The following is a 112,251-nucleotide window of genomic DNA, read 5'->3' as shown; positions in this document are numbered from 1 at the left end:
TACGATGCGACCGCCCACGAGTCCGGGCAGGCTATGTAATCGCAGCTCGAGTTCAGTGACGATCGCGAACTGACCGCCTCCTCCTCGGAGCGCCCAAAACAGGTCAGGGTGGTGCTCGGCGCTTATCCGGGCGCGTTCACCGTCCGCCATCACGACATGGAAAGCTTCGACATTGTCGGCGCCCCAGCCGAATTTGCGAGCGAACCAGCTGATTCCACCGGCCAGCGTGTACCCCGCAACCGTGACGCCGCCGGAACTTCCCGGGGCACCGGTGAGGCCGTGAGGTTCGGCGGCTGTGAGTACTTGGTTCCAGTTCACTCCCGCCCCGACGCGAGCGGTGCGTGTAGACGCATCGATCGCGATGTCGCGCAGGTGGCCGGTGCGCAGGACAACGGTCCCATCGAGGTGCGGACTCGCGCCGTGGCCGCTTGGCTGCGCGGTGACTGGGACACCTCCTGCCGCACAGAATCGGATCGCGGTGACTATGTCGTCGGCGTCAACCGGCTCGAGGACCGCGGCGAGATTCTGTGTGACCGTCTGGTTCCACGGCTTCGAGGTTTCCTCGAATTGCGTGCTGCCAGGTATGAATACAGCGCCCCGCATTGCGGCACGCAATGCCGATACGTCTGCCATCGCGTTGTCGTTTCTCTTCTAGGTGGTCACCAGATGCCACAGCGTCTGGCGGGTCGTGATCACCTGGTTTGTCGGAGATGAATTGCCTTGCGCGGCAGGGCAGTTATTGTTCGTCGAAGACGGGGTAGTCGGTGTACCCGCGGTGATCGCCGTGATAGTGGGTGGCGTGATCATCGGGAGTGAGTGGGGCGCCGATCCGGAGCCGGTGTACGAGATCAGGATTGGAAATGAACATCGAGCCGTAGGAGACCATGTCGGCCAGGCCGTCGGCGACGACGTGCACCGCATCTGGACCTGCTGGCCAGTCGTCGAATGTCTCGTGCGGGTTGAGTATCAACTGGCCCGGCCATTCATCGCGGAGCGCGCGGGTAACTGCCCGCTGTCCCGGCCATTCAAAGATGTGCAGATAGGACAGGTCGTGACGCAGTTCCCGGACCAGGGTGCGGTAGAGGGTCTCAACGTCCGACTCGACGATGCCCATGTCGGTGACTCCCGGGTTGATCCGCAGTGCGAGGTTGTGCGGACCAATCCGGTTCGCGATGGTGTCGACGAGTTCCAGCACGAACTGGATGCGGCCGTGGATTGATCCTCCATACTTGTCACTGCGCAGGTTGGTGCTGTCGGCCAGAAATTGTTGGATGAGGTAGCCGTAGCCGCCGTGTAGCTCGACGCCATCGAATCCGATTCGCATCGCGTTCTCTGCAGCGGTGGCGAAGTCGTCGATCGTTGTGGCGATGTCGTCCACGGTCATTGCCTCGGGGATCGGCAGTGGTACCCGTTGCGCGGGTTCGGGGATGGTGATGCGGATCAGTCCGGGGCCGGCCACCGGCGATGGCGCCTTAGGGTGCATCCCGTCCTCGAGCAGAGCGGGATGGCTGTGACGACCACCGTGTAGCAACTGAGCGAAGATACGGCCGCCGTGTGCGTGAACGGTCTCGACGATGGGCCGCCACGACTGCAATTGCCGTTCGGTGTGTAGACCGGGTTCGTTGGTGTAGGCCTGACCGGCTCGACCGGCGTGCATTGCCTCGCTGATGATCAATCCGGCACTGACGCGTTGCTGGTAGTACTCAGCCATCAGCGGCGTCGCCGACAGTCCTTCGCCGTAGGCGCGACGGCGGGTAAGTGGCGCCATGACGATGCGGTTAGGCAGGGCAAGGCCATTGGTGAGGGTGATGGGGTCAAATGCGGTTACCACGGGGGGACTCCTTCTTGGTGGCTGGATTACCAGTTGCCCTGGCCGCCGGCGGCGTTCAGGATCTGGCCGGTGGGTAGGTCTTCGCGCACGATGATCTGGCCGATCTTGGCTGCCCCTTCGTCGATCGAGTACGGGGCTACTGCTTCGGCGCCGGCCATTTTCGTGCGAGTGAATACCGGATAGATCGAGTTGACGGCGATCTGCCGGGGCGCCAGAATCTCGGCCATGAGCAGCGTGAACATATTCACGGCGCTCTTGGACATGCGATAGCTGAGGAATTCGCGGCCGGGGTGCAGCGCTCCGGAAGAAACTTGGTCGAAGGACCCGAGCGGGCTGGACAGGTTGAAGATTCGCGCGGATTCGCCGAGCAGCGGTGCGAAGTGCTTGGTCACCAGCGCCATGCCAATCACGTTGACTTCGAAGGTGTTTCGGAGCACCGACTCCGACAGAATCTTGTCGAGGGGATTGGCGGTGTCGTTGATCGGGTCAAAGAGGACACCAGCGTTGTTGACCAGATAGTCGATGCGGCCATAGCGCTCGGTGACATCGTCAGCGGCGCGCGCGATGCTTGACTCGTCGCTCACGTCAAGCACCAGCAGTTCGACGTCGGCGCCCTCTGCCTGCGCTTCCTGCACGGCGGCGGCGCCCGAATCGGTGTCACGGGCGGCCGCCAGTACCCGAATTCCGGACTTTCCAAGGTATTTCGCGATGCCGTACCCCAACCCGCGGTTTGCGCCGGTCACGACGGCAGTTTTGGTTGTGGTCATGATGTCTCCTGTTCTGCGTGAATTAGGGCGCGCGTGGGCAGCCATGAGCGCGCGGGGTAGCGACTCGGTAATTCAGGTGTTTGTTACGTGTGCTGCGACGAGCTATTCAGATGGGGATTCGAACCTGGACGGCATGGGAAAATCCTGAATCGTCATCAGGTACTCGAGTAACGATTGGTACGAGTCGGCCATGGCCTTGATCTGGTCAGGTGCGAGCCGGTCGATGAAATACCTTCTCACCCTGTCTACTTGGCCAGGCACGGCATCTTTCAGCGCGCCGAGACCGAGGTCGGTCAGATACGCATCCGCGCTCCGCTTGTCAGCCGTGCCTGTGATGCGCTGGACAAGCCCGCGCGCTTCCATTCGTTTGACCTGATGCGAAGTCCTGCTGGGGGACCACCCCAACGATGCCGCGAGCTGGCTCATGGCAAGGTGCATACCCGCTGCGTCTGCCAGGGTGATCAGCACGCGATAGTCCACGAACGACAAGCCCGATTCTTCGATCAGCTCCCGCTCTATTTGGGCGAATACCAGCCCCATAACGATTACCTGGCCCTGCCAGGCACGCTCCTCGGTCGCGTCGAGCCAATCTACCGACGGCAGGCCAGCCGCCCATTCGTTACGGGTCATGTCGTCCCATCCTCAGATTTCGTGTTGCTGTCCGTTGGGACTATGCCTCGGTCACAGTCAGTTGCGGGATATGGAATTTCTTGCCCGAATCCTTCGGCAACAGTGCGAGAACGGGTATCGGATCCTTACCGAGTGCGTCGTTCGCGATCGCATACTGCCGGAAATTGTCGTACTCGGCGGCCATGCGATCGTAGATCTCGTCGCGCTGGACACCATGGAGTTCTATGACGTCGACGTCGAAAAATTCCTTGTTGAACTCCACCGCCACCTGACTGGGGTGCGCGACGATGTTGTGGTACCAGGCCGGTCGAACGCCACTGCCGGCGAACGACGCGAACAGAAAAAGCCGCTGGGTATGGTCGCCTTCCCTCAGTAGATCGTCCGGCAGGCAGGCGATGACAGTCATGCGTTTTGCGCCCGATTGAGCCCCCACCGTGTGAACGATGACGCAATAGAAATCCTTCAGGAACGGGTCATCCGCGAGCACGCCGGTGGAACGGAGAACCTCGGCGTTCTTCAGGTTCACGTCCGTCATGGTCTCGCGGTACTCGTCGCTGCCCGCGAACGATGCGGAGATCACGTGGTCGGGCTCGGTCGGGTCGTCACTCATAGCATTTTCACCACCTGTCGTTTATGAATACGTATTTGACGTGTCAACTAACGGTACATGGGAATGTCGTAGAAGTGTCAGTTGAATAGGTCACAGTTGTCGCGCCAGCACGTCCCGCATGCGTGGCTACCGCGACTGTTTCGAGTTGGACGAAGCTACCCGCCATCCTGCGATCGGCGCTGCGGGCTGACCAATTCTTTCGCCTGACCCTCAAAAGCGCTGCCGGAGACCGCAATCCGCGTATCGGAAACATCCAGCCACACCCCGCGCATAACGTCACGTGACGTTTAGCGACATTGGTCGACGCAGCGATGGGTGGGTAGATGCTTGATCGCTACGGGAGAACCCGGCAGCTCTCAGCTGGTTCTGGACGTCTGAACCGAGGCTGTCGCGCGCTGTCAGATGGTCGTGGCGATTCGGTTCAGTTCAAGCACCCGGCCGATTGTCAGCCGCAGCGGAAAGCTCGCAGAGCCCGGGGCCGGTGCAACTCGCGGCTGATTCGGAAGCACCTGAGCAGCTTCATTGAGCAGCTGTCACGATTTCTCGTGTTGCTGTCAGCAAGGCCCGGACCGGACAGGCGGACCCTGCGCCAGAAGTCGCCGTGGGTGCACCACCAGCCCAAAGTCAAACGCCGATAATCGACATTATGTCAGTTACTTCGGACCTACCCATGTCTCGCAAAACACTCGCAGTGGTTGTCCGTTCCGGGTTTAGTTGGCAGTTTTCCAGATGATTGTGACAAGCTACGGTGTGTCGCCTGATGTCCGGAAGTAAATGGCATACCTTCTCATTTGGTGTGACGGCCGAGATTCAGTCCGCCTCAGCACCGTGTGGAGGTTTGTTGTGGGTTCGGCGCTGAACGAGTCGCTGCCGGTCAATTCGACCGATCGGACTCGTGTTTTACTGCGGTTGGGCGGCGCTATCCGCAACGACGATGTGTCGGCCGACTTGGCCTTGCTCCGCGTGGAGCGGGCTGTTCCGATTCGGCGATTCTTCGCATGGCCGGGTAAGCGGAACTACGAGGGCTTGTGGTGGTCGAGCACGGTGCGCGCGCATGTGCCGTTCGAATCGCTGTTGGAGCGCGAGTACCTGATGTGGGCGGACTTCGACCCGGACACCCTGGCGATCGCGGCTCAGCCGCTGGCGTTGTTGTGGCCGCGTGGGACGACCGGTCATAAGAGTCATGTCCCCGACTTCTTCGTCCGTTTGCGCAACGGCGACGGCCGGTTGGTCGATGTCCGCCACCGAGACTGTGTTGATGACGCCGCCGCCCAGTTCGACCTGACGCGCCGTGCCTGCGCCGAGGTTGGTTGGCAATACGCGGTTTTCACCGGGCTGGATCCAATCACTGAGCAGAATGTGCGGTGGCTGGCTGGGTATCGGCAGGACCGATGCGCGCCGACCGACGACGCGTTCACCGCGATCGCCAGTTGCTTCGCCCACCCGCTGCCGTTGGGTCTGGGTGCGCATCGTGTCGCCAGGTCGACCGGCGTGTCAAAGGACATGGCGTTGGCCAACGTGTTGCACCTGTTGTGGCGGCGGCAGCTGTCGGCGAACCTGAGCACCCCGTTGTCGCTGGATTCCGAGGTGTCGGCGTGAGATCGGTACGGTTGTTCGACTGTCTGCAATACGACGGCAACAGCTGGCAGGTCGTCGCGCAAGAGGGCGCGACACTGGCATTGAAAAATCTTATGACGGGCCGGATCCGCAAGGTCGCGGTCGCCGAGTTGCTGGGTGACGACAGTTACCTCCCTGATTCGCCGGATGGGCTGCCGAACCTCGATACCGCCGCCGTCCTGGAAACGTTGGATCCCGAGACCAGGCGGCGTGCGGAGTTCCTGCACCACCATGTCGTCGAGATCCTGACTGGCGTGCCGCCCGTACCTGACGGCGGTGAGGTCGAACCCCGTCCCGAGTATCATCCGCGCAATCTGCTGGGCGCGCGGATTGAGGCCAAACTGGCCGAGCTGCGCGCCACCGGAACGCCGATGTCAGCGCGGACGCTACAGCGCCATCTGGCCGCCTACCGCCGTGACGGGGTCGCCGGCCTCGTGGATGGACGCAAAACACGAGAGTCCTCCCCGACTGGCCGCATGGACCCGCGTGTGGTGTCGCTGCTGGAGGCCGCGATCGACCGCCAGACCAACTTGTCGACCGGCACGAAATCACGGGTTATTGCCCAGGTGAAACGCGAGGCGCAGCAATTGGGCGTGCCGATCCCGGGCCGCTCTACGCTTTATGAAGCATTGGGAAATCTGCACCGCTCCAAGCACCCGTTCGGCAATGCCACGACCCGCCGCAGCCAAGCCAATCGACCGGATCGCGCCTGGGGTGGCCAATCCCCTTCCCGTCCGGGCGAACTCGTCGAGATCGACAGCACCCCTCTGGATCTCATGGTGGTCTTCCCGGATGGTTCGGTCGGGCGCGTCGACCTGACGGCGGCGTTAGACATCGCCACCCGGACACCATGTGCGGCGATTCTGCGGCCGGTCGCGACCAAGGCGGTCGACGCCGCGGTGCTGCTCGCGCGGGCATTGACTCCCCTACCGATGCAGCCCGGCTGGCACGCCTCGGTGAGTTTCTCCCGCTCGATTCTGCCGGCCGCGATGATCCCCGGCGACGACGAGCTACGCGCCGGCATCGCGGCCAAGCCGGTGATCGTGCCCGAGTCGATCACCGTCGACCGCGGCAAGGTCTATGTGGGGTCAACCTTCATGAATGCGTGCGAGCGGCTGCAGATCAGCGTCACCAAGGCGGCCCCGCGCACCCCGACCGACAAGCCGCACATCGAGCGCGTGTTCGCCGCGATCAACAGCGGCTTCACCCAGTATCTGGCCGGCTATGCCGGACCTAATGTGGTGCGGCGCGGCAGATCCCCCGAGCAGGAAGCGTTTTGGACACTCGCTGAGGTGCAGAACCTGCTCGACTTGTGGATCGTCGCGGTGTGGCAGAACAAGCCGCATACGGGCCTGCGTCATCCTGCGATGCCGAAGAAGGACCTGACCCCCAACGAGGCCTATGCGGCGCTCGCCGGCGTCGCCCCGACCGCGCACGTGGCGCTGGGCCGTGACGACTACATCGGGCTGCTGCCGGTGGCCTGGCGCAGCATCCAGCCGTACGGGATCAACTTCGAGGGGTTGCACTATGACAGCCCCGAGCTGCATCCGTTGCGCGGCGTGAGCAGCGGGCTGCCCGAACCCGCGCGTGGACGTTGGGAGATCCGTTATGACCCCTATCGGCTGCAATCGGTTTTCCTGCGGGATCACAAACGCCGCAGGTGGATTGAGGCCGAATGGACCCTGGCGAGGCGGGCGCTGGCGCCGTTTTCGCTGGATGTGCTGCGCGCGGCCCGCAAGGCTGTCGAGCGTCGTGACGAGACCGCCCCTGCCGTCGATGTGCTCGCCGAAATCAACCGCATCCAGACCAGCGGCGCGAACACGACGCGAGAACGCAAGGCCGCCAAGCGTGACAGCGTGAACACCCCGGTCGTGCCTCCATTACATGTCGTCGCCGACGCCGCCGGGGACCTCGATGAGGTCGACACCGAACCATCCCCGGCCGCGCCGCCACAGCGGCGAGCCGCCAGACGCATCGACATCGACGAGGAGCGCTAACCGCCCATGGCCGTCCCGGATTCATTGGCTTCCTGGCGAGAGTTCGTTGACCGGCAGCCGGTCGAGCCTCGGCGCATGACGATGAGGCAGATCAGCGGCCTCTCCCCCGACGAGAAGGCCGACTATGACCAGGAGCGGTTCGCGTGGTTGGCCGCCGACGTGGTGCTCGAAACACATGACACCGTGGCTCTGACGCGCCAGACCAGGATCATTATGGCCCGAAACATGGCCAAGACTGCGACCGCGCGCCGCGGCTTGGCGATGTCGGGATCATCCGGGCTGGGGAAATCAACCGCGGCGCTGCTCATCGGCAAACGCCACGAGAAGGCAATGCGCAAGAAGGCCGGCCGCCACGATGACACCAGCTATGCCCCGGTCGTCTACGCGGTGGTCCCGCCCGGCACCACCCCGAAGATGATGATGCTTGCCTTTGCCAACTTCCTGGGCCTGGTCAACCCGAACAGGGCCACCGCCCAGGATCTGACGGAACGAGTCGTCGGTGTTATGCGCCACCTCGGTACGTCGCTGGTCGTCTGCGATGAGATCCATAACCTGCGTACCAATCATCAGGCAGGCAGCGAAGCCGCGTCGGCGCTGAAAGTGTTCTCGGAACGACTTGACGCGACCTTTCTCTACGCCGGAATCGACCTACTGCAAAGCGATCTGCTGTCCGGCCACATGGGTCGTCAGATCAAGGGCCGCATCACCATTCACGAAATGCGCCCCTACAGTAACGGGACGCGCGCACAGCGAGATGCGTGGGAAGAACTCGTCCTGGGCATCGAAACCCTGCTGCCCCTCGGCCGCCACCCCGAAGGGTCGCTGGCCGCGCTGACCAGCTACCTGTACGACCGAACTGGCGGGTCGATCGGATCGCTACGTGCCCTGCTCAGCGATGCCGCGATCGCGGCAATCCTCGACGGCGCGGAAAAGGTCGACCGCAAGCTGCTCGACTCGATTCCGACCGACCACGCAGCTGAGGAGTTCCGCACCCGCACGCCGGTCAAGCACGACGGGGCGCCAACACCGCTGCGCAGGGCCGAATGAGGCTGCAGCCGTTGCCTGTCCCCACCCGAGTCTACGGCGGTGAGGGCGTCGTTTCCTACAGTCACCGTCTCGCGGCACGCAATCACAGCCAACCCGGCGAGATCGAAATCGGCCTGCGTGAGCGCGGCGTCCGCCTGTCCCGAGCGCGTTGTGCAGCCGAACGTATCGACGTCTGGCGGCAACTGGGCAACCTGCACCCGAGCGCATTCACGACGCCGGCCAGGATCAACGGCGATGCGGTCACCGACCGGCGCCTGTGCCTGCGCTGCACCCAGGGCAACCCAGCCATCGGCAGGCTGCCCCACGCCGGCCTTGTGTGTCTGCGGCACAAGCGATGGATCGGCAGCTCGCCGCAAGTCGACCTGCGCGCGTATAGTGCCGCGCTGGCCGCCGAACGACACTACAGAAGCCACCTCGCCGCCCGCGGAGTCCTGTTCGACTCGTTCGCAATGGAACTCGGCAGAGCGTGCGCGAACTCGGTTTTCATCGGCATCCAGGAAATCGAACGCCGCAGGCAACACACCGATATCGAGACCATCGCTGCGCTTGTCTACCCAGAACAGGTGAAGTTCGCGCGAATGCTCACCAGTCGCACATTTCTCGAGTATGTCACTGATCCCGCGCGCGAAGCCAACGACCGCCGCGCCCGAATCACTCAGGAAATCACGAAAATCCTTCCTGTATGGGATGCTTCGGAGTCCTGGCGAGTAACCGAACGGATCTGGGAGGTGGCACGCCGACTCGCCCAGCTTCGACGCGAGTCCCTCCTGTGGGGCACACCGATCCGCGACTCCTACTACAACCTGCTTCGATTCATCGGCCGACCGGACCTCGTGATCGACGACAAGTGGGACGACTACGGAATCCGACCTTCCACCTACAGCCGCGGCGGCCACACGGTCGCCGACAACAGCCCGGTGTGAATCGGCCACGCATGCGGTGGTCGACGAGGGCGGCCTCTCCCCTATATCTGTAGGCCTCGCCGGGCGCGACGACACGCCGTTCTCCGACGGCGCGGTCACGATCACCTCATCCGAGTCCGCACATGGCCACCACACCCTGTGCCATTCTTGCCGTGCGCGGTCGGTTTCAGGTCGATGATCAACCCCCAGCGCCACCATCCGCTCAGCGCGACTGGCGATTGCGACGCTGGTGCAGCGGATACAACTTGCGGGCCGCTCTGGCCGGCGCGGGGTGTCAGCGCACGCACAGCTTCCCGTCGAGATAGTCGGCGCGGCAGGCTCGCCGGGCGATTTTGCCGCTGGTGGTGCGTGGGATGGCCCCCGCGGCGACGAGCACCACGTCGGCCACGTTCAGGCCATGGCGGCGGGAGACCGCGGCGCGGATGGCGGTGCTGATCGGATGCGGGTCGGCGCGGCCCGCTCCGGGGGCCCGCTCGGCCACGATCACCACCTGCTCGCCCGGTCCGCAGGCCGGTGCCGCCAGCGCGCCGGCTGGCACTGAGAACGCCGCGATGAATCCGGGCCGCACGGCTGCGCAGGCCTGTGCCGCGGTCGCTTCGATGTCCTCAGGGTAGTGGTTGCGCCCGTCGATGATGATGAGATCCTTGATGCGCCCGATGATGTAGAGCTCGCCGTCTAGGAACACACCCAGGTCGCCGGTGCGGAACCAGCGTGCGGCGTCGGGGACCCCCTCGGCGCGGCTGCCGTATTCGGTGCGGGATTGCAGCTTGTTCCCGAACGCCAGTTCGCTGTCACGGCCGCGACCCCAGTACCCGCTGCCGACGTTGTCGCCGTGCAGCCAGATTTCGCCGACGTCGCCGTCGGGCAACTCCGCGCCGCTGTCGGGATCGGTGATTGTCGCCCACAGGCTGCGTGCGACGTGCCCGCAGGACACGTGCGCCACGGCATGCAGATGGTCGGGGGCCACCCGCACCGCGTGGCCTTCGCGCAGGTGGCGGCGGTCGAGGTGGATGGCGGTCGCTCGGGCCGTGGGGTCAATGGTGGAGATGAACAGGGTGGCCTCGGCCATGCCGTAGGACGGTTTCACCGCGGTCGCCGGCAGGTTGTAGCGGGCGAATGCGGCGTTGAACTTGTCGATCGAGCTGATGCTGACGGGTTCGGCGCCGTTGATCAGGCCCGCGACGTTGCTCAGGTCCAGTTCCTCGCCGTCGGGGGGCAGGCCACGCTGCGCGGCGAGTTCGAACGCGAAGTTCGGCGCGGCGGCGAAGGTGCGGCCGTGCACGGACTGCGCGGCCAATTCTTTGATCCAGCGATGCGGTCGCCGGACGAAAGCCATCGGCGACATCAACGTGATCTGCCCTCCGAACAGCACGGGGAACATGATCATCAGCAGCCCCATGTCGTGGTACAGGGGCAGCCAGCTGATACTGCGGATGTCCCAATCCAGTCCGACCGAGATGATCATCTGCACGATGTTGGTACACACGGCGCGGTGGCTGATCTTCACCCCGGCTGGTGTGCCCGTCGAGCCCGAGGTGTATTGCAGGTAGGCGATGTCGTCGGTGTCCAGCGGCACCGGAGCGAACGTCGCACCGACCGCGTCGGGGACCGCGTCGACCGCGATCACCCTGGGCTGTCGAACCCGCGGAAGCTTGCGCACGGGCGCGACGACGTGCTCGGCGGCGGCCGTGGTCGTCAGCACTACGGCGGGCTGGGCATCGGTCAACACCGCGTTGAGACGCTCGGCGTGGCCGGGCAGCTCCGGGGCGAACAACGGCACCGCGATGGTGCCGGCCCGGATCGCCGAGAAGAACCCGACCACATAGTCCACGCCGTGCGGGGCGGCGATGGCCACCCGGTCGCCGGGCTGGGTGACCTGCTGCAGCCGGGCGCCGACCGCGCGAAGCCTGGACCCGAGTTGACTCCAGGTCAGCTCGACGACTCGGGCCTGGTCGTCGTGGGTGTAGTCGAGGTAGCGGAAGGCCGGGCTGTGCGCCCACTGCGCGATGTTGCGGTCCAGGAAGGACAGCAACGTGATGCCACCCGGCAAAGCGATGTGGCCGTCGGCATCCAGATAGTCTTCGATCCGCAGGGCGGTATCCCGACCAACGTGCACGTGGTGCTACTCCTCTCTTCCCTTGTTCCCCTTGTTGCTCTGGCCTCACCCCGGCAGCGGGGTGGCATGTTCTGGGTTCAACCCGTCCAGCAGCAGGCTCAGGTAGCGCCGCTGCGCCGTCCTGTCGAGATCCACCGCGGTGAGCGCGGTGACCAGCATCGCCAGTATCGGCGGTATGTCGCGGGCGGTGATGTCGCGGCGCAACTGCCCGGCCGCCTGCGCTCGCTTGATCATCGTCGCGAACGAATCATCGCTGCGGCTGAGCAGTCTGGTGATGATCTCGGTGAGGTTGTCCAGCGACGACAGAAGCCCCCACTGCCGGTGCAGCGCGGCGATGAGCCCCTCGGCGACGTCGAGTAGCTCGGCCCGTGCGGTGTCGCTGTCCTGAAACTTCGCCAGCAGCGGCTCGATGTCGGTGTCGAACGAGGCCTCGCAGACCGCCAGCGCGAGGGCCTGACGGTTGGGGAAATGCCGGTACAGCGTGGCGGTGCCCACCCCGGCCCGGCGGGCTACCTGCGCCAACGTCGCCGACGCACCCTCCGCGGAAAACAGCGATCGGGCGGCGGCCACGATCCGGCTGACGTTGGCATACGCGTCGGTTCGCTGCACTTTCTGGTTCACGGCGCTGCCGTCCTCGCTTTCGGACAATCGATGTGTCATCACGGCACTGCGGTCGTCGGCAGTGTGTTCTGGTCAACAGGTGATGGCTAACTCTCGGATTGAGAGAGTACTCTCAAGTCGTCGCGGCCGGCGCGTCGGTGTCCATCACGCAGAACAGAAAGCGAGATCGTGTCGAGGTTCCTGCATCGACTGGGGCGCACCGCCTTCCATCAGCCGTTCCTGTTCATCGGCGGGTGGGTCGGGCTGATCGCGGTCATCGTCGCGATCCTGGTCATGAACCCGCCCGCGCTGTCCACCGAACTGCGCATCGACGGCACCCCTGCCCAGCAGGTGATCGACGACTTGACCCGACAGATGCCCCAGGCCTCCGGCGGGCAAGGCATGATCGCCTTCGCGGTACCGGATGGTCAACGCATCGATGAAGGGCCGCGCCGTGCCGCGTTGCTGGCCGCGGTGGACGCGGTGTTTGCCGCCGACCACGTCGTCGACACCCGTGCGGCGATGGCCGCCGAGATGGCCAGAGGCCCCGCCAGTGCACTGATCTCGGCTTCACAGGCGATCGGCCGAGCCCAGGCGCAAGCCGGGCCCGGCCCCGGCGCGCCCCAACCCCTGCGCGTCGACGGCGCGGCGGTCCCCGGGGTGGTGATCTCGCCGGACGGTGCTGGGGCGCTGTTCCAATTCCAGTTCGACCGCCAAACCTTCGAACTGCCTACCGGCACCGTCGAGCACACCGTGGAGGCGGCGCGAACCGCACTGTCGGGCACCGACATTCGGGTACTGCCCTCGGCGAGCATGCTGCAGGTCCCCGAACTGATCGGGGTCGGCGAGGTCGTCGGTGTGCTGGTGGCCGCGCTGGTTCTGGTTGTCACGCTGGGTTCGGTGCTCGCCGCGGGCCTGCCGTTGGTCACCGCGCTCACCGGCGTGGGTGTGGGGGTCGGCGGCGCGTTCGCGTTGTCGCACCTGGTGAACATCCACTCGCTGACCGCGGTGCTGGCGCTCATGCTCGGGTTGGCGGTCGGAATCGACTATGCGTTGTTCATCGTCAACCGCCAACGCCGGCTCATTCTCGACCTCGGGCTCAGCGCATCGGCGGCGGCGAGTCGGGCGATCGGCACCGCCGGCAGCGCCGTGGTCTTCGCCGGCTCCACGGTCGTCATCGCGCTTTTGGCCCTGACACTGGTGCGTGTGCAGGTATTGACCACCATGTCGATCACCGCCGCCGCGACCGTCGCCATCGCGGTGTTGTGCGCGGTCACCCTGCTGCCCGCACTACTGGGGCTGGTGGGTGAACGGATCTGCTCACCCAAGGCCAGGACCAGGCTGACCACGCTTCGCGATCGCAGCCAACCGCACCCGATCGCCGCAACCTGGGTGCGGCTACTGATCCGGCACCGGTTGGTGGCCGTGAGCGTCGCCGTGCTTGCCGCCGGACTGCTGGCCGTGCCTGCGCTGTCCATGACCTCTGGGCTGCCCTCGGGCGCCAGCTACAACACCGCAACCGCGCAACGCGACAGCTACGACCTGGTGGCCGAGCACCTCGGCGAGGGCTACAACGGTGCGCTGATCGTGGTGGCCCAGCCGGCATCGCACGACGCGGCGCTCACCGACGCCGCTCTGGTCGACTTGGTCGCCAACCTGCAGCGCATTTCCGGCGTCGAGTCGGTGGACCTAGTCGGCCTTGATGACACCCGCACCACCGCAGTATTGTCCGTCATCCCCGCCAGCGGGCCCAACGACCCCGCAACCACGGTTCTGGTCAAGGAAATCCGGTCCCACTCGGGCCAACTGGCGCGCGCAGCGCAGGCGTCGGTGGGCGTCACCGGCTTCACCGCGCTGGCCATCGACGTGTCAGACCGACTCACCCACATACTGCCGACCTACCTCGGCGTCGTGTTAGCCCTGACGCTGATCATCCTGCTGGTGGTCTTCCGCTCGGTGATCGTGCCCCTCAAGGCCACGCTCGGATTCCTGCTCAGCATCGCGGCGACCTTCGGGGCCACGACCGCAGTGTTCCAATGGGGCTGGCTACAGCAACTGCTGGGCATCGACGCCGCCGCCCCCGTGCTGAGCCTGCTTCCCATCATCGTGACCGGAGTGCTCTACGGCCTTGCGATGGACTACGAGGTGTTCCTGGTGTCCTCGATCAAAGAGGCCCACGTGCACGGCCACCACGGCGACGACGCGATCGAACACGGCTTCACACAGGCCAGCCGTGTGGTCTGCGCCGCCGCGATCATCATGATCTCGGTATTCGCCGGGTTTGCCTTCAACCCCGACCCGATGATCAAACAGGTCGGATTCGCGCTGGCGTTCGGCATCCTCATCGACGCCTTCGTCGTGCGCATGACGCTGGTCCCCGCGGTGATGTCGCTGTTCGGCGACCGAGCCTGGTGGCTGCCTCGCCAACTGGATCGCCACCTTCCCAACCTCGACATCGAAGGCGATACACTCGCCGCCACGCTGCACGCCACCGACCACGACCGGCCGCCGAGCCCACTGTCAAGACCGTAGAGCCAATGGATCGACGAGCGGCGGACTGCAGCACGCGCCCCTATCGGCAACTCCAAATCGTGCAACGGAGCGGTGCACCCGATAGCGGCGCGACCCGAACACGCGTCGCGGTAGCGCTCGGCAGCGGCGGTGCGCGCGAGTACGCCCACACCGACGCGGACCGGCGCCGCGTGTGGGTGTCGCTGACAGCCCGCGGACGAGCGGTCGCCGAGGATTTGCGGTGTGGCCTGGCGGACAAGATTTCATCGGTGCTTGGGTCCATGGAAGCCGCGGCCCAGGATGCGTTGGTCGACGCGCTGCGGCGGGTGGCTGCGTCCGCGCGCGAAACCAGCAGTGACCACGGTCTTGCTGGCTGCGGCCTTACGCGCCCGGTGGCGCCGTGATGGCCGGACGATCGGCATCAGCGTGGACGTTGCGCACCGCGCCGACGATGTTGACGGGTCTGTTGAGCACTCTTTTCGTGTCGGTGCTGCTGCGTGAGGTGGCGCGTGGCGGGTCGGATTCCCCGCTGGTGGAGCGGATACTGCGATTGTGGGGCTGGTCGTGGCTGATACCGGCGGGCGCGCCGGCACGAAAGTCGACTACGTGGAATTCGACTCGGCGCCAGCCGTCACAGAAGCGTTGGCGACAAACCGGGTCGACATGGTCTTCATGGCCGAGCCGCCGGCTCTAATCGCCGCGGCGGCGGGAGTTCATTGCAGGATTGTGGCTCTGGGCGCGAGCCTGGTCCAGGACATCCTCGTACCGATCGACAGCAAGATCGCGAGCGCTGCCGATTTGGGCGGAGCGCGCGTCGGTGTGTTAGCGGGTACGTCGTCGCATTACGCCTTGATCAAGATCGCCAAGGATGCCGGCGTCGATCCCAAGTTAATTCAAGTGATCGATATGGCCCCGCCGGACGCGAAGGCGGCGTTCGAATCAGGTCACCTGGATGCGTGGGCGGTGTGGCCGCCGTTCGTGCAGCAGCAGCTTGTCCAGAAGACCGCCAGGCTGCTACCGGCAGGCGATGCTGCGATCCAGTCCATCGCGGTTGCACGGCCCGGGCTGGCCGAAGATGCACTGGCCGTTTACTCCGCTTTGGTCGCTGCCATCGGCAAAGCAAAGGAGTTCATCCGCGCATCACCGGCAGAAGCGAAATCGATTGTGGCCACTGAAGTTCGGGTCGATCCGGAGGTGGTCGAATTGGCCTGGCCGCGCCACGACTTCACCGCCACGCTGACTCAGGAGGTCATTGCCGACATCCAGGCGAAGGCCGATTTCCTGGCCGATGCTGGCTTCATTCAGCAGAAGGTCGATGTCAAGGACCTGGTCGGACCTCCGCGATGACGATGATGGTGACTGCGCCCGTGGCGACAAATGCGCCCCGTCGACGCCGGCGGTTCTTCGATCGTCTGACAAGCTGCGTACTTGCGCTGGCCGTACCGATCGGACTGGTCGTGGCATGGCACGTCGCGGTGGTCAGCGGCGTCCTGCCGCACACGCTCGTTGCTGGACCGCTCGACTCACTCGAAGCGTTCGTCAGGCTGGCGATGGATGGAACGCTGATCGAGCACGCGTGGGTCAGTGTGCGCCGCATAGCGATTGGCTTTGCCATCGGCAGCACGGTCGGCATTCTGGCAGGGGCGGTGATCGGCACCAGCCCGTTGGCAGCCAAAATCCTGGAGCCCACCGCCTTGACGTTGATTCCGGTCCCGGCGGTGGCGTGGATTCCGGTGCTGGTCATCGTGTTTGGCATCGGAGAGCTCTCAAAGGTGACCTTGGTGGCGATCGGGTCCGCCACCACGCTGATCCTGGCGACCGCTGCGGGGATTCGTTCTGCCTCGCAAGATCTCGTGGAGGTCGCGCAGCTCTACGAGAAGTCGCGCTGGACAGTGCTGCGGACGGTGTTGCTGCCGTCGGCGGCTCCGTCGATTGTCGCATCGGCGCGCGTTGCGATGGCGCTGTCGTGGACACTGTTGGTCGCGGCGGAGGTCATCGCGTCGGCTAACGGGTTGGGATGGCTCATCTGGGATTCGCGCAACTTCGCACGGCCCGCTGCCATGATCGCCGGAATGCTCGCAATCGGCATTCTCGGAAAGGCCACCGATGGGCTTCTCGCCCGCTTCGGCCGCTACCTCACCCGCTGGGACCGCTCCTACCGTGGCTGACGTGAATGGCGCGGAGGTGCCGGCCCTGCAAGTACGAATTCGCGAGAAACGGGTCACGGTCGGCAAGCGTCCCCTGGATGTGCTGAGCGAGGTCAACTTCGACGTCCGCCGTCAAGAGGTTGTCGGCATCGTGGGTGGCAGCGGAGCTGGCAAGACGTCGCTGCTGCGCGCGATCGCGGGCCTTGACACCACGTTCGTTGGCGAAATCCGGGCCTTCGGTCGACTCGTTCGGGGACCCGGCCGGGACCGGGGCCTGGTCTTCCAGGAGCACCGACTGATGCCGTGGATGTCGTTGTCTGACAACGTCGCCTACGCGCTGCCGTTCCGGAGACCGGCCGCCCAAATCGAAAAGCAAGTCGTCCATGCGCTCGACCTGGTCGGGCTGGCCGGTTTCGGCAAGGCGTGGCCGAATCAGCTTTCCGGCGGCATGGCGCAGCGAGCCTCCTTGGCCCGCGCCTTGGTCACCACTCCCGAGATCCTGCTGCTCGACGAGCCGCTGGGCGCGCTGGACAGCCTGCTGCGCAGTCAAATGCAAACCGAACTCGAGCGGATCATCCTCGACGAGGCGCTCACCGCGATCCTGGTGACCCACGACGTCGACGAGGCCGTGCTACTGGCAGACCGGGTGATTGTGATGGCTGGTCCACCCGGACGGATCATCGCCGACATGGCGCACCCCCAGCCCCGCCCGCGGGACGTGGCGGACCCAGCACTTCAGGCCCTCCGCGCCCAGATCCTCACTGTTTTGCATCAAGGAGGCAGGAATGGACATCTACTGGTACATCCCCACCCACACCGACGGCCCACACCTGTCGACGATGCACCGGGCGCGGGCGGCTAACCTGCGTTACATCACCCAAATCGCGCAGGCCGCAGACGATCTGGGCTATGTCGGAGTGCTGGTCCCGACGGGCTCGGTGTGTGAAGACGCATGGATCACCGCGTCGTTTCTGGCACCCGAGACCACGAGCCTGCGATTCATCGTCGCTGTCAGGCCCGGGCAGTCGACCCCGTCGATGACGGCTCGAATGGCCTCGGCCTTCGACCGCTACAGCAGGGGTCGGCTCACCGTCAACGTGGTCTGTGGAGGCGATCCGGTCGAACTGGCCGGCGACGGTGTCTTCCTGTCGCATGGCCAACGCTATGAGCAGGCCGACGAGTACATCCAGGCGTGGACCGACCTGCTGCAGGGCAAGACCGTGGACATGAACGGCCGATATGTCCGCATCGAAGGGGGGCAGCTTCACTACCTTCCCCTGCAGGAGCCGCACCCTCCGCTGATGTGCGGCGCCTCCTCTGGCGCTGGGCAAGCGTTCGCCGCGAAATGGATCGACACCGTGCTGACGTGGGGCGAACCACCGGAGCAGGTGCAGCCGAAACTCGACGAGATGCGGGCCAAGGCACACGCTGCCGGGCGACGAGTCACCTTCGGCATCCGGCTACACACCATTGTGCGGGAAACGAGCAGAGAAGCGTGGGCGGCCGCCGATGACTTGATCCGCTACGTGCGCGACGAGGACGTCGCCGCCTCCCAGGCGGCGCTGGCCCGCTCTGAGTCGGAAGGCCAACGCCGCATGGTGGCCCTGCACCGTGGCTCGAGGGAGCACCTCGAGGTGAGCCCCAACCTCTGGGCAGGCGTCGGTCTGGTCACCGGCGGGGCCGGCACCGCGCTGGTGGGCAGTGTCGAGGAGGTCCGTGACCGGATCATGGAGTACCACGACATCGGCATCGACACGTTCATCCTCTCCGGGTATCCGCACCTCGAGGAGTGCTACCGGGTCGCTGAGACGCTGTTCCCGCAGCTGCCCTTCGAACCGAAGGTGAACAGCCTACAGCCGAAGGTGATCCCCGGCGGCTGGTGATCGACTGTCAGGACAAGGTGTTGGCCTCGCTGACCACAGCGGCGCCCGCCAGGTTGACCGGAAATCGCCTCAGCTGCAGTCGCTTCCGTCATGGAGCGGGTATTCAGGCCCACTCGCCGCGACACGATGGACGTGTGACGACGTGGGCGTGATAGCCGTCGCCGTCAAGTATCGGGCTCGGATTCTGGCGCCTCTCCGTTTCACATCGGAGAGGCCGCCCTGCCGCGGTCTTCGAGGATGACCCCGGCACCGCACGTGTCGTGTGACGGCTGGCCTGGCGGGCCGCGGTCGCGTGACCCGCCAGGCCGTGCGGTTCACGGCTGCACGATTGGGAAGTCGATTTCGGTGTGCGCGACGTTGTTGAAGTAGTTCGTCAGCACGTTAAGGCCCACGTGGCCAATGACTTCGGCGATCTCGGCGTCGGTCAGACCTGCGCGGCGCGCGTTTTCCAGATCGGCGTCATCGATGTGGCCGCGGTGTTCGTTGACGGCCACCGCGAATGCAAGGATCGCGGCGGTTTTGGGGTCGTCCGCATCTGCTTTGCGCGCCGACCCGATTTGATCGGCGCTGAGTCCCGCCGCCTTTTCACCCAGGTAGCTGTGTGCGGACAGGCAATACGAGCACCCATTGGCCTGTGCGATGGCGATGGCGAGGCGTTCGCGGGTGGAGCCCGGCAGCGTTCCGCGGTCGAGAGCGCCGGCCAAACCGAGATATCCGCGCAGCAGCGCCGGACTGTGCACCATCGCGCGGGTGAGGTTGGGAATCGTGCCCAATGCCTGCTGCACGGAGGCCAACGCCTCGGCCTGGTCGTTGGTCGCGTCGGCGTCGGTGACAAGGGACAGCGTGCTCATTGGTTCTCCTCCAGTATTGTTCGGGTTGATGGCCTTACACCGCATGCCAGATCGATGAGGCCACTGGTTAGACGCCCGTGCAGCTGATCTGTTACACGGGCCGCAATTTCGGCTGGGGAGCGGTGCTGGGTAATGGGCGAACACATCCGCACGGTCGTCGACGACCGGTGGGCTAGCGAGGACGAGTTCGTCGACGCGTTGCGGGCCGGGGACACCGAAGCATTCCGCCTACTGGTCGACACGATGCATGCACCCCTGGTCCGCATGGCGCGGATCTACCTGTCGGCGTCCATTGCAGAAGATGCCGTGCAAGACACGTGGACGTCGGTGGTTCGCACGATCGGGAGCTTCGAAGGTCGTTCGACGGTCAAGACGTGGGTGTTCCGCATCATGCTCAACCGAATACGGACGCTGGCCCGAACACAGGGGCGCACCGTGCCATTTGCCGTCGCAGGTCCGGAGGCGGATCCGTACCCGTCGGTAGATCCCAACCGGATGGTTCACGCCGAACTGGGTGCCCACCACTGGTCTGACGTGCCCGCAAGGTGGGACCTGTTGCCAGAGCAACGACTGCTTTCTCGCGAAGTGCGCACCTTGATCTCGCACGCCTTGGCCAAACTGCCAGACGCGCAACGCGAGGTGGTCTCGATGCGCGACGTCGAGGGCTGGACGAGCGAGGAAATCTGCGACGCGTTGGGGATCTCGGCGGTCAATCAACGCGTGCTGCTGCATCGTGGGCGCGCCGCCCTGCGGGCTGCGCTGGAGGAGTATCTCGATGACTGACGAATTCATCACCAACGAACTGCAACTGGCGTGCAGCGACGTGATCGAGCTGGTCACGACGTATCTCGATGACGCACTGAGTAACACAGACCTGCGCCGGTTCGAACAACACCGACGCGGCTGCGAAGCCTGCCGAGTCTTCATCGACCAGATTCGCCGCACCGTCAAGATCACTGCCGCCGCGCGCGACGACGCGGTGCAGGTGCGCCCGGCGAACTTCGACGCTCTGGTCGCCGAGCTGCGACGGCGGGGCCGTAGCTAGGGCCATCGTGTGCAAATCCACGCCGAACTCGATGCCCCCGAACGTCGCATGCCGCCGATGATGGCCCATGGCTGCGCGGGGGACAACGAAACTCGAGTCCCCGCCAGTTGTGCGTTCGGACCCGACAGGGCTTGGTGCTCAAGCGAGTTCATCGTCTGTACTGTTTGGTACACTAGGCGAGATCGCTGTCGACAGGCTCGATGACACCACCGACGGGGAAGGCGTGCTATGACAAGCTCTAAGTTCACCACTTTCAGCGAGAAGGTCGCAGAATTGGCGGAGCAGTTGGCCGGCGTGGCTCCGCCTGAGGTGCTCGAGGTCTTCGCCGCCGACCAGCGCGAGCTCCAGGCGGCCGGGGTGCCGGCGTCGGTGGCCGTGCCTGGGACGCGATTCCCGATCGCTGAGCTCATTGGGGCGGACGGGACGTCAGTCTCGTCGGCCGACGTGCTGGCCGGAGCACCCACGGTCGTGGTCTTCTATCGGGGGGCGTGGTGCCCGTATTGCAACATCGCGCTGCGCGTTTACGAACAGGATTTGGTGCCGGCGCTGGAGGCCCGCGGCGTTCGTCTGGTGGCCATCAGCCCGCAGAGCCCGGATGGTTCGGTGTCGATGCAGCAGGCCAATGAGCTGAGCTTCGCGGTGCTCTCCGATCCGGGCAACCGCATCGCCGCCGCGTTGGGCATCGTTATCGCGCCCAGCGACGAAGCGCAGGCCGCGCAGAAGCAGCTGGGGCTTGATCTTGCGGCGGTGAACGCCGACGGCACCGTTGCGCTGCCGATGCCCACGGTGGCGATCGTCGATGCCGAGTCGGTGTTGCGGTGGATCGACGTGCATCCTAATTACGCCACGCGCACCGAGCCTGAAGACATCTTGGCGGCGGTCGACCGTGTTCTTGGCCGCGCGGCCACGTCAGCGGCGACCACACCTTCTCTTGCCCCGGTGGCGCCCCGCCTGGAAGAACTGGCCGACGAACTCGGTGTCAAGTCCGTTCTGGTCATGCGCTCGGACCCCGATTCCATGGTCGTCGCGGCGACGGCGGGCCCGGGCACCGCCTTCTATCGGGTGGGCGCCGCAGGCTCCAAGGCCGGCGCCGCACCGGATCGGGTGCCGCTGTATTGCGAACGGGTGGTCGACGGCGGGGAGGCGATCTTCGTGCGTGACTCCCGCCTCGATGACACCTTCGCGGGCAACGAGGATGAGACCGAGTTCGGCTTGAGTAATTACCTCGGGATGCCGGTCCGAGACGCCGGCGGGCACGTGGTGGGGACGGTGTGTGTTCTTGATGACCACGCACGCGACTATGACGGGGCCGCCCGCGACCACCTCGACGCGCTGCGCATCGAGGTGGAGGCGATCGTGGCAGCCGACCCGTCGGCGCTTGTCACCGATGATCGGTAGTCAGCGAGCGGCGGCGACAAATCGGTGGATGGCTTCGTCGGCGCGATCTTGGATCGTGGTGTCGGCGAAGTCTGCCAGGATCGTCGCCTGGTCGACGACGGGCCCGGTGAGCTTCCCGGCGCCACTGGCGTAGAACACTCCGCTGCGGTACGAGTCATCGACGATTGCGTCAACCAGACGTCGCGCGCCGACGTCGAGCTTGTGCGCAAGGCCGAACAGCGGTGCGATGTAGGGCATCACGACGCGGCTCATGACGGTCCTCACTATCGGGTTGGTGTGCTCGAACGCGTTGGTGCCTGCGGTGTTGCCCGGGCTCACGGTGAGCAGACGAAGGTCGGGATGGCGGCGTGCCAGGGCCGATATCCACAGTGCACCAAGATATTTCGCGTGGGCGTAAGCCAGCATCGCGGTGGCGCGCCTGCCGGTGTAGAAGGATCCGTCGATGACGCCGGCGAACTCGTCGGCGGAATGGTGGGCGAAGGTTGGGGGTGGGATGCGCAATTGAACAACACCACGGGCAGCCTCGCTGCCGGTCAGCACGGCGGCGGCGGTTAACATTTCACGCTGGATCAGCGCCTCCAGCAGCATCACGTGCCCCAGCACGTTTGCGGCGAAGACCTCGGTGACACCATGGTCGTTGAGCGCCAATGGTTTTGGCCCGCCGAGGCCGCCAGCGTTCAAGACGACGGTGTGCAGCGGTTTGGTGATCGTGTCGAGGGCCGATTGCACAGATCCGGGATCGGCGACGTCCATGTGCAGGATTTCGAACAGCGCGGTGTTCGTGGCGCGCTCGAGGTCGGATCGTGCCGACGCGGCTCGCGTGAGGTTGCGACACGCGAGGAAGATTGTCGAAAATGCGCCGCGCAGTGCCAGTTGCCGTGCGATCTCCTTGCCGATCCCGGAATTCGCGCCCGTGATGAGAATGGCCCGATCCGTCCGTGTCATCGCCGCTCCGACCGCCGAAAGTCTGACTTTACCGTTCGGTACACTACATCACGATCACCTGCCTCACACCTGGAGCTGCCCGATGAGCGTTGGCCTGCCTGAAGTTTTTCGGACCCCGGAGGGCCGATTCGCCCACCTGCCTGGCTATGACTTCACGCCGCACTATGTCGACGTTGACGGTCTGCGGATCCATTACCTCGACGAGGGCCCGCGCGAGGGCACGCCGATCGTGTGTTTTCACGGCGAGCCGAGTTGGGTTTACCTGTACCGCAAGATGATCGGCCCGCTGGTGGCCGCGGGCCACCGTGTCATTGCGCCGGACTACGCCGGCTTCGGGCGCTCGGACAAGCCGACTGACCCGAACTGGTACACCTTCGACCGGCACGTGCAGATCGTCAGCGCGGTGCTCGATCGCCTCGACGTGCAGCAGGCGACGGCCGTGGTGCAGGACTGGGGCGGCCCGATCGGCCTGCGCTGGGCCGTCGAGCACTCCGATCGCGTGGCTGCACTGGCGATCTTCAACACCGGGCTGTTCACGGGGCGGGTGTCCAAAGGGTTCCTGTCCTGGCGCGAGTTCGCCGAGAAGAACCCCGACCTCCCGGTCGGAATGGTGATCCAGGGTGCGACGGCCACCGACCTGGCCGACGACGTCGTCGCCGCCTACGACGCGCCCTTCCCCACGCCCGAGTCCAAAGCCGGGGCGGCCCGCTTCCCGCTGCTTGTCCCCATCACGGGCGACGACGTCGGGGCCAACGAGATGCGGGCGGTCATCGACCAGCTGTCGCGGTGGCAGAAGCCGGCCCTGGTGGCGTTCTCCGACCAGGACCCCATCTTCCCCTTCCCCCGAGCTGGTCAGGTGTTCTGTGACCTCATCCCCGGCGCCATCGATCAGGTGCGCATCGAAGGCGCATCGCACTTCCTGCAGGAGGATCGCGGCGAGCTCCTCGCCCACGAGGTGCTCAAGGTGGCGCCGTGACGAAAGTGTGACGGCTGGTGGCAACGACCCGTTGGCCGTGTCACGCTGAATTCATCGGCCCGGCATTCCGCCGCGCCGACCGGGGATCTGGGGACCCGATGATTGTCGAGGGCGAGAAATGACGTCTAAGGCTGGCCGGATGCGGTGGTGGTGGCGGCGGCGCGGGGTGATGCGGTCGCGCCCGCTGCGGTGCGAGGAGATGGTCGAGCTGGTCACGGCGTATCTGGAGGACGCGCTCGATGCCGACGATCGCGCGCGCTTTGAGACGCATCTGCACGGATGTGAGGGCTGCGCCGCTTATTTGGACCAGTTGCACGCCACGGTCGGCACTCTGGGCGGCATCCGTGAGGAGCACCTCGATCCGGTCTACCGCGCCCGGCTGCTGGCCGCCTTCGCCGAGACGGCGGGCTCATGGTAACCCGGATCGCCGGTGAGCAGGCGTTGGTCACGGGGCTTCGCGCGGGTGATCAGCGTGCCTTTGCTCAACTGGTCGACGAGCACACGCCCGCCCTGTTGCGTGTCGCACGCGCCTACGTCTCCGATCACCCGACAGCCGAGGACGTGGTGCAAGAGACTTGGATCGCCGTGGTGAAGGGCATTAGGGGTTTTGAGGGCCGATCCTCGCTCAAGACGTGGCTCTTTGCGGTGTTGACAAACATCGCCAAGCAGCGCGGGGTTCGCGATCATCGGCGCAACGAGACCCTCACCGACTTCGGTGCGGCCACCGTGGATCCAGCGCGCTTTCACCGTCCCGGCGAGCCCGGCGCCGGCTCGTGGAAACAGCCGCCGGCGCCGTTCCCGGACAGCCCGGAGGGCTCGGTTCTGCATCGCGAGTTGTTGGAGGTTGCCCGGCGTGAGCTGGACAAGTTACCCGAGGGACAACGCGCCGTGGTGACCCTGCGCGACCTTCTCGGGTTCGACGCCGCGGAGGTCTGCGAGGTGCTCGACATCACCGCGGGCAATCAACGGGTGCTGCTGCACCGCGGACGCGCAGCGATCCGTCAAAGTCTTGAGGATTACCTCAGCGCAGGCCAGCGAGAGTTCTGACGGCTCAACGGGTTTGGCGCTTGCGGCGGGCCGATCCGGGTTTGGCGGGTGCTGAAGTAGCCGCCCAGCGGTGAAGTTCGGTGACCGCGCCGTCGAGGGTGTCGCGTAGCACGGTGACGTTTCCGCGCACACGGGCGAGCAACATCCCGCCCTGCAGGGCGGCGATGACCATGGCGGCCAGGCGCGCCGGTTTCGCCGTGTGCACCAGGTCGCCGCGATCCTTCATCGCCTTCAGCCCGCGCGCCAGGGGGGCTTCCCACCGAGCGAACGCGGCATCCAGGCTGGGGCCAAACGTGTCATCGTTTTTCAACTCGGCCGCGATCGTTCCCAACGGACACCCGAACGGGCCGCCCCTTCGGGATTGCTCGCGCACGATGCGGGCCATCCACGCGTCGATGCCCTGCCAGGAGTCGGTGTGGTCGAGTTCGGGTTGCTGCGCGGCGAGCACCAACTCCAGTTGCCGCTCGATCACCGCGGCCACCAGGTCGGCCTTGCCGTCGAAATAGTGATACATCTGGCCCTTGCCGGCGCCCGCGGCGGTCAGCACGTCGTCGAGGCTGGTGGTGCTCACGCCGTTGTGATACATCAACGTGGCCGCGGCGTCCACGATCTGTGCGCGCGCACGCTGACCGCGCGCGGTCGCTGGGAGCGGGCGCGCCGTGCCGGTCGGTCGCAATGCGGACATCCCGAAAAGGATATAGAAGCAACCCTGGCCGACCGGCACGGCGCGACCGCGGCCGGTGTCACCGCACGTGGGCCAGCAGTTCGTCGACCGACCACTGGTCGTAGGCGTGGATTCCGCGTTTGGCGGCGACCACTTTGCCGTCCGACCCGATCAGGAAGTCTCCCGGCAGCCCCAGGGTGCCTCCGATCGGGTCGTTGTTGTAGACCGGTGTCGGGGTCGGGTCGCCCCGCTTGAGGAGTTGGCGAATCCGCTGGGCCACGACCGGGGCGAGGGCGCGGGGGTCGAGGATGGCCCGCCGCGAGGAACCCACACCGAACTCGTCGTAGAGCAGCTTGGCCGGATCGCCGATGACCGCGAACGGCAGCTCGACCCCGTGGCGGCGCAGTTCGTCATCGCTGGAGTGGAACACCACCACCTCACGGATGCCGGCCGCGGCGATCTCGTCGTAACGCCGCGCCATCGACTGAAGGTGCACGTTGCAGATCGGGCAGCCCGCGAAGCGACGCAACTGCAGATGGACAAGGCGGTCGGGATCCGGGATGCGCACCGTCTCTCCGGATACGGTGACCAGTTCCCGGGGTGCCACCACAGTGCCCGGGCCGACGACGTTGGCTTTTCTCATGAGAAGTACTGCCTTTCAGAAAGTTCGTGGCGGGCCCGCAAGTGACAAAGATAGTGTACTAAACAGTACAGTCGAGGCTGCGGTGGGTAATGGGCGATTTCGCGGCTGTCGGCGTTTCGTCACCATGACCTGACGGTGTACGACAATGCTTGCCGCCCAGGGCCGAATCGCACTTCGGTGGTGGCGTGCCGAGTCGGCGTCGACCATGGCGCCCATCGTCGATCGCGTGGGGGTCACCCACGTAGGGTGTCGGCCAGGGTCCACAGCGACACCCCGAGTAGGACGACGTCCTTGAGCAGGAACTGACCGGTCGACGACAATGCGGGGAATCCGCCGCCGGCCGCTTCGGCGACGCCGGGGGTGCTGAACAGGAAGCTGATCGTCGTCAGGAACAACAGCGTCGCCAGGACGCTGCCGAGCACCGAGAGTTTGGGCGCGATGGGTTTGGCGGCCAGCAGGATCGCGGTGAGGATCTCGAAAACCCCCAGCAGATTGGAGAAGGTCTGCACCGAGAACAGGTTGTAGAGCCAGCTCAACAGTGGGCTGTTGGCGACCAGTGGCTGGATGCCCTCGGCCTCGTAGGCGGTGAACTTCAGCGCACCGATCCAGGCGATCACGACGACCAGGCCGTAGCGGGCGACGAAAGACGCGAGGCCTTCGAGCCTCGCGTGGATGCCCGGATTGGTCAGGACATTGTTGGTAGCCACGAGTTTAACCTCCAAACGGGAGTCTGCTGTCGTTGGTGTGGTGTCGGCCAACCCGGCTTCCGTTACACAGAACAGGGTTTCGGCTCCAAGTTGACCGAATGGTCAACTACGACTCAGGCGCGAGGCGCCTGTCCGCGTGGTCGCTGCCTGTGTGTTTGACAAGGAGTGGACGCGGGCGCCGTAACGGCTGTTCGTGGCGACTGTCAGGTTCGCAACGGTGTCGGGTTTACCGACGCTGTCCGTCAACGGCCGAAGCGAGACGGCAGACGGCGTCGGCGATCTGTTCTGGGTAGTCCTCTTGGAGGAAATGTTTGGCGGGCAACAGGATCGGGTCGTCGATGCCTGATGCCAGTTGCGCGTGAATGCCGTCGTGGCGCAATGTCAGGGCGTGGTCTCGGGCGCCCCAGACGATCTGCACCGGATACGGGGTGTTCCGTACGGCGGACACGTAGCGCCGTTGCTTGTCGGCGGTCGGCTCGAAGCCTCGCATGATCTTCAGGAACGCCCGCCCGCCGTCGTCGCCGAGCAACAGCGGGACATACGCGGCGATTTCGGCCGCCGGAACCTTGCGGCTGACACCCGTGTAGCGCATCAACGACAGGAACACACCGGGCAACTGCAGCGACGCCAGCCACGCCTCGCCCACGCCCGTGTGTGCAAACGGCTCCATCATCCACGGGCGCTGAAAGCTCTCAACGGCCACAGTGGTGTTGAGCATGGTCAACGACCGGATCCGGTCAGGCTGTGCTGCGGCGACTTCGAACCCGATCGGCCCTCCGATGTCGTGCACCACCAGGTGGAAACGTTCGAGCTCCAACGCGTCGACGGCCGCGAGCAACCAGCGGCCAAGGCCGGTCCAGGTGTAGTCGAAGTCCGCCGGACGTTCGGCGTAACCCAGCCCGGGCAGGTCGACGGCAATACCGCGCAGACCCCGGTGCGCCACGGCCGCTACGACCTTGCGGTAGAGATAGCTCGACGCGGGAACCCCGTGCACGCACACCACCGGCTCGGCGTCCGGCGCACCGGCATCGAGGGCAAAGGAGCGCACCCCGGCGGCGGTGAACTCTCTGCCCGATGCCCGGTACCCGGCCAATAATTGCTCGACGGCAAGCGACATTATCCTGTGGATCCGTTCATCTCAGCCTACCCTGTACTGGACAGTACACTACCGGGCGCTGCATACCGTCGCACCGTAGCGTCCGGTGCGGTTGGCGGCCTCGTCAGCAGCCGGTCGGGCAAGAAATGTCGACGTAGGCGGTCGGGTTGGCGCCCCCAGCGTCCTTCTTGACGCCGGTGACGGTGCACGCCGAGAGGTTGGCGCTTGGTGTCCCGTTGATTTGCACGTTGTAGCCCTCGGATTTCAACGAGTTGACGGTGTCGTCGGCCGTCGCCCCCGCGGGTCCGGCTGTGGCAACACCGGCCACGGCCAGCAGGCTGGCGCCGACGATGGAGAATGCGATTCGATTCATGAGGGAACCTCCTTGGTTGGCATGCGTTGGTTGGTTGGCATGCGCTGGGGCCGGCGCCTTCGGCAGCAGCCCTGATTGCCGCACCGCGGCAAAGCAATTGGATCACGCCAATTGTGACGGAACGGTGACCGCCAAGTCTCGACCGGTGGTGAGCGCGTAGGGTTCGATTCAAGACAGCACGATTTTCGAATCAGTGAGTTGATCAGATTCCTTCGGCTGCAAGGAGTTACGGACATGCATACCCTCGCGTCAGCATCGCTTGCTCCAAGACGAGTGTGCTCGCGATGCCCGAAAGACGTTCTGCCTCAGCCGACATCCAACTTTGACCGATCGGTGAACCATGGATGATCTGATGATGAACGACTCGTCGGGCGCTTCCGCTGCGCGACGCCCGCGAGCCTCGGGCACCCTTGGGCGCCGGCTGGCCGGGCGTGCACGGTGGTGGCTGGGTGCGTTGAGTGTGGTCGCGGTTGTGGTGGTGCTTGCTGTGGCCGGTATCCACCATTCGTCCGAACCACAGACGCAGCACGGTGCGTCACGATCCACCGCCGCGTCCTCGGCGATTCAGACGTGGCGCGGCGCGCATCAGCCGTCCGAGGGCGATGCCCTCGCGAGGGGATCGGTGTCGGCGCCGGTCGTGGTGGCGGAGTGGGGTGATTTCCAGTGTCCGTTTTGCCGGGCGTTCGATCTGGACAGCCAGCCGGTGCTGATCGGCGATTACGTGCAGACCGGCAAGGTGCGCTTCGAATGGCATGACCTGGCCAAGTTGGGTCCGGAGTCGGTGCTGGCCGCGCGCGGCGCGCGCGCAGCAGCGCGCCAAGGGGCGTTCTGGGCGTTTCACGACGCGTTTTACCGCGACCAGGCCCCGGAAAACAGCGGGGCGGTGACCGAGCAATCGCTGATGGCGATGGCGCGCAACGCGGGACTCGACGTTGACAGGTTCGTCGCCGACTTGGCTGACCCCGCCATCGCCGACGCGGTCGAGCGCGACCGCAGCGACGCACGGCAGCTCGGCATCACCCACGTGCCCTCCTTCCTGGTCAACGACGAGCTGCTCATCGGTGCGCAATCCTTGGACACGCTTCGTCGGGTCATCGATGCCGCCGCGGTGAAGGCGCCTTGACGTGCTCGACATCGGCTACCTGGCTGCGTTTCTGGGTGGGGTGCTGGCGCTGCTCAACCCGTGCAACGCGCTGCTGTTGCCGTCGTTCTTCGCGTACGCCTTTTCTAGTCCGACGATGATGGTGGCGCGCACCGGTGTCTTCTATCTCGGCCTGGCCGCGGTCCTGGTCCCGTTGGGTGCGGGCACAGGCGGACTGGCGGCCATCCTCACCGAGCATCGGAGGGTGTTGATCGTTGCTGCCGGGACGGTGGTCATCGTTTTCGGCCTGGTTCAGATCCTCGGCGGCGGGTGGACTCTGGCGCCGGTGGTTCGCCTTCAGGCGCGAATGGCCCAGCGCAGCACCTGGATATCGACCGCCGGCCTGGGAGCGGCATACGGCCTGGCCGGCTTCTGTTCCGGCCCAATCCTGGGTGCGGTACTCACGGTGGCGGCCGCCGGCGCGGCCCCAGTGCGCGGTGGCGTGCTGCTGGCCGTCTACGCCGCCGGTATGACCGCGCCGCTGTTCCTATTGACTGCGGCGTGGCAGCGGTTCGACCTCGGGCATCGGAAATGGTTGCGTGGGAGGGCATTTCAGGTCGGTCGGCTGCACCTGCACACCACGTCTGCCATCGGTGGGCTGCTGTTTGTCGCGACCGGGGCGGTATTCGTCTTCTTCGGTGGCAGCACCGGCATCCCCGCCGTCGATCCCAGGATCGCACTGCGGGGCGAGACGGCCGCCGCGGCTCTGGCCGCTCACGTTCCCGACACCGTCGTGGTGCTGGTCGTGCTGGCCGTCGCGGTGCTCACGCTGCGGTGCCGGCGGCGACACCCGCGGGCGGGGGCCGCCGACTCGACACAGCCGCCGGACGGCAGGCCCGCGATCGTCGGTGGTGTCGAGCACTCGGTCCGGCACACCGCGGTGGCAGACCCCGACTGAGGCCGCGGGCTCGACGAATGCGGGTTTCGCTGGACATAGCATCTATCGCATTGACCGTCGGCCTGGCCGTCGGTGTGACGGTCGGGTGTGGCCGCGATGCCGGCTCGCCGGTGTCCACGTCGAGTCCGCCTCCGACATCGGGCGCGGCGCGGCCGGCTGAGCCCGCGACCGCGGGTCAGTTGCGCACTCCGCCCGCGGGCCGGGTGGTGTCGATCGGAGCTGCGCCGGAAGGAATCGTGGTCGGGCGGTCCGGAGTCGGGGCCGTGGCGGTGCGCAATCCCGATGGCGTGGTGTTGTTCACCGCTGCGACAGGTGTGGTGCGTCGACGGATCTCGACCACCGCAGCGGCGCGGCACCTAAGTCTGGCCGGACCGGACGGGCCGGTCCTGGTGCCGATGGAGGGGTCCAACGAGCTGCTGCAGGTGTCGCTTTCGCAGGGCGCGGTTGTTGCCAGGACGACCGGAGTCGGCCACCAGCCGCACGACGCCGCTCAGACCGCGGATGGAACCATCGTGGTCACCAACGAACTCGGCGGCGGTGTCGTTTTCGTCCGCGACGGCCAGGTCATCGGTTCGGCTCCTGGCGGCCCGGTGCAGCCGGGAGGCGTTGCGGGCGTGGGCAAGTACGCGGCCGTCGCCGATGTGCGGGGAAACGGATTATGGGTCTACGACGGCGCCGCGCAGCGGCTGGCCGCGCACGGCCCGGCCGGTGTGAAACTGACCCACGTGGTGGGGTTGTCCACCGATCTGGTTGCACTCGCCGACACCGACGGTGGTGCGGTACTGATCGAGCGAATCGAGCCGCAGATCTCGCAGGTCTCCAGGATCGAGGCTCCCGGCAACCCGTACGGGCTGGCCTACGATGCGCGCCGTGCCCGCCTTTATGTCACCCTGACCGCATCGAACCTGATGCGCGTGATCGACACGACCGACGCCGCGACGCCGCGCATCATCGCTGACGTCCCCACCGTCCAACAGCCCAATTCTGTTGCAGTGGATCCATCTTCAGGCACCGTGCTGATCACCGGCAGCCACCCCGTCGGCCAGGACAACTTGCAGATCGTGTCGCCCGACCGGCTGCCTGCCGGCTAGCCGACCGATTTTCGGCAGGTCCAGAGCCGATCACCGGGTGAACGTATCGCGCCGCTGTGGCCGACGCGCGGCTCGCTCATCGAGTCTTGCTGTTGGCCGGCAGAACATTCACTGCCGCGGTCCTGCCTCGCCGATGGCCAGAAGGTCATCAGGGGTTTGCATCAGCTGCCGCGCCGGGGTGCAGGCGTTGTGGTGGGGGACCGATGGCGGGCGTGATGCTCAATGGTGACCGCACCGTGACGTCGAAGCGGTGTGCGAGCGAGCCACCACGACGGACCGACACCCTTGTGTGTAAACCCTGTCGGCCCGATCCCGAAGGGACTGCAGACTTGGAGTCACAGCGTGCACGCGAGGCGACTCCCGGCTGGCTGGCTCTGCTTGTCGGCCTCGTGGGCATCGTTGCCGGCCTCGCGCTGCCATTCTGTCCGGTGCGGGCCCAAACGACGACGCTGACCTGGCCGGTGCCCGGCCAGCCGGTCGTCTCCAGCAGCGCGATCGTGGTGCCCTACCGACCGCTGCACCTGCAGGCGACGATCCCCTGCGCGGCCCTGCGCGCCGCGACCGCATCTGCCGTACGTGTCATTGCGCTGAGCACCGGTACCGGGCCTGCAGGCCTGACCGTCGGCGGTGATCGCACCGGGATCAGTGTTGCCGCCGACGGGCGCAGCGTGCATTTGCCGGTCGCGCGCCACGACGTCGCATGTGACGTGCACGTCGCAGCCGGACCGGCCGGGATGTCGGTGCGCGACGCCGACTCCGGGCGCACGATCGAGCTGCCCGGCCACCCGGTTCCTGAGGTGTTCGGGTTCCGTACGGACCTCGACGCGGCCGATGCGACCGGGATGCAGGTGCGCCTCGAGGTCGGTGATTCCTTCACCACGTCTCCCGGTCCACTGAAGAACGCCCTGATCGGGGTGCAGCTGATCGCGGCTGCCGCGGCGCTGTGGTTGTTGCCGCGACCCACCGCGCCGCGTCGACGGTGGCTGCGGCAGCGGGATCGACTGTGGTGGGTCGACGTCGCGGTGGTGGCGGTGCTGGCCGGGTGGGCGGTGATCGGTCCGCTGGCCGTCGACGACGGCTGGGCCGCCATGATCGCGCGCAACCAGGCCGAGACGGGCAACCCGGGTAATTACTATCGATGGTGGAACGCCGCCGAGGCGCCGTTCGCGTTGAGCCAGCAGCTGCTGGCACCGCTGACTGGGGTCAGCGTGGCGCCGTTTTGGCTGCGGGGCCCCAGCACCGCATTGGCGATCGCGACCTGGTTTGTGTTGACGCGGGGGGTACTACGCGCGGCTTTGCCCGGGGTCGCGGCGAGCATGCGGGTCCGCAGTTTGGCGGCGTTGTTCCTGCTGGCGACCTGGCTGCCGTTCAACCTCGGTACCCGTCCGGAACCGTATGTGGCGCTGGGTGTTACGGCGGTTCTTGCGCTGGCAATACGCGCTCGCAGTCCGGCCGGTGTGGGCTGGCTGCTGCTGGTCGTCGCAGTCACGGTGCCGATCAGTGCCAACGGCCTTCTGGTCGTGGCCCCGATGATGGTGTTCGCCCCGCGGCTGATCGCGGCAGTGCGCGCGGCATCCGCTCGCATGCACCTGTCGGCGGTTGTCGCGATGCTGTGCTGCGTCGCGGCTGTGGCTCTTACCGTCGTCTTCGCCGATCAAACCTGGGATGGCGTGGTGGTGGCCACCGACTGGCACAACTTTTTCGGGCCGTCGCTGCGGTGGCACGAGGAGCCACTGCGCTATCGGTACCTGTTGGGGTCCGACCAGCAGGGCAGCTTCGCCAAGCGGCTGCCCGTCTTGTTGTCCGTCGCGATGGTGCCGATCACCTTGTGGGCGGGGCTGCGCCGCGGCGATCGGATCGGCCGGCCCGGTGCTCGGCTGGCGGGGGTGGTGGCGACGGCGCTTGCGTTGCTGGCGCTGTCACCGTCGAAGTGGTCCTACCACCTGGGGTCAGCGGCGGGACTACTCGCCGCGCTGCTCACTGTGGGCGTCGTGATGCTCGTCCAGCGAGTCGCTGCGGCCGATCGTTACGGCGTTCTTGCCGGGGTTGTGGGATCGGCGCTGGCCGCCGGAGCGGCGGCGCTGGCCTTCGCCGGGCCGAACGCTTGGTGGCTGCCTGCGGTCTATGACGTCCCGTGGGCCGACACGGCGCCCCGACCGCTCGGCCTGCCGCTGGCTCATCCGGTGTTGTGGCTTGGGCTGGTCGCGGCGCTGTCGGCTGCAGCGGGGATCGCCGCTCGACGGCCGGGTGCCCTGCGGGTGGTGGTCGCGGGTCCCGCCATGATCGCCGTGACCGCTGTCGGTATGGCGCTCGCCCTGCTGGTTGGCTCGTTTGTCGCGGCGCCCATCCGCCGTCCGGCCGGTTCACTGGCCCTGATGAACACGCACTGGATCGGCGGCAGCCGGTCGTGCGGGTTGGCCGATGACATCGAAGTGTTGCCCGACGGCGCGATCCTGGACACCGCGCCCGACCCCGGCGGCGCGATCGCCGGATTCACCGCCCACGGCGGCTTCGTGCCCGGCGCCCCGCCGCCCGACCCCCCGGGGCGAGGCACGTCGACTTTCCTGTGGGGTAGCCGCGCGGCCGGTGTCGCAGCCACGGCAGCCATGACCAGCCCCTGGTTCGTGTTGCCGGTGCTCTCGCCCGACGCCGGCATCGCGGTGTCGGTCTCGGGGCGCACCAACGGCGGCAACGCGCTCGCCTTCGAATTCGGCCGCAGCCAGGGGGCGGAGGTCAGTGTGCTCAGCGACCGCGCCCCGAACGACCGGCCGGCCGCCGGCGAGGATCCCGACCATCCACTGTGGCGCACGATCGGTGTCGATGCCGCCGAGGTGCCCCGCGGCGCTGACCGGGTACGGATCCGGGCGGTCGACGCCCGCACCGACGCCTTCGGTTGGCTGGCGTTCACCGGACCGCGGCTGCGTTCGATCGTGCCCTTGAACCGGTTTCTTGCCGGCCACGGACCGGTTCTGCTCAGCTGGCCGCAGTCGTTCGTGTTTCCGTGCGTGCGCGACATCGCCACGATCTCTGGCGGCGTCGCCCAGACACCCGTCGTGGTGATCGAGTCACCACGACCCTGGCTCACCGAGGACAGAGACCCCGACGTCGGGGGCACCTTCACCGAGCTCGCCCAGTTCGGGAACCTCTACGAGATCCCCAGCCGTCTGGTCGGGCACCCAGAGGTCGACTGGGGAACGGTGAAGGTTTCAGGGGACACAGCCAGCCGCGACGCCTACCAACGCACCGTCACCGAGGTGATCGTCCCCGGCAGCGGAGGTGTCGCGCATCAACGACCCGAACGCTGAGCGCGCAGACTGCCGCCCGCGCGCGATACCGACCGTTGCTGACGGAATCCTCACATGCCCGGCGCTCGCCAGGCAACCAACGCCACCCGGACATAACAATGACCGTGCGCGTCAGGCACCGCGATTGGGTGCAGACGCATCCCGAGCCGACGACCGATCGGCGACTCAACACCACGGGCGTGCCACGCCCTCTACTCGTACCTGGAGGGTGGATGCTGGGACCGCAGTACGAGCGCGCGCTTCTGGGGGAGCGCTGCTGGCTTCGCCACGACGACGGTGAACGCGTAGAGCTGCCGGTGGATCTCTGGCTCGGCCATCACGGCGCGGACCACTCCTTCGACGAAACGGTGGTGTCTTTGTGCACGGGTCCGACGATCGACCTCGGCTGCGGACCTGGACGTCTGGTCGCACAACTGATTCGACGCGGGCTACCCGCACTGGGAATCGATCAATCCGCGACCGCCGTGCGGATCGCCAACCAGCGTGGCGCGCCTGCCCTGCGCGGCGACGTGTTCAGTGCGTTGCCCGGCGAGGGTGGTTGGGGCACCGTGCTACTTGTCGATGGCAACATCGGCCTCGCTGGCGATCCCGTGCGGGTGTTGGCCCGCGCCGCGCGGTTGCTCGCTCCCGGCGGGCAATGCCTTGTCGAGTTCGACCCGGCGACATCGGGTGTCAAGCAGCGACGGGTTCGCCTGGAATCCGACAGCGGGATGGGTCGCTGGTTTGACTGGGCCTCGGTCGGCCTCGACAGCGCCTCGGAGCTGACCGAGCGAGCGGGCCTGACCTTGACCCATACCCACCGCGTGGGCGCACGATGGGTGGCGCAGGTGTCCAAGCCGCGATGATCGGCCCACAACCCGCGACGGACGAAAGACCGGCGCGGGCGGACATCGCGGGTTCTCACGATATGGTTGCTATCGGCCGCCCGATGAGTCATCGAGACTTCGTGTTGAGCACAAGCAGTGTGTTCGCGGTGGCGTCTCGGCATGCGCGGCCGGCGAAGTTGGCATCGGCGCGGTTGGCCGGGGCCCGGGTCAGTTGCGGTGGTGGCGGTGGTAGTGCCGGGCCACTCGTGTCCTGTTGGCGCAGATGTTCTGGGTGCAGAACTTGCGGCGGGGGTCGGAGGCGACGAAGAGCATGCTGCAGGTCGGGTTCTCACATCTGCGCAGGCGATTGTGCGCAGGCCCGACCAGCAGATCGATAAGGCTCTCGGCGACGGCAGCTAGCGCGAGTTCGTACAACCGGTCGGCCGGTGGATGGCGAGTGGTCAGGGCGGCCCACCCGGCTGGGGTCTGCACCAGCTGCCGGGTGCAGGCCACGCTTGATGCGATGTCGTTGACGCGATTGACGACCGCTGCGCTGGGACTGATCCCGGCGATGTGTGCGTCGAGTATCTCGCGAACTGCTTGACGCAGCTCAATGGTGAGCGCAAGTGACGGAGCCGGCGTCCCGTCGGGTAGTCGATCCTGCTGCAGGCCCCACCAGAACCGACACGCCGCCTCGTCGGCAAGCAGATCGACGACTGGATCCCGACTGGTGATGATCGTGTCGGCCAAGTCCACAGCCAAGGGCTCTCCCGCCACGACGAATCCCGCCGCCTGCGCCCTTTGGAGCCGTGACCCGGTATTCATTTAACTAATGCTATCAAGATGTTGACAACGTTAGGCAGCGCGAGTACAAAATCTAACGGTAAACATTGCTGTCAAACGTTAGTTGACGAAAGGACTCTCAATGAAGATGTCAAGCCGCCGATTCGGTGATCCGGGGTGAGTCGGGTTGCCAGGTTCGGTTGTCTCGGATGAGCGCGTAGAGGACGTTGGTGCGGCGTCTGGCCAGGCAGATCGTGGCTTGGATGGGTCGTTTACCCTCGTCTCGTTTTCGCTGGTAGTAGGCCCGAGACTGGGGGTCGCAGCGGATTGCGGTCAGGGCGGACATGTACATCACCCGGCGCAGTCGTCTCGAGTAGCGCTGGGGCGTGTGCAGCCGTCCGGTGCGTTTCCCCGAATCGCGGGGCACCGGGGCCAGCCCGGCCCAGGCGGCGAGGTGGTCGGCCGAGCCGATCAGCGTGGGGTCGCCGACGGCGGCGAGGAATTCGGCGCCGAGCCGGAAGCCGATACCGGGGATGCTGGTGATCACCTCGGCGAGCGGATGGCGGCGAAATCGGCCCTCGATGTCAGCGTCGGTGGCTGTGATGCGGTCATCGAGGGAGATCACCCCCTGCGCGAGTTCGGCGACCAGCGCGGCGGCAACCTCTTCGCCGGGCAGGCGCACGGTCTGGGTCTTCGCCGCGGCGACGGCGGCTTGGGCGATGGTCGATGCGTTGCGCACCCCGGCATCGGCCAGGGTCTTCGTAATGCGCGAAAGCCCGCTCTGCCGAATGGCCTTGGGGCGTTGATAGCGCGACAACAGCACCACCCAACCACGGTCCTGGCTCGGTTGGGCGACTCGCTCGAGGGCGGGGCAGACCGCCATGAGTTGCTGGCGCAGTCGGTTGATGGTGCGGGTGCGATCAGCTACCAGGTCAGCCCGATGAGCGGTCAGCATGCGCAGCTCGGTGATCAGGTCGTCGTGAGGATGCAGTACCGGCAGATCGGCGCCGCGCATCCGCGATTGATCGGCGATGACTCGGGCGTCTTTGGCGTCGGTCTTGGCCTCACCGCCGCGGTAGGTCCCCGAGGCTTGCCACACCGCACGACCAGCCAGGTACCGCACCGACGTGCCGGCATCGGCCAACACCATCAACAACAGGCTGGCATACACCGTGGTCAGGTCGACAGCCCAGGACACCCGCTCGGCCAGAGCGCCGACCTCGGCCACCAAAGCCCGGATGGATTGCTCGTCGTTGACCAGCTTGCGCGAGAGCACCACCTTGCCCTTGTCGTCGACGACCACGACCCAGTGATGTTCCTTGCCGACATCCACACCAGCCCACAACTGAGCTACTGTCATGGCTCCTCTTTTCGGTTGTCTCCCAACATGATCCCCACGGACAACCCCGCCGGCATTTCCTTAAACAAGCGATCACATCGCAGATCTCAATCAGCGGCCAGAGAAGTCCAGGCAAGTCGGGCGGCCAGTCCTTTCAAGCCGCACCCGAAGGCCGGCAAGAACCACATCAGCCTCACCCGACCCACCCGGGTCACAGCCCAACGTAACAACACGAAGTAACTGCACCTACGAACTTAAGGAACTCGGATGAACTCGTTGGACCTGCTGCAACAGGCCGATAAGCGCCTGGTCGACCTGGTCTCCACTCTGAGCGTGTCGAATCTGGACGCCCCCAGTCCGTGCTCAGGGTGGAGCGTGCGGTCGCTGCTCAGCCACACTGTCAGTTCCGGTCAAAAAGTGAGCAGGTAGTTCCGGTCGAAAAGTGAGCACTTCACCTTTCGATTGGAGAGTGATCACTGTGGAGGATTGGGCAGAGATTCGCCGGCTGTATCGGTCGGAGAGGCTGTCGCAGGCTGCGATCGCGCGGCGGCTGTCCTTGTCGCGAAACACCGTGGCCAAAGCGCTGCTGGCGGATGGGCCACCGCGCTATGAGCGAGCGCCGGTGAAGACCTCGGCCTGGGCGCAGATCGAACCGGCGGTGCGTGCACTGCTCACCGATTTTCCGACGATGCCAGCGACGGTGATCGCCGAGAGGGTCGGCTGGATTGGTGGGCATTCCTGGTTCGCCGAGAACGTGACCAGGATCCGCCCCGAGTACGCGCCGCCCGATCCGTGCGATCGGTTGGTTCATCTGGCCGGTGAGCAGGTCCAGTGCGACCTGTGGTTCCCCGGCCAGCTGGTTCCTGATCACGCCGGTGTGTTGCGGTCGTTTCCGGTGCTGGTGATGGTCGCTGCCCACTCGCGATTCATCGCCGCGATGATGATTCCGTCGCGGGTCACCGGGGATCTACTGGCCGGGATGTGGCAGCTCATCGCCCGCGATATCGGTGGTGTGCCGCGGAGCCTGTTGTGGGACAACGAGTCCGGGATCGGTCAACGCCGCCGCCTAGCTCAAGGGGTGGCCGGGTTCTGTGGGGTGCTGGGCACCCGGCTGATTCAGGCCCGACCCTATGACCCCGAAACCAAGGGGGTGGTGGAGCGGGCCAACGGCTATTTGGATACCTCGTTTCTGCCCGGGCGCACCTTCGCCTCGCCAGAGGATTTCAACGCTCAGCTGCACGACTGGCTAGGCTCGTATGCCAACCGCCGCATCCACGCGGGCACCCGGATGATCCCCGCGGATGCACTGGTCGCGGACCGGAAAGCGATGGCCAGCCTGCCGCCGGTGGCCCCGGTGACCGGCACGACGGTGACCACGCGGCTGGGCCGCGACTACTACGTCAGCATCGGGGGCAACGCCTACTCGGTGCATCCGGAGGTGATCGGCCGGATGATCACCGTGCGGGCCAGCCTGGATAGGGTCACTGCCCTATGCGGTGATCGCGTGGTTGCTGATCATGAACGGCTCTGGGGAACAGCAGGATTAGTATCCGACCTCGAACATGTAGCCGCTGCGGCGGTGCTGCGCGAGCAGTTCCGCACCCGCCCGGCTGCCGGCGCTCATCTGGATGTCAGCGTCGAAGTGGCCGATCTGAGTGCCTACGACGCGATCTTCGGGACCGGGGAGGTCGCCTGATGGCCACCACGAAACGCACCCCGGCTCCAGGTGAGGCCGACAAACTGATCGCTCATCAGGCGCGGCTGCTCAAGGCCCCGCGGATCGCCGCACACTTTCATCGACTGGCCGAGCAAGGCCGTGCGTCGAACTGGTCGCTGGAGGACTATCTCGGGGCGGTGTTAGCAGTAGAGTCCAATGCCCGTGCTGAATCCGGTGCCCGCCAGAGGATTCGGTATGCCGGGTTTCCGGCGATCAAGACGATCACTGATTTCGACTTCACCGCCCAACCCGCGGTGGATCGCGCGCAGATCGCTCGACTGGAGGGCGGGGGCTGGCTGGCCGAAGCCCGCAACATTGTCCTGCTGGGCCCGCCGGGCACCGGCAAAACCCACCTGGCGACTGCCCTGGCGATCGCTGCGGCACACGCTGGGCATCGGGTCGCTTTCGCCCCGGCCACCGGCTGGATCACCCGCCTTGCCGAAGCGCACCGCATCGACCGCCTCGACGCCGAACTGCGCAAGATCTCCCGATACGGACTCGTCGTCATCGACGAGGTCGGCTACATCCCATTCGACACCGAGGCCGCCAACCTGTTCTTCCAACTGGTCTCGACGCGATATGAGAAGTCCTCGATCATCCTGACCTCTAACCTGCCGTTTTCGAGGTGGGGACAGGTCTTTGGTGAAGCCACCATCGCCTCGGCAATGATTGACCGGATCGTCCACCACGCCGATGTCATCGCCCTCAAAGGCGCGCCCGGGTACGGGTGGAGGGACGAGAGCATATTCAACCCGGCCAGTCCTACGTCGTGGTTTCGAACCATCAGTCCAACTTGGATGCCATGGTGCATCTGGCCGCACTCGGGCTTCCTCTGCGAATCATGGCGAAGCGGGAGTTGTTCGCACTTCCGATCTTGGGCCCGGCGCTGCGCGCTATCGGCATGGTGGAAGTGGATCGCGCACGTCCCGACGTCGTTGCCATCGACAGTGCGGCTCGAGATGTCCTGGCCTCGGGGCGAAGCCTGCTTGTCTATCCGGAGGCGACGACCTCGTCTGACGGCACCATCCATCGCTTCAAGAGCGGCGCGTTCGCGATCGCGATCGGCCAAGGCGTTCCGGTGCTTCCGGTAGTACTGCACGGCACCCGCTTGATCTGGGCGCCCGGTGGCAACGCGATCCGCGGCGGCCAAGTGCGGGTCGTCATCACCGAACCGATCACCACCGGCCACCTGACCCCCAGCGACATCGCGGGACTGCGCGACGATGTCCGCGCCGTGCTCAGCTCGACGCTCGCGGTCGTGTCCGGGGCGCACATATGAGTGCCGCGTCAGCGCTGCCCCGTGCGTCGCGGTTGGGCCTCGTGCTTGGTGCCGGGGCGGCTTTGGGCGCGGCCCACGCGGGTGTCCTGCAGGTCCTCGACGACGCCGGTGTGCATTGCGCGGTCGTTGTCGGCGCCAGCGCGGGGGCATTGATCGGCGGCGGATACGCGGCCGGACTCTCCGGAACTGAGCTGGCGGACTTGGTCCTGGCGGCTGACTGGGGCACATTCGCTAGTTGGCGCCCGAGCCGACGCTGGGGCGTTTTAGACACCAGCCCGTTGGAGCGCACCATCGAAACGCGCATCGGTGCCCGACGCATCGAGGAACTCGGCCGCCGCTTCGGGGCCACCGCCTTTGATCTGCGCACCTGGGAGCCGGTGTTGCTCACGTCGGGGCGATTGGCGACCGCACTACGGGCGAGCAGCGCGGTGCCCGGCTTGTTCGCGCCGGTGAGGGTGGACGACCAACTGCTGGTCGACGGGGCCGTCGCCGGCAACGTACCGGTGTGGGCTGCCCGTCGGCTCCACGCCGACCGCATCATCGCGGTCAGCCTGGACAACGGCCCCGCCGACGATGCCTGGGGTGCTGCCCGCCTTTTCGACAGGGTTAACGGCGCGCGGACGCGCAAGCGCGACCTGCAGCGGACAAGCGCCACCGCCGATGTCCTCATCCGTCCCGATATCCGGGGGTTGTCCCGGTGGAGCCCGAAGGACGTGCCGCGACTCGTCGAGGCCGGGCGGATCGCCGCGCAGTCCCGCCTGCAAGACATCAGCCAGCTGGGCAGCGCGACACCCTCAACGGCCGACTGGCGACTCACGAGTTCGTCTTGACCCCCGTGTTTCGATTGTAAAGAACCGAGACCACGGCAAGCGGGCTCACCTCCCCACCTGTCGCTGTGATCTTCGGCGGCGAGTCTTCAGCGGTAAATGTCGTCAGGCGAGCCGGGGAGAACGAGACCTCGCGTGCGATGTCGACGATCGGGTGGGCCGGTTAAGCGTTTGGCGTCTTCGCCGGACGGGGAAGCTCAGCTTGCTCTCGACGAGAAGGCCGGCGGTTCCGTGACGCGGGTCCGGCGTCGTTAGACGCCGACGGAATTGTCATGTTGATCTGGACGATCCACCGAACGAAAATCCGACGAATGTTGACCTTCGCCAACCTCGCGCATGCCAACTAAACCTGGAACAGACAGTGGTCTTGCGCCTCTCGCCCATCAGTACGCCCTGGCATCAGCGCATTTGAACCTCAGCCTCCAGCGCCCAAGGCGCGGCTTCGGCGGCCGATACGTCGCGGCGTCTCGCGCATCCGGTGTGACCTCGGCGTGAATGAGACCCGGCCGAATCTACGCCTGTAGACTTCTTGCGTGGAGTTGCGAACCTACACGCTGGCTGACGCCGCCGCCTTGGAGAGTTACGTCTCGACGTTCTGGCCTCGCCACATTCGCACCCTGCGCAAGTACGGCATCATCGTGCACGGCGTGTGGACCGACCCCGAGTCGAGCGAGCCGCGCGTGATCGCACTCGTCGACTACTCCGGCGGCGATCCCGGCGCTCTCGCCGAGACTTACCGCAGGAGCGCCGACTTCGTCGACGATCATCGGCATTTCGACGCGTCTCTCATCGTCACGACACACACGCAAACGCTTCAACCCATCGCAAGCTCGCCGCTGCAGTAGCGGTACCCGGACCGCATCGACGGGAGGAGATTCCCCATGGCCACATCCACTCCCCCTGCCCGCAACGCGGCGGCCACCCGTGCAGCCATCCTGCGCTCGGCGATTCAGAATTTCGCGCGCGCCGGATATGACGGCGTCGGAGTTCGCCAGATCGCTCACGATGCCGGCGTGACCGCCATGCTGGTCAACAGGTACTTCGGCTCCAAGGAGGGGCTGTTCGCCGAGGCGGTCGAAACAGCTTTCGCCACACCGGTTTTCATCGGAGAGCGGTCTGACGATCTTGTCGCTGACACGACTGCGGTGCTGGTGTCGAGAACCGGACCCGCTGGGGATGCGCCCGAGCCGTTCATGATCATGCTCAGGTCCGCATCGAGCCCCGTCGCCACCGAGATCGTGCGCGATGCCATCGAACGCCACGTCGGTGCCCGGTTGGCGCGTCAACTCGACGAGCCGGATCAGAACCTGCGCGCGGAGATCCTGCTCGCCTTGATCAGCGGAATGCTCATGATGCGCGGCGTGGTCGGGACCCGCGCCCTCCGTACAAGCAAGCCCGCGGCCATCGAACGGGTGCTCGGGCCGGCAATCGCCGCCCTCATCGGCGATTCGCGAACCTGAACTCCGGATCGGGAATCAACCCACCTAAGTCTACGTTCGTATACATCGAAAGTATACAGATGTAGACAAGGAGGCCGGGGTGGAACTCGGATTGAGGCACAAGCGAGCATTGGTCACTGGCTCGAGTGCGGGTCTCGGCCGCGCGATCGCCGAAATGCTTGCCGCAGAAGGTGCTTCTGTGGTCGTGCATGGCCGTGACCCCGATCGGACGCAGGCGGTGGTTTCGGCGATCCGCGCCAAGGACGGTGATGCGGTGGCCGTACTCGGCGACCTCGCGACCGACGACGGGGCCGCAGCGGTCGCGCGCGCCGCGGGCGAGATCGACATCCTGGTCAACAATGCCGGCGACTACGACGGTTCGTCCTGGGCGGAACTGTCCACCCAGGAATGGGCGAGAATCCATCAGACCAACGTCGTCTCCGTCGTGCGGATGATCTCTCATCTGGTCCCAGGCATGCGCCGACGGGGCTGGGGTCGCGTCATCCAGATCGGGGGCGGTCTCGCAGTTCAGCCGGTTGCCCAGCAGCCGCACTACAGCGCCACCCTCGCGGCTCGGCACAATCTGACGGTCTCGCTCGCACGAGAATTGTCCGGAACGGGCGTCACCGCCAACATCGTCGCTCCCGGAGCGATTCTGACCGACAGCACACGAGACATGGTCTTGCAGGCTGCCGCCGCACACGGCTGGGGACCTGCGTGGGAAGACATCGAAAAAGCCGCGGCGACAACATGGTTCCCCAACGACATCGGCCGACTCGGCCGTCCTGAGGAGATCGCGGCCGTGGTGTGCTTCCTAGCCAGTTCCCATGCCGCATACATCAGCGGTGCCGATCTCCGCGTCGACGGCGGCACCATCCGCAACCTCAACTGAATCCACCCGGTCACAAGAAAGGTCACTGTCATGTCGCACGTCTTCCTCATCTCCGGCGCGTCCCGCGGTCTCGGGCGCGCCATCACCGAAGCTGCCCTCGCCGCCGGACATCGCGTCGTCGCGGGAGTCCGCTCCGTTTCAGCGCTCGACGACCTCGCGGCTCGCGCGCCTGAGCACCTGGCCGTTGTCCCGCTCGATGTCACGGACGACGATCAGGTCCGCGCGGCCGTCGATACCGCGATCCGTCGGTGGGGTCGCCTCGACGTTCTGGTCAACAACGCCGGGTACGCCAACATGGCTGCCGTCGAAGACGTTGATGCCGACGACTTCCGCGACCAGGTCGAGACGAACTTCTTCGGCGTCGTGCGGCTCACGCAGGCCGTCCTTCCGATCATGCGGCGGCAGCGTGCGGGCCACATCATCCAAATCTCCTCAGTCGGTGGGCGTTTGGCGCGGCCGGGCCTGGCCGCTTATCAATCGTCCAAGTGGGCCGTCACCGGCTACTCCGGCGTCCTCGCACAGGAGGTCGCGCCTCTCGGCATCAAGGTGACCGTGCTGGAGCCCGGCGGCATGCGCACGGATTGGGCAGGCTCGTCGATGCGCGTCGCCCCGGTCCGCGACGAGTACCAGGAAACCGTGGGTGCCTCGGCGCAGCTGAGCCAATCCGCGCACCTCGGGGCCAGCGATCCGGTGAAGGTCGCAGCACTGTTGCTCGACATCGTCGAGATGGACACTCCACCGGCACGCTTGCTGGTCGGCCCTGACGCATACCGGTACGCCACCGCAGCCGGGCGTGACCTGCTCGCCGCCGACGAAAGCTATGCGGATCTCAGCAACTCGACCGCGGCCGATGATGCCACCGCCGTTCAACTCGATCCGCTTGGTACCTAGCGGCTCGGGGCGGATCATCACTGATCCGTGCTGATTGACCTGGTCGTCGAGCCGCCCGGCCGCTCAACCTCGGCCCGGCGGCTCGGGAGTCACCGCGTGGGTGGACACTATGACGTGGCCCTTTCCGCAACAGTATTCAAAGTCGAACTTGGCGTCTCCGATGTCGATCATGGTTACTACGCCGATCACGCGCTGACAGTGGCCCGTCACCCCAGTGAGACCGATGAGCGAATGGTGGTGCGGTTGTTGGCTTTTGGGCTGCGGGCACATCGACTCAGCGACGTCGACGGCGAGCTGGCGTTCGGGCCGGGCCTGTCCACCCCTGGCGTACCGGACCTGCGGCTGGCCGACTACACCGGCCGGATACTGGAGTGGATCAATGTCGGCCAGCCCGACGAACGCGTCTTGAGCAAGGCGGCCAGCCAGGCCGAGCAGGTGCTGCTCTTCCCTTTCGCCGCGGGCGTGGCCACCTGGTGGCGCACGGTCGGCCCCAAGGTGGCGGGGCTGGCGAACCTGTCGGTGATGCAGATACCGCACGCACCGGTGGAGCAGCTGGCCCAGACTGTCGATCGACGGGTCGCGGCACAGGTGATGGTGATCGAAGGTCAGGTGACGATGACCGTAGGCGGCGTCGACGTGACCTTCACGCCCGAGCCATTGCAGTGAGCGGCCCCGCGCCGTCGACGCAACGTTTGTCGTCAGCCGGGCACGGGTAGCCAAACAGAAGAGCAAGCCGCGGAGCCGAGACCGCTCCATAGCGCGGGGGCAATTTTGGGTTGGCTCTTTGCGGAAGTACGCGCAGCCACGACAGGAGAATTCATGTCGTCCAAGATCTCAATCGCCTCGATGATCGCCGTCGCGGGCGCGACGGCGGCCGTAGTAGTGGCGCCGGGCGCGTATGCAGATGGCGGGGACGCCCCGTGCGCGAACGAAGGCGGTGCCACCGTGTGCGAGAAGCCGGGGAACGCCAATGTCATCGCCACCCCGCCCGAGCAGGCAGGGGGCGGCGCTTCCGGCGGACAGAACGGCCAGAATGGCCCGTACGGGCCGTCGGGCTCCCAACCGCCGGTCGGCTAGGTCGCGGCGGGACGCCACCTCTCCCCTGTGCCCAGTTGATCGCCCGACGAGGCCGAACCCATCCACCAGGGATGGGTTCGGCCTGCTGTCGAGCAGAGCGACGGCGTCGCTGAAGTCGGGTCAGGGAACCGACACGCAGCCGACACCCGGCACGCAACCGCCGCCACCACCGGGACCTCCGCCACCGGACGGGCCTCCGGGAATGCTGCCCCCGCCGCCACCGGGCCCACCGCCGCCGGTCGGTCCACCCGGGATCGAACCCCCGCCGCCGCCCGGTCCGCCGCTGCCGGTCGGTCCACCGGGGATGCTGCCTCCGCCACCGCCGGGGCCTCCGCTGCCGGTCGGTCCGCCGGGAACCGATCCACCGCCTCCGGCGGGTCCACCGCCACCGGTCGCCCCGCCCGGAGCCGCACTCGGGGACGTGGTGACAGTGGTCAAGCTCGTAGTGGGCGTCGTTGTGGTCGTCGACGTGTCGGTTTTTGTCGGGTTGCCGCCGTCGTCGGAGCCACATGCAGTGGCAACGGGGAGCATCACGACGCCCGCGACCAGGCCGATCCACGCCGAGGTCCTGCGCTTAGGCGCCCGTGATTTCGAGCGTGTTGTCTCGCCGGCTGTCAATGTCATGAGTGGTTCGCCTCCCTGTCGACTTGTCGTCTTGGTGTTCCCCGACATCGCGAATTTCAATCCTCAAAGTCCGACTTTTGCGCTGACAGGCGGGCCGTTATCGATGCCGGTGTCAGTTGAGCGCGGTGCGGACGTCGACGCTGGCATGTGCTTCTTGGAAGCTCTGGTCCGAGACCAGGGTCAGACGTGCACACTCGTGGAATTGTCGGAGCGTGACTGCGCCGCACGATGTCATGGTGGCCTTGATCTTGGCGATGGTGACCGCAAGTCCCGCACTGAGATCTCCGGCGTAGGGCACGTAGCCGTCGACGCCTTCCTCGAAAGTGAGGCCGCCGCCTGGCTGTTCGTAGCGCTGCCAGTTGCGAGCGCGGAAGGACCCCTCCCCCCAATATTCTTTGACGTAGCCGTCGGCAATGTGCAGCTTCGCCCCGGGCGCCTGATCGAACCGGGCGAAGTAGCGACCCATCATGACGAAGTCGGCGCCCATGGCCAGGGCGAGCGCCACGTGATAGTCCAGCTGCAGTCCACCGTCCGAGCACACCGGTACGTACTGGCCGGTGCGCCGAGCGTAGGCATCACGTGCAGCCGCTACGTCGAGTACTGCGCTGGCTTGGCCGCGCCCAATACCCTTCTGGTCACGCGTGATACAGATCGACCCGCCCCCGACACCGATCTTGACGAAGTCGGCCCCGGCATCGGCGAGATAGTCAAATGCTTGCCCGTCAACAACATTGCCCGCTCCGATCACTACATCGGAATAGCGGCTCTTCGTCCAGTCCAGCGCTCGGGCCTGCCACTCGCTGTAGCCATCCGAGGAGTCCAGACACAGTGCATCGGCGCCGGCGTCCACCAGCGCAGGAATCCGCTCGCGGTAGTCGTGGGTGTTGACCCCCGCACCGACCCGTAATCGTTCCTCCGCGTTGTACGCCTTTACTGCGTGAATGTCGTTGACCTGCTCGGCGATTGGACGATTGTGATGCAGAAAACTCAATCCTCCGTGTCTGGCCAGTGCGATCGCCAGCTCCGGAGAACTGACCGCTTGCATGATTGCCGAGGTGATCGGCACATGCAGTTGAAGCCGCGAATGCTCCCTGACGCGGTGACGTGCCAGTGGTGCCGCGAGTTGCACACGATCAGGCCGGCATGCGGCTGATGTTTTGTTGGGCAGGAGCAAGAACTCATTGAATGTGCGGGAGACGCCCTCGACGATGTGTGCCATAGAGCAGCTTGACTGATCACGGCGTAGCAGATCAAATCAGCCACGCCGACTCCGGACGTTACGACGGAATTTTGGACGCGAGAACGTCGATGTTCTCGATATCGGGTGGCGCGGTGAACAGTTCGTCAGCGCGCTGCGCGAGTTCGGTGCCCACGCCGCCTGCCAGGTGTGTCTGTCGGCCGGCGTCGTCGTCAAAGACGTCGAAGATGCCGAACGTCGAGGCGTCGAATTGGACGGCGAACCAGGCCCGGGTATCGGGCTCCTGTTCCACGATCGCCTGTGCGTCTGCCAGAAATTGGGCGGCCTCTGCCTCTTTGCCTGGTTTTGCGTGTACCCGAACCAACAGCCCGACTCGTATCACTACTCCTCCTTCGGTCGCGTTCTGCTCGGTCCGCCAGCCATGGCGAGTCTGATCCTGTGCTGCCAGCTCGTGGGACCCGCATGAACACCGAACGGCTACCCGTGCCCGCGCGGGGTAAACACCGACTTACCTATGGAGGCGAGCGATGGCGGCACTCTTCGCAACCTAAATCTTCTGCAGCCCGCCCTCCGCGGTGTTGCGCACCGCGTCCCCGACTTGCAGCGCTTTCCACGTGGCGCGGTCCACACGAGCGGTGATCACCTGCCCGTCGTCGAGCCGAACACGCAAGCGCCGGTACAGATTTGCTCCGTCGAGAAGCGCCCGCCGTTTCTCGACGACAGTGCCTGTCCACTCCGAGGTCGACATCTCAGTTACCCTCGACTTCCCGCGTGACGCGATAGCGGAGGTGAGCGACGCCAGGGGCGTGCAGCACGCGCACGAGTTCCAATTTCGGTAGGCCGGGCTGGAATCCGTCGAACAATCGCTCGCCCGAACCCAGGATCACGGGCGACACTTGCAGGTCGATCTCGTCGACCACGCCGGCCTTGATCGCCTGGCGTGCGCACGACGCCCCACCGGCGATCGAGATGTCTTTCCCGCCCGCTACCGCTCGAGCCTGGGCGTATGCGGATTCGATGCCGTCGGTGACGAAATGGAATGTCGTGCCGCCCTGCATCTCGATTGGGTCGTGGGCATAGTGCGTGAGGACGAAGACCGGGCAGTGATACGGCGGGGTGTCGCCCCACCATCCGCGCCAGTCCGAACCGTCCCATTCGCCACGAACCGGTCCGAACATGTTGCGCCCCATGATGGTTGCCCCCATTCCGTCCAGCATCTCGGACATCACTTGTCGGTTGACGGGGTGGTCTCTGTTGGGACCGATGTGCCAGTCGTGGAGACGCAACCCGCCCACCCCTATCGGATTCTGTTCGCTCTGATCAGGTCCGGCGACATAGCCGTCAGCCGAGATCGACATCGAGAGGTTGGTTCGCGCCACGTCAAGTTCCGTTCCGTCGGTTTCGTACGGTTGTCTCTGCTCACTATGACCGCTGCGGCTCCGAAAACTCATCGCTGTTGACCCTGTCTCCACGGGATGGTTGAGCGTCGAGTCGTTCAATAGGCTGACATCAACTACGACAGAGAGCTGAGCAATGCGTTCGGTGGTCTTCTCGAGCCTGTCGTCGATGCCCTCCACTCGGCCCGTCGGCCATCCGGCGTCGACTCAGTCATTCGCTGGCTACGCGATCGTGACGCCGACCTGATTGGGCATCACTTTCGCTGAACGAATACGCGGCACCGTCGCGCGGTGCGGAACAGATTCGCGACGGCTCAGGTTGCACCCTAGAACGCCCAATGACCCCGAAGGAGGATGACAGATGTCCGAATCAGTCTTGCTCGGCGATCAATTATCGGTCAGCGCAATGGGTTTCGGAGGAATGGCACTGACCCCGGTGTACGGCGGAGCCATCGATGAGAATGAATCCCTGGCCACGCTGAACCACGCCATTGACGTCGGGGTGACCTTCATCGACACCGCCAACATCTACGGAGACGGGGACAACGAGCGGCTGATCGCTCGAGTGCTCGCCGACCGCCGTGACGAAGTCACGCTGGCGACCAAGTTCGGCATTCAGGGCAACCCGGCCGGCCGCGCGCAGGGTCGCATCAGCCCACGGGGCGACGCCGCCTACGCACGCCAGTGCATCGACGAGAGCCTGCAGCGCTTACAGACCGACGTGATCGACCTGTACTACCTGCACCGTCGCGACCCAGCCGTGCCGATTGAGGAGACCGTCGGCGCGATGGCCGAACTGGTCGCGGCGGGCAAGGTCCGTCACCTCGGGTTATCCGAGGTCAGCGCTGCCGAACTGCGCGCCGCCAACGCGGTGCACCCGATCGCCGCGCTGCAGAGCGAGTGGTCGGTCTGGACCCGCGATATCGAGTCGGTCATCGTTCCCACCGCTGCCGAACTCGGCGTGGGCATCGTGCCCTTCTCTCCGCTGGGCCGAGGGTTCCTGACAGGCTCCGTGCGGTCCGCAGCCGACATGGGCGAGAACGACTTCCGGCGCACGATGCCGCGCTTCGCCGGAGCGGCGTTGGAGGCCAATCAGGCGGTCGTCGATGCGGTGGTATCGGTCGCCGGCGCCGTCGGCGCTACACCGGCACAGGTTGCATTGGCGTGGCTGCGACACCGCGCCGAAGACCTGGGCGTCTCGGCGGTGCCGATTCCGGGCACACGTCGCGCCGCCCGGGTCGACGAGAACCTCGCCTCGTTGTCGGTCACGTTGACCGCCGAGCAGGTACAGACGCTCGGGGACGCGGGTGACAGGGTTACCGGGGCCCGCTACGCCGACATGTCCGCGATCGGTTCCAGTCGGGACTCATCGCCGGACGCCGACACTCACTGAGGCCGACGACGTGCTCTTGCTGGGGGTGCCTCAGGCGCCGCCAGCAAGAGCATCCACAACGGCCGACGAAAACGCAGGCAGGTCGTCGGGGCCGCGACTGGAGATCAGGTTCCCGTCGATGACAACCTCGCGATCGACCACCGTCGCTCCTGCGTTCTGCAAATCGATGCGCAGGCTGGGATACGACGTCAAGGTTCGGCCTTTGGCAACGCCGGCGTCGATCAGCGTCCACGGGCCGTGACAGATGACGCCCACGGGCTTGCCGGATGCGACGAAGTCGTGGACGAACTTCACCGCCTTGTCGTCGCTGCGCAGCTTGTCGGCATTGACTGTGCCGCCCGGAATCAGTAGTGCGTCGAAGTCGTCCGGTGTTATGTCGGCGACCAGACGTTCCACGGGCTCAGTGCCGCCGGGGCTCAGATCGTTGTCGCGCATATCGATGGAGCCTTCTTGCAGCGAGACCAATGCGGTGCTGGCACCGGCGGCTTGAACCGCATCGCGGGGCTCCTGCAGCTCGCGGCGCTCGACGCCGTTGGTGGCGAGGATCGCCACCTTCTTGCCTTCAAGCGGCGCAATGCTCTCGTCCAGATTCTGTTCGGCTTGCTCAGCGTAGTCAGCCAGCTCGGCGATCGATTCGTCGCCTTCCTCAGCGCGCATCATCAACTCCTTGCCTGCGCCGCCGCGGCTGGCGGCGCCGCTCGGCTAGGTACCCGGGTATGCCCGGGCCGAAACCGCCAGCGGTACTCGCGGCGCGGACCTGCCGAGTTGTCCTGAAAAACGCGTTCTTTCAACCACTTCAGGGCATCTTCACAGGCGGCGAGATCAAGTTACGCACCCGATCCGGAATAATCCGGCAATCGATGACCTTGCTCTCAAGAGTCGCACTTTTCCCGACCCATGGAGCATCAATGACTCGTCCCGTCCGCGTCGCCGTACAGATCCAGCCCGGCGGCACGCCTGACTACGCCACGTGGCGCGACGCCGTCGTGGCAGCCGACGACCTCGGCGTCGACGTGATCTTCGGTTACGACCACTTCCACCGCCCCGCGATGAAAGGCATCGTCGACGGCAAGCCCGTCCTGTTCGACGAGCAGCCCGACGTCGCCAACTTCGAGGGGTGGACCGCGCTCGCATCGTGGGGCGAGATCACCTCGCACGCCGAGATCGGGCTTCTCGTCACCGGCGTCGGCTACCGCAACGCGGACCTGCTGGCCGACATGGCGCGTACCGTCGACCACATCAGCGGTGGTCGGCTCATCCTCGGCCTGGGCGCCGGATGGTACGAAAAGGACTACACCACTTATGGTTACGACTTCGGCACCTTCGGTTCGCGCTTCGATCTGTTCGACGAGAGCCTGATCCGCATCGAGAACCGGCTGTCCGCGCTGATCCCGCCCCCGGTCCGCGAGATTCCCATCCTCATCGGCGGCACCGGCCCCAAGCGTTCGCTGCCCGCGGTCGCCAGGCACGCCGACATCTGGCACGCATTCCAGGATCTCGACGCCTTCCGCCGATCCAGCGACCGCGTCAATGAACTGGCAGCGACTTACGGCCGCAACGGTTCTGACATCGAACGCTCGACGCTCTGGACCAATGCCGAAGCCGCTGATGCCTTCCGCGAGGCCGGCGTCACACTGTTCCAGACCGAACTGACCTCCGACAACGGCTACGATCTCACCTCGCTCAAAGAGGTGATCGCCTGGCGCGACGGCGTGTGAGCGCGAGCTGAGCCGCGCTACAACGGATTCAGGATGCGGTCCAGGAACTGCCGCGTGCGCTCTTCCTTCGGGTTGCCGATCACCTCGTCCGGTGTCCCGCGCTCGAGGATGATGCCCTGATCGGTGAACAGCACCTGATTGGAAACCTGCCTGGCGAATTGGATTTCGTGGGTGACGATCACCATGGTCCAACCCTCGACTGCGAGATCCTTGATCACAGAGAGCACTTCGCCCACGAGTTCCGGATCGAGAGCAGACGTCGGTTCGTCGAACAGCACCAGTTTCGGCTTCAATGCCAATGCCCGAGCGATGCCGACGCGCTGCTGTTGCCCGCCGGACAGCTGATACGGGTACTGGTCCTTCTTGGCGGCGAGCCCCACTTGATCCAGCAGCGCAAGGGCTTCGGCCTCGGCCTCGTCCTTTGGTCGCTTCTGCACGATGACCGGCCCCTCGGTCACGTTCTGCAGGACCGTCTTGTGCGGGAACAGGTTGTGGCCCTGGAACACGAAGCCGCTCCGCGACTGGAACCGGCGCACCTCGGGTTTCGGTGTGGGAGTGGAGAAGTCGATTTCGATGTCGTCCACCCGGATGATGCCGGCGTCGGCCCGGTCCAGGGCGTTCAAGGTGCGCAGCAGCGTCGTCTTGCCGGACCCGGACGGCCCGATGATGGCTGTCGCCGTCCCCTGCTCGACGGTGAACGAAACACCTTTGAGCACTTTGTTGTCGCCGAAGGCCTTGTGGACACCCTCGGCCACCACGCGGTTCTCTGTCATCGCGCCACATACCTTTCCAGCCGGCGTTCAATTCGACCCTGGCCGAACGAGAGCGCCAGGCAGATGACCCAGTAGTACACCGCGGCGGTGCCGTACAACGCGAAGAACTCGAACGTCGGCGCCGCGATGATCTGCGCTTGCCTGAGCAGTTCCGTGACGAGGATCGTCGAGGCGAGCGACGTGTCCTTCACCAGTGAGATCAACGTGTTCGACAGCGGCGGCACCGCCACCCGGGCCGCCTGCGGAAGGATGATACGCCGAAGTGCGCCAGCATAATTGAAGCCGATGGTCTCGGCCGCCTCCCACTGACCTTTGGGAATGCTCTGGATGGCCGAGCGGATGATCTCTGCCGCGTAACCGCCGACGTTCAGCGAGAACGCGATGACGGCCGCGGGGAACGGATCGATCTTCACTCCCAGTTCGGGCAGCGCGTAGAACACGATGAACAGCTGCACCAGAAGTGGAGTGCCGCGGATGATCGAGATATAGAACCGCGCCACGTTGGCGAGAACCACGTTCGACGACAGCCGTGCCAGCGCCACGGCCAGCGCGAGTACCAGACCGATCACGAAGCTGATCACGGTCAGCGGGATGGTCTTGGTGATCGCGGCCTTCGCCAGCGGCCCGAGGCTGTCCCCGATCAGCGCCCATGTCGACCGCGGCACATGCTGTGCCCGACCGGCGTCGGGTCCACCAGATGCGTTGGCCTTGAGGTACTTCTGCGAGATGGCGGCGAGGCTGCCGTCGGCCCGAAGTTCGTCGAGGGCCTTGTTCAGATCGGGCAACAGGCCACTGTTCTTCCGCGCTGCGAAGCCCTGCTCGCTCTTCTCCCCCGTATTGGCGGCGATCTTGACCGACTTGTCCCCCGTCTCGGCGAGGTAGGCGTACACCGCGATGCTGTCGTTGATCACCACGTCGATGCGGCCCTGGTTGAGCAGTTTGATGGCTTGCGTGAAGCCTTCGACGACCTCCACCTTGGCGCCGTGGTCTCGTGCGACCTTCGCCCAGTTACTGGTGGCCGTTTCACCTGCGGCCTTGCCTCTGATGTCGTCCAGCGACTTGACGGAGCTGTCATCCGCGCGGGTGACGATGACGCCCTCCCCCACCGAATACGGCTCGGAGATGTCGTATTTGGCCTTGCGCTCGGGGTTGATCGTCACCTCGTTGGCGACGACGTCGAATCGGTTGGCCTCCAGCGCGGCGAAGATCGAGTCCCACGGCGTCTCGATGAACTCGACACGCACACCGAGCTTGCCGGCGACGGCCTTGGCGACGTCGACGTCGTATCCGACCAGTTGGTTCGTGGCCGGGTCGTGGTAGCTGAACGGTGAGTAGACGCCTTCGGTGCCGACTCGCAGCACCCCTGCCGCCTTGACCGGATTCTCGCCGTTCTTGCCCGCCGGCGACCCGCACGCCGCCAGTGCCAGGGCGACGAGCAGCAACACCGGCAGGAGGGCTCCTCGTATGTAGCGCACCGCCGGAAGTTAGCAAGTCGGAGGGCGCTCACAAAGGGTTCTGCTCATTCCGGCTGATACGGCCATTACCGCCAGCAGGTATGAACGCAGTAGCGCTTTCCGCCACCACGGATTACCGCCGGTGTCCATGACGGCAAGCTTCCAGCCGACAACACTGACCTCTGTCGGCTTGATCAACGAGGAGGCTCCGTATGACAACGTCCATCGCCCGCAGCAGCCACACCGTCTCGCTCCTGGGCGGCGAGATCGTCGAGGAATCCGAACACGGCTCGATGCGTCGGGTCACCGCTGATGCCATGCCGATTCTGCAGAATCTGTCGATCAAGCGACTGCTGCTCAACCCCGGCGCCATGCGCACACCCCACTGGCACGCAAACGCCAACGAACTCACCTACTGCGTCTCAGGAACGGCGCTGGTGTCGGTCCTCGACAACCACAGCGTGTTCTCGAACTTCATCGTCACCGCAGGGCAGATGTTCCACATCGATTCCGGTGCACTGCACCACATCGAGAACATCGGTACCGACGTCGCCGAGTTCATCATCGCCTTCCGCCACGAACGTCCCGAGGACTTCGGTCTGGGCGCAACCTTCGGCGCGTTCACCGACGCCGTGTTGGGCAACACCTATGACCTACCGTCGTCCGACATCAACAAGATCCGTCGTAGCACCGTCGACCACAAACTGGCAGCCCGCACCGGCGACCCCAGCATCCCCGCCGCTGCCCACTTCAACGATCCGCACAAGTTCGATGTCGAAGCCCAAGCGCCGGGTCTCAACTACGCCAGCGGCAACGCACGATTCGCCCGCGACCAGTTCTGGCCTGCCTTGAAGGACATCTCGATGTACTCGCTTCGCGTCACCGAAAGCGGTATGCGCGAACCGCATTGGCATCCCGTCACCGCGGAGATGGGCTACGTGCAGTACGGCGATGCGCGCATGACCATCATGAACCCGGATGGCTCGCTGGACACGTGGAACCTGACAACGGGAGACATGTACTTCATCCCGCGCGCCTACCCGCATCACATCGAGAACATCGGAACCGACGACTGGCATTTCCTGATCTTCTTCGATCAGCCGTTCCCCGCCGACATCGGCTTCAAAGCCTCTGCCACCGCCTATTCACGGGAAGTCTTGGCCGCCGCGTTCAACACTCACATCGATGATCTGCCGGCGTTCCCCTTCACTCCCGCGGACCCACTGGTGGTTCCCCGGGTGAACCCCGTCGATGCCCACGGGGTCGGCCAAGGTTGATGCCCGTGACGCTATTCGGCGAGCCTCAGGGCGGACTGCCCATGCGCTCCGCCTGCGTGCCGGGAAGCATTGCCGCCCAAGCGTTTCGCCGCGTACATCTCGAGGTCTGCCGCCATCACCAGGTCGTCGATGATCGTGGGGGCGGCAGCGTCGTCGACATCTGCCAGGGCGACCGTCGCGACGCCGACGCTGGCGGTGATGGCGTACGGCGTCGCGGCAATCGCCGTACGTAGGCGCTCGGCGGCCGACGATTGTTGGGGTCGGTAAGTGGTCTCGGCGATCAGGAATTCGTCGCCTCCGGTGCGACCGATCACGGCATCGTGCGACGTCTGCTTGCGGAGTATCTCGGCCACGGCGATCAGCGCACGGTCACCGAAGAGATGACCGCGGCTGTCGTTGAGGAGTTTGAAACCGTCGAGATCGATCACCGTCACCATGAGATGCGCGGCCGTACCCCGGTCCCGATGGATCAGTTCCTGGGCCTTGATCCCGAAGCCACGCCGATTCAGCAGAAATGTCAGCGGGTCGCAGTCCGCGCGGATGAGATCGGTTCCCAGCGCGTGGACGACGATCTGAATGCTGGCCGGCACTGTGACGGTGAGAATGAAGATCAACCACATCGCGCACGCCGCGAGGACGGGGCGGCCGGACGCTGTCAGGCGCAAGGCCACCACCGCCGCGACGATCATTGCCACTTGGAAGTTGTAGGCCGCGTGGATCGCCCGATGAGTGAACGCCACGTACGCCGCGGGCACGCCGAACGTGGTGCAGACCAGGATCCCGACGGCCGGGTCGCTACACGACAGTGCCACGGCGGCAATACACGTCGTGACCAGGGTGGCAAAGACCGTGGACCGCCGGCGGCTGGGCAGTCCGACGACCCAGATGAGGCCGGCGAGCAGCAATCCGACGATGGCCGCGCGGGTGACCAACCGCGGGACGACGCCGACCGGACCTTCGGGGACCGTCAGCAGTGCCATCGGGACCAGGCTGGTCATGATGGCCACGCCGGCGATCATCGTGCGGACCAGCCCCGACAGTCCACGGAACTTGACGTAGCCCATGAGCCAGTCGTAGTGATCGGACTGACGCCACCATTGCTGTAGCCAACGCATGGTGCATCTCCCCCCAACGGGTTACCTGGGTGTCCGCAGTCGTCAAACCTGTCGCAGCCGTTGCGCGCTGCCCTGGCATTAATTTGCTGACGCCTGATTGCATCACATGTTCGGCCAGGTTGCCAGGGGTGCAAACTGTGAATTCTCATATATTCGAGATAGCCAGCATTCGATGGGCCGGTGCATGTGACCGCGATGTCGGGACTGGCGCCACGACATCGACATGCGCTCAGCTGCGGGGATGTGTACGGACCGGCGGGTGATCACGCACACTGGGACACCAATCCGACGCCTGGAGGACCGATCCCGGAATGAACCCCGTTGCCGAATTCGACTTCGTCATCGTGGGAGCAGGTAGTGCCGGCTGCCTGCTCGCCAATCGGCTGAGCGCCAACCCCGATCATCGGGTGCTGTTGATCGAGGCCGGCGGCAAGGACAACTGGTTCTGGATCAAGGTGCCGGTGGGCTACCTGTACACCATTGCCAACCCCCGCACCGATTGGTGCTTCACCACCGAGGCCGACCCGGGTCTGGCCGGCCGCAGCATTCATTACGCGCGCGGCCGCGTCCTCGGCGGGTGCTCGTCTATCAACGCCATGATCCACATGCGTGGGCAGGCAAGCGATTACGACCTCTGGGCGCAAGCAACCGGCGACGAGCGATGGCGATGGGGCGGCCCGGACAGTACCGGCGAGACGCTCGCGATCTACAAGCAGCTCGAGGACTACTTCGGTGGGGCCGACGACTGGCACGGCACCGGTGGCGAGATCCGCGTCGAGCCACCGCGGGTGCGCTGGAAGATCCTGGACGCCTGGCAGGCCGCCGCGGCCCAGGTGGGTATCGCCCCGATCGATGAGTTCAACCGCGGCGACAATGCCGGCAGCGCGTACTTCCATGTAAACCAACGGCGTGGCCGTCGCTGGTCGATGGCCGACGCTTTCCTGCATCCCATCGCCCACCGACCCAACCTCACCGTCTACACCGACACCCAGGCCGTGAAGCTGCTGATGGACGACGAAGTCCGGGCGGATCAGCGGACCGGTGCCTGGACCACCGCTCGACACCGTGCCACGGGTGTGCGGCTCCGCAAAGACGGCCGACTCGTCGACGTCCACGCGCGCCGCGAGGTGATCCTGAGCGCCGGTGCGATCGGATCACCGCATCTCATGCAGGCCTCGGGTCTGGGGCCGGCCGAGCTGCTCTCCCAGCACCACGTGCCCGTGGCCGTCGATCTGCCCGGGGTCGGTGAAAACCTCCAGGACCATTTGCAGCTCCGCACGATCTACCGGGTGCAGGGCGCCCAGACGGTCAACACGCTGTACCGGAATTGGCTCACCCGCGGCGGCATGGGGCTCCAGTACCTGATGTTGCGCTCCGGGCCGATGACGATGCCGCCCTCGACGCTCGGCGCCTTCGCCAAGAGCGACCCCGCGCTGGCCAGCCCCGATCTGGAATGGCACGTGCAGCCGTTGTCGTTGCCCAAGTTCGGGGAACCGCTGCACAGCTTCGGAGCGATCACACCCTCGGTCTGCAATCTGCGCCCCAGTTCGCGGGGGCATGTACGCATTGCCAGTGCGGACCCGCTGATCAACCCGAAGGTCATGTGCAACTACCTGTCCACCGACGCCGATCATCAAGCCGCCGTCACGGGCCTGCGGATGACGCGGGAGATCATGGCGGCGCCGGCGCTGGCTCGCTACCGCCCTGAGGAGCTCCTCCCCGGCCCGCAGGTGGTCAGTGACGACGATCTGCAGCAGGCGGCCCGGGAACTGGGCACGACCATCTTCCACCCGGTGGGCACGTGCGCCATGGGAGCCTTTGACGCACAAGGTGTTCCGCGGTCAGCGGGCGCCGTGCTCGACACCGACTGTCGCGTGTACCGCGTCGCCGGCCTTCGTGTCGTCGACGCCTCGGCGATGCCCACGATCACGTCCGGGAACACGAACGCGCCGGTCATGCTGATCGCCGAGCGTGCGGCGCGGGCGATCCTGGCGAAAGCCGGCGGGGTCAGCGGCTGAGGCGGTCGACCAGGAATCCGGCGAGATCTCTTTGCAGCGTGCGTGACTCGTCGAGCGCAGCGTCCATCCACCAAAAACCGTGAATCATCCCGGGGTAGCGCCGGGCGACGACGTCCACGCCGGCGTCACGGAGGAGCCCGGCGTACGCCTCTGCCTCGTCGCGCAGCACGTCATGGCCGGCGGTCGCCACGAACGTGGACGGCAGATGCGCAAAGCTGTTGGCGCGTAACGGTGAAACCCGCGGATCGTCGCTTGCGTCCCCGTCGACATAGTGGTTCCAGAACCAGGCCATATCGACGGCGTCGAGACCGAAGCCACGGGCGAACGCGGCATACGACGGTGCGGCCATGCGCCGATCCAGCGCCGGATAGAGCAGAGCCTGAGCGGCGACCGTGACGTCGGTACCGGCCAACTCGGCGGTGGTCGCGGCGGCGAGGTTGCCGCCGGCGCTGTCACCCACCACGGCCAGCCGGCCCGGATCGACGTCCAATTCACTGGCGTGGGTATGTACCCAGCGCACGGTGGCCATGCAGTCCTGCAGCGGAACCGGAAACGGATGCTCGGGTGCCTTCTGATAGTTGACGGCGAGCACGACGTACCCGGTGTCGCGGGCCAGGACCCGGGCTGGTTCGTCCACGAGGTCGAGGTTGCCGATCACCCAGCCACTGCCGTGCAACACGACAATCACCGGATGCGGCCCGCGATCGTGCGTCGGCCGGTAGATCCGAACGGGAAGGTCGGCAGTCGGACCAGGGATGAACCGGTGTTGCACCTGTGCCATTGCGGGTGCCGGCCGTTGCAGGTCCAGGTAGCCCAGTATCGCCAGGCGCGCGTCGGGCACCGACAACGTCGCGATACCCGGCGCTGTCGCCGCCGCGGCCAGGTGGGCGCGCGCCTGCGGATGGAGCGCGGGCGACTCGGTCACTGTGCCTCCCCGTGGCTGTTGGTGAACACCAGCAACGTGCCGACAAGCGCCATCGCCGCGCCCACCCACACCGGGGAACGCCAGCCCAGGCCCAGGGCGATGGTCGCGGCTCCGATCGCCGATGCGATGGCGTTGCCGAGGTTGAACGCCGCGATGTTGGCCGCCGAGGCCATGGTCGGCGCGTCATCGGCGAAACGCATGACGCGCAGTTGCAGAGCGGGCGTCGCAGCGAATCCGACGAGGCCCATGACGACCAGCAGGACTGCCACTGGTATCCGATAGGACGCGAGCAACCCGTACGCGATGAGTACGACGGGCAGCAGCAGAGACAAGATGCGCAGGGCCCAGGTGAGATCACGATCGGCAGCCCAGCCACCGACGAAATTGCCGATGAACAAACCGATTCCGAAGAGGACCAGCAGCCATGGCACGGCGCCGTCGCCGTAACCGGTCAATCGCGTCACCAGCGGTTCCACATAGATGAACGCCCCGAACACGCCGCCGAACATCATCATGGTCAGCAGGATCGACACGATGACCTGGCGGCGATACAGGACGGCGAAGTGGTTGTTGCCTACCGGTGTTGGTGTCGGTAACCGGGGAACCAGCGCGGCGACGCCGGCGATTGCCAGCACACCGAGTGCGCTGATGATCCAGAACGCGCTGCGCCAGCCGAGATGCTGGCCGACGAACGTGCCGAACGGTACGCCGAGCACGTTCGACAGGGTCAGCCCGCCGAACATGACGGCGATGGCAGACGCTTTGCGTTCGGGCGAGACCAGATCGCCGGCTACCACGGCGCCGATGCCGAAGAATCCGCCGTGGCACAGCGCGGTGATGATCCGGCCCAGCATTGCGACGCCGAAACCTGGTGCCAGCGCGGTCAATCCGTTGCCGATGACGAACAAGGTCAGCAGCACCAGCAGTGCGGTTTTCGGCGGGCGGCGCGACAGCGCGGCAGTGACGGTGAACGCGCCCACCACGACCGCCAGGGCGTACCCCCAGATCAGCGCGCCGGCAGTGGGCACGCTGACGTGCAGTGCGTCGGCCACGTCGGTGAGCAGCCCGGCGATGACGAACTCGGTCAGGCCGATGCCGAACCCCCCGAGCGCCAGCGCGGGCAGACCCGGATGAAGTCGCCGCGTCGGCGCGGGAAGACTGTTTTTGGGCAGGGTGGAACTATCCACGGGCGAGCTCCTTGGATTGCGTGTTTCTTGTTGCCGCGCAGCGATATTCGCTACACGGTGCTACTCGGTGATGGTCGTACTGGCCAGCAGGCGCAGCGCAGCCTCATCGCTGGACCCGGGTTCGGCGTGTTGCAACAGCAGCCGGTGACCGTTGTCTTCGGGCAGATGAAGGATCTGGAAATGCAGGTCCAACCGCCCCACTACCGGGTGGTGGTAGCGCTTGATGCCGTGCGTACACAACGCCACGGGTTGCGCCGCCCACAATTGCGCGAAGTCCTCACTGGCCACACTCAGGTTGCCGACGAGACGGGCGAGGTCGGCCTCGGCGACATGGCCGGCGCTGACATAGCGCAGCGAAGCCACTGCCAAGGTGGCCTCGGCTTCCCACTCGCGATGGAGGCTGCGCGCGTGTGCGTCGATGAACATCATCGCGACCTTGTTGGGCGGTTCGGCACTGTACGGCGCCGTCGGTGACAGGTGCGGTGCAAGCAGCGCATGGCCCAGTCGATTCCAGGCGATGATGTCTTGCAACGGCGACAGTGCGACGGCGGCGACGTCGGGCATGGCGTCCAGCAGGGTGACGCAATCGGGACGCAGCCGGGTTCGCTCCGACGGCACCTTCCTGTCGCCGACCGCGGCCAGCCGCTGCAAGTGCGCCCGTTCGGCCTCGTCGAGCCCGAGGGCCCTTGCCAGCGCGTCCAGCACCTGGGTCGAGGGATTGGTCGCCAGTCCCTGCTCCAGGCGCGTGTAGTACGTCAACGACACCCCAGCCGCTTCGGCCAGTTCCTCGCGGCGCAACCCGGGCACCCGGCGCGGCCCCAGCCCGACCAGCCCCGGCAGTAGCGCCGTGTCGGCCGCTGCCCGTCGACTACGAAGAAAGTCCGCCAGCTGCTGCCCGCCTGATCCGCGTGCGTCCGTCATGTTTTCCATCGTGCGTGACGGATCCGCGGCGCGCCTGTCCCTGGCAGTGACAGGCAGTTGCCACTACAGCCCGGACGGCACAACCTTGCCGTTGACCGTCACCTCCACCTGGCGGGTCGTCGTGTTGTACGCGATCTTGCCGTGCTCGAACGTCGCGACGAGCTGGTCGCCGGCGGGAGTCTCGTCACTGGTGACGACGCCCAACGGGCCTGCCGAGCCGTTCGTACCGCTAACCGACGGCACACCGTCCGCGTCGCGTTGCACATTCCAGGCCTCGCGGATTTTGCCCCAGATGATGTAGGCGGGCGTGCCCGGCTGACTGTTCTTGGCCACGATCGCGCCGCCCTGGAACTGCTGGAAGACGACGCCGCTGTCGCGGGTACCGGCGTTGTGATCGCCCGTCAGTGGCTTGCCGAGGGCCGCCTTCTGCTTGTCCGTGGCGGACGCGTACTTGGCGGCGATCGGGCCGGTGAGCGTGACCTCGACGTCCCTCTCCCCGATGAGCTTCACCTGGGTGGGCGGCGCCGGAACTTCGGACGTCACGACCAACGCGACCTGCGGCTGCGCCGAGACATCGCCGCTCGTGTCAGTGCTGCAGCCGGCAACGGTCAGTGCGACAGCGGCCAGGCCGGCGACGGTTGTGCGGCGGTACGTGCTCGTGTTCATAGGTTTCCCCTCACGTCATTCCTGTGGTGCGCGTCATGTTGCAGCTGATGTCCCGTCCCGGTCACGACCCTAACGGAGCCACTTCGGCGTCGCGCGCGCTCACCGGGCCGGCATGAGGTGCCGGGTGAAGAAGCGCGCCGCGTCCTCCCCCGCGAATTTCGGGACACCCATGTGGCCACCCATGTTGGCGTGCAACGTCTTTTCCCGGGAGCCGAAGGCATCGAACACGTCGAGCGCCATCTGGCGGTCATTCGATTCGTCGTCCCACTGCAGCAGGACGTGCAGAGGAATCGTGACCTCACGTGCCTCGTCGAACATGACGCGAGGCACGAAACTGCCGGCGAACAGACCAGCGGCGACGATGCGTGATTCGACCACGGCCAACCGGATGCCGATGGCCATGACCCCGCCGGAGAAGCCGACCGGGCCGCGGATCTCGGGCAATGAGAGGAGCACGTCAAGGGCCAACTGCCATTCCGGGACGGCGGCATCGACCAAAGGGAGGACGAGGCGGTCGACGATGTCGCTGACAGGCCGGCCCGTTGCCAGCGCCCGGCGCAGATCGGCGCGGGCCCGCTCGAGTTCAGCCAAGCGGGGACGATCACCACTACCGGGCAGCTCGATGGTGGCGGCGGCAAACCCGTGCGCAGAGCGTCGCGGGCACGATTCGCGAGTCGCGGATACATCTGCCGCAGACCGCCGGGATGCCCCAGCAGGATCAGCGGTGCGGGCGAAGAGCCGGGCGTCCACAGGATGCCCGGGATGTCGTTGAGACTGAATGTGCGCTCGACGCTGCCGTCGTCGAGACGCTGTTCGGAAATGAAGTCCATTGGCCGTGCCTTTCGGGAGTGCTGTGAGACGGCGCTCCCGGGACGACCTATCGCCCGACTGTGGCCCTGGCAAGGAGCACCCACGTCGATTCGTTCACGGGTACCACCTCCTCGTCCTTCACCTGGCCTGCCGACGAAAGTAGCAGCGGCCGCCTTTGGCGGCCAATCATTTACGTCATGGCATCCGGCCATGACGCCACGCTTCGACCAGCACCGAAGTATCGGCGGCGCATTCTGGAACCATGAACTCCGAAAACACTGACGAAGTCGATCGCTCAGGCATCGAAGCAGTCACGCGTGCTTGGGAAGAGGCGTTGGCGAACCACGATGTCGAGGCACTGTTGGCTTGCTACGCACCGGACGCCACTCTGGAAAGCCCGGTGGCAGCGCACATCTTGGGTGGTCCGGGGGTGTGTCGAGGACACGAGGAACTCCGACCGTTCCTGACGGAGGTGGTGGCACGTACTCCGGACGAGCGGCACTACTACCGTGCCGGATTCTTCACCGATGGCCGCCGCGCGACCTGGGAGTACCCCCGCGAGACACCGGACGGCCAGCAGATGGATTTTGTGGAGGTCATGGAGATCGAGGACGGGTTGATCCAGGCGCACCGCGTCTACTGGGGCTGGCGCGGCGTCGAGATCCTGGCCAGCGATGGTTACTACCGATGATTTCGATCCTGGTAGTTCCGTGCGGCGTTTCCCTCTAACCTGAGCGGTAGTCGATCCGTGGGGGGCGAACAACGTGAATATGGATCTGAAAACCCGAGCACATTGGCTGATGGGGTACGGGCTCCCGCGCGCGACACTGAAGCTGCTCGCGCGCCGGGGCGACCCGTTTGCCAAGCTGCTTCTCGATGACGGTCAACATGATTGCGCGTATGACCTGATCGAGCAGATTCGCGAACAGGGACGCATGGCGCCGGCGTTCGGCGGTAACGCCCTGGTGACCGCCGATCTGCCAATCACCCGAGAAATCCTGCGCGACAACAGATTCCGCACTGCCAAACCATACGATCGGTCGCCATTCCGCACCATCCAGCGTCTGTTCGAGAAGACCAATCCCCGCGTGATCAATCCGGTCGAACCACCGTCACTGCTGATGGTCGACGAACCCGACCATGCGCGGCTGCGGCGTCTGGTGTCGCGGGCCTTCACGCCGAAAGCCACCGACGGGCTTCGGCATCGCATCCACGAGGTCGCCGACCGCTTGCTGAACGAACTCGACGACGGCCGTAGCGAATGTGATCTGGCGGTCGCCTACGCGTCCCGAATCCCCATCGAGATCATCGCGGACATGCTGGGAATTCCCCGTGCGGAGGCGCCCTACCTGTACGAAATGGGTGAATCGACCTCGAAGTTGATCACCACCACCGCACCGTCGTGGCGTAATTTCCAGACCGCCGTCGCGGCGCTACGCGAGCTCGAAGGCTACCTTGCCGCCCACATCGAGCGACTGCGCGGTGTAAGCGCCGATGGCAGCATCCTGTCCGCCGTTGTTCAGGACACCGAACTCTCCGACTTCGAGGTCAGGACGTTCGCCGGTCTACTCCTCGGTGCCGGATTCCTCACTACCGCACATCAATTCGGCAGCGGTGTCGTCGCGCTGGTCACTCACCCGGACCAGCTCGCTCGTCTCCAAGCGCAACCAGACGGCTGGGCCAACGCTGTCGAGGAGATCCTGCGTTACGACTCGGTCTCCCAGATCGGAGTCAGAGTGGCGACAGAGGAAGTCCAGGTCGACGGATACACGGTGCGCGACGGGATGGCCGTTTTCGTCCTCCTTGCCGGCGCCAATCGCGACCCAGCTGTCTTCGAACGCCCCGACGAATTCGATGCCACCCGCTCCAACGCCCGCGACCACGTCAGCTTCGGCACCGGCAGCCACGTCTGCCTCGGTGCTCCGTTGGCGCGGATGGAACTGCAGATCGGCCTGCAAGCGCTGTTCGAGCGGTTCCCCCGCCTGGCTCTCGCCGGGACGCCGGCCATGAACGACAGCACGCTGTTGCGTGGAATCAGTTACCTGCCTATCTCACTCGCGCCCACACCGGTCACCTCCATGTGATTACGCTCTGACACATCGCCAGACGCTCTACGTGGACCCACCGGCAGCGCTGGGCTCTACTGTCACGAGTTCGCTTGCGGCACTGACCACCTCACCGAGCTCGCTAACTGTCCACGGCCGGCCGCGGGCGATCACGACGACGTGCTGGATACCGAGACCCGCCAGTTTCCGGCAACGTTCGACCAGCTGGTCGGCGGACTCACCGGGAGTCAATGCGGTGGTGAGAGTGCGTTCGATCTCCTGAGGCGGTCGCCCGATCTCGGCGCAGTGCCGGCCGAGCGCGTCGAGTTGGCGGCGAATCACGCTCTCCCCGTTGGGGATATCGAACAGGTTGCAGGCATCTGCGTATTCGGCGACCATGCGCAAAGTACGACGCTCGCCGGTGCCGCCGATCAGCACCGGCGGCCGCATGATCGGCCGTGGCCGGCCGATGGGACGTTCAGCGCGGTAATAGCAACCCTCGTAAGGAGATTCGTCGCCGTCCCACATTCGGCGGGCCAATTCCAGCAATTCGCCCATGCGGTCGAACCGTTCACCAGTCGGCGGTAGGAACAGGCCGAGCGCCCGCGCCTCGTCGGCGTTGTAGCCGGCGCCGAGTCCCAACCATGCTCGCCCGCCGGACAATACATCCAAAGTGGTGACGGCTTTGATCAACACCGCGGGGTCGCGGAAAGTCGTTGCGGTGACCAAGGTCCCCAGCCGCAACTCCGTGGTCTTGGCGGCCAGGAACCCGAGCGTGGTGTAGGCCTCCAGCATCGGCTCGTCCAGCCGGCTGGCCGGGTCGGCCTGCAGCAGATGATCCGCCACCCAGAGCGTGTCGACGTCTGTGCCATCGAGGAATTCAGCCACCGCGGTGAGATTTGCGCGGATCGCGGTTGGCCCCTCCGGCCACGAGAAGTTGGTGACGCTGACGCTGAGTCTCATGCGCTTCCGCCCGGGACAGCCTGCTCTTGCCGGTTGCGGGCGGCACGGCGCTTCGGTAGCAGGACACCGACGGCGACAAGCCAGATCAGAGCCGAGAACCTGGCGATCGGCAGGAGCGGCGCGGCCGGCGGCCAGATGAGAACCAGCGTCGTCAGCTCGGCCACCGCGGCGATGCCGAGGCCGATCCACGCCAGGGTCCGCGGCACCAAGCGCAGGATCAGCGCCGGGACCGACAGGCCCGCCGTCAGGAGGCCGAGCATCACGACGTGTGCCACGCCGCCGGTGAGGAACACCAGGTAGTAGAGCGCGTTGATCAGTGGACCGTCGGTGCTGATCTCCGGCCGCGACAGTGTCCACAGCAGCAAGCTCGACAGACCGAGTCCCCCGGCGGCCAGGACACCGCCGGCCAGGGCGATGGTCGCGCCCGGCGCGGTGACGCCGAGCTGCCGCAGCCGCGCGCTGGCCGTGGCAGCGTAAATCAGGAGCGGCACCGACGACCCGAAGACGAAGACCGCACTCACCTGCGCGGACGATGTATGGGCGCGGAAGTAGTCCAGCACCGCCGCTGAATTCCCGTACGGCAGCGGCGGCATGCCGCCCAGCACGACACCCAGGATGACGCCACAGAGCAGCAGGCCGAGCGAAATCGTGCCGAGAAGCCACAGCGGCGGCCCGCCTTGCTGTGGCGCCCGGCTCATGGCGGTCGGTCGATCGCGGGTATAATCGTTCATGACATGAACGATATTCTTGGTGAACTGGATGCGTCAACCTCATTCACGAAATGAACGGTTTCGTCCATGTATTGTTCGTCCATGTCATCAGCTTCCAGCGCCCAGCAGCGGGGCGGTGTTTCGTTCCTGCTCGCCCAGCTCGGCCACCACGCCGCTCAGTTGTTCGCCGAACGCCTTGTGGCCGTGAAGCTGACACCCCCACACGCCGGCATCTTGCGGATGATCGCCAGCGAGCCAGGCCTCAGTCAGCAGGAGCTGAGTGGGCGGCTGGGCCTGTTGCCCAGCAGAGTGGTCGCGTACCTCGACGAGCTCGAGTCACAGGGTGAGGTCGAGCGCCGGCGCAACCCGACCGACCGGCGCCTGTATGCGTTGTACCTGACCAAATCGGGCGAGAAGTTGATGCAGACGCTTTCGGAGATCGCGCGCGAGCACGAACAAGAGCTGACTGCCGGCTTGACCAGCCAACAACGCAAGACGCTGAACGAATTGCTCGCCACGCTCGCCGATCAGCAGGGCCTGACCCCGGCGGTACACCCGGGCTTTCGGCAAATCGGCCGGCGGCGGGATGAGAAATCAACCAAGCGCTGAGCAACTCACAACGCGGCGTACGTCGCTTCGATGAGATCGACCGCCCGACGATCGCCGGCGAGAGCGTCACGACGCAGGTTCGGCACGAATGCGAACGCCAGTCGATTGTCGATGTCACCGAACGCGAACGCACCACCGGCGCCAGGATGCCCGAAGGCTCCAGGTCCGACGTTGTCGGGAAAAGCGAACAGCTGAGACGGTCGCATGTATCCCAGGCCGTAGCTGGAATCGAGAACCATGACGGCATCAGAACCGCTGTGCCGCAAGCGGATTGCGTCGTTCAGATTCTCCGGATGCAACAGCTTGCCGGCACTCAGGCGCGCGTAGAAGTCGGCCAGTGCGCGCGCAGTGGTTATCAGTCCGCTCGCCGGCCAGCCGGCTGACAGGACGTCGGGATGGTTGTAGCGCGCGGGTGGATTGGCGGTGGCACGGGTGAACAAGGACTGTGGATCGCGATACGCCTCGACGAGCCGTGCGACCGTGGTGGCGGGGATTGTGGCTGTGTCCGTTGCCCATTGCTGTTCGCTCGCGTCGGGAAAACCGGTCCGGGCGAGGGCGTCGAGCGCGGCTCTGTCGGCCCCGATCATGAGATCTCCGCTGATGTGCGATCGAACGAATTCCCCCACCGTCGTTTTGGCGTGCCGACGCACGATCTCACCGGCCAGCCACCCGAATGTGAACGCGTGATAGCCGTGTCTCGATCCCGGCTCCCACACCGGATGCTGAGCGGCGAGCAGATCGGCCATCAGTTCGGGATCGGCAGCCTGTTCGATCGAAACAGGCCGCTCCACAGCGGGTAGCCCGGCAGCATGCGACAGCAGCTGCTCACCCGTGGTTTCGCTCTTGCCCGCCGCGCCGTACTCAGGCCACCAACTCACCACTGGCGCTGTCAGGTCGACGCGGTGGCGCTCCGCCACCATGAGCGCGGCTGTGGCGGTTACTGCTTTGGTGCACGAGAAGGTGACGCAAGCCGTGTCCCGCTGCCACGATCGGCCGGTGCGCGGGTCGGCGACCCCACCCCACAGATCGACGACGGGTCGGCCGTCGATCACGACCGAGACGCCCGCGCCCCAGTTCTGCCCGTCGGCGAAGCTCGCTTCGAAGATATCGCGCACCGCGGCGAATGCCGGATCGACGTTCCCCTCCGTCAGACCTGCCATGGCAACCATTAGAGCATGCATGGGCATGACAATGTGGCCGGATGATGTAACGCAGGGTCGGCCTGAACTTGCCGCACCCAGCTGATGCAGCTACCGCTCGAATGCGCGGAAATCCATGCTGAGCAAACGCTTTCCGAAGCAGGCTTGAGTGGCAGCGAGCTGTGGCCACCCGACTACTCGCCGAGTCGGGGATTCGGTTCACCCATCCGACATGACCAGCTCCCAATCGTCGGGCAGTCCGGTGACCTTCGCGGTGTCCCCGTCAGCTTCGATACACACTGTCGCGTCGCCGAGTCGCAGATCGCCCAACACTGTGCGTCCCCACAGCTGAGGCAGACGCGGCGCCACCACGAGCCGGCGATGCGGCACATCGGGTTCCAGTCCGAGGAACGCCCGTACCAGCAGTAGCGGCGCCGCGCTCGCCCAGGCCTGCGGCGAACACGACGTCGGGTACGGGACCGGTGCACCGAATTCGGAACGCCCGAAGCCGCAATACAATTCGGGAAGCCGCCCGCCGAACGCCTCGGCCGCGTCGAGCAGGCCGGCGGCCAGCCGCTCGGCCAGCGCCACGGCGCCGGGCACGTGCCGATATCGCATCAGCCCGGCGACGGCGATCGCCGTATCGTGCGGCCACACCGACCCGTTGTGGTAGCTCATGGGGTTGTACGCGCCCATGGATGCGGCCAGGGTACGTAGCCCGAATCCGGAATCCATATCGTCGGCCGACAACCGTTCCACGAGCGTCTCGACATGATCATCGTCGGCGATACCCGTCCACAGGCAGTGCCCGATATTGCTCGTGAGCGCGTCCACCGGGTTCTTTCCGGCGTCCAAAGCGATGGCATACCAACCTTTTTCCGGCAGCCAGAACGCCTCGTGGAATCGTGCGCGCAGCGTCGCCGCGCGGTCACGCAACCGGGCCGCCGTCGTCGGTGCACCGAACGCGTCCGCCAGTTCGGCCCTGGCCAGCAGAGCCGCGTAGTGGTAGCCCTGTACCTCACTCAGCGCTATCGGCGCTTCGGCGGTGTGCCCCGCCGCGTCGTTGATGCCGTCGAAGCTGTCCTTCCAGCCCTGGTTGACCAGTCCCCTGTCGGTGGCCCGGCGGTACTCGATGAACCCGTCGCCGTCGCGGTCCCCGTACCGGGTGGCCCATGCCAGCGCTGCGTCCGCTGCGCCGAGCAGCGACCGGACGACGTCTTCGTCGGCACCCCACCGCCAGCTCTCGGCCAGCAGCATCACGAACAACGGCGTGGCGTCGACGGCACCGTAGTAGACGGTCCCACCCAAGACGTCGGTACTGGCCGGCCCCCTTCGGATTTCGTGCAGGATGCGGCCGGGCTGTTCCTCGGTGATGGGGTCGACACGGCGGCCTTGTGCGTCGGCGAGCTGCCGCAGCGTGCCGAGGGACAGCCCGCAGTCCAGTGGCAGCGCCATCCAGGCGGTCAGCAGGCTGTCTCGACCGAACAGCGTCATGTACCACGGTGCCCCGGCGGCGACGAACGGCTCACCCTCGCCGCTTTCATCGTGGATCAACAGCGCGCCGAGATCACTCTCGGTGCGGCGCAACACCTCTGCCAGGCCCGCATGGTCCGACTCGACCGTCGTGGTGCTCTCCCGCCACGCTTCGATCTTCTGTGCCGGCGTACCCGACTGGACCGCATCGCCGCTGCGCGCCCGGCCGTTGATGCGACCGGCACCCCACGTGGGCTGGACACCGATCTCGACCTGCCAGCTCTGATGCGCGGGCACCACCACCCGCCAACGGAATGCCCCCGGCAGGACCGCGGGTCCGCCGGCTGCGGTCACGGTCAGGCCCCGGACCGGGTCGGTACGGTCCTGCAGCACCAGCTCGCCGTTCACCACGGACTGGTTCGCTCCGCCATGAGCGGCGCGTCCCTCCTTGACCGTGAACAGATCGGCGAAGTCGGCGTCGACGTGCAGTTCCAACGTCACCACCGTGCTTTCGCCGGCCAGATTCCGGAGGGAGATGGACTCCCGCATCCCGTCGGCGATGGTGCGCTCCCGCACCACCAGCAGCGTGCTGTCCGCCAAGCCGGGCAGCGGCGCCCTCCGCATGATGAACTGTGCCGCAAAGGCTTCCGGCGTCTGCACCGACAACGGCTCAGCCGGCCGGCCGTCGACACGCAGCTCCCATCGAGACAGCACGCGCGCATCGCGGAAGAACAGACCCTGGGCACCGCCCGGCAACACGTCGCCGTGACGGTCCGACACACAGAAGGTGCCGCCCTCCACCAGAGTCACCGTGTCCCCACCGAAGCCGATGCTGGTGGGCTCGCCGGCGTTCAGCGCGGTCGGTGCACTCATGCGCTCGCCCGTTCCGAGGCGCCGGGTTCCACGATGCGCCGCAACGTGATCGGGCTCGGTGCGGCGTCCGCATCCGCCAGCACCGCACGATAGATTCGCTCGTACCCCGCACCGAACTGACCTGTCGCAAAATGGGCCGCCACATGGCGTCGGCAGGCCGCGGGATCCAGGGTGTGCGTCTTGGCGATCGCGTCGGGCAACTCGTCGGGGTGCTCACACACGAAGCCCGTCACACAGTCGGTCACGACCTCAGGCACCGCGCCGCCACGCAGCGCCACCACGGGGGTGCCGCAGGCCATCGCCTCGATCATCACCATGCCGAATGGTTCTTCCCATTGGATGGGGAACAGCAGACAGCGCGCGCCCGCCAGTAGTTTGCGCTTGGCCGCGGCGTCCGCCTGGCCGAACACATGATCGTTCTCGGTCAGCAGTGGACGCACCTGTTCGTCGAAGTAGGCGCGCTCCTCGGGCTCATTGCACTTGCCCGCCAACACCAGGGGCACGCCCGCCGCGTGGGCCGCCTCGAGTGCCAGATGCGCGCCCTTGTACGGCGCGTACCGTCCCAGGAACAGCGCGTAATCTTCCTTGTCGGCCCGGAACGGCCAGTCGCCGATGCGCAGCGAGTTGTGCACGCGGCCAATCCAATTCAGGTCCGGAGCGAGCTGGCGCTGGCGGTCGCTGATGGCGATCAGACCGATGTCGTCGCCAAGCTCACGGTAGTACGGATACAGGTCGTCATCGATCGGTCCGTGCATGGTGACCACGGTCGGTATACCGAGCGACCGGTAGACGGGAGCGTTGAGCGGGCCCGCGAACGTGTGGTCGTGGATGATGTCCACCCCGTCGGTCTCGACGATTTTCTCGATGGCTCGGCGCACCCGGACCGCGTGCATGATCTCGGGGTAGGGCTGGCCGAGGCGGTCGGGAAGCGTCCGCTGCCAGAGGGGGACGAAGCGCGCGGCGTTGGTCCCGCGCTGTCCCGCGCCGAGGAGCGTCACATGGTGTCCTCGGGCGGTCAAGGCGTCGGCCAGGTCAGCAACGACGGCCTCGGTCCCGCCGTATCCCTTGGGCGGAACATCGAAATATGGGGGTGCGACGAGCACGATACGCATCGGCTCGCTGGCCTCGGGGATGGCGAAGTCAGTGCTGCTCACTAGGTTCCCTCCTCACGATCGACTAAGCAGCGTTAGCACTCTCGTCCGACGAGTGCCAATTATGGCGTGTTCGTCGCCGCTTCGCCATCCCTGTACCGGCCCGTGTGCGAAGGTTTAGAGCGCACCCGTGCGGTCACTCACAGCACGACGGCGATTCAGTGGAGGCATGACATGCCCGGTGTCCGCTTCGGTAGCGCGGCGGGACGCTGGATCCTCGCCGCCACCGTGCTGGGGTCCGGGATGGCGCAACTCGACGCAACGGTCGTCAACGTCGCGCTGCCGGCGATCGGTCACGACCTGAACACCGAGGTCGGTGGACTGCAACTGGTGGTCAGCGCCTACTCGGTGACACTCGCCGCGCTGATCCTGCTGTCGGGCAGCCTTGGTGACCGTCTGGGCCGCAAGCGGGTGTTCGTCGTCGGCGTGGCGTGGTTCGCGGTGGCATCAGCGCTCTGTGCGGTGGCACCCAACACCGAGATGCTCATCGCCGCAAGGGCTTTGCAAGGCATCGGCGGCGCGCTGTTGACACCGGGCAGCCTCGCCATCATCCAGTCGGTGTTCAACCCGACCGACCGGGCAAAGGCGATCGGCGCGTGGTCGGCCCTGGGTGGCGTCGCCGCGGCGATCGGCCCGCTGCTCGGCGGCTATCTCGTACAAGCGATCGACTGGCGGGCGATTTTTCTCATCAATGTGCCCCTGGGATGCCTGGTCGCGTGGCTCGCGGTACGCCACGTGCCCGAGAGCCGCGATCCGTCGACGGCCGGCCACCTGGACTACGCCGGCGCCACGACAGCGACTGCGGGGCTCGCTGGTACGACCTACGCGGTGGTGGAAGGACCCAACCGCGGCTGGGATTCTCCCGTCATTCTCGCGGCCGGGGTCCTCGGAGTCATCGCCCTGGTCACGTTCGTCGCGATCGAACGACGCTCCGCGAATCCCATGCTGCCGCTGGGCATCTTCTCGTCTCGACAGTTCACGAGTGCCAACGCCGTGACCTTCGTGGTGTACACCGCGCTCGGGGGTGTCTTCTTCCTGCTGGTGGTCGTTCTGCAGACCGCACTCGGATACTCCCCCGTCGCCGCCGGCGCCGCCTCGCTCCCGGTTACGGCGATCATGCTGGCGCTCTCGTCGGCGTCCGGCGCACTCGCCCAGCGCATCGGTCCACGTCTGCCATTGACCATCGGCCCGCTCGTGATCGCGGCCGGCATGGTGCTGATGACGCGGATCGGCCCGGGCGCTTCGTACACCACCGTCGTGCTCCCCGCCGTCGTCGTCTTCGGGTTGGGGCTCGCCGCGACGGTCGCACCCGTCACCGCCGCCGCCCTGGCCGCCGCGGACGAGCGCCACGCCGGCGTGGCCTCCGGAGTCAACAACGCGGTGGCACGCACCGCGGGGCTACTGGCCGTCGCCCTGCTACCCCCGTTGTCGGGACTGACGGGCGACGCTTTCGGATCGCCCGCCGCGATGACCGCCGGCTTCCACACCGCGATGCTGATCTCGGCGGGCCTTGCGGCCCTCGGCGGAGCGCTCGCGTTCGCGACGATCTCCAACGACCTGCTTGCCGAGGAACCGGACGAGGAGCCCCCGAGTCACCACTATCACTGTGCGCTCGCGGAGGTTCCCGCCGGTGAACGCGGCTCACGCGACTGAACACGGCGGCGAATTCATCGAGTAATCCCGCCTTTGGGAGAAGAATGTCTACATGGCGAACCAGAGCGCCCTGACCGACCAGGAGAAGCAGGCCCGGCTCGACGTCAACCAGCTCAAGCAGTTGGTGGGCCTGGTGGACTACGACCCGAGCAATGATCCATTCCCCGTAACCGGCTGGGATGCCATCGTTTTCGTCGTCGGCAATGCCACAGAGGCAGCGAGCTACTTCCAATCGACATGGGGCATGGAACTGGTCGCCTACTCGGGGCCCGAGAACGGCAATCGCGACCACAAGGCGTTCGTCTTGCGTTCGGGGTCGGTGCGGTTCGTGCTGAAGGGCGCGGTGAGTCCCGACAGCCCCCTGATCGCGCACCACGCCACGCACGGCGACGGCGTCGTCGACATCTCGTTGGAGGTGCCCGACGTCGACAAGTGCATTGCCCAGGCCAAGGCAGCCGGTGCGACGATCCTCGAAGAACCGCACAACGTCTCCGATGACCACGGCACCGTACGCCTCGCCGCTATCGCGACCTACGGGCAGACCCGGCACACCCTGGTGCAACGCGAAACCGACGGAGCCCGCTACAGCGGTCCCTACCTGCCTGGCTATCAGCCGGCGACAAGCGGTCAGATCAGACGGGACGGCGCGCCGCCGCGCTTGTTCCAGGCCCTGGACCACGTCGTCGGCAACGTCGAGCTCGGCAAGATGGACGAGTGGGTCGGCTTCTACAACCGGGTCATGGGCTTCGTGAACCTCGCCGAGTTCATCGGCGACGACATCGCCACCGACTACTCGGCACTGATGTCGAAGGTGGTCGCCAACGGCAACCACCGGGTGAAGTTCCCGCTCAACGAACCGGCGGTGGCGAAGCGCAAGTCGCAGATCGACGAGTACCTCGAGTTCTATCGCGGGCCGGGCGTCCAGCACCTCGCGCTGGCCACCAACGACATCCTCGCCAGCGTCGACGAGCTCCGCCGGCAGGGTGTGCAGTTCCTCGACACCCCGGACGCGTACTACGAGGACCCGGAACTGCGTGCCCGCATCGGCGAGGTGCGCGTACCGGTCGAGGAACTGCAGCGGCGCGGCATCCTGGTCGACCGTGACGAGGACGGATATCTGCTGCAGATCTTCACCAAGCCGTTGGGAGACCGGCCCACCGTGTTCTTCGAACTCATCGAACGCCACGGCTCACTCGGTTTCGGCAAGGGCAACTTCAAGGCGCTCTTCGAGTCCATCGAGCGTGAGCAGGCGAAGCGCGGGAACCTGTGATGGCCGGGTACCAAGGCGGTTTCGGCAACAGCTTCGAAAGCGAAGCACTGCCCGGCGCATTGCCCGTCGGCCGCAACTCTCCGCAGCGGTGCGCCTACGGCCTCTATGCCGAGCAGCTCAGTGGGTCGCCGTTCACCGCACCCCGCGCCGCCAACAAGCGGTCCTGGCTGTACCGGATTCGGCCGAGCGTGGCCCATTGGGGCGATTTCACTGCCGTCCCCAGCGAGCACTGGCGTTCCGCACCCGACGATGCTCCTGCCAGCCCCATTGCCCAAATGCGCTGGAACCCCTTACCGATGCCGGATCCGGCGGTCGAGGACACGACGTTCGTCACCGGCGTCCGTACCATCACCACCGGCGGAGACGTCAACGCCCGCAGCGGATTCGCCAACAGCATCTACACCATCACGTCATCGATGGTGGACACCTACTTCTACAACGGCGATGCCGAAATGCTGTTCGTGCTCGAGCACGGCAATGTTCGGTTCTGTACCGAGTTCGGGATCATCGACGCCGAGCCCTGTGAGATCGTCGTCGTTCCGCGGGGTGTGAAGATGCGCGTCGAGGTGCCCGACGGTCCGGCCCGCGGCTATCTGTGCGAAAACTACGGCGGCCCTTTCACTCTTCCCGAGCGCGGCCCGATCGGCGCCAACTGCCTGGCCAACTCGCGCGACTTCCTGACACCGGTCGCGGCCTATGAGGATCGCGACGTCCCGTCCACGATGTATGTGAAATGGGGCGGCACGCTGTGGCGAGCGGATATCGCCCAGTCACCACTGGATGTCGTTGCCTGGCATGGCAATTACGCACCGTACAAGTACGACATGCGGCGATTCTCTCCTGTCGGCCCGGTGCTGTTCGACCATGCCGACCCGTCGATCTTCACGGTGCTCAGTTCGCCGAGCGAGACGCCGGGCACCGCCAACGTGGACTTCGTCTGCTTCCCCGAGCGGTGGATGGTCGCCGAAGACACTTTCCGGCCGCCGTGGTACCACATGAACGTCATGAGTGAGTTCATGGGACTCGTGCGCGGTGTGTACGACGCCAAGCCGAACGGCTTTGTGCCCGGCGGCGTCAGCCTGCACAACAGCATGACCCCACATGGCCCGGACGCCAACGCCTTCCACGCCGCCAGCACCGAACAACTGAAACCGGTCAAGCAGGAGCACACACTGGCCTTCATGTTCGAGACGCGGTTCCCGCAGCAGGTGACGGCGTACGCCGCGAATTCACCGCAGCGGCAACAGGATTACGCGGACTGCTGGAGTGGGCTGGTCAAGCGCTTCCAGCCGGACACGCCGTGACAGCACTCGATTTCACCCACGATCCGGGCCGGTGGAGTTGGGTCGCCTCCGCGGGCCCCGATAGTGACTTTCCGCTGCAGAATCTTCCGTTCGGCGTGGTCGCCGGTGTAAACGGCGAACTGGGCGGTGTCGTCCGGATCGGCGACATGGTCCTGCACCTGGGCGGCCTCGCCGAGTCCGGCCTGCTCACCGGCGAGGCGCAGACGGCCGCAGAGTCCGCGGCAGGCGGAACCTTGAACGACTTGTTCGCCTTGGGATCTGGCCCCCGCGCGGCACTTCGTAGGGCGCTGCACGCACTGCTCGCCGAAGGCGCGCCGCAACAACAGACCGTGGCAGCGTTGCTCACCCCACTGCCTGACGTCGATGTCCTGCTGCCCGCCCGCATCGCCGACTACACCGATTTCTACGTCGGCATCCACCACGCCCGCAACGTCGGAGCGCTGTTCCGGCCCGACAATCCCCTTCTTCCCAACTACAAATGGGTGCCCATCGGCTATCACGGGCGTGCCTCGAGCGTGCAGGTCAGCGGGATCTCGATCACCCGCCCGCACGGTCAGTTGATGGTCACCGACGCGCCGAGTCCCGTGCTGGCGCCCACCCGGCGCCTGGATTTCGAGCTGGAGCTCGGCGCGTGGATCGGCCCGGAGAACCGCCTCGGCGAACCGGTGAGTCTCGACGACGCCGAATCCCACATCGCCGGCTACTGCCTGCTCAACGACTGGTCGGCGCGGGACGTGCAGGCCTGGGAGTACCAGCCGCTCGGCCCGTTCCTGGCGAAGAGCTTCGGCACCACCGTCTCTCCCTGGGTGATCACTCCAGAAGCATTGGCGCCGTTCCGGATTCCGTTCGATCGTCCCGAGGGCGATCCCGCTCCCCTGCCCTACCTCGACAGCTCGCGGCACCGTGCGAGCGGTGGGCTCGATATCGAGCTGGAGGTCCGTATCAGCACGGCCCGGATGCGCGACGACGGCGAGCCGCCGCACCCGATCGCACGCTCATCCAGCCGCCACATGTACTGGACCTTCGCGCAACTGGTCACTCACCACACGAGCAACGGATGCAACCTGCAGCCCGGCGACCTGCTCGGCAGCGGCACCCTGTCCGGTCCTGGCACCGGCTCCGAAGGCAGCCTGCTGGAGCTCAGTCATGGCGGCACAGACCCGATCACGCTGCCCAATGGGGAAACGCGCACGTTCCTCGAAGACGGCGACGAAATCACCCTAAAGGCAACGGCACATCGTCCCGGGGCGGCCATCATCGGGTTCGGCGAATGCGTCGCGGTCGTCCAACCAGCGATCACCTACCCGTGACCTGAGCGGCGTCGTGCACCAGGCGCTCCACCATGGTGTCGTCGACCTCGGCGAAGAACCCGCCGACGACATCCTCGATCTCGCCGAATCCCCTGGCGCAGAAGAGAATCGGTTGGTAGTGCGTGATGTCGTAGGTCTGCACCCCCATCCGGGCGATGTTCAATGGCCGCAGATCAGCCACATCGATCTGCTGGATCTCCCCGTACGACGACAGCAGGCCGGCACCGTAGGTACGTACCTCACCATGTTGACGGACCACACCGAACTCCAGCGAGAACCAGAAGACCTTCGAGACGAATTCAAGGGCCTCAGTCGTTTTCACCCGCTGCGCCGCCTGCCCGGCCAGCCGGTACAGCGCCGCGAACCGCTCGTGCGCCAGGCAATTGCCGTGGCCGACCACCTCGTGGATCAGGTCCGGCTCGGGAGTGTAGAGCGGCACGGAGTGATGCCGGATGTACTGGGTGGAGTGGAAGATGCCGTCGGCGAGCAGTCCGTAGAACTCGCGCAGCGGCACCAGACCGGCCGCCGGCACGTACTGGAAGCCGGTCAGCGGCCCGAGCTTCTCGTTGACCTCGACCAGTTGCGGAATCCGATCCTCGGGAAGCCCCAACCGTTCCCTGCCCTGCAGGTACTCGGTGCAGGCCCGGCGCTGGTGTAGCCGGTGCAGCTCGGCGCACGCGATGCGCCAGACCTCCTGCTCGTCGTCGGTGTAGGTCGCGACGGGTGGCGGCGTCCCGGGCTGCCAATCCATGGCGAGCGCGGCAATTGCGTTGCGGCGGGCGCGGTACTCCGGGTCGACTGCGCCTGGATGATCCGCAGCCAGATGGACGGTGACGTCATCTCCCGACCGCGTCACCGGCGCATACAACTGCGCTTCCTCGAACATCGCTGCCTCCCGGAGGTCCGGGCGTCGCACAGCGCGGCGTCTATCACCCAGGATATGCGCGCTGATCACTCGCGACTGGCAAGCACCTGTTCGCGCAGGATGTCGGCGTGCCCGCAGTGGTGCGCCAGCTCGCGCAGCACCTGCAACATGACCCACCGCAGGGTTCGCGGCCCGGACCGGTGCCCCGTCACGACGGTGTCCAGCGGTAGATCGGCGACCACCGCCCGCGCTGTCGCACAGACATCACGGTGCGCCGCAAGAACCGACGCGATGGTGTCGTCGTCATCCAGCTGGAAGGACTCGTCGACGCTCTGCACCAGACCGAGAGCCTGACGGGATGTGCCGCCGACGCATTTCTCGAACCACACGCGCTGCATCCAGGTGACGTGCTTGAGCAACCCGAGAAGCGTTGTCGCTGATGGGACGAGGCGCCGGCGGGACTCCTCCTCGGTGAGGCCGTCGAGAGTCAGTTCGACGGCACGGCGGTAGTCCTCCACGAAGGCGTCGAGCTGGGCCCGTTCGTCGTCCATCAGTACATCGAACGAGCCCATCGCTGTCCTCTCGTCACACCGTGGCGGCCGGCTGCTTCCTGGTGACCTTCACCATCATCTTGGAGTAGCCCTTAACGAAGTTGGATTGGGTGTACTCGGGCTCCCCCACAACCTCGATGTCCTCGAATCGGGCCAGCAGCTCCTCCCACAGGATTTTCAGCTGCAGTTCGGCGAGGCGGCTGCCCATGCAGCGGTGGATGCCGATGCCGAATGCCAGGTGATGGCGGGCGTTGTGGCGGCCGATGATGAAGTCGTCCGGATTCTCGAACTTGCGCTCGTCGCGGTTGGCCGAGGCGTACCACATGACGAGTTTGTCGCCCTTGCGGATGAACTGTCCATTCAAGATGGTGTCCTGTTTGGCGACGCGGCGCATGTACGCCAGCGGGGTCTGCCAGCGGATGATCTCGTGGACCGCCTTGGTGATGAGGCCCGGATCGGCCTTCAGCCGGGCGAACTCGTCGGGGTTCTGGTTCAGGGCGAGCACGCCACCGGTCATCGAGTTGCGGGTGGTGTCGTTGCCGCCGACGATCAGCAGAATCAGGTTGCCGAGGAACTCCATCGGCCGGTCGATCAGGTCCTTGGTGTCCTCGGACGACTGCATGAGCGTGATGAGGTCGAAGCCGGGCTTCTCTCCCGCCGCCAACCGAGCCTTCTTGTCGTACCAGAGGGCGCTGAACGCGCGTGCCATATCGGCTGCGGCGCTGAACATCTCATCCATATCGGCCTCACCGCCGGTGGCCGAGGCGCTGCCGGCCACGGTGTCGGTCCAGTAGACCAACTTGCGGCGCTCGTCATAGGGGAAGTCGAGCAGGGTCGCCAGCATGCGTGAGGTCAGTTCGATCGAGACGGTGTCGACCCAGTCGAACGGCTCGTTCACGGGCAGACCGTCGAGGACCTCCTGCACCCGGGTCCGGATCAGTGCTTCCATCTCCTGGAGGTTCTGGGGCGCCACCACGCCCTGCACCGCGCCCCGCTGCTCGTCGTGCCGCGGCGGGTCCATGGCGATGAACATCTCGACGTCCAGGCCTTCGGGCGGGTCACCGATGATGATCTGCGGCTCGGCGGAGAAGCGTTCGTTGTCCTTGTCGACGGTGACGATGTCGTCGTAGCGGGTGATGGACCAGAACGGCCCGAACGGGCTGTTCGGCTGGTAGTGCACCGGCGCCTCGTCGCGGAGCCGCTTGAAGTAGGACTGCCAGCGGCCCTGGCGGAACATGAACGGGTTGCTGACGTCGATGTCTGCCAGCTCGACTTCCTCGACCGGGGGAATCGGGGCCTCGACGAAGACCGGCGACTTGTCGCCGACCACCGATTTCTTCGTCTTCTGGTAGAGGTGCATGCCCTTGATCTGCAAAGGCATCGGGATGGTCGACTGAGCGCGGCTGCGCACCGGATCGAGGATCGCTTCCTGCGCCTTGGTGATTGCCTGATCGAGAATGTTCACGAGCTTCTCCGTCCTGTCAGATCTGGAATTCGGGCTGTGGATCGGCGTCTGACCAGTTCTCATTCACGGGGCCTCCTCCGCACATCCCTGTTCGTTGGCAATGACGCTACGAACCAAGATGAGCAGTTGGGAGACCCTAAGCGGCGGAATACTTACTCGAAGTGGCAACGCTGAGAGGAGATCGCCGGTCGACGATCTGTGGTCACCGACCTACGTATCCGCCTACCCGGTGCAACCGCGACTGCCACTATCAATTCGGCAAAGCAAATCGATCTTGGCGGCGCGACTTACTAGATTCGGCAATGTGGTTGATTGGGACATCCCCCGCACGCCGACGAGCGTCGGCGTGCTGCTCGGGCTGGCCGGCGAACGCGGCGTCAGCCCGGAAACCTGCCTCGCCGGCTCTCGACTGACTGTCCAAGGTCTGCAGCGCCCGGGCGCCGAGGTCACCGCCCGCCAGGAACTGACTGTCGTCACGAATCTGCTTGAGGCGCTGGACTATCCCGATGACCTCGGCGTCGAGGTAGGACTGCGCTATCGGCTTGCCACCTACGGCATCTTCGGGTTCGCCTTGATCAGCAGCCCGACCTTACGCAGTGCGATCGACGTCGGCGTGCGCTATCTCGACCTCACGTTCGCCTCGTCGACGCTCGGTACCCGGGTGGTCGGCGACGAGTTCCACTTCGTCCTGGAGGCGCCGGGCACGCCCGACCGCGTCCGCCGATTCGAAATCGACCGGTTGGCCACGGCGGTCGCGGTGATCAAACGGGAACTGTCGGCAGACTTGCCGCCTTTGGGCGTCCGCTTCACCCACCGCCGGCCCGCCACTCTCGAGCGGTACATCGCCGCATTCGACGCCGAGCCGGAGTTCGATGCACCCGAGAACCTGCTGATTCTGCCCATCAACGTGCTCGATCTCCCACTGCCGCAGGCCAACGCCTACAACTCCGCCGCCACCCAGGAGCAGTGCCGCAATCTCCTCGAAGAGCGGCGCAGCCGGACCGGACTCTCGGGCCAGGTTCGCGACCTGCTACTGGCGTCCCCGGCGCAGCCACCGAATGCGCACGAGATCGCCCAAGCGCTGCTGATGAGCCCGCGGACGTTACGCCACCGGCTCGGCGCCGAGGGCACGTCGTACCGCGAACTCCTCGACGAGATCCGCCAGCGCCTTTCGGAAGAGATGCTGATCGGGGGTCGCTTGACCGTGGCCGAGACAGCGAGCCGACTCGGTTATGTTGAGCTGTCGAGCTTTTCGCAGGCGTTCCGCCGGTGGCACGGGATGAGTCCGCGGGCCTTCCGGGCGTCCCGAACCTGAGAGCGAAAGGGCGCGGCGCCGGCCATTGTCCGCGGTTACGCGGCGCAGTCCCACCAGTTGAGCAGTCGTGTCCCGTAGAGCGTGAGCCACTTTGACGGCTCTCCGGCCGGGACATCGACCTCGAACCACACGCGGCCCGGCTGACGGCCGGTTTGCAACCAGGTGCCGTCCGGCTGACGGGCTGCCCGAACGATGTCGACCGCGTCGCTCATCCGGGGATCCGGTGCGCTGCCATCCTGCAGTGCGGCGCGGCGGAAGTATTCACCCGTATTGAGAGCGCTGTAGGACCACCGCATCGGATAGCTGAAGTCGTTGATCCATTGCCCCACTGGCTGGTTCGTGGTGAGCCGATTGAGCAACCGACGTTCGAGCAGGTACTCCTCCCCGCGCCGGCGTGCCGCGTGGATCTCGGTGCTGCCCGTCGTGGCGGCCTCGAAAGCCAGCAGCCCCTTGAGCGAGTTCAGGGTGGAATGGAACGACGATTTTCGGGATCCCTCGACCCAGTCACAGTTCCACCCACCGTCCGGCAGCTGATGCTCGAGAAACCAGTCGGCGAGGCCGTCGACGTCCGCGCCGAGCCACACGCCGTTGGCCAGGGTCCAGGCGTTGATGCAGCAGTCCACCTCACCGGCCCAGTACGGCAGGTCGTCGTACTCCCAGCGGCAGTGCGCGTCGAGCAACTCGGCGGTGCGGCGTTCCCGCAACACCGATGCATCAAGTCCCCACTCCCGCAGTGCATTCAGCGTCCAGGTCGTGGCCGTCCATGGCTGGCCTTCCTCAGGCCGCTCCGGGTCGTCGAAGTCGTAATCCGCCGGGAAGAACGCGCCGCCGGCCCACTGGCCGTCGGGATCCTGCAGTGCGAGCAGGCGTGCACCGAAGCCCTCGGTCGCGATGCGCGACCGGGTTCCCTCCCACACCGCGGCCGGCGCATCGAGAAGATCGCGCTCGACCTGCCAGCGCAGCGCCGGGTCCGAGTCCAGCAGCCAGTCCGTCAGGGCCACGCTCGTCATCAGACCGCCATCACTCTAGGAGCAGTAGACCTGGCCGTTGAGCACACAATTCGACGGTGGCGTGTAGGTGCCGCTCAGAATGCCGCGGATGCCCCCGTTGGCCGTACCACCGGGCGGAATCACGCGGTTCCAGCTGGCGGGGGTGATCACGTAGTGGGTGCCGTACTGGGTGAAGGTGCTGCTCCATGCATGCGAGATCGACTGCCCGACCGGCATGTCGAACTCGATCTTCCAATCCGCCATCGGCACGGTGCTGTAGTTGGTGACCACGAAGCGGGCGATAAACCCGTCCTGCCAGGTGTGTTGCACCACGAGCCGCGCCCCGGCCGCGGCCGCATGAGCGACCGGAGTGCCGACGAGTCCGATGGCGGCGACCATCAATGCGGACACGACGACGTGAAGCGCTGCGCGGCAGCGCTTCACACGAGAGTCCGGTCCAGTCATCGCAGCCCAGACTAAGGCTCCCCGATGCGTGCCCTCCCCGTGGCGCAGGTGCGCTGCCGTACCTTTGCACGATTGCAACCGGCGCGAGATCGCGCACCCGGCTGGGCGCCGACATCCATCAGAATTTTTCTGTGGCTTGCTTGCACTCGCCGACGTCGAGTGCTAAAACAAATCTATGCCAGCCGATACAGATAATCGAGCTGGAAGCGCATAGATGGCACAAGAGAAAGGACAGATGGAGGTGGCCACGATGCTGCTGCGTACTGACCCGTTCCGAGACCTGGATCGCTTCACCCAAGAAGTCCTCGGCACCGCGGCCCGTCCGGCGGCGATGCCCATGGACGCCTGGCGCGACGGCGATGAGTTCCACGTCGAGTTCGACCTGCCCGGCGTCAATGCCGATTCCCTCGACCTCGACATCGAGAACAATGTGGTGACTGTGCGCGCCGAACGGTCCCCGGTGGATTCGTCGCGGGAAATGCTGGCCGCCGAGCGGCCGCGCGGCGTCTTCTCCCGACAGCTGGTGCTGGGCAACAACCTTGACACCGGCAGGATCACCGCGGACTACCGCGATGGGGTGCTCCGGCTCGTGATCCCGGTGGCCGAGAAGGCCAAGCCGCGCAAGATCACGGTCAGCAGAACCGGAAACGCCAAGGCGATCGACGAAAGCAAAGTGATCACCGAGGACGGCAGCCCTGTCACCAACACGGCAGCGGCCAAGGAGCCGGTGAACGCCTGACCGGGTCGATGCGCCGGTGCCGGGCTGGACGCTGACCAGCCCGGCACCGGCCGGCCAACTTTCCGCGACTGCGGCACATTCTTGAATGGTCGGTGTCATGCCGACAGTGCAAGGAGGTGAAAAGTGATGCAGCACAGCATGATTGCGGCGCCGGCCGCGCCTGACACCATCACGCCAGAAGAGCTGGCCCAATCGCTGGGTGTGGACGACCCCACGATGGTGATAGCGCTGATCGCCGAAGTCGACGCGATCTTCTGCGCCGCTGAAGCTCCTTGCCGTCAGCAACCGACGCCACCAGCGGTCGGGTGCGCTCTATACGGGCCCCGGTGCGCTGGTCGGTCTTTGGAGTCCACATGTCGGCGACCGCGGCGCGGGCCGGTGCGCCGTATGACGCCGGTGCAGCGCAGCCCTCCGGGATCGATAGCCGCTGCAGCAGTCATGTGAGCCGGTGGTTCCTCCACCACCCCGAAGGCTGGGCCGTACGCCGCCAGGGCCACACCCTGGGCGCCTACCAGGAGGCGCCGACGCCCAATCTAGGCAAACCCTCCCCGGCGGCAAGGCCCGGTCTTCACGTCGGCCAGTTTCGTCGTCCCTGCCTTTGGATACCCCTGCAGAAGGACCAAAGACAGCCGACTCCTGAAAACAGGAGGAGACGAAAGGAGCTCGACGTGGCGTTCTCGCAGATGGCATCGAAAACAATGGCAGCCGCTACCGGCATCGCGGCCGCCGGAATCCTGGCGGCAACCCCGGCGCTCGCCGACCCGACAGCAGTGATGTTCGGCCAGCGAGCCGAGATTCCCAGCCCCGGTGGCGCGATCGAGTACACCGTCATCAACCTGCAGCCGAGTGGACACAACGACGGCATCTGGTACTCGGATGTGACAGCGCGCGCCGTGAGCGGTGCGCCGACGCCGAACATCTCCGATTTCAACGCGCGGGCCGTCAACAGCTCGACATATGCGGACATGAAGGGCAACGAGGTCGAGGGCCTGCCCAACCAGCCAATCGCCCCGGGCAGCTATGCCACGGGTCGAATCTACTTCGATGTCCGGAACGGAACCGCGCCCGACAGCGTCGTGTACCGGGATGCCGGCGGCAGTGACAAGGTGGTCTGGAAGAGCTAGCCAGACTGCGATGGCGGATTTCCGCCAGCGCTGCCCGCGACGTGGCCAATAACGTCGACTCGTGACCACAACTGCACACCGAAGTCCGGTAATCACCGGCACCACAGTCCTTTTCATGTCGCTGGCCGCCGCCTTGGGGACCGCGACGATCTACCCGCTCCAGCCGGCCATCGCCGACATCGCACGATCGCTGGGCTCCGGCACGGCGATGGTCGGTGCGGCGTTGGCCTGCGGTCCGATCGGCTACCTGCTGGGGCTGGCGCTCCTGGTCCCGTTGGTGGACAGGTTCTCGCCGCGGCGGGTGGTCGCCTGGCAGTTCCTGGCGCTCGGCGCCGCGCTCGCACTGACCGCCGTTGCCGGCACTGTGTGGCTGGTCGGGTTCGGATTGCTGCTGACCGGCGCCTGCTCCGCGGTGGGCGCGAGTCTGAGTTCCGTTGTCGGTCGCCTCGCGCCCGCGCACCGGCGCTCGACAATTCTGGGTATCGTCACGGCCGGGATTTCGGCCGGCATCCTGGCCGGCAGGATCGCCGGCGGCTGGTTGAGCGACGTGATCGGCTGGCACGCAATGCTTCTCGTGGTCGCTGCCGCGGCCTTCGGAGTCGCCGGCGGCTGCCTGCTGTTCCTGCCGACCGCGACCGGAGCCGTCGAACAGAACTATCTCGCCGGATTGGCATCGCTGCCCCGGCTGCTCGCCCGTGACCGCGTGTTACGCCGTGGCGCGCTGCGCGGATCACTGTGGTTCTTCGCGTTCTGCGCGGTCTGGTCCGGAATCGCGGTCGCGTTGTCGCAACAGCCATACTTCCTGTCTGCCAAGCAGATCGGGCTCTACGCCTTGGCGGGTAGCGCAGGGATCTTCGCGACGCGCGTCGCCGGCGTCTACACCGACCGATTGGGCTTCCGGCCCGTGGTCCTCGTCGGTCTCGCGGTGGCGGGCGCCGCCTGCCCGGTCCTCGCCTTCGGCTTGGGCAGCCCACTGGCGACCATGGCGGCCCTGGCCGCATTCGATACCGGCCTGTTCGCGGCACAGGTGGCGAACCAGACCACCATCTTGGCGATCGATCCGTCCGCGCCTGCCCGATTCAACAGCGCGTACATGCTGGTTTACTTCGTGGGCGGAAGCCTCGGGACGGCGTTCGGCGCGGCTGCTGTGGCTTCATGCGGTTGGCCGGCGACCGTCGGCGCTTGTGGCGCAGCACTTCTCGTCGCCGGGCTGCTCACCGGCGGTCGACCGCTCCGCGAGCGGTGACGGCCTCCTCAGATGGTGCGTTTGAGGCCGACGTGCGCGGCGTGGTACCCGAGGCGGTCATAGAACGCCCGAGCCTGTTCGCGCGCTTCGTCGGTGGCCACCTGGGCCAAGCGCGCACCGTGTGCCCGGCCGTACTCGTGCGCCCACTGCACCAGGGCCGTACCCAGTCCTTTTCGGCGCTCGGCCGCGGTGACCCGCAGACCCTCTATCTGTAGTCGGGTCGAACCGCCGCGGGACAGCCCGGGAATCACGGTCAGCTGGACGGTCGCAACGATCACATCGGAACAGTTGCGGACCACCCCGAGGTAGTTGGAGTGGTCACGGACGAGGCCGTCATACGCCGCCTCGTAGTCTTCGAGGTCCGCGGTTTCCCGGTCCTGGCCGAATTCATCGTCGGACAGCAGCGCGACGATCGACGCGACATCGTCACGGGCCGCCCGTTCCACCCGGAAACTGCGGTCTCCCACCCGCAGTAGTCCCCGCACCGAGGTTCGCGCTTGCGACTGCAGACGCGTCACCAAGAGGTCCAGCCATGCCCCGACATTCGTTCGCGCCTCGCGGGTGTCGGGATAGCGACATCGCAGATGCAGGCCGGACTCGTCCAGGATGAACCACAGCATGACGCCGTCGGTCTGGATGGCGGCGCTCACGTACTGAGCGTCCAGCCCGACGTCGTCGATGCGAACCGGAAGACGCCGCAGATCCAGCCATGAGATCGCGAACATCCCGGGCGACATCGGCATGCCGCCCCATGGGGCCAGCACGTCCGCCAATGGCCACGACCCGAGTTGCACTGCTTCTTTGACCGCGGCAGCCGCGGCACGTGGATCTGCGACGGTCGACTCCAGAACCGAATTGGTGATGAACCAGCCCACCGAGTCGTGCCAGGTGGTATCGAAGCGACTGTGCACCGGGAAGACGGCGCGAAGCGGCGCGTCGGCCAGCTCCCGGGTCACGGCCGTCATCGCGGCCACCGCCAGCGCGAGCGTCGACACGCCGTCGTTGCGGGCCTGCACGGCGAAAGCCGCACTGGCGTCGACATCGAACACATCCCGGACTTCGACGCGCTCGGGCCCCAGCTCAGGTTCGCCCAGAGGCAGCGGGAATCGCGGCATCACCCCGCCGCTGTCGGCGATGATGCGCGCCCACGTTTCCCGGACGTGGTCCGGCGCCGCGGGACGATCGAGCAGCGCCTGGGTGTGTTCGACGAAAGCGGGCGCCGGCGGCAGCGAAACCACGCGCCCGGTGCGCGCAGCCGCGAGCAGCGCCAGCAGATCCCGGGCGATCACCAGCATCGACCACATGTCGACGTGGCTGTGGTCCGCCGCTATCACCACGGTCAAACCAGCGGCGGTTTCCAGCAGGCACAACCGGTGTGAGGGCTGCTGATACGGCGAGCAGGCCGCATCCAGGACACCGCGCAGCGCGTCGTTCACCGCCTGGCCGGCAGCTATCTCGTGCTCGACCCAACCGGCCGGACGCACTTCGATCTCGTGCAGTTGCGGATCGCCGTCCGGTCCTGCCGAAAATGCGGTCCGCAACGTGCCGTGGCGGGCCACCACCGCCAGCCACGCAGCGGCCAGCGATTCCCGGCTCACGCGGTCCGGCAAGCGAATGGACAACGCCATCCAAGAGCCCGGCCGGGCCCCTGCGCCGACATGAATCCGCTGGTCAAAGGACACCGGAAGCTGCCGACCCGGCGCCGACACCGCGACGTCGTAGCCCCAGAGCCGTCCGAACGGCAGTCGCAGGTGCGAGACGTTCGTGAGCCGCATGGCGGTACCCTAGCGCCCCGGTTAGCCTGAATGCTCGGTCAGCAGGTCGACGCCACGACGAGGCGATCGGTTACGGAAAGAGTTGCCTGATGCCTACTTTCGCAGTTCCCGGAGCCGAGCTTGCGGTTGAACTGAGCGACGAAGGTGGCCACCCCGTTGTCCAACTCCACGGACTCACCTCCAGCCGCGCGCGCGATCGGGTGCTCAATCTCGACCTCGGCCGGGGGCTCAGCGGGACGCGGCTGCTGCGCTACGACGCGCGTGGCCACGGCAAGTCGACGGGCCGGAAAGTCCCCGCGGACTACCGGTGGGAACAGCTCGCGCAAGACCTGCTGAATCTGCTCGACCGGTGGTTTCCCGGCGAACCGGTGCACGGGGTCGGGCCGTCGATGGGCACCGGGACGCTGTTGCATGCGGCGTGCCGCGAACCAGAACGATTCACGGGACTGACCTTGATGGTGCCGGCCACCGCGTGGGAGACCCGGCGCGCGCAGGCCGCGCACTACGAGGCCGCGGCCACGCTCATCGAGACCGAGGGCGTCGGCGCGTTCATTGCGGCCTCTCGTGGCGCGCCCCGGCCGCCGGCGACCGTGGGTGCACCCGAAACCGTTCCCGATGTCGCCGACGCCCTACTGCCGTCACTGTTTCGCGGTGCCGCGCTCAGTGACCTACCGACGCCCGAAGCCATCGCGCGGATCGACGTGCCGACAACGATCCTGGCCTGGATCGACGACCCGGCCCATCCGCTCTCGACCGCCGAAGCCCTTGCCGCGCTGATGCCGCGGTCCACCTTGACGCTCGCTCACACACCGGAGGACGTCGAGACGTGGCCCAAGATTCTGAGCCAGGATGTCGGCCGCCGCGGCTGACCGGTACTTGACGCCGCCCTTGACATCGACGTAACACTGCTGCCATGAGGCGTCCCTAGTGTGAAGCGGTCATTCACGTAGGGATAGGAACTGCATTGAGCGGAAATACCACCCGCTTGCGAGCGATCGCCGGCGTCCAGGCCTATACGCCCCCGGCGTACACCTTCGACCCGGCCGAAGCGCCCGGCGAGATCTTCGGCACCAACGTATTCACCAAGGCCGAGATGCAGGCGCGCCTGCCCAAAGCGATCTACAAATCGGTGGTCGCCACCATCGAGAAGGGCGCCAAGCTGGATCCGACGGTCGCCGATGCCGTCGCCGCCGCGATGAAGGACTGGGCACTGGAAAAGGGCGCGACGCACTACGCGCATGTCTTCTATCCGATGACCGGCCTGACTGCCGAAAAGCACGACAGCTTCCTCGAGCCGGTCTCTGACGGGCAGGCCCTGGCCGAGTTCGCCGGCAAGACGCTGGTGCAGGGCGAGCCCGACGCGTCGAGCTTTCCGTCCGGCGGTCTGCGGTCCACGTTCGAGGCCCGCGGGTACACCGGTTGGGACGTCACCAGCCCGGCGTACATCCTCGAGAACCCGAACGGCAACACACTCTGTATCCCAACGGTTTTCGTGTCGATGACCGGCGAGGCGCTGGACTACAAGACACCGCTGCTGCGCAGCCAGCAGGCCATGGGCATCCACGCGGAACGCATCCTGACGCTGTTCGGCCACAAGGATCTCGAGAAGGTCGTCTCGTTCTGCGGTCCCGAGCAGGAGTACTTCCTCGTCGACCGGCACTTCTTCCTCGCCCGGCCCGACCTGATCAATTCCGGCCGTACGCTTTTCGGCGCCAAACCGCCCAAGGGCCAGGAGTTCGACGACCACTATTTCGGTGCCGTCCCCGACCGGGTGCTGGGGTTCATGATGGACACCGAGCGGGAGCTGTTCAAGCTCGGCATCCCCGCCAAGACGCGCCACAATGAGGTCGCCCCCGGGCAGTTCGAGGTGGCCCCGATGTTCGAGCGCGCCAACATCGCTTCCGACCACCAGCAGTTGCTGATGACCGTGTTCAAGACCATCGCCAAGAAGCACGGCATGGAATGCCTGTTCCACGAGAAGCCGTTCGCCGGCGTGAACGGCTCGGGCAAGCACGTCAACTTCTCGGTCGGCAACGCCGAACTGGGGTCGCTGCTGGTGCCGGGCGACACGCCCCACGAGAACGCCCAGTTCCTGGTGTTCTGCGCCGCCGTCATCCGCGCGGTGCACAAATTCGCTGGGCTGCTGCGGGTTTCGGTCGCATCGGCGACCAACGATCACCGCTTGGGTGCCAATGAGGCACCGCCCGCGATCATCTCGATCTTCCTGGGCGATCAGCTTGCCGATGTTTTCGAGCAGATCGCCAAGGGCGCTGCGACGTCGTCGAAAGGCAAGGGCAGCATGATCATCGGTGTCGACACCCTGCCGGTGCTGCCGACCGACCCCGGTGACCGCAACCGCACCAGCCCGTTCGCGTTCACCGGCAACAGGTTCGAGTTCCGGGCACCGGGCTCGGGCCAGACAGTGGCGGTCCCGATGATCGTCCTCAACACCATCATGGCCGACTCGTTCGACTACATCGCCACCAATCTGGAGCAAGCTGTGGCCGACGGCGAAGACTTCGACACGGCGGTGCAGAAGCTGCTCACCGAGGTGATCACCGAACACGGTGCGGTGGTCTTCAACGGTGACGGTTACTCGGAGAACTGGCAGGCCGAGGCGGCGTCCCGCGGGCTGCCGAACCTGAAGACCACGCTGGATGCCATCCCGGAACTGATCAAGCCCGAGGCGGTGGCGGTCTTCGAGAAGTACGGCGTCTTCAACGAGCGGGAGTTGCACAGCCGCTATGAGGTACGCCTGGAGCAGTACGCGCTGACGATCGGCGTCGAGGCCAAGCTGGCGCTCGAGATCGGTTCCACCATCGTGCTGCCGGCCGCGCTGCGCTACCAGACCGAGCTCGCACAGAACGTCGCCGCATTGACGGCGGCTGGTATGACGCCGAGTTTGACGCTGCTGCAATCGGTCTCGGAGCCGATCAGTGCGCTCAGTGACGCGTTGGCCACGCTGAAGGCGGCACTGTCGGAGCATTCGGCCGCGTCGGCCTATGACGAGGCCAAGCACGCGCAAGTTGCGTTGCTGCCCGCCATGGAGGCGGTCCGTGCCGCGGCCGACACGCTGGAGACGGTGGTGGCCGACGACCTGTGGCCGTTGCCGACGTATCAGGAGATGCTCTACGTCCTCTGACCGTCCACATCACACGCCGGTGGCACCATCGATCCGTTCGCGGATGACGTCGGCATGCCCGCAGTGGCGGGCGTACTCGGCGATCATGTGCGTGTAGATCCAGCGCAGATTCACCTCGCCACCCATGAACGGGCTGGTGTCGTCGAGCCGGCGCGCAGCGCAGTTGGCGCGCGCATGGGCAATCTCGTCCTGCCAGATCCGGAACGCGAGCGGGTACGACGACTCCGGTGACAGCTCGAATCCGCCGTCGTGGCCCTCGGGGTGATCCGCGGGCCCAAAAATCGGTGGTGCCTGCTCACCGGCGAGCACCCGGCGAAACCAGTTGCGCTCCACCTCCGCGGCGTGCCGCAGCAACCCGAGCAGCGTCAGCTCCGACGGCGGCGCGGACGCGGTGCGCAACTGCTCGTCGTCGAGACCCTCGCATTTGGCCGCCAACGTTGCGCGGTAGAAGTCCAGCCAACCCTCGAGTGTGGCGCGCTCGTCGGCATTGATGGGCGGCACCGGCCGCTGCACGGAAGTCACGCTTCCCGATGGTGCCAGGCCATCCCGACATTCTGCCGATCGCCCAGGAAAATCCGATGTCTGTCGAAACCCGGGGTAGCCGTTCGTGTAGAAGGTGAAGGGTGGCAACCGGCCGCCCCGAATCGAGGAGTGACGGTCATGCACTACCTACTCGCCATGCATCAGCCGGTCGGCGATCCGCCGCCGCCGGAGGTGCTGGGGCCGATCATGGATGCCCTGGACGCGGTCGAGCACGACATGAAGGCAGCGGGCGTGTGGGTGTTCTCCGGTGGCTTGCACGGTCCTGACGCGTCGACCGTGGTCCGGGTCCACGACGGCGCGGTCCTGACGACGGACGGACCGTACGCCGAGGGCAAGGAACACCTGGGCGGCTTCACCATCATCGACGTGCCCGATCTGGATTCCGCGCTCGGCTGGGCCCGCAGGCAGGCGGAAGCCGTGCGGCTCCTGCCCATCGAGGTGCGCCCGTTCCGGGGCGATCTGAGGGGCTGAACGCGGCCGTGCTAGAGCTGCCGCCCGCAGAGATCGCCGGCGTGTTCCGGCGGGAGTACGGGCGCGCGGTGGCTGTCCTGGTCCGTCGATTCGGCGACATCGACCTCGCCGAGGAGGCGGTCCAGGACGCCTTCACCAAAGCAGTGGACCGCTGGCCGCAGACCGGCGCGCCGCCGAGCCCCGCGGGCTGGATCATCACCACCGCCGCGCACACGATCATCGACCGGTTCCGCCGGGAAACCGTCCGCGATGAACGGCACGCGCAGGCGGCACTGCTCTATCCGGCGGCCGATGACGACAATCTCGAAGAAGGCCCCGTGCACGACGACCGGTTACGCCTGATCTTCACCTGCTGTCACCCGGCGCTCGCCCTCGACGCGCGCGTCGCACTCACGCTGCGATTGCTCGGCGGCCTGTCCACCAAGGAGATCGCCCGTGCCTTCTTGATCTCGGAAAGCACTGTCGCGCAACGGCTGGTCCGCGCCAAGCGCAAGATCCGCGACGCCCGCATCCCCTACCGGGTGCCGCACGACAGTGACCTACCCGAGCGTGTGCACGGCGTCCTCGCGGTGGTGTACCTCATCTTCAACGAGGGACACACTGCAAGCTCAGGCGACGATCTCGTACGGGCCGAACTCACCGCCGAAGCGATTCGGCTCGGCCGGCTGCTGGCCGAGCTGATGCCGGACGAGCCCGAGGTCTGGGGACTGCTCGCGCTGATGCTGCTGACCGATGCACGACGCGCGGCGCGAACAGATGCGGACGGCAAGCTTGTTCTGCTGGCGGACCAGGACCGCGGTCGGTGGGACCGCGGCCTCATTGCCGAAGGGCAGGCGCTGGTCCGCAGATGCCTGCGCAGGAACCAGCCCGGGCCCTACCAGATCCAGGCCGCCATCAACGCCGTGCACAGTGACGCGCCGACCGCCGCCGCCACCGACTGGCACCAGATTCTCGCCCTGTACGACCAGCTGATGGCGATTGCCCCGACACCCGTTGTCGCCCTCAATCGCGCCGTGGCGGTTGCCGAGGTCCATGACCCGCAGACGGCGCTGGATCTGGTGGAAGCGCTCGACCTGGCCGGCTACCACGTCTATCACGTGGTCCGCGCCGCACTGCTGTCTCGTCTCGGCCGGACAAGCGAGGCGGCCGACGCCTACAGCCGCGCTGCCGACCTGACCGCGAACCCCGTCGAACAGGCATACCTCACCGGCCGAGCGTCAGGAGATCGACGAGTTCGGCCGGATGCGACAGCATCGCCATGTGACCGCCGGGCATGACCTCGGGTTCGATGCCGAGACGGTCCGCGACCACGCGCCGCATGAATCGCTCAGGGAAGAACCGGTCGTCGCGGAACAGGATGAACCGCGTCGGAACCTGCGGAAGCGCTTCGGCCGGCCACGGTTTCAGCGACGGGGTCTCCGATTGCGCGCGTTCGACCTCCTCCGCGACCACGGCGGGGTCGACACCGTTGTAGTACAGCGCGACGGCGTCATCGACTTCGTACCCACCCGCGGCGGCCGCTTCCCGTTGCGCGGCAACACATCCGGTGGCGCTCCACCAATCACCGGGGCGTTCGCCCGGCCGGGGAACCATCGCCGAGACGTAGATCAACTCCGCAGCACCGGCCCGCGGGCAGGCCAGCGCTCCGGTGAACCCGCCGAACGAATGCGCCACGACCACAGGCGGTTCGCCGTCATCGAATGGTTGTGCCGCGACCACGTCGGCGTACGTGTTGAGGTCGGCCGCATCATCGGCGCATGGTAGGTCCACCGCGATGCCGCGGTGCCCGCGAACAGCCAACTCGCGCACCACAAATCGCCAGTATGACGGATCGCATCCGCCACCCGGAACGAGCAGGAACGTCGTCACAGCCTGCCGACGACGAAAGTCGCGGCCTGGTCGGCCATGCCATTCGAGCCGTAGGTGATGTGCGCGAACGACGGCCCACCCGCGGGGGCCCCGTTGCAGATGGTGTCGTCGGGTACGCACAACTCGATGGTCTTGGCCACGTACGCGGGCCCGATGGCTATCGGCGGCGCGCCGATGTCCGCCATGAACTGCGACGAGGGCTTTCCGAACAGTACAAGCGCCGCAACGTGATTCGCGATCGTCGGCGGCATCGGCTTGGGCGCGTACCAGGTGTACTCCGCCAAGTCCGCCGGGATCTCCTTCGGCAGCGCGTTCGCGGTCGTGAACCCGGAAACCACTGCGCCCTGCGAGTATCCGCCGAGGACGATCCTGGTCTGTGGGCAGGCCGCGGCCGACGCTTCGACGTGTGTGGCGGCGTCCTTGACCCCGTCGACAACGCTCTGTACGAAATCCAGCCGGTTCCCGAAATCGCTGCTGGCGGCATAGTTCACCGGATATACCGCCACCGACTTGTTGCCTGCCTGGGCCTGCAGGGCATCGACGAAGGCCCGGCCGGCCATCCCGATACCCGGGGGTTCGCTGGTGCCGCGGGCGAACACCACCTCGACATCGGGGCACGGGTCGGCGGACGCCGGTGGTGCCGGAGCGCCCACAAACGCGGAAGCGACGACCGTGGCGACCCCGACGACATGGGCTAACCGCCTGGCTCGGAACAGCTTGATGATGTCCATACCAGCTTCACCGCCTTGCACCAGCTAACTGCGACCGGTTTTTCCATGCTGACACACAGCAGATGGCGAGCGATACCCGCGAGCCACAGGAATCTGCCAAGAATCCACCACCAAGGGCGCCGCCCCAGCATTGACCCATGACTGCTCGGTGTAGTCGTCGGACGTGAGGTCAGGCGACGGTCACGGTGTCCCCGACGACCGACGCCGCCTTCGGCGCCAGCGGCTCCTCTGCCGGACCGGTGACGACGGAGCCGTCGACCGCACTGAATTTGCTTCCGTGGCAAGGGCAGTCGATGGTGCCGTCGGAAACCTTCGACACCGTGCACTGTTTGTGGGTGCACACCGCGGTGAACGCCTTGAACTCACCGGCCTTCGGCTGAGTGACGACGACCTTCGCCGCGGCGAGGACCACTCCCCCGCCCACCGGCACATCGGCAGTCTTCACCGAGGGTGATGCGGCCTTGGTCTCACTGCTCGTGGACTGGCCGGCCGGCGATGGCGACTCTTTCCCGCCACAGGCGGCAAGCACCACCCCGGCACCGACGGCACCCGCACCGAGGAGTACCCCACGGCGGCTCGGGTGTCCGGCGTCGGCCATGACCGGCTTACCGCCGACCACCGCCGTTGTATCCGGGCGAGGCCACCTCGTCTTCGGTCAATTGGTAGGGCGGCGTGAACAAGCTGGGGTCATCGAGCGAGGATTCCGGCGCATTGAACGGACCTTGAGCCGCTTCCGGAGCCGCGGGCGCATCCACCTGCGGCACACAGGTGCCTTCGGAGGCGACCAAGCCGTCCGAGCACTGCAGTTCGTCGGCGTGCGCGATCGGCATGCTGATCAATGCAGCCACCGCAGATGCAACGCCGAACGTTGCTGCCCCCATTGACATGCGAGCGAATCGCGTGGTCGTTGCACTCATTTCATACCTACTCTCCGGCGCTATCTGGTTCGGTGAAGGTAGCACCATTGAGACCGCTGTGACTGTTCGTTTCGCCACTTGAGTCAATTGCGTTTACACACAATTTTCACAGCAGACCGTAGGCCTGCTCGAGCGCCAGCAACGCCTCGCCGGTCTTGATGGCCAGCTTCTGCATGTGCGGCATCGAGTCGCGGCACCCGGTGAAACCGAAATTCAAAGTGCCCGAGTAGCTTTGACATGTGATGTTCAGGCCGACACCGTGGACGGGAATCGACACCGGATAGGTGGACACCAGCTCGTTGCCCCGGAAGTACAGCGGATAGTCAGGTCCGGGGACATTCGACAAGATGACGTTGTAGGACGCCGGTGCCACCTTGGGGGCACCCACCGTCGCCGCTCCGGTCTGCACGAGGAACGGCGCCATCAGTGCCGCGGTGTAGGCCAGGATGGCCGTGCTGGTCATGCCCGACAACTGATCTTTGGCCGCCTTCGTCGAGGCGCTGATGGTCTCGATCCGCTCGCGGGCGTCGGCGAGGTCGGTACCCAGTGTCGCGAGAATGGCGCCCACGGCGTTGCCGCCGCCGGGATCGTCTTTCGGGCGAATGTTGACCGGCAGCATGGCGATCAGCGACTTTTCGGGCAGGGCGTCGAGTCCGAGGAGATAGTCACGCAGTCCACCGCCACAGATCGCGAGCGCGACGTCATTGAGAGTCGCGCCGGCCGCATCCGCAACGGCCCGCAGCCGCGCGATGTCGTACTGCTGTGTGGCGAACCGCCGGCTCCGGCCGATGCGACCGTTGAAGATGGTGTGCGGCGCCTGGCCCGGCCCGACGAGCGGATTGCTCCTGCTGACCGCGGTCACGGCCAGCTTGGCGAACGCGGCAGGCAGATCGATGACGGTCGACAACTCCGAGGTGACGGACCGCAGCAGCCCGCCGATGTCGGGGATGAGGCTGCTGTCCTTCTCGTCCGTCTTGCGCTCCCGCTTCGGCACCGGGTTCCGGAAGAACAGCGGGGTGTCGGTGTCGGACGGGTCGGTCGACATCGACCGGATGAGCGTCTTCATCGCCGTGTAGCCGTCGACGAGGGAATGGTGCATCTTGACGTACAGGGCGACGTTTCCGTCGTCGAGGCCCTCGATGATGTGCAGTTCCCAGGGCGGTCGCGTCAGGTCCAGCTGGCGAGCATGCAGGCGGGAGATCAGGATTCCCAACTCACGCTGGTCGCCGGGACGGGGCAATGCGGACCGCCGGACGTGATACATGACGTCGAACTTCGGGTCCTCGACCCACCGCTGCAGTGGATTCAGCAGGAACCACGGCGTCTGCAGCTTCATGTTCCACGGCGGCTCGATCTCGTTCGACCCGTAGATCTCGTCGCGCAGCTGATCCAGGATGTCCCCGGCGTCGCCCGATGTCGGGCGGAACTGCATGAGTCCCGCCACATGCATCATCGTCTCGGGAGATTCGGCCGCCAGGAACATCGAATCGAGCGGCGACAGTCGTTTGCTGGTCACCCGGGTGAACATACTGCGGTCACCGCGCGAAGACGGCGCCTTCGATGAGGATCGTGGTTCCGACCGCAATGAGGACCACGGGCAGGATGAGGTGTCCCCACCGCGTGAACGTGTCGGCGACGACCGGATGCGAGGCGAAATACCGGCCGGCGATACACCACACCCCGACCCCGAGGAGAAACACCGTGACGTACCAGGCGACGGTGCCGGCAGTGGCGACCATGAACATCGGCACGTAGACGCCCACGTTGTCGCCGCCGTTCGCGAAGGTCACGGCGGCGACCTGCGAGACACCCGGCGCGAACGACGCCGGCCCGCCGTCGGCTTCCGACGGTTCGGCGCCACGACCCCGCCAGGCCGCCCAAGCTGCCCTGAGCCCCAACGCGATTGGCAACAATCCGAGGCACGGCAGGACGGTGACCGGTAGCAATGCCGCGCCGACAAGCGCGGCACATATCGACACCACCAAGATGGCGGCGAAACCCAGGTACTGTCCGGCGGCCACCCGCGCGGCCGCGCCGCGGTGGCCCCGGGCCTGGCCGAAGAACACCGCGAGCACCACGAGATCGTCGATGTTGGTGACGGCGAAGGTCGCTACCGCCGACGTGATGATGGTGGCGCTCATCGCCGTGGACATTACGGGACGCTGCCGAGCCGCAGCGCAGAGTTCGCCTCGCGGCTACCTGGCCGACGCCGGCCCATGACACAGTGCCCGCGTGACCGTCGACGCGGCGAGTGGCCTGCAGCGCGCCGTCGACCGATTTCACCGGGGCTGTGAGCTGGCCGTCGGCCGGCTGCCCTTCGGCCTCAAATCGATTGTCGCTCCGACGTTCCTGGGTTTCGCACTGATCAACGGCTGCACGTTCGCGATCGACCTGTTGTTGCTCACCGGATTGCGCGACGGGTTGGGATTGCCACTGGCAGGGGCAGTCACGGCGGCCTATGCGAGCGCGTTCGGGCTCAGTTATGTGCTGAATCGAATCTTCAACTTCAGCTCGCACAGCGCGGTGGGTCCGCAGCTCGCCGTCTACGTCGTCGTGGTCGCTGTCAACTACCTGGCGTTCATCCTCGGTGTGTCGACCGGGTTGTCAGCCCTGGGCGTCGAGTACCACGTCGCCCGGATGGCCGCGGGCGTTTGCGAGGCGGTCTACATGTACGCCGCGATGCGCTGGGTGGTGTTCCGGCGCTGAGCTCGCGGTGACGTGCGTCTCATGGCGAGCAAGAATGCTGCGACGGTGTTAATTTCGCCTGGTCAAGTTGTACTGAGGTACCAAACGGGGGTAGTCGGGGACGGCAGGGCACATCAGACGCGCCGGCGAGAATCATTCGCTCCACGCCGCCATCACCGCCGCTGACTCATCAGCGAGATTCCACGTACGTCACCACGGGCGACATCGTCGCCCGATTCGTGGCGCGCTGCGTATCAACCGTAATTCCGTCCTCGTGCACAGATAGGAAACTGCCCAGTGGCCCGCCTGAACCGCTGCAGTGCAATAGGTTTCGTTGTCGCACTCTGCGTGGCGATCGGCGCGGAGCCGTCGGCGGCGGCATCGGACGAAAGCCCCGACGTCACCTTCTATCTGCAGGGCACCTGCTTGTGCGCTGTGTCGCCGACCGCCCGCGAGGCCCTGGGACTGGCCGACGGGTACCTGGATTCCAGCGGCACCATCCATGGCATCGGGTATCCCGCAGGCCTGTTGTTCGGCGCGGACGCAGTCATCGGGAGCACCAAGGTGAACGCGACCCTCGCCACCGTTCCGGACGGCGCCGCCGTCACCCTCGCCGGCCTGAGCCAGGGCGCCATCGTCCTGAACTACGTGAAACTCTCGCGGTCGCTGCAGGATTCGTTCACTCGTCACCGTGCGGACAATCTGCAATTCGTGACCTTCGGTGACCCGCAGAACACCACCGGCGGCATCACGACCAAGAATCCGGCACTGCAACTGTTCGCGCCGAACGTGCCAAGGGCGAGCGCATACCCCACCACCGAGATCGTTCGCGAGTACGACGGTTTCTCGGACTGGCCGGACAAGCCAACGCGTTTGGCCGTCCTCAACGCCGTCATGGGAATCGGATTCGTGCACACCGACTACGGGTCGGCCGCCAACCCGGCGACACCGGGAACGCTCAAGACCGTCCGCACCAACGCCGCCGGCGGCACCACCACGCATTACGTGGTGCCCACCAGGCGATTGCCACTCACTCAACCGTTGCGCGATGCCGGACTGAACACGTCTCTCATCGACGCTCTGCTCCGGCCGCAGATCGACCGCGCCTACGTCCACCGCCCGCAGGTTGCACCTCGAGATCCGGCTCCCCGGCCGTCGATCGCCGCCCTGGCGGCAAGGGCCCTGAATCCGGCGGCCGCCAAACCAGCTGCTGCCGGCGCCAAGGAGTCTGGCAGCGCGAAGGAAGACAAAGAGAAAGCACCGAAGCCCAAGCGGGGGTTCGGTTTTCGGAAATCTCGCCGTGGCGGGGAATCGAGGAGGTAGTTCGCATGTGGGTCAAGACGCAGGCCGTGACCCTGTCGGTGGTGTGCTCGGCAGCCGTCGTGGTCACCAGCGCCGCACCGGTTCTCCCGGCCGCGCACCCGACGACGGTGCACAGCGCCGAATACCGGTACGCGCTCACGGCGGCAGCCATCGACACCGCCTTCAATCCGATTCGGTACGTCGGCAACGTCGGAGGCGCGGCCCAGGCCGTCGCCACCGACGTGATCTACTGGCAGACACCGGACTTCCCGCTGCTGGTGCTGAGCGCACAGGTTGACTCCAGCACCGGTGAGTACGAGGCCGTGGAGAAGGTGACGTCGACGGCGGGGCACCTGCAGAGTCTGGTCAGCGCGGTCACCGCGTTTCCCGGCGCATCATCCTCGCCACAGGTGAAGCAGCTGGTCAGCGGAATCGGATCGGCCGGCGCCGCCGCGGCCGGCGCCACGCGTACCGTGACAGCCACTCTGGCGCCCCACCTCGCGCCGCTGACGCCGGTGATCTACGTCGTCAGGGTGCTGCGGGCCGCGGTCGGCGTCTATTACGCCGTGGCCACGCTCTCGACCACGGGAGTCGGCACGGTGCTGAGCGGGCACAACCCGTTGACGGCAGTCGCCAATGTCGTGTCCTCGGTCCAGAGCCTGGCCAACGTCCTCACCCACGCGCCGCGCCCGGCCGCGTCGGTCTCGACTGGCACGACTGGTACGACCGCCGGGGCGACCGCGACCGCGGCGCAAACGGTCGCGCAGCCGACCGCTGTTGTCGCGCGGACCCTAGCGAAGGGCGCCAAATCAAAAGCGAAGCAGGAAGAATCGGCAGCCAAGAAGCCCGGTGACCACGCCACCGCACCCAAATCGGCTGCCGCACCGGCCACGTCGACGGCTGCCGCCGAGCAGCAGGATGCCAAGCCGGCGACACCCACCAAGAAGTCCAAGCGCGCGGCGAAGGGTGACGACTCGTCGGCCAAGGTGGACGCCGCCAAAGCCGCCTCGTCCAAGGAGTCCAAAGAGTCCAAAGAGAAGGGCGACCACGGCCGGCGTAAACACTGAGCGGCGGTGGGCGTGCGCTAGAACAGAGGTACGCGCCAGCACCGACGAAGGGGACGCCCGCCATGGCGAAGACGCACCACTACGAGCTCGACGTGACATGGACCGGCAATACCGGCACCGGAACCTCGGGCTACCGCGAGTACGACCGCGCGCACGACGTCAGCGCCGACGGCAAACCCACGATCGCCGGCTCCGCTGATCCTGCTTTCCGCGGCGACCCGCAGCGCTGGAACCCCGAGGAGCTCCTGGTGGCGTCCCTGTCGCAGTGCCACATGCTGTGGGTCCTGGCGCTGTGTTCCCAGGAGGGCATCGTCGTCACCGGATACGCCGACCATCCGTCGGGCACCATGGCGCAGACCCCTGACGGTGGTGGGTATTTCACCGAGGTGGTGCTGCGTCCGGTCGTCGAGATCGTCGACGACCGGCACCGCGAGGCGCTCACGAGCGTCCACGAGCGGGCCCACCACCTGTGTTTCATCGCCAATTCCGTCAACTTCGACGTGCGGTGCGAACCGCAGGTGAGCGTCGCCGAATCGGCGTGACCCACGGTGCCGCCGTGGGAAAATGGCGCATGACCATCAAGCTCGACGCACTCGATTCCGCGCTGCTGTCGGAGCTGGCCGCCGACCCGCGGACGCCGATCCTCGAGCTGGCGTCGCGGCTGAAGGTCGCTCGAAATACCGTGCAGGCGCGCATGAAGCGGCTCGAAGAATCCGGCCTGGTGCGTGGCTACCCGCCCAACATCAACCTGTCGCAGCTCGGGTTCGCGGTGCATGCGCTGGTCTTCATCGAGACGGACCAGACCAAGATGAACGCCATCATCGAAGCTCTGCAGGACGTCCCGCATGTACTGGAGGTCCACGCCACGACGGGACGGGCGGATCTGCTCGCCCGCATCGCCGCGCAGACGCAGGAAGAACTGCTCAGCGTGATCCAGCGCGTGCATCGCATCGACGGCGTCAAACACTCCGAAACCATGCTCGCGATGGCGACTCCGGTCGAATACCGATCGCTTCCTCTCGTGCAGCACGTGACGCAACGTCGAACAAAATGATGCGTGCGTCACAGTGTGCCACGTCACAATTGAGCAGTCTGCTCAACATTTTGACCGACTGTTGACGTAGATCACCCACAGGGGCAGATTTCGCTGCACTGATTGCTAATAGTTCGCACCTAGGACTGGCGATCTGAGTGGCGGAAAGTGTGGAGGTTCTCGATGACCAGTGTCCTGTCCCGATCCGAACTCGCAGCGGCCGAACCCGCCGCGCCCTACGACCTCGACGACCGGTACCGCGCCGGCGCCGGCCCCGTCCTGCTGACCGGCGTCCAGGCGATCGCCCGCATGATGGTCGAGCAGCATGTCCGTGACCTCCGTGCCGGCCGCCGCGTCGCGACCTTCGTCTCCGGCTACCAGGGCAGCCCGCTCGGCGGCGTCGACAAGATGCTGCTGGGCATGCCGAACGTGCTGACCGAGCACGACGTCGTCTTCACGCCCGGCTTCAACGAGGAGCTCGCCGCCACCTCGGTCTGGGGCAGCCAGACCGACCTTCCCGCCGGGAAAGCCACCCACGACGGGGTCATCGGCGTCTGGTACGGAAAGGGACCCGGCGTCGACCGCGCGACGGACGCGCTGCGCCACGCCAACATGTACGGCGTCAATCCCCGCGGCGGCGTGCTGCTGCTGGTCGGCGACGACCCGGCATCGAAATCGTCGACCGTGCCCGCCGTGAGCGAACGGTCGCTCGCGGCCCTCGGCATCCCGGTCCTGTTCCCGCGCAACGCCGAAGAGATCATCACCATGGGCATGCAGGGCGTCGCGCTGTCGCGCGCATCGGGCTGCGTCGTGGCGATGAAGATCGTCGCCGACGTGGCCGACGGCGCCTGGACGGTCGACGCCGATGTCGCCGACATCACCATCACCGCACCTGAAATCCTCTGGGACGGCAAGCCGTTCACCTACGTCCAGCGACCGATGGCCGCACCGGCCGACAGCCTCATCGCCGAGGCCGACCTCTACGGTCCGCGCTGGGCGACCGTCCGCGCGTTCGGGGACATCAACCAGCTCGACGTCCTCGAGGTGGATCCGGTGCGTGCAAAGGTCGGCATCGCCGCCACCGGTACCACCTTCGACGCCGTCCGGCAGGCGCTGCTCGACCTCGGCGTCGACGACGCGGCACTGCACCGCGCGGGAATCCGCCTGCTGCGCATCGGGATGCCGTACCCCGTCGGGCAGGAGTCCGTCCGGGCGTTCGCGCGCGGTCTCGAGCAGGTGATCGTCGTCGAGGACAAGACGGCGTTCATCGAAACCCAGGTCCGTGAAATCCTGTACGGCACCGCCGATGCCCCGCAGATCGTCGGCAAGCACGATGCCGCCGGTATGCCGCTGTTCCCGCTCGGTGGTGAGCTGACCGCCGCCCGCCTGCTCGCGCCGCTGCGCCGGGTGCTGCGCGATCACGTCGAGCTCAAGCGCACCCCTCCCCCGCCACTGTCACTGGAAGTGTTGTCCGCCAAGCGAACCGCCTACTTCTGCAGCGGCTGCCCGCACAACCGTTCCACCGCGATCCCGGAGGGCTCCATCGGCGGCGGTGGCATCGGCTGCCACACCCTGGTCACCATGTCCGGCCGCAGTGACAGCGCCGTGGTGGGTCTGACGCAGATGGGTGGCGAGGGCAGCCAGTGGATCGGGCAGGCACCGTTCACCGACGTGCCGCACCTGTTCCAGAACGTCGGCGACGGCACGTTCTTCCACTCGGGTCAGCTCGCGGTGCAGGCCTGCATCGCCGCCGGGGTCAACATCACCTACAAGCTGCTCTACAACGAAGTGGTCGCCATGACCGGCGCACAGGACGTCGAGGGCGGCCTGGTCGTTGCCGGGCTCACGCACAAGCTGACGGCCGAGGGCGTCAAGCAGATCATCATCTGCGCCGACGAACCCAAGCGGCACAACAAGAAAGCTCTCGCGAAGGGCACCCTGCTGTGGCACCGCGACCGCCTCGATGAGGCGCAGAAGGTGCTGCGAGAGATCCCGGGTGTGACCGTGCTCATCTACGACCAGCACTGCGCTGCCGACGCGCGCCGTCAGCGCAAGCGCGGCACGCTGCCCACCCGCAACACGCGCGTGGTGATCAACGAAGCGGTGTGCGAGGGCTGCGGCGACTGCGGCACCAAGTCGAACTGCCTGTCGGTACAGCCGGTCGACACCGAATTCGGCCGCAAGACCCGCATCGACCAGACGTCGTGCAACACCGACTACACGTGCCTCGACGGCGACTGCCCGTCGTTCGTCACGGTCGAGCTGACCCCGGAGAAGAAGGGCCGCAAGACATCCCGGCGCAAGGCGCCGGAACCGCCGCGGGTCGCCGATCCGGGGTTCGGTGTGCCGACCGGCACGCAGAACGTCCTGCTCGCCGGCATCGGTGGCACCGGCATCGTCACGGTGAACCAGGTGCTGGCGACCGCCGCCCTGCGCGCGGGCTACGAGGTGGAGAGCCTCGACCAGATCGGCCTGAGTCAGAAGGCCGGACCGGTGGTGTCGCACCTGCGGTTCTCGACCGCCGCCCTCGAGCCGTCCAACCGGCTCACCTCGGGCAGTGCCGACTGCATCATCGCCATCGACCTGCTCACCGCGACCGACAACCGGAACCTGGCCTACGGCAGTGCCGAACGAACCATCGCGGTCGCCTCGACGAGCCAGACCCCGACCGGCGACATGGTGTACGACAAGTCCGTCGCCTACCCGGAGACCCAGTCGTTGCTCGACCGGCTGACCGGCGTCACCCGCACGCTGACGCACTTCGATGCGCTGGCCGCGGCACAGGCCCTGTTCGGCAACACCGCAGCGGCCAACTTCCTGGTCGTGGGTGCCGCCTTCCAGAACGGCGGCCTGCGCCTGCCCGCGGCGAGCATCGAAGAGGCCATCGGCATCAACGGTGTCGCGGTCGCTGCCAATGTGGCGGCGTTCCGCTGGGGCCGCGTTGCGGTGGCCGATCCGGCCGCGTTCGCCGCCGCCGTCGAGGCCGCCCGGCCCAAGGCCCGGCCCGCGGTGGCCAGCCCGGAGCTGCTGGCCAGCACCACGTTCGGCGGCGAGGTGCGCCGGCTGGTCGAACTGCGTGCCGGTGAACTGGTCCGCTACCAGAACACGAAGGTCGCGCGGCGGTACGTCGAAACGGTGCAGGCCGTGTGGCAGCTGGAGCGCACCATCACCGACAACACCGCCTTCAGCGAGGCCGTCGCCCGCGGGCTGCACAAGTTCACGGCCTACAAGGACGAATACGAGGTCGCCCGGCTGCTGGTCGACCCGGCGTTCCTGGCCGATGTGCAGGCGCAGGTGCCCGGTGGGGAGAACCTCACCTACAAACTGCACCCGCCCGTCCTGCGCGCCATGGGCCGCACGAAGAAGGTCGGCTTCGGACCGAAATCGCATGTGGCACTGAAGATGCTGGCCAAGGCCAAGGTGCTGCGCGGCACCAAGCTGGACCCGTTCGGCTACGCGCACGTGCGAAAAGTGGAGCGGCAGTTGCTGTCTCACTACACGGCCATGGTGCTGCGCCTCGCCGCCGAACTGACTGTCGACAACTACGCCACGGCTGTCGAGGCAGCCGGACTGCCCGACATCGTTCGCGGTTACGAGGACATCAAACTCGGCAACGTCGAGCTGTACTGGGCACGCCTGCGCGAGCTCGGCATCCCGGCCTGACCGGCGCCACCCCAGCTGTCCTGCCGTGACACCCGCGGCAGCGTCAACCATGCCGCCGAACATGCGGCACCAGAAAGGAATCCGTAGTGACAGTAGTGTCCAACTCCCCGGTATCCACCCCCGCCGGAGTCTTCGGTCGTTCGCACAAGCTGAGCTCCCGTAGCCACGAGCAGGTCGTGTTCTGCGAGGACGCCGAATCCGGTCTCAAGGCCATCATCGCGATCCACTCGACGGCGCTGGGCCCGGCCCTCGGCGGCTGCCGCATGTACCCGTACGCCGACGAATTCGAGGCACTCGAGGACGTGCTGCGGCTGTCGTGGGGCATGACGTACAAGGCCGCGGCGGCCGGGGTGAACCTGGGCGGCGGCAAGTCCGTGATCATCGGCGATCCCACCAGCGACAAGAGCGAAGCACTGTTCGCGGCGTTCGCGCGCTACGTCAACACCCTGGGCGGACGCTACGTCACCGCCGGTGACGTCGGCACCAACACCGACGATCTCGACATCATGGGCAAGTACACGTCGCACGTCACCGGCCGCAGCGCCGGGGCCGGCGGCTCGGGTGACAGCGCGCGCCTCACCGCGCTGGGCGTGTTCAACGCCATGCGTGCCGGCGCCGAATCTGTCTGGGGCGCAGCGACGTTGGCCGGCCGGACCGTCGGCGTCGAGGGTGTCGGCAAGGTCGGCCGGGAACTCATCGCACTGCTGCTCGCGGATGGCGCGGACGTGTACGCCACCGACGTGAACGCCGCTGCGCTGCTGCGCCTGTCGAATGACCACCCGTCGGTGCGCCTTCTCAATTCGGTTGCCGACGCCCCGGTCGATGTCTATGCTCCGTGTGCCCTCGGGTCTACTCTGACGCCTATGAGCGCTGACACCATCGAGGCGAAGCTGATTTGCGGTGCCGCAAACAACCAGCTCGCGACGCCGGACGTCGAGCTGTTGCTCGGCCGCCGCGGAATCACCTGGGTACCTGACTACGTCGCCAACGCCGGCGGCCTCATTCAGGTGGCCGGTGAACTGCACGGCGCGGACCGCACCGCCGTCGAGGGCGACGTGACCCGGATCTACGACCGCTGCCGCGACATCATCGCCACCGCGCGCGAGACGGGCATCAGCATCGGCGCCGCCGCGAACCTGTTCGCCGAACAGCGGCTCGACGGAGCCATCTGATGGGCGCCGGCGGCGGGCTTTTCCGCACCAAGTCGGTCGAGCAGTCGATCCGGGACACCGATGAGCCCGACTCGAAGCTCCGCAAAGATCTGACGGCAAGGGATCTCACTGTTTTCGGCGTGGCCGTCGTCATCGGCGCCGGCATCTTCACCCTTACCGCTCAGACCGCGGGCAACATGGCGGGGCCGGCCGTGTCGGTCGCCTTCGTCATCGCGGCGATCACATGCGGGCTCACCGCGCTGTGCTACGCCGAGTTCGCCTCGACTGTGCCCGTCGCCGGCAGCGCCTACACCTACGCCTACGCCACCTTCGGTGAGCTGGTCGCGTGGATCATCGGTTGGGATCTGATCCTCGAGTTCGCGCTCGCGGTGTCCGTTGTCGCCAAAGGCTGGTCGCAGTATCTCGGCCACGTCCTCGGTGGGACGGTGTCACCGGTGGTGCACCTGGGGTCGGTCAAGTTCGACTGGGGTGCGCTGGTGATCATCGCCATCGTCGGTGTGCTGCTGGCGACCGGAACGAAGCTGTCGTCGCGGGTTTCGGCCGTCGCCGTGGCGATCAAGCTGTCCGTGATCGTGCTGATCCTCGTTGTCGGTGCCACCTACTTCAAGGCCTCGAACCTCACCCCCTTCATCCCGGCGGCGCAGCCCTCGGCGAAGGCGGATGGCGTACACCAGTCCATGCTGGCCTGGCTCACCGGAACCGGCGGCACGAGCTTCGGGTGGCTGGGTCTGCTGACCGCGGCCAGCATCGCGTTCTTCGCGTTCATCGGCTTCGACGTGGTCGCCACCGCGGCGGAAGAGACCCGCAACCCGCAGCGCGACGTCCCGCGCGGCATCTTCGGCGCGCTGGCCATCGTCACCGTCTGCTACGTCGCGGTGTCGTTCGTGCTCACCGGCATGGTGCCGTACACCGAACTGCAGGGAGAAAATGCCACCCTCGCAACGGCGTTCGCCCTCCACGGTGACACCTGGGCCAAGAACATCATCTCCATCGGCGCATTGGCGGGCCTGTCGACCGTCGTCATGGTGATGTTCCTCGGCCAGACCCGCGTCCTGTTCGCCATGTCCCGCGACGGCCTGCTCCCCAAGCGGCTTTCGCACACCGGCAAGCACGGCACCCCGGTGCGATTGACGGTCATCGTGGGCGTGGTGTGCGCGGTGCTGGCGGCGTTCGTGGACTTCGGCACCCTCGCGGGCATGGTCAACATCGGCACGCTCGTCGCCTTCATCCTCGTGGCGATCGGAGTGCCGATCCTGCGCCGCACGCGGCCCGATCTCAAACGCGGCTTCCGGGTGCCTTTCGTGCCGCTCGTCCCGATCCTGGCTGCGCTGTCGTGCCTCTGGCTGATGATCAACCTGGAGGTCGAGACGTGGCTTCGGTTCGTCGTGTGGATGGCCGTCGGCGTCGCGCTGTACTTCGTCTACGGCAGGTCGCACTCGAAGCTCGCGCAGCGGAAGGCCGAGGCGCACAAGCACCTCAACGTCACTCAGATCGCGGCGTGAGCATCAGCTGCAGGTAACGCGAATCTCGAAGGGCTTGGTCACCATCACGGGCGGTAGCGCTGCCGTCACCCCGGTAGCGCTACCGCTGATGACGTAGGTGTCGCCGTCCTTGGACGCCGTGGCCTCGCCGCCCGACACGCCCTGCTGATAGCCGAGAATGACGCCGTTGACGTTGCCCAGGATCACCGAGTGCACCGTGGCGGCGTCCGGTGTCAGCACCACCGCCACTCCCGAGGCCTTCTGACCGATGGCGATGTTGAAGTTTCCGACGGCGTTGGTACAGACCACATTGCCCGTGATGTTCTGACGCACCCCGTCGACGGTCACCTCGGCCTGGCCGGGCGGCGGATTGCCGGTCGGCGGTTGGGTGGGCGAGGCCGTCGTTGACGATGCCGGCGATGACGTGGACTTGGTGGTGGTGGTGCTGCTGCTCGAGCTCGTCGTCTCCGACGGCGGTTTCTCGCCACTGCAGCCGGCGATCCCCACGACAACCGCCATGCTGACCGCACCGATCGCAACCTGTCGCCTCATGGCACCCCTCGTGTTGTCGTCGCCAATTCCGATTCACCACATCTACGCCGTTGAACCGGTCGCCGCATTTCTTTTCTGAGATGCGACGACCGGCTCGTTCCGGTGGCTACGGCAACCTGCCTACATCGGCATGAAATTGCCGAACCACCAGAAGCCCCAACGCTCGATGGCCGGGCTCCACACCACGGACGCACCCGGAGCCCACCACGGCGGGTTCGGTTGGACCGGCGCCCAGGGCGGCGGAATCGCCGGGGGCACATTCGGTTCGGCGCTCGCGACGCCGCTTCCCAGGGTGCTCGGCGACACTGTCGCGATTCCGCCGGCCACGCCGAACAAGCCGGCCGCCAGACTGCCGGCGACGGTGGCTGCTGCTGCCAGTTGTTTGATGGTCATTGTCTCGTCCTTGCCTCGACTGCATGGCCTCATGCGTCAAGGTCCGCGACGGATGCGACATCGCATTCCTACCTGGCGAGCGTGCCCGACCCCCGAACGAGCGGACCTGGCGCCGTAGGCAATTGGTGAATACCCCACGGCGCCAGCGGTAAACGGGCCTGCGGTCAGTCGAGGCAGAACTCGTTGCCCTCCACGTCCTGCATGACGATGCACGACTCGTTGATGTCGTCGGCGGGAAGCAATCGCACGCGGACCGCACCGAGCGCGACCAGCCGTTCGCACTCCGCCTCGAGCGCCGCCAGTCGTTCGTCCCCGGACAGACCGGTGGCCACGTGCACATCCAGATGCACGCGGTTCTTCACCGTCTTCCCTTCGGGAACGCGCTGGAAGAACAGGCGCGGGCCGACGCCTTCGGGATCGACGCACGCGAACTTCGAACCTCGATGTTCGGGTGGCAGTGCACGGTCGAAGTCGTCCCACGATGCGAATCCTGGCGGTGGCGGTGGTACGACGTATCCCAGCACGTCGCACCAGAACCGCGCCACGCGCTCGGGTACCGCGCAGTCGAAGGTGACCTGAAACTTCTTGACGTCAGCCATCATTCGCCCTCAGTGGTTCAGCTTACGAAGGCCGGCGACGGTGTCGGCCAAGGTGATGCGCGGATCGCGATAGGTGACACCGAGTTCGCGCTCGCTCGGGGTGTCGTCCGAGTCGGGCATCTGGGTGTAGTACTGCATCGCGGCTTCGGTGAACGGCGTCTGGAACGGCAGCAATGGTCCCAGCCGATCAAGTACCTGGCCGGCCAGCCGCAGCACCGTGTCGGGAACCGGAACGGAGAACATGGTCTTGTCGCCGACTTCGCTCAACAACCGAGCCAGCTCGTCCACCGGAATGCGATGGCCGCCGGCCATGTAGCGGCGGGGTCCCTTGCCCGGCTCCAGCAACGCCGCGTGGAGCTCGGCCAGATCCCGACCGTCGACCACCGTCCAGGCCGCGCTGCGGCCGGGAATCGCGCCGAGTTGAAGTGCCTGCGCCACGCCTTCGCCGGCCTCGCCGAACTGGTTGCCGACCGGCGGACCCATGACCATGCCGGGATAGGTGATGTTCACCGGCGCCCCGGCGTCCTGCATGCCGCGGGCGTAGATCTCGACCTGCGCTTTGGAACGTCCGTAGCCGTCGGTACCGCCGAACACCGGAAGGTCGGCCTCGAGCTTGTCCACGTCGGGATTGAACAGCGCGGTGATGCTCGAGACGTGAATGATCGGATCAAGGCCCAGTTCCACGGCGCCGCCCAGTACGTTGCGCGCACCGTCCATGTTGGTACTCAGCATCTGCGCCGCCTGGTTCGGATCGGTGGCGACCAGCGCCGCGGCGTGCAGCACGGCGTCGCACCCGTCCAGCGCGCGCAGCACCGAGTCGCGATCGGTGATGTCGCCGACCACGTGGTCAGAGACGTCGACGCCCAATTGGGCCACGCTGGTCTGCAACCGAGCCGCGTTGCGCACCAGGAACCGGACCGAATGCCCCTTGTCCGCAATGGCTTTCGCACTCCAACCACCGACGAACCCGGTCCCGCCCGTGACCAGCACCCGCATGACGCCTACCCCCTCCGAAGTGAACTGCCGCTGCCCAGACGCTAGTACCTGCCTTCACGCCGCAGGGTGGATCCGCGCGATGTGGACATCACGCGTGCAGATGCGTGGTGCTTCGGGCCCCGGTGGCGCGGTGGAGGTGTGGACGGCGAATACGTTCGACCACACCAGCTGACAAGTGGCGCAACCGTAGGCTGCCACCGTGCACATCGACGTGATGACGGTTCCGCAGCCCTTGGCCCAGATGGGCACACTCGCCCAGCGCGCCCACGCCGCCGGATTCTCCGGTCTCCTGCTGACCGAGACCGGCCGGACCGCATATCTGAGCGCGGCCGTCGCGTCCCAGGCCGCTCCCGGACTCGAGCTGTCCACCGGTGTCGCGGTCGCGTTTCCGCGCAGCCCCTTCGTCACGGCGGCCTCGGCGTGGGAGCTCCAGGAAGCCACCGGCGGCAGGTTCCGGCTCGGGCTCGGCACCCAGGTGCGGACGCACGTGGTGCGGCGCTACGGCATGCCGTTCGAGCAGCCGGGCCCGCGGCTGCGCGATTACGTGCGCGCCGTGAAGGCGTGTTTCACGGCATTCCGGACCGGCACGCTCGACCATCACGGCGATTTCTACGACCTGGACTTCATCACGCCGCAGTGGAGCCCCGGACCCATCGATGCGCCCGATCCCAAGGTCGACATCGCCGCGGTGAATCCGTGGATGCTGCGCATGGCCGGCGAGGTCGCCGACGGCGTGCACATCCACCCGCTCGGCGAACCGGGCTACGTCACCCGCCACGTGCTGCCCAATGTGGCTGCCGGAGCCGACAAGGCGGGCCGCTCCCCCGCCGACATCGACACGATCATCCCGGCCATGACGATCGTCGGCGACACCGACGAAGAACGTCACAACGAACGCGAATTCGTGCGCGCCAGCATGAGCTTCTACGGCAGCACCCCGAACTACGCCTTCATCTGGGACGAAGCCGGTTTCGACGGCACCACCGCGCGGTTGCGGGAGAAGCAGAAGGCGGGCGACATGGCCGGCATGATGGCGCAGATCACCGACGACCACATCGCCGCGTTCGCCACCGAGTCGACGTGGGATGACCTGGCGGACAAGCTGATTGCCAGATACGAGGGCGTCGCCACCCGCGTCGTCCTCTACAACGCCCTCGGCGGGACGGACCGTTTCGAGCGGTACGGCGAGATCGCCCGGCGGTTGTCAGCGCGCTAG

General features: G+C 66.2%; 110 protein-coding genes and 2 pseudogenes. 60 read left to right on the top strand and 52 right to left on the bottom strand.

Annotated features, from left to right (window positions below; genetic code table 11):
* The 5 genes from VXD91_RS15600 to VXD91_RS15580 all read right to left on the bottom strand — a co-directional run.
* The coding region (locus VXD91_RS15600) for an FAD-binding oxidoreductase (protein WP_346415840.1) at window positions 1–633 on the bottom strand (633 nt) is incomplete at its 3' end.
* 103 nt (window positions 634–736) lie between these two features.
* Window positions 737–1,831 (bottom strand): alkene reductase, encoded by a 1,095-nt coding sequence (locus VXD91_RS15595; protein WP_346415839.1) that lies wholly within the window; start codon window positions 1,829–1,831, stop codon window positions 737–739.
* Window positions 1,832–1,857: 26 nt separating this feature from the next.
* Window positions 1,858–2,574, bottom strand: a complete 717-nt coding sequence (locus VXD91_RS15590; protein ID WP_346415838.1) for an SDR family NAD(P)-dependent oxidoreductase — start codon at window positions 2,572–2,574, stop codon at window positions 1,858–1,860.
* A 126-nt stretch (window positions 2,575–2,700) separates the two neighbouring features.
* Entirely contained in the window at window positions 2,701–3,228 is a 528-nt protein-coding gene (locus VXD91_RS15585; protein WP_346415837.1) for a MarR family winged helix-turn-helix transcriptional regulator, read from the bottom strand.
* A gap of 40 nt (window positions 3,229–3,268) precedes the next feature.
* Window positions 3,269–3,838, bottom strand: a complete 570-nt coding sequence (locus VXD91_RS15580; RefSeq protein WP_346415835.1) for a nitroreductase family deazaflavin-dependent oxidoreductase — start codon at window positions 3,836–3,838, stop codon at window positions 3,269–3,271.
* Window positions 3,839–4,666: 828 nt separating this feature from the next.
* Here VXD91_RS15580 and VXD91_RS15575 point away from each other — a divergent pair.
* The 4 genes from VXD91_RS15575 to VXD91_RS15560 all read left to right on the top strand — a co-directional run bounded on the left by VXD91_RS15575 (window position 4,667) and on the right by VXD91_RS15560 (window position 9,422).
* Complete coding sequence (locus tag VXD91_RS15575; protein WP_346415833.1) at window positions 4,667–5,437, top strand: TnsA-like heteromeric transposase endonuclease subunit; 771 nt, start codon at window positions 4,667–4,669, stop codon at window positions 5,435–5,437.
* Window positions 5,434–7,452 (top strand): Mu transposase C-terminal domain-containing protein, encoded by a 2,019-nt coding sequence (locus tag VXD91_RS15570; protein ID WP_105389181.1) that lies wholly within the window; start codon window positions 5,434–5,436, stop codon window positions 7,450–7,452. The genes VXD91_RS15575 and VXD91_RS15570 overlap by 4 nt, the downstream gene beginning before the upstream one ends.
* A 75-nt stretch (window positions 7,453–7,527) precedes the next feature.
* On the top strand, window positions 7,528–8,499 hold the full coding sequence (locus VXD91_RS15565; RefSeq protein ID WP_346415832.1) for a TniB family NTP-binding protein: 972 nt from the start codon (window positions 7,528–7,530) through the stop codon (window positions 8,497–8,499).
* A complete protein-coding gene (locus tag VXD91_RS15560) occupies window positions 8,496–9,422 on the top strand; it encodes a hypothetical protein (RefSeq protein ID WP_205765479.1) in 927 nt (308 codons plus the stop codon). Before VXD91_RS15565 ends, VXD91_RS15560 begins: the two co-directional genes overlap by 4 nt.
* A gap of 274 nt (window positions 9,423–9,696) precedes the next feature.
* On the opposite strand, the gene VXD91_RS15555 is transcribed toward VXD91_RS15560, so the two are convergent.
* The gene (locus VXD91_RS15555) at window positions 9,697–11,514 is read right to left on the bottom strand and encodes a fatty acyl-AMP ligase (protein WP_105389218.1); all 1,818 of its coding nucleotides are present in this window, start codon (window positions 11,512–11,514) and stop codon (window positions 9,697–9,699) included.
* Window positions 11,515–11,583: 69 nt separating this feature from the next.
* Window positions 11,584–12,198, bottom strand: a complete 615-nt coding sequence (locus VXD91_RS15550) for a TetR/AcrR family transcriptional regulator (RefSeq protein WP_237159984.1) — start codon at window positions 12,196–12,198, stop codon at window positions 11,584–11,586.
* Between the two features lie 129 nt (window positions 12,199–12,327).
* Between VXD91_RS15550 and VXD91_RS15545 the strand changes: the two genes are divergently transcribed.
* The 6 genes from VXD91_RS15545 to ssuD all read left to right on the top strand — a co-directional run bounded on the left by VXD91_RS15545 (window position 12,328) and on the right by ssuD (window position 18,679).
* On the top strand, window positions 12,328–14,670 hold the full coding sequence (locus tag VXD91_RS15545) for an MMPL family transporter (RefSeq protein ID WP_105389183.1): 2,343 nt from the start codon (window positions 12,328–12,330) through the stop codon (window positions 14,668–14,670).
* Between the two features lie 5 nt (window positions 14,671–14,675).
* Window positions 14,676–15,053 (top strand): hypothetical protein, encoded by a 378-nt coding sequence (locus VXD91_RS15540; RefSeq protein WP_133167810.1) that lies wholly within the window; start codon window positions 14,676–14,678, stop codon window positions 15,051–15,053.
* A gap of 148 nt (window positions 15,054–15,201) precedes the next feature.
* Entirely contained in the window at window positions 15,202–15,996 is a 795-nt protein-coding gene (locus tag VXD91_RS15535; protein WP_346415830.1) for an ABC transporter substrate-binding protein, read from the top strand.
* Window positions 15,993–16,817: an ABC transporter permease gene (locus VXD91_RS15530; RefSeq protein WP_023363448.1), complete on the top strand. Its 825-nt coding sequence runs from the start codon at window positions 15,993–15,995 to the stop codon at window positions 16,815–16,817. The genes VXD91_RS15535 and VXD91_RS15530 overlap by 4 nt, the downstream gene beginning before the upstream one ends.
* Window position 16,818: 1 nt before the next feature.
* Window positions 16,819–17,658 (top strand): ABC transporter ATP-binding protein, encoded by an 840-nt coding sequence (locus tag VXD91_RS15525; RefSeq protein ID WP_063840604.1) that lies wholly within the window; start codon window positions 16,819–16,821, stop codon window positions 17,656–17,658.
* On the top strand, window positions 17,582–18,679 hold the full coding sequence (gene ssuD, locus VXD91_RS15520; RefSeq protein WP_023363445.1) for an FMNH2-dependent alkanesulfonate monooxygenase: 1,098 nt from the start codon (window positions 17,582–17,584) through the stop codon (window positions 18,677–18,679). The genes VXD91_RS15525 and ssuD overlap by 77 nt, the downstream gene beginning before the upstream one ends.
* Before the next feature lie 314 nt (window positions 18,680–18,993).
* Here ssuD and VXD91_RS15515 read toward each other — a convergent pair whose 3' ends face one another.
* Window positions 18,994–19,530 (bottom strand): carboxymuconolactone decarboxylase family protein, encoded by a 537-nt coding sequence (locus tag VXD91_RS15515; protein WP_023363443.1) that lies wholly within the window; start codon window positions 19,528–19,530, stop codon window positions 18,994–18,996.
* 132 nt (window positions 19,531–19,662) lie between these two features.
* Between VXD91_RS15515 and VXD91_RS15510 the strand changes: the two genes are divergently transcribed.
* The 3 genes from VXD91_RS15510 (at window position 19,663) to VXD91_RS15500 (ending at window position 21,973) form a co-directional block, all read left to right on the top strand.
* Window positions 19,663–20,313 (top strand): sigma-70 family RNA polymerase sigma factor, encoded by a 651-nt coding sequence (locus VXD91_RS15510; RefSeq protein ID WP_023363441.1) that lies wholly within the window; start codon window positions 19,663–19,665, stop codon window positions 20,311–20,313.
* Window positions 20,306–20,575, top strand: a complete 270-nt coding sequence (locus VXD91_RS15505; RefSeq protein WP_023363439.1) for a zf-HC2 domain-containing protein — start codon at window positions 20,306–20,308, stop codon at window positions 20,573–20,575. The genes VXD91_RS15510 and VXD91_RS15505 overlap by 8 nt, the downstream gene beginning before the upstream one ends.
* Before the next feature lie 228 nt (window positions 20,576–20,803).
* The gene (locus tag VXD91_RS15500) at window positions 20,804–21,973 is read left to right on the top strand and encodes a redoxin family protein (protein WP_023363437.1); all 1,170 of its coding nucleotides are present in this window, start codon (window positions 20,804–20,806) and stop codon (window positions 21,971–21,973) included.
* On the opposite strand, the gene VXD91_RS15495 is transcribed toward VXD91_RS15500, so the two are convergent.
* Entirely contained in the window at window positions 21,974–22,918 is a 945-nt protein-coding gene (locus VXD91_RS15495; RefSeq protein WP_023363435.1) for an SDR family NAD(P)-dependent oxidoreductase, read from the bottom strand.
* Between the two features lie 82 nt (window positions 22,919–23,000).
* Here VXD91_RS15495 and VXD91_RS15490 point away from each other — a divergent pair, with 82 nt between their 5' ends.
* The 3 genes from VXD91_RS15490 to VXD91_RS15480 all read left to right on the top strand — a co-directional run bounded on the left by VXD91_RS15490 (window position 23,001) and on the right by VXD91_RS15480 (window position 24,941).
* Window positions 23,001–23,894: a haloalkane dehalogenase gene (locus VXD91_RS15490; protein ID WP_033718784.1), complete on the top strand. Its 894-nt coding sequence runs from the start codon at window positions 23,001–23,003 to the stop codon at window positions 23,892–23,894.
* 118 nt (window positions 23,895–24,012) lie between these two features.
* A complete protein-coding gene (locus tag VXD91_RS15485; RefSeq protein ID WP_306341108.1) occupies window positions 24,013–24,312 on the top strand; it encodes a zf-HC2 domain-containing protein in 300 nt (99 codons plus the stop codon).
* Window positions 24,306–24,941 (top strand): RNA polymerase sigma factor, encoded by a 636-nt coding sequence (locus VXD91_RS15480; RefSeq protein WP_023363431.1) that lies wholly within the window; start codon window positions 24,306–24,308, stop codon window positions 24,939–24,941. The genes VXD91_RS15485 and VXD91_RS15480 overlap by 7 nt, the downstream gene beginning before the upstream one ends.
* Window positions 24,942–24,945: 4 nt before the next feature.
* Here VXD91_RS15480 and VXD91_RS15475 read toward each other — a convergent pair whose 3' ends face one another.
* The 5 genes from VXD91_RS15475 to VXD91_RS15455 all read right to left on the bottom strand — a co-directional run bounded on the left by VXD91_RS15475 (window position 24,946) and on the right by VXD91_RS15455 (window position 28,424).
* A complete protein-coding gene (locus VXD91_RS15475; protein WP_046188119.1) occupies window positions 24,946–25,626 on the bottom strand; it encodes a TetR/AcrR family transcriptional regulator in 681 nt (226 codons plus the stop codon).
* Window positions 25,627–25,684: 58 nt separating this feature from the next.
* Entirely contained in the window at window positions 25,685–26,248 is a 564-nt protein-coding gene (locus VXD91_RS15470) for a peroxiredoxin-like family protein (protein ID WP_023363428.1), read from the bottom strand.
* 233 nt (window positions 26,249–26,481) lie between these two features.
* Complete coding sequence (locus tag VXD91_RS15465) at window positions 26,482–26,955, bottom strand: DUF417 family protein (RefSeq protein ID WP_023363427.1); 474 nt, start codon at window positions 26,953–26,955, stop codon at window positions 26,482–26,484.
* 226 nt (window positions 26,956–27,181) lie between these two features.
* Complete coding sequence (locus tag VXD91_RS15460) at window positions 27,182–28,072, bottom strand: alpha/beta fold hydrolase (protein ID WP_023363425.1); 891 nt, start codon at window positions 28,070–28,072, stop codon at window positions 27,182–27,184.
* Between the two features lie 103 nt (window positions 28,073–28,175).
* Window positions 28,176–28,424: a hypothetical protein gene (locus tag VXD91_RS15455; RefSeq protein WP_023363423.1), complete on the bottom strand. Its 249-nt coding sequence runs from the start codon at window positions 28,422–28,424 to the stop codon at window positions 28,176–28,178.
* Between the two features lie 340 nt (window positions 28,425–28,764).
* Here VXD91_RS15455 and VXD91_RS15450 point away from each other — a divergent pair, with 340 nt between their 5' ends.
* The 5 genes from VXD91_RS15450 (at window position 28,765) to VXD91_RS15430 (ending at window position 35,704) form a co-directional block, all read left to right on the top strand.
* Window positions 28,765–29,547 (top strand): thioredoxin domain-containing protein, encoded by a 783-nt coding sequence (locus VXD91_RS15450; RefSeq protein ID WP_023363421.1) that lies wholly within the window; start codon window positions 28,765–28,767, stop codon window positions 29,545–29,547.
* Window position 29,548: 1 nt separating this feature from the next.
* Entirely contained in the window at window positions 29,549–30,463 is a 915-nt protein-coding gene (locus VXD91_RS15445) for a cytochrome c biogenesis CcdA family protein (protein WP_023363419.1), read from the top strand.
* A 50-nt stretch (window positions 30,464–30,513) separates the two neighbouring features.
* A complete protein-coding gene (locus tag VXD91_RS15440) occupies window positions 30,514–31,554 on the top strand; it encodes a hypothetical protein (protein WP_234708200.1) in 1,041 nt (346 codons plus the stop codon).
* A gap of 329 nt (window positions 31,555–31,883) precedes the next feature.
* Window positions 31,884–34,859, top strand: a complete 2,976-nt coding sequence (locus VXD91_RS15435) for an arabinosyltransferase domain-containing protein (RefSeq protein WP_023363415.1) — start codon at window positions 31,884–31,886, stop codon at window positions 34,857–34,859.
* Between the two features lie 212 nt (window positions 34,860–35,071).
* Window positions 35,072–35,704 (top strand): class I SAM-dependent methyltransferase, encoded by a 633-nt coding sequence (locus tag VXD91_RS15430; protein ID WP_023363553.1) that lies wholly within the window; start codon window positions 35,072–35,074, stop codon window positions 35,702–35,704.
* A 189-nt stretch (window positions 35,705–35,893) separates the two neighbouring features.
* Here the strand turns inward: VXD91_RS15430 and VXD91_RS15425 are convergent, their stop codons facing one another.
* Entirely contained in the window at window positions 35,894–36,490 is a 597-nt protein-coding gene (locus tag VXD91_RS15425) for an ABATE domain-containing protein (protein WP_023363551.1), read from the bottom strand.
* A gap of 109 nt (window positions 36,491–36,599) precedes the next feature.
* Window positions 36,600–37,808, bottom strand: coding sequence for an IS110 family transposase (locus tag VXD91_RS15420; protein ID WP_346415828.1), 1,209 nt, complete (start codon window positions 37,806–37,808; stop codon window positions 36,600–36,602).
* Between the two features lie 246 nt (window positions 37,809–38,054).
* On the opposite strand from VXD91_RS15420, the gene VXD91_RS15415 reads away from it, so the two are divergent.
* The 11 genes and pseudogenes from VXD91_RS15415 (at window position 38,055) to VXD91_RS15365 (ending at window position 45,909) form a co-directional block, all read left to right on the top strand.
* The gene (locus VXD91_RS15415; RefSeq protein WP_079487739.1) at window positions 38,055–38,216 is read left to right on the top strand and encodes a maleylpyruvate isomerase N-terminal domain-containing protein; all 162 of its coding nucleotides are present in this window, start codon (window positions 38,055–38,057) and stop codon (window positions 38,214–38,216) included.
* A 49-nt stretch (window positions 38,217–38,265) separates the two neighbouring features.
* On the top strand, window positions 38,266–39,483 hold the full coding sequence (istA, locus tag VXD91_RS15410) for an IS21 family transposase (protein ID WP_052538202.1): 1,218 nt from the start codon (window positions 38,266–38,268) through the stop codon (window positions 39,481–39,483).
* Window positions 39,483–40,220, top strand: a pseudogene (gene istB / locus VXD91_RS15405) (IS21-like element helper ATPase IstB); the annotation flags it as partial. The gene istA and the pseudogene istB, both read left to right, overlap by 1 nt.
* Window positions 40,221–40,582: 362 nt before the next feature.
* Entirely contained in the window at window positions 40,583–40,783 is a 201-nt protein-coding gene (locus tag VXD91_RS15400) for a hypothetical protein (protein WP_346415827.1), read from the top strand.
* A complete protein-coding gene (locus VXD91_RS15395; RefSeq protein ID WP_105389186.1) occupies window positions 40,780–41,613 on the top strand; it encodes a patatin-like phospholipase family protein in 834 nt (277 codons plus the stop codon). Before VXD91_RS15400 ends, VXD91_RS15395 begins: the two co-directional genes overlap by 4 nt.
* 530 nt (window positions 41,614–42,143) lie before the next feature.
* On the top strand, window positions 42,144–42,455 hold the full coding sequence (locus VXD91_RS15390; protein WP_346415826.1) for an NIPSNAP domain-containing protein: 312 nt from the start codon (window positions 42,144–42,146) through the stop codon (window positions 42,453–42,455).
* Window positions 42,456–42,491: 36 nt separating this feature from the next.
* Window positions 42,492–43,070 (top strand): TetR family transcriptional regulator, encoded by a 579-nt coding sequence (locus tag VXD91_RS15385; protein WP_346415825.1) that lies wholly within the window; start codon window positions 42,492–42,494, stop codon window positions 43,068–43,070.
* A 79-nt stretch (window positions 43,071–43,149) separates the two neighbouring features.
* Complete coding sequence (locus tag VXD91_RS15380) at window positions 43,150–43,941, top strand: SDR family NAD(P)-dependent oxidoreductase (protein WP_346415824.1); 792 nt, start codon at window positions 43,150–43,152, stop codon at window positions 43,939–43,941.
* Window positions 43,942–43,971: 30 nt separating this feature from the next.
* Entirely contained in the window at window positions 43,972–44,832 is an 861-nt protein-coding gene (locus VXD91_RS15375) for an SDR family NAD(P)-dependent oxidoreductase (protein WP_346415823.1), read from the top strand.
* A 114-nt stretch (window positions 44,833–44,946) separates the two neighbouring features.
* Window positions 44,947–45,498 carry a YaeQ family protein gene (locus tag VXD91_RS15370; RefSeq protein WP_346415843.1) on the top strand — a complete coding sequence of 184 codons (552 nt, stop codon included), beginning with the start codon at window positions 44,947–44,949 and terminating at the stop codon, window positions 45,496–45,498.
* A 153-nt stretch (window positions 45,499–45,651) separates the two neighbouring features.
* Window positions 45,652–45,909, top strand: coding sequence for a hypothetical protein (locus tag VXD91_RS15365; protein ID WP_318985062.1), 258 nt, complete (start codon window positions 45,652–45,654; stop codon window positions 45,907–45,909).
* Window positions 45,910–46,029: 120 nt separating this feature from the next.
* Here the strand turns inward: VXD91_RS15365 and VXD91_RS15360 are convergent, their stop codons facing one another.
* The 5 genes from VXD91_RS15360 to VXD91_RS15340 form a co-directional block, all read right to left on the bottom strand.
* Window positions 46,030–46,440, bottom strand: a complete 411-nt coding sequence (locus VXD91_RS15360; RefSeq protein ID WP_346415842.1) for a hypothetical protein — start codon at window positions 46,438–46,440, stop codon at window positions 46,030–46,032.
* A 205-nt stretch (window positions 46,441–46,645) separates the two neighbouring features.
* Window positions 46,646–47,752, bottom strand: coding sequence for an IMP dehydrogenase (locus VXD91_RS15355; protein ID WP_346415821.1), 1,107 nt, complete (start codon window positions 47,750–47,752; stop codon window positions 46,646–46,648).
* Window positions 47,753–47,810: 58 nt separating this feature from the next.
* Window positions 47,811–48,113, bottom strand: a complete 303-nt coding sequence (locus VXD91_RS15350; protein ID WP_346415820.1) for an antibiotic biosynthesis monooxygenase — start codon at window positions 48,111–48,113, stop codon at window positions 47,811–47,813.
* Window positions 48,114–48,278: 165 nt separating this feature from the next.
* Window positions 48,279–48,479 carry a hypothetical protein gene (locus VXD91_RS15345; RefSeq protein ID WP_346415819.1) on the bottom strand — a complete coding sequence of 67 codons (201 nt, stop codon included), beginning with the start codon at window positions 48,477–48,479 and terminating at the stop codon, window positions 48,279–48,281.
* 1 nt (window position 48,480) lies between these two features.
* Window positions 48,481–49,110, bottom strand: a complete 630-nt coding sequence (locus VXD91_RS15340) for a dihydrofolate reductase family protein (RefSeq protein ID WP_346415841.1) — start codon at window positions 49,108–49,110, stop codon at window positions 48,481–48,483.
* A gap of 379 nt (window positions 49,111–49,489) precedes the next feature.
* Here VXD91_RS15340 and VXD91_RS15335 point away from each other — a divergent pair, with 379 nt between their 5' ends.
* On the top strand, window positions 49,490–50,521 hold the full coding sequence (locus VXD91_RS15335; protein ID WP_346415818.1) for an aldo/keto reductase: 1,032 nt from the start codon (window positions 49,490–49,492) through the stop codon (window positions 50,519–50,521).
* A 30-nt stretch (window positions 50,522–50,551) separates the two neighbouring features.
* Here VXD91_RS15335 and VXD91_RS15330 read toward each other — a convergent pair whose 3' ends face one another.
* Window positions 50,552–51,178 (bottom strand): type 1 glutamine amidotransferase domain-containing protein, encoded by a 627-nt coding sequence (locus tag VXD91_RS15330; RefSeq protein WP_346415817.1) that lies wholly within the window; start codon window positions 51,176–51,178, stop codon window positions 50,552–50,554.
* A 251-nt stretch (window positions 51,179–51,429) separates the two neighbouring features.
* Between VXD91_RS15330 and VXD91_RS15325 the strand changes: the two genes are divergently transcribed.
* Window positions 51,430–52,239 carry an LLM class F420-dependent oxidoreductase gene (locus VXD91_RS15325; RefSeq protein WP_346415816.1) on the top strand — a complete coding sequence of 270 codons (810 nt, stop codon included), beginning with the start codon at window positions 51,430–51,432 and terminating at the stop codon, window positions 52,237–52,239.
* 17 nt (window positions 52,240–52,256) lie between these two features.
* On the opposite strand, the gene VXD91_RS15320 is transcribed toward VXD91_RS15325, so the two are convergent.
* Complete coding sequence (locus tag VXD91_RS15320; protein WP_318985055.1) at window positions 52,257–53,012, bottom strand: amino acid ABC transporter ATP-binding protein; 756 nt, start codon at window positions 53,010–53,012, stop codon at window positions 52,257–52,259.
* Window positions 53,009–54,487 carry an ABC transporter permease subunit gene (locus VXD91_RS15315; protein ID WP_346415815.1) on the bottom strand — a complete coding sequence of 493 codons (1,479 nt, stop codon included), beginning with the start codon at window positions 54,485–54,487 and terminating at the stop codon, window positions 53,009–53,011. Before VXD91_RS15315 ends, VXD91_RS15320 begins: the two co-directional genes overlap by 4 nt.
* Window positions 54,488–54,678: 191 nt before the next feature.
* On the opposite strand from VXD91_RS15315, the gene VXD91_RS15310 reads away from it, so the two are divergent.
* Complete coding sequence (locus VXD91_RS15310) at window positions 54,679–55,743, top strand: cupin domain-containing protein (RefSeq protein ID WP_346415813.1); 1,065 nt, start codon at window positions 54,679–54,681, stop codon at window positions 55,741–55,743.
* Window positions 55,744–55,754: 11 nt separating this feature from the next.
* On the opposite strand, the gene VXD91_RS15305 is transcribed toward VXD91_RS15310, so the two are convergent.
* Window positions 55,755–56,858, bottom strand: coding sequence for a GGDEF domain-containing protein (locus VXD91_RS15305; RefSeq protein ID WP_318985052.1), 1,104 nt, complete (start codon window positions 56,856–56,858; stop codon window positions 55,755–55,757).
* 311 nt (window positions 56,859–57,169) lie between these two features.
* On the opposite strand from VXD91_RS15305, the gene VXD91_RS15300 reads away from it, so the two are divergent.
* Window positions 57,170–58,876, top strand: coding sequence for a GMC family oxidoreductase N-terminal domain-containing protein (locus tag VXD91_RS15300; protein WP_346415812.1), 1,707 nt, complete (start codon window positions 57,170–57,172; stop codon window positions 58,874–58,876).
* Here the strand turns inward: VXD91_RS15300 and VXD91_RS15295 are convergent.
* The 5 genes and pseudogenes from VXD91_RS15295 to VXD91_RS15275 all read right to left on the bottom strand — a co-directional run bounded on the left by VXD91_RS15295 (window position 58,866) and on the right by VXD91_RS15275 (window position 63,405).
* Window positions 58,866–59,801: an alpha/beta hydrolase gene (locus tag VXD91_RS15295; RefSeq protein ID WP_346415811.1), complete on the bottom strand. Its 936-nt coding sequence runs from the start codon at window positions 59,799–59,801 to the stop codon at window positions 58,866–58,868. The genes VXD91_RS15300 and VXD91_RS15295 overlap by 11 nt on opposite strands.
* Complete coding sequence (locus VXD91_RS15290) at window positions 59,798–60,988, bottom strand: MFS transporter (protein WP_318985049.1); 1,191 nt, start codon at window positions 60,986–60,988, stop codon at window positions 59,798–59,800. Before VXD91_RS15290 ends, VXD91_RS15295 begins: the two co-directional genes overlap by 4 nt.
* A gap of 60 nt (window positions 60,989–61,048) precedes the next feature.
* Window positions 61,049–61,909 carry a helix-turn-helix transcriptional regulator gene (locus tag VXD91_RS15285; protein WP_346415810.1) on the bottom strand — a complete coding sequence of 287 codons (861 nt, stop codon included), beginning with the start codon at window positions 61,907–61,909 and terminating at the stop codon, window positions 61,049–61,051.
* Window positions 61,910–61,972: 63 nt separating this feature from the next.
* Window positions 61,973–62,575 (bottom strand): hypothetical protein, encoded by a 603-nt coding sequence (locus VXD91_RS15280; RefSeq protein WP_318985047.1) that lies wholly within the window; start codon window positions 62,573–62,575, stop codon window positions 61,973–61,975.
* Between the two features lie 99 nt (window positions 62,576–62,674).
* Window positions 62,675–63,405, bottom strand: a pseudogene (locus tag VXD91_RS15275) (alpha/beta hydrolase).
* Window positions 63,406–63,647: 242 nt separating this feature from the next.
* On the opposite strand from VXD91_RS15275, the gene VXD91_RS15270 reads away from it, so the two are divergent.
* Together VXD91_RS15270 and VXD91_RS15265 are read left to right on the top strand one after the other, a co-directional pair.
* The gene (locus VXD91_RS15270) at window positions 63,648–64,076 is read left to right on the top strand and encodes a nuclear transport factor 2 family protein (RefSeq protein WP_318985046.1); all 429 of its coding nucleotides are present in this window, start codon (window positions 63,648–63,650) and stop codon (window positions 64,074–64,076) included.
* 79 nt (window positions 64,077–64,155) lie between these two features.
* Window positions 64,156–65,469, top strand: a complete 1,314-nt coding sequence (locus VXD91_RS15265; protein ID WP_346415809.1) for a cytochrome P450 — start codon at window positions 64,156–64,158, stop codon at window positions 65,467–65,469.
* Between the two features lie 27 nt (window positions 65,470–65,496).
* Here the strand turns inward: VXD91_RS15265 and VXD91_RS15260 are convergent, their stop codons facing one another.
* Together VXD91_RS15260 and VXD91_RS15255 are read right to left on the bottom strand one after the other, a co-directional pair.
* The gene (locus VXD91_RS15260) at window positions 65,497–66,393 is read right to left on the bottom strand and encodes a TIGR03560 family F420-dependent LLM class oxidoreductase (RefSeq protein ID WP_346415808.1); all 897 of its coding nucleotides are present in this window, start codon (window positions 66,391–66,393) and stop codon (window positions 65,497–65,499) included.
* Window positions 66,390–67,124, bottom strand: coding sequence for a hypothetical protein (locus VXD91_RS15255; protein ID WP_318985043.1), 735 nt, complete (start codon window positions 67,122–67,124; stop codon window positions 66,390–66,392). Before VXD91_RS15255 ends, VXD91_RS15260 begins: the two co-directional genes overlap by 4 nt.
* Before the next feature lie 81 nt (window positions 67,125–67,205).
* On the opposite strand from VXD91_RS15255, the gene VXD91_RS15250 reads away from it, so the two are divergent.
* Window positions 67,206–67,712 carry a MarR family transcriptional regulator gene (locus VXD91_RS15250; RefSeq protein ID WP_346415807.1) on the top strand — a complete coding sequence of 169 codons (507 nt, stop codon included), beginning with the start codon at window positions 67,206–67,208 and terminating at the stop codon, window positions 67,710–67,712.
* 5 nt (window positions 67,713–67,717) lie between these two features.
* Here VXD91_RS15250 and VXD91_RS15245 read toward each other — a convergent pair whose 3' ends face one another.
* From VXD91_RS15245 to VXD91_RS15235, 3 genes are all read right to left on the bottom strand, one after another.
* Window positions 67,718–68,872 (bottom strand): serine hydrolase domain-containing protein, encoded by a 1,155-nt coding sequence (locus VXD91_RS15245; protein WP_346415806.1) that lies wholly within the window; start codon window positions 68,870–68,872, stop codon window positions 67,718–67,720.
* 198 nt (window positions 68,873–69,070) lie between these two features.
* Window positions 69,071–71,197 carry a glycogen debranching N-terminal domain-containing protein gene (locus VXD91_RS15240; protein ID WP_318985040.1) on the bottom strand — a complete coding sequence of 709 codons (2,127 nt, stop codon included), beginning with the start codon at window positions 71,195–71,197 and terminating at the stop codon, window positions 69,071–69,073.
* Complete coding sequence (locus VXD91_RS15235) at window positions 71,194–72,309, bottom strand: glycosyltransferase family 4 protein (protein ID WP_318985118.1); 1,116 nt, start codon at window positions 72,307–72,309, stop codon at window positions 71,194–71,196. Before VXD91_RS15235 ends, VXD91_RS15240 begins: the two co-directional genes overlap by 4 nt.
* 213 nt (window positions 72,310–72,522) lie before the next feature.
* On the opposite strand from VXD91_RS15235, the gene VXD91_RS15230 reads away from it, so the two are divergent.
* Genes VXD91_RS15230 through fahA form a run of 4 tightly spaced genes read left to right on the top strand, consistent with a single transcriptional unit; the run spans window position 72,523 to window position 77,885 of the window.
* A complete protein-coding gene (locus VXD91_RS15230) occupies window positions 72,523–74,001 on the top strand; it encodes a DHA2 family efflux MFS transporter permease subunit (RefSeq protein ID WP_346415804.1) in 1,479 nt (492 codons plus the stop codon).
* 52 nt (window positions 74,002–74,053) lie between these two features.
* Window positions 74,054–75,271, top strand: coding sequence for a 4-hydroxyphenylpyruvate dioxygenase (gene hppD, locus VXD91_RS15225; protein WP_346415803.1), 1,218 nt, complete (start codon window positions 74,054–74,056; stop codon window positions 75,269–75,271).
* Window positions 75,271–76,575 carry a homogentisate 1,2-dioxygenase gene (hmgA, locus tag VXD91_RS15220; RefSeq protein ID WP_346415802.1) on the top strand — a complete coding sequence of 435 codons (1,305 nt, stop codon included), beginning with the start codon at window positions 75,271–75,273 and terminating at the stop codon, window positions 76,573–76,575. The genes hppD and hmgA overlap by 1 nt, the downstream gene beginning before the upstream one ends.
* On the top strand, window positions 76,572–77,885 hold the full coding sequence (fahA, locus tag VXD91_RS15215) for a fumarylacetoacetase (RefSeq protein WP_346415801.1): 1,314 nt from the start codon (window positions 76,572–76,574) through the stop codon (window positions 77,883–77,885). The genes hmgA and fahA overlap by 4 nt, the downstream gene beginning before the upstream one ends.
* Here the strand turns inward: fahA and VXD91_RS15210 are convergent.
* The 3 genes from VXD91_RS15210 to VXD91_RS15200 all read right to left on the bottom strand — a co-directional run bounded on the left by VXD91_RS15210 (window position 77,872) and on the right by VXD91_RS15200 (window position 80,766).
* On the bottom strand, window positions 77,872–78,771 hold the full coding sequence (locus VXD91_RS15210) for a phenylalanine 4-monooxygenase (protein ID WP_346415800.1): 900 nt from the start codon (window positions 78,769–78,771) through the stop codon (window positions 77,872–77,874). The genes fahA and VXD91_RS15210 overlap by 14 nt on opposite strands.
* A gap of 65 nt (window positions 78,772–78,836) precedes the next feature.
* On the bottom strand, window positions 78,837–79,322 hold the full coding sequence (locus VXD91_RS15205; protein ID WP_346415799.1) for a DinB family protein: 486 nt from the start codon (window positions 79,320–79,322) through the stop codon (window positions 78,837–78,839).
* Window positions 79,323–79,335: 13 nt separating this feature from the next.
* The gene (locus VXD91_RS15200; protein WP_346415798.1) at window positions 79,336–80,766 is read right to left on the bottom strand and encodes a cytochrome P450; all 1,431 of its coding nucleotides are present in this window, start codon (window positions 80,764–80,766) and stop codon (window positions 79,336–79,338) included.
* Window positions 80,767–81,070: 304 nt separating this feature from the next.
* On the opposite strand from VXD91_RS15200, the gene VXD91_RS15195 reads away from it, so the two are divergent.
* The gene (locus VXD91_RS15195; protein ID WP_346415796.1) at window positions 81,071–82,081 is read left to right on the top strand and encodes an AraC family transcriptional regulator; all 1,011 of its coding nucleotides are present in this window, start codon (window positions 81,071–81,073) and stop codon (window positions 82,079–82,081) included.
* Between the two features lie 35 nt (window positions 82,082–82,116).
* Here the strand turns inward: VXD91_RS15195 and VXD91_RS15190 are convergent, their stop codons facing one another.
* Window positions 82,117–83,091 carry a squalene cyclase gene (locus VXD91_RS15190; RefSeq protein ID WP_346415795.1) on the bottom strand — a complete coding sequence of 325 codons (975 nt, stop codon included), beginning with the start codon at window positions 83,089–83,091 and terminating at the stop codon, window positions 82,117–82,119.
* A gap of 15 nt (window positions 83,092–83,106) precedes the next feature.
* A complete protein-coding gene (locus tag VXD91_RS15185; protein ID WP_346415794.1) occupies window positions 83,107–83,535 on the bottom strand; it encodes a cellulose-binding domain-containing protein in 429 nt (142 codons plus the stop codon).
* Window positions 83,536–83,785: 250 nt separating this feature from the next.
* Here VXD91_RS15185 and VXD91_RS15180 point away from each other — a divergent pair, with 250 nt between their 5' ends.
* The 3 genes from VXD91_RS15180 (at window position 83,786) to VXD91_RS15170 (ending at window position 86,644) form a co-directional block, all read left to right on the top strand.
* Complete coding sequence (locus tag VXD91_RS15180; protein ID WP_244872940.1) at window positions 83,786–84,274, top strand: Hsp20 family protein; 489 nt, start codon at window positions 83,786–83,788, stop codon at window positions 84,272–84,274.
* A gap of 668 nt (window positions 84,275–84,942) precedes the next feature.
* Window positions 84,943–85,398: a DUF1942 domain-containing protein gene (locus VXD91_RS15175; RefSeq protein ID WP_346415793.1), complete on the top strand. Its 456-nt coding sequence runs from the start codon at window positions 84,943–84,945 to the stop codon at window positions 85,396–85,398.
* A gap of 61 nt (window positions 85,399–85,459) precedes the next feature.
* Window positions 85,460–86,644 carry an MFS transporter gene (locus VXD91_RS15170; RefSeq protein WP_244872539.1) on the top strand — a complete coding sequence of 395 codons (1,185 nt, stop codon included), beginning with the start codon at window positions 85,460–85,462 and terminating at the stop codon, window positions 86,642–86,644.
* A gap of 8 nt (window positions 86,645–86,652) precedes the next feature.
* Here VXD91_RS15170 and VXD91_RS15165 read toward each other — a convergent pair whose 3' ends face one another.
* Window positions 86,653–88,419: a GNAT family N-acetyltransferase gene (locus VXD91_RS15165; RefSeq protein WP_212811400.1), complete on the bottom strand. Its 1,767-nt coding sequence runs from the start codon at window positions 88,417–88,419 to the stop codon at window positions 86,653–86,655.
* A gap of 89 nt (window positions 88,420–88,508) precedes the next feature.
* Here VXD91_RS15165 and VXD91_RS15160 point away from each other — a divergent pair, with 89 nt between their 5' ends.
* Window positions 88,509–89,288 (top strand): alpha/beta hydrolase, encoded by a 780-nt coding sequence (locus VXD91_RS15160; RefSeq protein WP_212811399.1) that lies wholly within the window; start codon window positions 88,509–88,511, stop codon window positions 89,286–89,288.
* A gap of 95 nt (window positions 89,289–89,383) precedes the next feature.
* On the top strand, window positions 89,384–91,561 hold the full coding sequence (locus VXD91_RS15155) for a glutamine synthetase III (RefSeq protein WP_212811398.1): 2,178 nt from the start codon (window positions 89,384–89,386) through the stop codon (window positions 91,559–91,561).
* Between the two features lie 9 nt (window positions 91,562–91,570).
* Here VXD91_RS15155 and VXD91_RS15150 read toward each other — a convergent pair whose 3' ends face one another.
* Window positions 91,571–92,083, bottom strand: coding sequence for a DinB family protein (locus tag VXD91_RS15150; RefSeq protein ID WP_212811397.1), 513 nt, complete (start codon window positions 92,081–92,083; stop codon window positions 91,571–91,573).
* A 138-nt stretch (window positions 92,084–92,221) separates the two neighbouring features.
* Between VXD91_RS15150 and VXD91_RS15145 the strand changes: the two genes are divergently transcribed.
* Window positions 92,222–92,575, top strand: a complete 354-nt coding sequence (locus VXD91_RS15145; RefSeq protein ID WP_318985023.1) for a YciI family protein — start codon at window positions 92,222–92,224, stop codon at window positions 92,573–92,575.
* A gap of 17 nt (window positions 92,576–92,592) precedes the next feature.
* Complete coding sequence (locus tag VXD91_RS15140) at window positions 92,593–93,852, top strand: RNA polymerase sigma factor (protein ID WP_244872939.1); 1,260 nt, start codon at window positions 92,593–92,595, stop codon at window positions 93,850–93,852.
* Here the strand turns inward: VXD91_RS15140 and VXD91_RS15135 are convergent.
* The 6 genes from VXD91_RS15135 to VXD91_RS15110 all read right to left on the bottom strand — a co-directional run bounded on the left by VXD91_RS15135 (window position 93,779) and on the right by VXD91_RS15110 (window position 98,233).
* A complete protein-coding gene (locus VXD91_RS15135) occupies window positions 93,779–94,375 on the bottom strand; it encodes an alpha/beta hydrolase (RefSeq protein ID WP_346415792.1) in 597 nt (198 codons plus the stop codon). The genes VXD91_RS15140 and VXD91_RS15135 overlap by 74 nt on opposite strands.
* A gap of 65 nt (window positions 94,376–94,440) precedes the next feature.
* Window positions 94,441–95,175 (bottom strand): cutinase family protein, encoded by a 735-nt coding sequence (locus VXD91_RS15130; protein ID WP_244872537.1) that lies wholly within the window; start codon window positions 95,173–95,175, stop codon window positions 94,441–94,443.
* Window positions 95,176–95,344: 169 nt separating this feature from the next.
* Complete coding sequence (locus VXD91_RS15125; protein WP_346415791.1) at window positions 95,345–95,773, bottom strand: Rieske (2Fe-2S) protein; 429 nt, start codon at window positions 95,771–95,773, stop codon at window positions 95,345–95,347.
* Between the two features lie 7 nt (window positions 95,774–95,780).
* Window positions 95,781–96,005, bottom strand: coding sequence for a hypothetical protein (locus VXD91_RS15120; protein ID WP_346415790.1), 225 nt, complete (start codon window positions 96,003–96,005; stop codon window positions 95,781–95,783).
* A 193-nt stretch (window positions 96,006–96,198) separates the two neighbouring features.
* Window positions 96,199–97,620: a wax ester/triacylglycerol synthase family O-acyltransferase gene (locus tag VXD91_RS15115; RefSeq protein WP_212811392.1), complete on the bottom strand. Its 1,422-nt coding sequence runs from the start codon at window positions 97,618–97,620 to the stop codon at window positions 96,199–96,201.
* A 7-nt stretch (window positions 97,621–97,627) separates the two neighbouring features.
* Window positions 97,628–98,233, bottom strand: coding sequence for a cadmium resistance transporter (locus VXD91_RS15110; protein ID WP_346415789.1), 606 nt, complete (start codon window positions 98,231–98,233; stop codon window positions 97,628–97,630).
* A 91-nt stretch (window positions 98,234–98,324) separates the two neighbouring features.
* Here VXD91_RS15110 and VXD91_RS15105 point away from each other — a divergent pair, with 91 nt between their 5' ends.
* From VXD91_RS15105 to VXD91_RS15070, 8 genes are all read left to right on the top strand, one after another.
* Window positions 98,325–98,798, top strand: a complete 474-nt coding sequence (locus VXD91_RS15105) for a GtrA family protein (protein ID WP_346415788.1) — start codon at window positions 98,325–98,327, stop codon at window positions 98,796–98,798.
* A 327-nt stretch (window positions 98,799–99,125) separates the two neighbouring features.
* A complete protein-coding gene (locus VXD91_RS15100; protein WP_346415787.1) occupies window positions 99,126–100,100 on the top strand; it encodes a PE-PPE domain-containing protein in 975 nt (324 codons plus the stop codon).
* Window positions 100,101–100,105: 5 nt separating this feature from the next.
* On the top strand, window positions 100,106–101,146 hold the full coding sequence (locus VXD91_RS15095) for a hypothetical protein (RefSeq protein ID WP_346415786.1): 1,041 nt from the start codon (window positions 100,106–100,108) through the stop codon (window positions 101,144–101,146).
* Window positions 101,147–101,208: 62 nt separating this feature from the next.
* The gene (locus tag VXD91_RS15090; RefSeq protein ID WP_212811387.1) at window positions 101,209–101,688 is read left to right on the top strand and encodes an OsmC family protein; all 480 of its coding nucleotides are present in this window, start codon (window positions 101,209–101,211) and stop codon (window positions 101,686–101,688) included.
* A gap of 29 nt (window positions 101,689–101,717) precedes the next feature.
* A complete protein-coding gene (locus VXD91_RS15085; RefSeq protein WP_061001308.1) occupies window positions 101,718–102,200 on the top strand; it encodes an Lrp/AsnC family transcriptional regulator in 483 nt (160 codons plus the stop codon).
* A gap of 162 nt (window positions 102,201–102,362) precedes the next feature.
* Window positions 102,363–105,842 (top strand): indolepyruvate ferredoxin oxidoreductase family protein, encoded by a 3,480-nt coding sequence (locus VXD91_RS15080; RefSeq protein WP_346415785.1) that lies wholly within the window; start codon window positions 102,363–102,365, stop codon window positions 105,840–105,842.
* Window positions 105,843–105,928: 86 nt separating this feature from the next.
* Complete coding sequence (locus VXD91_RS15075; protein WP_212811386.1) at window positions 105,929–107,014, top strand: Glu/Leu/Phe/Val dehydrogenase dimerization domain-containing protein; 1,086 nt, start codon at window positions 105,929–105,931, stop codon at window positions 107,012–107,014.
* Window positions 107,014–108,516: an amino acid permease gene (locus VXD91_RS15070; RefSeq protein WP_346415784.1), complete on the top strand. Its 1,503-nt coding sequence runs from the start codon at window positions 107,014–107,016 to the stop codon at window positions 108,514–108,516. The genes VXD91_RS15075 and VXD91_RS15070 overlap by 1 nt, the downstream gene beginning before the upstream one ends.
* Before the next feature lie 3 nt (window positions 108,517–108,519).
* Here the strand turns inward: VXD91_RS15070 and VXD91_RS15065 are convergent, their stop codons facing one another.
* The 4 genes from VXD91_RS15065 to VXD91_RS15050 all read right to left on the bottom strand — a co-directional run bounded on the left by VXD91_RS15065 (window position 108,520) and on the right by VXD91_RS15050 (window position 111,035).
* Window positions 108,520–109,047, bottom strand: coding sequence for a lipoprotein LpqH (locus VXD91_RS15065; protein WP_346415783.1), 528 nt, complete (start codon window positions 109,045–109,047; stop codon window positions 108,520–108,522).
* 120 nt (window positions 109,048–109,167) lie between these two features.
* Entirely contained in the window at window positions 109,168–109,440 is a 273-nt protein-coding gene (locus VXD91_RS15060) for a hypothetical protein (protein ID WP_212811383.1), read from the bottom strand.
* A gap of 164 nt (window positions 109,441–109,604) precedes the next feature.
* Complete coding sequence (locus tag VXD91_RS15055; RefSeq protein ID WP_212814807.1) at window positions 109,605–110,039, bottom strand: VOC family protein; 435 nt, start codon at window positions 110,037–110,039, stop codon at window positions 109,605–109,607.
* Window positions 110,040–110,048: 9 nt separating this feature from the next.
* Complete coding sequence (locus VXD91_RS15050) at window positions 110,049–111,035, bottom strand: NAD-dependent epimerase/dehydratase family protein (RefSeq protein ID WP_212811382.1); 987 nt, start codon at window positions 111,033–111,035, stop codon at window positions 110,049–110,051.
* Window positions 111,036–111,234: 199 nt separating this feature from the next.
* On the opposite strand from VXD91_RS15050, the gene VXD91_RS15045 reads away from it, so the two are divergent.
* Window positions 111,235–112,251 carry a TIGR03617 family F420-dependent LLM class oxidoreductase gene (locus VXD91_RS15045; RefSeq protein WP_346415782.1) on the top strand — a complete coding sequence of 339 codons (1,017 nt, stop codon included), beginning with the start codon at window positions 111,235–111,237 and terminating at the stop codon, window positions 112,249–112,251.

Origin of the sequence: Mycobacterium sp. SM3041 (assembly GCF_039668335.1) — a bacterium.
GTDB lineage: Bacteria > Actinomycetota > Actinomycetes > Mycobacteriales > Mycobacteriaceae > Mycobacterium.
This window is presented reverse-complemented; position numbering and strand designations above follow the sequence as displayed.

Bases quoted from the DNA above. Each gene is read 5' to 3' on its own strand.
- VXD91_RS15090 (WP_212811387.1), top strand. From the start codon at position 101,209: ATGGCGAAGACGCACCACTACGAGCTCGACGTGACATGGACCGGCAAT.
- hmgA (WP_346415802.1), top strand. From the start codon at position 75,271: ATGGCCGGGTACCAAGGCGGTTTCGGCAACAGCTTCGAAAGCGAAGCA.
- VXD91_RS15050 (WP_212811382.1), bottom strand. From the start codon at position 111,035: ATGCGGGTGCTGGTCACGGGCGGGACCGGGTTCGTCGGTGGTTGGAGT.
- VXD91_RS15360 (WP_346415842.1), bottom strand. From the start codon at position 46,440: ATGCTCCCCGTTGCCACTGCATGTGGCTCCGACGACGGCGGCAACCCG.
- VXD91_RS15310 (WP_346415813.1), top strand. From the start codon at position 54,679: ATGACAACGTCCATCGCCCGCAGCAGCCACACCGTCTCGCTCCTGGGC.
- VXD91_RS15070 (WP_346415784.1), top strand. From the start codon at position 107,014: ATGGGCGCCGGCGGCGGGCTTTTCCGCACCAAGTCGGTCGAGCAGTCG.
- VXD91_RS15585 (WP_346415837.1), bottom strand. From the start codon at position 3,228: ATGACCCGTAACGAATGGGCGGCTGGCCTGCCGTCGGTAGATTGGCTC.
- VXD91_RS15505 (WP_023363439.1), top strand. From the start codon at position 20,306: ATGACTGACGAATTCATCACCAACGAACTGCAACTGGCGTGCAGCGAC.
- VXD91_RS15240 (WP_318985040.1), bottom strand. From the start codon at position 71,197: ATGAGTGCACCGACCGCGCTGAACGCCGGCGAGCCCACCAGCATCGGC.
- VXD91_RS15185 (WP_346415794.1), bottom strand. From the start codon at position 83,535: ATGACTGGACCGGACTCTCGTGTGAAGCGCTGCCGCGCAGCGCTTCAC.
- VXD91_RS15425 (WP_023363551.1), bottom strand. From the start codon at position 36,490: ATGAATACCGGGTCACGGCTCCAAAGGGCGCAGGCGGCGGGATTCGTC.
- VXD91_RS15530 (WP_023363448.1), top strand. From the start codon at position 15,993: ATGACGATGATGGTGACTGCGCCCGTGGCGACAAATGCGCCCCGTCGA.
- VXD91_RS15365 (WP_318985062.1), top strand. From the start codon at position 45,652: ATGTCGTCCAAGATCTCAATCGCCTCGATGATCGCCGTCGCGGGCGCG.
- VXD91_RS15265 (WP_346415809.1), top strand. From the start codon at position 64,156: ATGGATCTGAAAACCCGAGCACATTGGCTGATGGGGTACGGGCTCCCG.
- VXD91_RS15335 (WP_346415818.1), top strand. From the start codon at position 49,490: ATGTCCGAATCAGTCTTGCTCGGCGATCAATTATCGGTCAGCGCAATG.
- VXD91_RS15415 (WP_079487739.1), top strand. From the start codon at position 38,055: ATGAACTCGTTGGACCTGCTGCAACAGGCCGATAAGCGCCTGGTCGAC.
- VXD91_RS15130 (WP_244872537.1), bottom strand. From the start codon at position 95,175: ATGGACATCATCAAGCTGTTCCGAGCCAGGCGGTTAGCCCATGTCGTC.
- VXD91_RS15515 (WP_023363443.1), bottom strand. From the start codon at position 19,530: ATGAGCACGCTGTCCCTTGTCACCGACGCCGACGCGACCAACGACCAG.
- VXD91_RS15345 (WP_346415819.1), bottom strand. From the start codon at position 48,479: ATGTCGACCTCGGAGTGGACAGGCACTGTCGTCGAGAAACGGCGGGCG.
- VXD91_RS15245 (WP_346415806.1), bottom strand. From the start codon at position 68,872: ATGGCAGGTCTGACGGAGGGGAACGTCGATCCGGCATTCGCCGCGGTG.
- VXD91_RS15420 (WP_346415828.1), bottom strand. From the start codon at position 37,808: ATGACAGTAGCTCAGTTGTGGGCTGGTGTGGATGTCGGCAAGGAACAT.
- VXD91_RS15560 (WP_205765479.1), top strand. From the start codon at position 8,496: ATGAGGCTGCAGCCGTTGCCTGTCCCCACCCGAGTCTACGGCGGTGAG.
- VXD91_RS15085 (WP_061001308.1), top strand. From the start codon at position 101,718: ATGACCATCAAGCTCGACGCACTCGATTCCGCGCTGCTGTCGGAGCTG.
- VXD91_RS15160 (WP_212811399.1), top strand. From the start codon at position 88,509: ATGCCTACTTTCGCAGTTCCCGGAGCCGAGCTTGCGGTTGAACTGAGC.
- VXD91_RS15495 (WP_023363435.1), bottom strand. From the start codon at position 22,918: ATGACACGGACGGATCGGGCCATTCTCATCACGGGCGCGAATTCCGGG.
- VXD91_RS15305 (WP_318985052.1), bottom strand. From the start codon at position 56,858: ATGCGTTGGCTACAGCAATGGTGGCGTCAGTCCGATCACTACGACTGG.
- VXD91_RS15110 (WP_346415789.1), bottom strand. From the start codon at position 98,233: ATGAGCGCCACCATCATCACGTCGGCGGTAGCGACCTTCGCCGTCACC.
- VXD91_RS15180 (WP_244872940.1), top strand. From the start codon at position 83,786: ATGCTGCTGCGTACTGACCCGTTCCGAGACCTGGATCGCTTCACCCAA.
- VXD91_RS15125 (WP_346415791.1), bottom strand. From the start codon at position 95,773: ATGGCCGACGCCGGACACCCGAGCCGCCGTGGGGTACTCCTCGGTGCG.
- VXD91_RS15475 (WP_046188119.1), bottom strand. From the start codon at position 25,626: ATGTCCGCATTGCGACCGACCGGCACGGCGCGCCCGCTCCCAGCGACC.
- VXD91_RS15120 (WP_346415790.1), bottom strand. From the start codon at position 96,005: ATGCCGATCGCGCACGCCGACGAACTGCAGTGCTCGGACGGCTTGGTC.
- VXD91_RS15480 (WP_023363431.1), top strand. From the start codon at position 24,306: ATGGTAACCCGGATCGCCGGTGAGCAGGCGTTGGTCACGGGGCTTCGC.
- VXD91_RS15055 (WP_212814807.1), bottom strand. From the start codon at position 110,039: ATGGCTGACGTCAAGAAGTTTCAGGTCACCTTCGACTGCGCGGTACCC.
- VXD91_RS15165 (WP_212811400.1), bottom strand. From the start codon at position 88,419: ATGCGGCTCACGAACGTCTCGCACCTGCGACTGCCGTTCGGACGGCTC.
- VXD91_RS15565 (WP_346415832.1), top strand. From the start codon at position 7,528: ATGACGATGAGGCAGATCAGCGGCCTCTCCCCCGACGAGAAGGCCGAC.
- VXD91_RS15060 (WP_212811383.1), bottom strand. From the start codon at position 109,440: ATGACCATCAAACAACTGGCAGCAGCAGCCACCGTCGCCGGCAGTCTG.
- VXD91_RS15285 (WP_346415810.1), bottom strand. From the start codon at position 61,909: ATGACGGACGCACGCGGATCAGGCGGGCAGCAGCTGGCGGACTTTCTT.
- VXD91_RS15115 (WP_212811392.1), bottom strand. From the start codon at position 97,620: ATGTTCACCCGGGTGACCAGCAAACGACTGTCGCCGCTCGATTCGATG.
- VXD91_RS15210 (WP_346415800.1), bottom strand. From the start codon at position 78,771: ATGTTCGAGGAAGCGCAGTTGTATGCGCCGGTGACGCGGTCGGGAGAT.
- VXD91_RS15540 (WP_133167810.1), top strand. From the start codon at position 14,676: ATGGATCGACGAGCGGCGGACTGCAGCACGCGCCCCTATCGGCAACTC.
- hppD (WP_346415803.1), top strand. From the start codon at position 74,054: ATGGCGAACCAGAGCGCCCTGACCGACCAGGAGAAGCAGGCCCGGCTC.
- VXD91_RS15280 (WP_318985047.1), bottom strand. From the start codon at position 62,575: ATGAACACGAGCACGTACCGCCGCACAACCGTCGCCGGCCTGGCCGCT.
- VXD91_RS15375 (WP_346415823.1), top strand. From the start codon at position 43,972: ATGTCGCACGTCTTCCTCATCTCCGGCGCGTCCCGCGGTCTCGGGCGC.
- VXD91_RS15395 (WP_105389186.1), top strand. From the start codon at position 40,780: ATGAGTGCCGCGTCAGCGCTGCCCCGTGCGTCGCGGTTGGGCCTCGTG.
- VXD91_RS15230 (WP_346415804.1), top strand. From the start codon at position 72,523: ATGCCCGGTGTCCGCTTCGGTAGCGCGGCGGGACGCTGGATCCTCGCC.
- VXD91_RS15145 (WP_318985023.1), top strand. From the start codon at position 92,222: ATGCACTACCTACTCGCCATGCATCAGCCGGTCGGCGATCCGCCGCCG.
- VXD91_RS15205 (WP_346415799.1), bottom strand. From the start codon at position 79,322: ATGGGCTCGTTCGATGTACTGATGGACGACGAACGGGCCCAGCTCGAC.
- VXD91_RS15510 (WP_023363441.1), top strand. From the start codon at position 19,663: ATGGGCGAACACATCCGCACGGTCGTCGACGACCGGTGGGCTAGCGAG.
- VXD91_RS15300 (WP_346415812.1), top strand. From the start codon at position 57,170: ATGAACCCCGTTGCCGAATTCGACTTCGTCATCGTGGGAGCAGGTAGT.
- VXD91_RS15455 (WP_023363423.1), bottom strand. From the start codon at position 28,424: ATGAATCGAATCGCATTCTCCATCGTCGGCGCCAGCCTGCTGGCCGTG.
- VXD91_RS15095 (WP_346415786.1), top strand. From the start codon at position 100,106: ATGTGGGTCAAGACGCAGGCCGTGACCCTGTCGGTGGTGTGCTCGGCA.
- VXD91_RS15190 (WP_346415795.1), bottom strand. From the start codon at position 83,091: ATGACGAGCGTGGCCCTGACGGACTGGCTGCTGGACTCGGACCCGGCG.
- VXD91_RS15550 (WP_237159984.1), bottom strand. From the start codon at position 12,198: ATGACACATCGATTGTCCGAAAGCGAGGACGGCAGCGCCGTGAACCAG.
- VXD91_RS15330 (WP_346415817.1), bottom strand. From the start codon at position 51,178: ATGCGCGCTGAGGAAGGCGACGAATCGATCGCCGAGCTGGCTGACTAC.
- VXD91_RS15355 (WP_346415821.1), bottom strand. From the start codon at position 47,752: ATGGCACACATCGTCGAGGGCGTCTCCCGCACATTCAATGAGTTCTTG.
- VXD91_RS15470 (WP_023363428.1), bottom strand. From the start codon at position 26,248: ATGAGAAAAGCCAACGTCGTCGGCCCGGGCACTGTGGTGGCACCCCGG.
- VXD91_RS15325 (WP_346415816.1), top strand. From the start codon at position 51,430: ATGACTCGTCCCGTCCGCGTCGCCGTACAGATCCAGCCCGGCGGCACG.
- VXD91_RS15450 (WP_023363421.1), top strand. From the start codon at position 28,765: ATGGATGATCTGATGATGAACGACTCGTCGGGCGCTTCCGCTGCGCGA.
- VXD91_RS15485 (WP_306341108.1), top strand. From the start codon at position 24,013: ATGACGTCTAAGGCTGGCCGGATGCGGTGGTGGTGGCGGCGGCGCGGG.
- VXD91_RS15065 (WP_346415783.1), bottom strand. From the start codon at position 109,047: ATGAGGCGACAGGTTGCGATCGGTGCGGTCAGCATGGCGGTTGTCGTG.
- VXD91_RS15460 (WP_023363425.1), bottom strand. From the start codon at position 28,072: ATGTCGCTTGCCGTCGAGCAATTATTGGCCGGGTACCGGGCATCGGGC.
- VXD91_RS15580 (WP_346415835.1), bottom strand. From the start codon at position 3,838: ATGAGTGACGACCCGACCGAGCCCGACCACGTGATCTCCGCATCGTTC.
- ssuD (WP_023363445.1), top strand. From the start codon at position 17,582: ATGGACATCTACTGGTACATCCCCACCCACACCGACGGCCCACACCTG.
- VXD91_RS15270 (WP_318985046.1), top strand. From the start codon at position 63,648: ATGAACTCCGAAAACACTGACGAAGTCGATCGCTCAGGCATCGAAGCA.
- VXD91_RS15320 (WP_318985055.1), bottom strand. From the start codon at position 53,012: ATGACAGAGAACCGCGTGGTGGCCGAGGGTGTCCACAAGGCCTTCGGC.
- VXD91_RS15255 (WP_318985043.1), bottom strand. From the start codon at position 67,124: ATGAACGATTATACCCGCGATCGACCGACCGCCATGAGCCGGGCGCCA.
- VXD91_RS15500 (WP_023363437.1), top strand. From the start codon at position 20,804: ATGACAAGCTCTAAGTTCACCACTTTCAGCGAGAAGGTCGCAGAATTG.
- VXD91_RS15250 (WP_346415807.1), top strand. From the start codon at position 67,206: ATGTCATCAGCTTCCAGCGCCCAGCAGCGGGGCGGTGTTTCGTTCCTG.
- VXD91_RS15385 (WP_346415825.1), top strand. From the start codon at position 42,492: ATGGCCACATCCACTCCCCCTGCCCGCAACGCGGCGGCCACCCGTGCA.
- VXD91_RS15490 (WP_033718784.1), top strand. From the start codon at position 23,001: ATGAGCGTTGGCCTGCCTGAAGTTTTTCGGACCCCGGAGGGCCGATTC.
- VXD91_RS15260 (WP_346415808.1), bottom strand. From the start codon at position 66,393: ATGAGACTCAGCGTCAGCGTCACCAACTTCTCGTGGCCGGAGGGGCCA.
- VXD91_RS15235 (WP_318985118.1), bottom strand. From the start codon at position 72,309: ATGCGTATCGTGCTCGTCGCACCCCCATATTTCGATGTTCCGCCCAAG.
- VXD91_RS15080 (WP_346415785.1), top strand. From the start codon at position 102,363: ATGACCAGTGTCCTGTCCCGATCCGAACTCGCAGCGGCCGAACCCGCC.
- VXD91_RS15430 (WP_023363553.1), top strand. From the start codon at position 35,072: ATGCTGGGACCGCAGTACGAGCGCGCGCTTCTGGGGGAGCGCTGCTGG.